The sequence below is a fragment of the Variovorax sp. BGA-UO-ETr-C22 genome (genome assembly GCF_059567965.1).
The window spans coordinates 3,052,957-3,161,242 of record NZ_JCAQPA010000011.1 but is presented as its reverse complement, the minus strand read 5'-3'; the positions used below and the strand labels follow the sequence as shown (position 1 = coordinate 3,161,242).

The 108,286-nt window shown below is 69.2% G+C and carries 114 protein-coding genes and 1 pseudogene (2 of these 115 running past the window's edge); 65 read left to right on the top strand and 50 right to left on the bottom strand.

Going from position 1 to position 108,286, the window contains the following annotated elements:
* Together AC57B8_RS35095 and AC57B8_RS35090 are read left to right on the top strand one after the other, a co-directional pair.
* Positions 1–3,820, top strand: the 3' portion of a protein-coding gene (locus AC57B8_RS35095) for a DUF3683 domain-containing protein (protein ID WP_496482169.1). Its footprint begins 59 nt before the window's first position; only the last 3,820 of its 3,879 coding nucleotides appear in the window; its start codon lies beyond the left edge, outside the window; the stop codon is at positions 3,818–3,820.
* On the top strand, positions 3,817–4,254 hold the full coding sequence (locus tag AC57B8_RS35090) for an HIT family protein (protein WP_496482168.1): 438 nt from the start codon (positions 3,817–3,819) through the stop codon (positions 4,252–4,254). Before AC57B8_RS35095 ends, AC57B8_RS35090 begins: the two co-directional genes overlap by 4 nt.
* A gap of 15 nt (positions 4,255–4,269) precedes the next feature.
* On the opposite strand, the gene AC57B8_RS35085 is transcribed toward AC57B8_RS35090, so the two are convergent.
* Positions 4,270–5,046 carry a hypothetical protein gene (locus AC57B8_RS35085; protein ID WP_496482167.1) on the bottom strand — a complete coding sequence of 259 codons (777 nt, stop codon included), beginning with the start codon at positions 5,044–5,046 and terminating at the stop codon, positions 4,270–4,272.
* Between the two features lie 108 nt (positions 5,047–5,154).
* On the opposite strand from AC57B8_RS35085, the gene AC57B8_RS35080 reads away from it, so the two are divergent.
* From AC57B8_RS35080 to AC57B8_RS35005, 16 genes are all read left to right on the top strand, one after another.
* Positions 5,155–5,568 (top strand): gamma-butyrobetaine hydroxylase family protein, encoded by a 414-nt coding sequence (locus tag AC57B8_RS35080; protein WP_496482166.1) that lies wholly within the window; start codon positions 5,155–5,157, stop codon positions 5,566–5,568.
* A 172-nt stretch (positions 5,569–5,740) separates the two neighbouring features.
* Positions 5,741–6,472: a bifunctional demethylmenaquinone methyltransferase/2-methoxy-6-polyprenyl-1,4-benzoquinol methylase UbiE gene (ubiE, locus tag AC57B8_RS35075; RefSeq protein ID WP_056578284.1), complete on the top strand. Its 732-nt coding sequence runs from the start codon at positions 5,741–5,743 to the stop codon at positions 6,470–6,472.
* Between the two features lie 41 nt (positions 6,473–6,513).
* Complete coding sequence (locus AC57B8_RS35070) at positions 6,514–7,518, top strand: Tim44 domain-containing protein (RefSeq protein WP_496482165.1); 1,005 nt, start codon at positions 6,514–6,516, stop codon at positions 7,516–7,518.
* Between the two features lie 57 nt (positions 7,519–7,575).
* The gene (locus tag AC57B8_RS35065; protein ID WP_495271175.1) at positions 7,576–8,133 is read left to right on the top strand and encodes a ubiquinone biosynthesis accessory factor UbiJ; all 558 of its coding nucleotides are present in this window, start codon (positions 7,576–7,578) and stop codon (positions 8,131–8,133) included.
* Positions 8,130–9,695: a ubiquinone biosynthesis regulatory protein kinase UbiB gene (gene ubiB / locus AC57B8_RS35060; protein ID WP_062477035.1), complete on the top strand. Its 1,566-nt coding sequence runs from the start codon at positions 8,130–8,132 to the stop codon at positions 9,693–9,695. Before AC57B8_RS35065 ends, ubiB begins: the two co-directional genes overlap by 4 nt.
* Before the next feature lie 19 nt (positions 9,696–9,714).
* On the top strand, positions 9,715–11,163 hold the full coding sequence (locus AC57B8_RS35055) for a sodium:solute symporter family transporter (RefSeq protein WP_493194558.1): 1,449 nt from the start codon (positions 9,715–9,717) through the stop codon (positions 11,161–11,163).
* Positions 11,164–11,268: 105 nt separating this feature from the next.
* Positions 11,269–11,610, top strand: a complete 342-nt coding sequence (locus AC57B8_RS35050) for an FmdB family zinc ribbon protein (protein WP_062477042.1) — start codon at positions 11,269–11,271, stop codon at positions 11,608–11,610.
* Positions 11,611–11,624: 14 nt separating this feature from the next.
* A complete protein-coding gene (locus tag AC57B8_RS35045; protein WP_062477045.1) occupies positions 11,625–12,257 on the top strand; it encodes a DUF502 domain-containing protein in 633 nt (210 codons plus the stop codon).
* Positions 12,258–12,294: 37 nt separating this feature from the next.
* On the top strand, positions 12,295–14,103 hold the full coding sequence (gene aspS, locus AC57B8_RS35040; RefSeq protein WP_496482164.1) for an aspartate--tRNA ligase: 1,809 nt from the start codon (positions 12,295–12,297) through the stop codon (positions 14,101–14,103).
* Positions 14,104–14,110: 7 nt separating this feature from the next.
* Positions 14,111–14,587 (top strand): dihydroneopterin triphosphate diphosphatase, encoded by a 477-nt coding sequence (gene nudB, locus AC57B8_RS35035; RefSeq protein ID WP_496482163.1) that lies wholly within the window; start codon positions 14,111–14,113, stop codon positions 14,585–14,587.
* Positions 14,584–15,357, top strand: a complete 774-nt coding sequence (locus AC57B8_RS35030) for an endonuclease/exonuclease/phosphatase family protein (RefSeq protein ID WP_487847824.1) — start codon at positions 14,584–14,586, stop codon at positions 15,355–15,357. The genes nudB and AC57B8_RS35030 overlap by 4 nt, the downstream gene beginning before the upstream one ends.
* A 73-nt stretch (positions 15,358–15,430) precedes the next feature.
* Positions 15,431–16,162 carry a GTP cyclohydrolase I gene (folE, locus tag AC57B8_RS35025; RefSeq protein ID WP_062477056.1) on the top strand — a complete coding sequence of 244 codons (732 nt, stop codon included), beginning with the start codon at positions 15,431–15,433 and terminating at the stop codon, positions 16,160–16,162.
* Between the two features lie 3 nt (positions 16,163–16,165).
* Positions 16,166–16,588, top strand: a complete 423-nt coding sequence (locus tag AC57B8_RS35020) for a BLUF domain-containing protein (protein ID WP_062477059.1) — start codon at positions 16,166–16,168, stop codon at positions 16,586–16,588.
* A 16-nt stretch (positions 16,589–16,604) separates the two neighbouring features.
* The gene (locus AC57B8_RS35015) at positions 16,605–17,486 is read left to right on the top strand and encodes a DMT family transporter (protein ID WP_070063589.1); all 882 of its coding nucleotides are present in this window, start codon (positions 16,605–16,607) and stop codon (positions 17,484–17,486) included.
* Between the two features lie 13 nt (positions 17,487–17,499).
* Positions 17,500–18,324 carry a DUF429 domain-containing protein gene (locus tag AC57B8_RS35010; protein ID WP_496482162.1) on the top strand — a complete coding sequence of 275 codons (825 nt, stop codon included), beginning with the start codon at positions 17,500–17,502 and terminating at the stop codon, positions 18,322–18,324.
* A 136-nt stretch (positions 18,325–18,460) separates the two neighbouring features.
* Complete coding sequence (locus tag AC57B8_RS35005) at positions 18,461–18,955, top strand: BON domain-containing protein (protein WP_062477068.1); 495 nt, start codon at positions 18,461–18,463, stop codon at positions 18,953–18,955.
* An 80-nt stretch (positions 18,956–19,035) separates the two neighbouring features.
* On the opposite strand, the gene AC57B8_RS35000 is transcribed toward AC57B8_RS35005, so the two are convergent.
* The 5 genes from AC57B8_RS35000 to AC57B8_RS34980 all read right to left on the bottom strand — a co-directional run bounded on the left by AC57B8_RS35000 (position 19,036) and on the right by AC57B8_RS34980 (position 22,136).
* Positions 19,036–19,548 carry a hypothetical protein gene (locus AC57B8_RS35000; RefSeq protein WP_496482161.1) on the bottom strand — a complete coding sequence of 171 codons (513 nt, stop codon included), beginning with the start codon at positions 19,546–19,548 and terminating at the stop codon, positions 19,036–19,038.
* On the bottom strand, positions 19,535–19,918 hold the full coding sequence (locus tag AC57B8_RS34995) for a hypothetical protein (protein WP_496482160.1): 384 nt from the start codon (positions 19,916–19,918) through the stop codon (positions 19,535–19,537). Before AC57B8_RS34995 ends, AC57B8_RS35000 begins: the two co-directional genes overlap by 14 nt.
* Before the next feature lie 49 nt (positions 19,919–19,967).
* Positions 19,968–20,342: a hypothetical protein gene (locus AC57B8_RS34990; RefSeq protein WP_062477074.1), complete on the bottom strand. Its 375-nt coding sequence runs from the start codon at positions 20,340–20,342 to the stop codon at positions 19,968–19,970.
* Between the two features lie 54 nt (positions 20,343–20,396).
* The gene (locus AC57B8_RS34985; protein ID WP_070063586.1) at positions 20,397–20,561 is read right to left on the bottom strand and encodes a DUF1328 domain-containing protein; all 165 of its coding nucleotides are present in this window, start codon (positions 20,559–20,561) and stop codon (positions 20,397–20,399) included.
* A 204-nt stretch (positions 20,562–20,765) separates the two neighbouring features.
* On the bottom strand, positions 20,766–22,136 hold the full coding sequence (locus AC57B8_RS34980) for a CHASE3 domain-containing protein (protein ID WP_062477077.1): 1,371 nt from the start codon (positions 22,134–22,136) through the stop codon (positions 20,766–20,768).
* 130 nt (positions 22,137–22,266) lie between these two features.
* Between AC57B8_RS34980 and AC57B8_RS34975 the strand changes: the two genes are divergently transcribed.
* Complete coding sequence (locus AC57B8_RS34975) at positions 22,267–22,899, top strand: response regulator (RefSeq protein WP_007837167.1); 633 nt, start codon at positions 22,267–22,269, stop codon at positions 22,897–22,899.
* Positions 22,900–22,906: 7 nt separating this feature from the next.
* Here AC57B8_RS34975 and AC57B8_RS34970 read toward each other — a convergent pair whose 3' ends face one another.
* Positions 22,907–23,311, bottom strand: a complete 405-nt coding sequence (locus tag AC57B8_RS34970; RefSeq protein ID WP_496482159.1) for a response regulator — start codon at positions 23,309–23,311, stop codon at positions 22,907–22,909.
* A gap of 257 nt (positions 23,312–23,568) precedes the next feature.
* On the opposite strand from AC57B8_RS34970, the gene AC57B8_RS34965 reads away from it, so the two are divergent.
* Positions 23,569–25,590, top strand: coding sequence for an AsmA family protein (locus tag AC57B8_RS34965; RefSeq protein ID WP_496482158.1), 2,022 nt, complete (start codon positions 23,569–23,571; stop codon positions 25,588–25,590).
* Positions 25,591–25,618: 28 nt separating this feature from the next.
* Here AC57B8_RS34965 and AC57B8_RS34960 read toward each other — a convergent pair whose 3' ends face one another.
* From AC57B8_RS34960 to gpmA, 3 genes are all read right to left on the bottom strand, one after another.
* Entirely contained in the window at positions 25,619–26,383 is a 765-nt protein-coding gene (locus tag AC57B8_RS34960; protein WP_495305279.1) for a molybdopterin-synthase adenylyltransferase MoeB, read from the bottom strand.
* 82 nt (positions 26,384–26,465) lie between these two features.
* Positions 26,466–27,908, bottom strand: coding sequence for a S41 family peptidase (locus AC57B8_RS34955; protein WP_062477129.1), 1,443 nt, complete (start codon positions 27,906–27,908; stop codon positions 26,466–26,468).
* 123 nt (positions 27,909–28,031) lie between these two features.
* Positions 28,032–28,775, bottom strand: coding sequence for a 2,3-diphosphoglycerate-dependent phosphoglycerate mutase (gene gpmA, locus AC57B8_RS34950; RefSeq protein ID WP_013543140.1), 744 nt, complete (start codon positions 28,773–28,775; stop codon positions 28,032–28,034).
* A gap of 105 nt (positions 28,776–28,880) precedes the next feature.
* Here gpmA and AC57B8_RS34945 point away from each other — a divergent pair, with 105 nt between their 5' ends.
* The 6 genes from AC57B8_RS34945 to nadA all read left to right on the top strand — a co-directional run bounded on the left by AC57B8_RS34945 (position 28,881) and on the right by nadA (position 33,223).
* Positions 28,881–29,264, top strand: coding sequence for a rhodanese-like domain-containing protein (locus AC57B8_RS34945; protein ID WP_370681259.1), 384 nt, complete (start codon positions 28,881–28,883; stop codon positions 29,262–29,264).
* A gap of 20 nt (positions 29,265–29,284) precedes the next feature.
* On the top strand, positions 29,285–29,545 hold the full coding sequence (gene grxC, locus AC57B8_RS34940) for a glutaredoxin 3 (protein WP_062477087.1): 261 nt from the start codon (positions 29,285–29,287) through the stop codon (positions 29,543–29,545).
* Positions 29,546–29,673: 128 nt separating this feature from the next.
* Positions 29,674–30,138 (top strand): protein-export chaperone SecB, encoded by a 465-nt coding sequence (secB, locus tag AC57B8_RS34935; protein WP_056578332.1) that lies wholly within the window; start codon positions 29,674–29,676, stop codon positions 30,136–30,138.
* Between the two features lie 28 nt (positions 30,139–30,166).
* Positions 30,167–31,201 (top strand): NAD(P)H-dependent glycerol-3-phosphate dehydrogenase, encoded by a 1,035-nt coding sequence (locus AC57B8_RS34930; protein ID WP_495305278.1) that lies wholly within the window; start codon positions 30,167–30,169, stop codon positions 31,199–31,201.
* Positions 31,202–31,222: 21 nt separating this feature from the next.
* Positions 31,223–32,101, top strand: a complete 879-nt coding sequence (gene nadC, locus AC57B8_RS34925) for a carboxylating nicotinate-nucleotide diphosphorylase (protein WP_496482157.1) — start codon at positions 31,223–31,225, stop codon at positions 32,099–32,101.
* Between the two features lie 6 nt (positions 32,102–32,107).
* Positions 32,108–33,223 carry a quinolinate synthase NadA gene (gene nadA, locus AC57B8_RS34920; RefSeq protein WP_062477098.1) on the top strand — a complete coding sequence of 372 codons (1,116 nt, stop codon included), beginning with the start codon at positions 32,108–32,110 and terminating at the stop codon, positions 33,221–33,223.
* A gap of 7 nt (positions 33,224–33,230) precedes the next feature.
* Here nadA and AC57B8_RS34915 read toward each other — a convergent pair whose 3' ends face one another.
* The 7 genes from AC57B8_RS34915 to AC57B8_RS34885 form a co-directional block, all read right to left on the bottom strand.
* Entirely contained in the window at positions 33,231–33,593 is a 363-nt protein-coding gene (locus AC57B8_RS34915) for a 6-carboxytetrahydropterin synthase (RefSeq protein WP_062477101.1), read from the bottom strand.
* Positions 33,594–33,633: 40 nt separating this feature from the next.
* On the bottom strand, positions 33,634–34,272 hold the full coding sequence (queE, locus tag AC57B8_RS34910; protein ID WP_496482156.1) for a 7-carboxy-7-deazaguanine synthase: 639 nt from the start codon (positions 34,270–34,272) through the stop codon (positions 33,634–33,636).
* Positions 34,269–35,111, bottom strand: a complete 843-nt coding sequence (gene panC, locus AC57B8_RS34905; RefSeq protein WP_070063578.1) for a pantoate--beta-alanine ligase — start codon at positions 35,109–35,111, stop codon at positions 34,269–34,271. The genes queE and panC overlap by 4 nt, the downstream gene beginning before the upstream one ends.
* A gap of 19 nt (positions 35,112–35,130) precedes the next feature.
* Positions 35,131–36,036 (bottom strand): 3-methyl-2-oxobutanoate hydroxymethyltransferase, encoded by a 906-nt coding sequence (gene panB, locus AC57B8_RS34900; protein WP_496482155.1) that lies wholly within the window; start codon positions 36,034–36,036, stop codon positions 35,131–35,133.
* A gap of 72 nt (positions 36,037–36,108) precedes the next feature.
* Complete coding sequence (nadB, locus tag AC57B8_RS34895; RefSeq protein WP_496482154.1) at positions 36,109–37,692, bottom strand: L-aspartate oxidase; 1,584 nt, start codon at positions 37,690–37,692, stop codon at positions 36,109–36,111.
* Positions 37,693–37,712: 20 nt separating this feature from the next.
* The gene (locus tag AC57B8_RS34890; RefSeq protein WP_056578351.1) at positions 37,713–38,549 is read right to left on the bottom strand and encodes a segregation and condensation protein A; all 837 of its coding nucleotides are present in this window, start codon (positions 38,547–38,549) and stop codon (positions 37,713–37,715) included.
* Positions 38,550–38,617: 68 nt separating this feature from the next.
* Entirely contained in the window at positions 38,618–38,824 is a 207-nt protein-coding gene (locus AC57B8_RS34885; protein WP_062477114.1) for a DUF3460 family protein, read from the bottom strand.
* 39 nt (positions 38,825–38,863) lie between these two features.
* On the opposite strand from AC57B8_RS34885, the gene AC57B8_RS34880 reads away from it, so the two are divergent.
* On the top strand, positions 38,864–39,367 hold the full coding sequence (locus AC57B8_RS34880; RefSeq protein WP_062477116.1) for a hypothetical protein: 504 nt from the start codon (positions 38,864–38,866) through the stop codon (positions 39,365–39,367).
* A 3-nt stretch (positions 39,368–39,370) separates the two neighbouring features.
* Here the strand turns inward: AC57B8_RS34880 and AC57B8_RS34875 are convergent, their stop codons facing one another.
* Complete coding sequence (locus AC57B8_RS34875; RefSeq protein ID WP_496482153.1) at positions 39,371–41,050, bottom strand: SulP family inorganic anion transporter; 1,680 nt, start codon at positions 41,048–41,050, stop codon at positions 39,371–39,373.
* Positions 41,051–41,184: 134 nt separating this feature from the next.
* On the opposite strand from AC57B8_RS34875, the gene AC57B8_RS34870 reads away from it, so the two are divergent.
* Positions 41,185–42,897: an enoyl-CoA hydratase-related protein gene (locus AC57B8_RS34870; protein ID WP_496482152.1), complete on the top strand. Its 1,713-nt coding sequence runs from the start codon at positions 41,185–41,187 to the stop codon at positions 42,895–42,897.
* 7 nt (positions 42,898–42,904) lie between these two features.
* Here the strand turns inward: AC57B8_RS34870 and AC57B8_RS34865 are convergent, their stop codons facing one another.
* Genes AC57B8_RS34865 through AC57B8_RS34850 form a run of 4 tightly spaced genes read right to left on the bottom strand, consistent with a single transcriptional unit; the run spans position 42,905 to position 46,084 of the window.
* On the bottom strand, positions 42,905–43,129 hold the full coding sequence (locus tag AC57B8_RS34865; RefSeq protein WP_496482151.1) for a hypothetical protein: 225 nt from the start codon (positions 43,127–43,129) through the stop codon (positions 42,905–42,907).
* Positions 43,116–44,315, bottom strand: a complete 1,200-nt coding sequence (locus AC57B8_RS34860; RefSeq protein WP_496482150.1) for a CaiB/BaiF CoA transferase family protein — start codon at positions 44,313–44,315, stop codon at positions 43,116–43,118. The genes AC57B8_RS34865 and AC57B8_RS34860 overlap by 14 nt, the downstream gene beginning before the upstream one ends.
* Complete coding sequence (locus AC57B8_RS34855) at positions 44,312–45,286, bottom strand: Bug family tripartite tricarboxylate transporter substrate binding protein (RefSeq protein WP_062478940.1); 975 nt, start codon at positions 45,284–45,286, stop codon at positions 44,312–44,314. Before AC57B8_RS34855 ends, AC57B8_RS34860 begins: the two co-directional genes overlap by 4 nt.
* Positions 45,287–45,328: 42 nt before the next feature.
* Complete coding sequence (locus tag AC57B8_RS34850; protein ID WP_496482149.1) at positions 45,329–46,084, bottom strand: enoyl-CoA hydratase/isomerase family protein; 756 nt, start codon at positions 46,082–46,084, stop codon at positions 45,329–45,331.
* Positions 46,085–46,142: 58 nt separating this feature from the next.
* On the opposite strand from AC57B8_RS34850, the gene AC57B8_RS34845 reads away from it, so the two are divergent.
* Complete coding sequence (locus tag AC57B8_RS34845; protein WP_062478945.1) at positions 46,143–46,814, top strand: GntR family transcriptional regulator; 672 nt, start codon at positions 46,143–46,145, stop codon at positions 46,812–46,814.
* A 20-nt stretch (positions 46,815–46,834) separates the two neighbouring features.
* On the opposite strand, the gene metG is transcribed toward AC57B8_RS34845, so the two are convergent.
* Positions 46,835–48,931 carry a methionine--tRNA ligase gene (gene metG, locus AC57B8_RS34840; protein WP_496482148.1) on the bottom strand — a complete coding sequence of 699 codons (2,097 nt, stop codon included), beginning with the start codon at positions 48,929–48,931 and terminating at the stop codon, positions 46,835–46,837.
* 225 nt (positions 48,932–49,156) lie between these two features.
* On the opposite strand from metG, the gene AC57B8_RS34835 reads away from it, so the two are divergent.
* The 5 genes from AC57B8_RS34835 (at position 49,157) to AC57B8_RS34815 (ending at position 52,619) form a co-directional block, all read left to right on the top strand.
* The gene (locus AC57B8_RS34835) at positions 49,157–50,188 is read left to right on the top strand and encodes an isocitrate/isopropylmalate family dehydrogenase (RefSeq protein ID WP_492734186.1); all 1,032 of its coding nucleotides are present in this window, start codon (positions 49,157–49,159) and stop codon (positions 50,186–50,188) included.
* Positions 50,189–50,213: 25 nt separating this feature from the next.
* A complete protein-coding gene (locus tag AC57B8_RS34830) occupies positions 50,214–50,939 on the top strand; it encodes a phosphodiester glycosidase family protein (RefSeq protein WP_496482147.1) in 726 nt (241 codons plus the stop codon).
* A 41-nt stretch (positions 50,940–50,980) separates the two neighbouring features.
* Positions 50,981–51,676 (top strand): YceH family protein, encoded by a 696-nt coding sequence (locus AC57B8_RS34825; RefSeq protein WP_496482146.1) that lies wholly within the window; start codon positions 50,981–50,983, stop codon positions 51,674–51,676.
* An 83-nt stretch (positions 51,677–51,759) separates the two neighbouring features.
* Complete coding sequence (locus AC57B8_RS34820) at positions 51,760–52,215, top strand: hypothetical protein (RefSeq protein ID WP_095949332.1); 456 nt, start codon at positions 51,760–51,762, stop codon at positions 52,213–52,215.
* A gap of 44 nt (positions 52,216–52,259) precedes the next feature.
* Positions 52,260–52,619 (top strand): hypothetical protein, encoded by a 360-nt coding sequence (locus tag AC57B8_RS34815; RefSeq protein WP_496482145.1) that lies wholly within the window; start codon positions 52,260–52,262, stop codon positions 52,617–52,619.
* Positions 52,620–52,646: 27 nt separating this feature from the next.
* Here the strand turns inward: AC57B8_RS34815 and AC57B8_RS34810 are convergent, their stop codons facing one another.
* On the bottom strand, positions 52,647–53,120 hold the full coding sequence (locus AC57B8_RS34810; RefSeq protein ID WP_496482144.1) for an Lrp/AsnC family transcriptional regulator: 474 nt from the start codon (positions 53,118–53,120) through the stop codon (positions 52,647–52,649).
* An 88-nt stretch (positions 53,121–53,208) separates the two neighbouring features.
* Between AC57B8_RS34810 and AC57B8_RS34805 the strand changes: the two genes are divergently transcribed.
* The 3 genes and pseudogenes from AC57B8_RS34805 (at position 53,209) to AC57B8_RS34795 (ending at position 56,863) form a co-directional block, all read left to right on the top strand.
* Positions 53,209–54,390, top strand: a complete 1,182-nt coding sequence (locus tag AC57B8_RS34805; RefSeq protein ID WP_496482143.1) for a M20 aminoacylase family protein — start codon at positions 53,209–53,211, stop codon at positions 54,388–54,390.
* Positions 54,391–54,418: 28 nt separating this feature from the next.
* Positions 54,419–55,588 (top strand): annotated as a pseudogene (locus AC57B8_RS34800) (diaminopropionate ammonia-lyase); the annotation flags it as partial.
* Between the two features lie 15 nt (positions 55,589–55,603).
* On the top strand, positions 55,604–56,863 hold the full coding sequence (locus tag AC57B8_RS34795; RefSeq protein ID WP_496482266.1) for a M20 family metallo-hydrolase: 1,260 nt from the start codon (positions 55,604–55,606) through the stop codon (positions 56,861–56,863).
* A gap of 31 nt (positions 56,864–56,894) precedes the next feature.
* Here the strand turns inward: AC57B8_RS34795 and AC57B8_RS34790 are convergent, their stop codons facing one another.
* Entirely contained in the window at positions 56,895–58,100 is a 1,206-nt protein-coding gene (locus AC57B8_RS34790; protein ID WP_496482142.1) for a patatin-like phospholipase family protein, read from the bottom strand.
* Positions 58,101–58,207: 107 nt separating this feature from the next.
* On the opposite strand from AC57B8_RS34790, the gene apbC reads away from it, so the two are divergent.
* The 4 genes from apbC (at position 58,208) to tsaA (ending at position 61,219) form a co-directional block, all read left to right on the top strand.
* Positions 58,208–59,299, top strand: coding sequence for an iron-sulfur cluster carrier protein ApbC (apbC, locus tag AC57B8_RS34785; protein ID WP_062478984.1), 1,092 nt, complete (start codon positions 58,208–58,210; stop codon positions 59,297–59,299).
* 76 nt (positions 59,300–59,375) lie between these two features.
* Positions 59,376–60,326 (top strand): LysR family transcriptional regulator, encoded by a 951-nt coding sequence (locus AC57B8_RS34780; RefSeq protein WP_139700229.1) that lies wholly within the window; start codon positions 59,376–59,378, stop codon positions 60,324–60,326.
* A gap of 51 nt (positions 60,327–60,377) precedes the next feature.
* On the top strand, positions 60,378–60,725 hold the full coding sequence (locus tag AC57B8_RS34775; protein ID WP_062478989.1) for a winged helix-turn-helix domain-containing protein: 348 nt from the start codon (positions 60,378–60,380) through the stop codon (positions 60,723–60,725).
* On the top strand, positions 60,722–61,219 hold the full coding sequence (gene tsaA, locus AC57B8_RS34770; RefSeq protein WP_496482141.1) for a tRNA (N6-threonylcarbamoyladenosine(37)-N6)-methyltransferase TrmO: 498 nt from the start codon (positions 60,722–60,724) through the stop codon (positions 61,217–61,219). Before AC57B8_RS34775 ends, tsaA begins: the two co-directional genes overlap by 4 nt.
* Here the strand turns inward: tsaA and AC57B8_RS34765 are convergent.
* Both AC57B8_RS34765 and AC57B8_RS34760 read right to left on the bottom strand, forming a co-directional pair.
* Positions 61,180–61,860, bottom strand: a complete 681-nt coding sequence (locus tag AC57B8_RS34765; RefSeq protein ID WP_062478995.1) for a nitroreductase family protein — start codon at positions 61,858–61,860, stop codon at positions 61,180–61,182. The two genes, tsaA and AC57B8_RS34765, sit on opposite strands and share 40 nt — an antisense overlap.
* Positions 61,857–62,096 carry a hypothetical protein gene (locus tag AC57B8_RS34760; protein ID WP_070061480.1) on the bottom strand — a complete coding sequence of 80 codons (240 nt, stop codon included), beginning with the start codon at positions 62,094–62,096 and terminating at the stop codon, positions 61,857–61,859. The genes AC57B8_RS34765 and AC57B8_RS34760 overlap by 4 nt, the downstream gene beginning before the upstream one ends.
* Before the next feature lie 115 nt (positions 62,097–62,211).
* Here AC57B8_RS34760 and modB point away from each other — a divergent pair, with 115 nt between their 5' ends.
* The 6 genes from modB (at position 62,212) to fdhD (ending at position 68,101) form a co-directional block, all read left to right on the top strand.
* Complete coding sequence (gene modB / locus AC57B8_RS34755; RefSeq protein ID WP_070061481.1) at positions 62,212–62,901, top strand: molybdate ABC transporter permease subunit; 690 nt, start codon at positions 62,212–62,214, stop codon at positions 62,899–62,901.
* Positions 62,902–62,928: 27 nt separating this feature from the next.
* Positions 62,929–63,678, top strand: coding sequence for a molybdate ABC transporter substrate-binding protein (modA, locus tag AC57B8_RS34750; protein ID WP_496482140.1), 750 nt, complete (start codon positions 62,929–62,931; stop codon positions 63,676–63,678).
* On the top strand, positions 63,675–64,466 hold the full coding sequence (locus AC57B8_RS34745; protein WP_495271145.1) for an ATP-binding cassette domain-containing protein: 792 nt from the start codon (positions 63,675–63,677) through the stop codon (positions 64,464–64,466). The genes modA and AC57B8_RS34745 overlap by 4 nt, the downstream gene beginning before the upstream one ends.
* Positions 64,467–64,546: 80 nt before the next feature.
* The gene (locus tag AC57B8_RS34740; protein WP_496482139.1) at positions 64,547–66,889 is read left to right on the top strand and encodes an FdhF/YdeP family oxidoreductase; all 2,343 of its coding nucleotides are present in this window, start codon (positions 64,547–64,549) and stop codon (positions 66,887–66,889) included.
* Positions 66,886–67,176 carry a helix-turn-helix domain-containing protein gene (locus AC57B8_RS34735; protein WP_062479014.1) on the top strand — a complete coding sequence of 97 codons (291 nt, stop codon included), beginning with the start codon at positions 66,886–66,888 and terminating at the stop codon, positions 67,174–67,176. Before AC57B8_RS34740 ends, AC57B8_RS34735 begins: the two co-directional genes overlap by 4 nt.
* A gap of 19 nt (positions 67,177–67,195) precedes the next feature.
* Positions 67,196–68,101, top strand: a complete 906-nt coding sequence (gene fdhD, locus AC57B8_RS34730) for a formate dehydrogenase accessory sulfurtransferase FdhD (RefSeq protein ID WP_496482138.1) — start codon at positions 67,196–67,198, stop codon at positions 68,099–68,101.
* Here the strand turns inward: fdhD and mnmH are convergent.
* From mnmH to AC57B8_RS34705, 5 genes are read right to left on the bottom strand one after another with little or no spacing between them, the layout of a single operon-like run.
* On the bottom strand, positions 68,038–69,105 hold the full coding sequence (gene mnmH, locus AC57B8_RS34725; RefSeq protein WP_496482137.1) for a tRNA 2-selenouridine(34) synthase MnmH: 1,068 nt from the start codon (positions 69,103–69,105) through the stop codon (positions 68,038–68,040). The two genes, fdhD and mnmH, sit on opposite strands and share 64 nt — an antisense overlap.
* Before the next feature lie 35 nt (positions 69,106–69,140).
* The gene (gene phnE, locus AC57B8_RS34720) at positions 69,141–69,938 is read right to left on the bottom strand and encodes a phosphonate ABC transporter, permease protein PhnE (RefSeq protein WP_491513715.1); all 798 of its coding nucleotides are present in this window, start codon (positions 69,936–69,938) and stop codon (positions 69,141–69,143) included.
* Positions 69,935–70,771, bottom strand: a complete 837-nt coding sequence (locus tag AC57B8_RS34715; RefSeq protein WP_496482136.1) for a PhnE/PtxC family ABC transporter permease — start codon at positions 70,769–70,771, stop codon at positions 69,935–69,937. Before AC57B8_RS34715 ends, phnE begins: the two co-directional genes overlap by 4 nt.
* Positions 70,768–71,586 carry a phosphonate ABC transporter ATP-binding protein gene (locus tag AC57B8_RS34710; protein WP_095949320.1) on the bottom strand — a complete coding sequence of 273 codons (819 nt, stop codon included), beginning with the start codon at positions 71,584–71,586 and terminating at the stop codon, positions 70,768–70,770. The genes AC57B8_RS34715 and AC57B8_RS34710 overlap by 4 nt, the downstream gene beginning before the upstream one ends.
* Before the next feature lie 13 nt (positions 71,587–71,599).
* Entirely contained in the window at positions 71,600–72,463 is an 864-nt protein-coding gene (locus AC57B8_RS34705; protein WP_307586223.1) for a putative selenate ABC transporter substrate-binding protein, read from the bottom strand.
* A gap of 111 nt (positions 72,464–72,574) precedes the next feature.
* Here AC57B8_RS34705 and selD point away from each other — a divergent pair, with 111 nt between their 5' ends.
* Positions 72,575–73,654, top strand: a complete 1,080-nt coding sequence (gene selD / locus AC57B8_RS34700; RefSeq protein WP_062469051.1) for a selenide, water dikinase SelD — start codon at positions 72,575–72,577, stop codon at positions 73,652–73,654.
* 13 nt (positions 73,655–73,667) lie between these two features.
* Here selD and AC57B8_RS34695 read toward each other — a convergent pair whose 3' ends face one another.
* Positions 73,668–74,168 carry a hypothetical protein gene (locus tag AC57B8_RS34695; RefSeq protein ID WP_496482135.1) on the bottom strand — a complete coding sequence of 167 codons (501 nt, stop codon included), beginning with the start codon at positions 74,166–74,168 and terminating at the stop codon, positions 73,668–73,670.
* A gap of 248 nt (positions 74,169–74,416) precedes the next feature.
* Between AC57B8_RS34695 and AC57B8_RS34690 the strand changes: the two genes are divergently transcribed.
* Positions 74,417–76,933 (top strand): ABC transporter permease, encoded by a 2,517-nt coding sequence (locus AC57B8_RS34690; RefSeq protein WP_496482134.1) that lies wholly within the window; start codon positions 74,417–74,419, stop codon positions 76,931–76,933.
* A 106-nt stretch (positions 76,934–77,039) separates the two neighbouring features.
* Entirely contained in the window at positions 77,040–78,524 is a 1,485-nt protein-coding gene (locus AC57B8_RS34685) for an AAA family ATPase (protein WP_496482133.1), read from the top strand.
* Positions 78,525–78,545: 21 nt separating this feature from the next.
* Here the strand turns inward: AC57B8_RS34685 and AC57B8_RS34680 are convergent, their stop codons facing one another.
* A complete protein-coding gene (locus AC57B8_RS34680) occupies positions 78,546–79,466 on the bottom strand; it encodes a LysR family transcriptional regulator (protein ID WP_496482265.1) in 921 nt (306 codons plus the stop codon).
* A 128-nt stretch (positions 79,467–79,594) separates the two neighbouring features.
* Here AC57B8_RS34680 and AC57B8_RS34675 point away from each other — a divergent pair, with 128 nt between their 5' ends.
* Positions 79,595–81,121, top strand: a complete 1,527-nt coding sequence (locus AC57B8_RS34675; protein WP_496482132.1) for an MFS transporter — start codon at positions 79,595–79,597, stop codon at positions 81,119–81,121.
* Positions 81,122–81,140: 19 nt separating this feature from the next.
* Here AC57B8_RS34675 and AC57B8_RS34670 read toward each other — a convergent pair whose 3' ends face one another.
* Positions 81,141–82,040 (bottom strand): LysR family transcriptional regulator, encoded by a 900-nt coding sequence (locus AC57B8_RS34670; RefSeq protein WP_496482131.1) that lies wholly within the window; start codon positions 82,038–82,040, stop codon positions 81,141–81,143.
* A gap of 125 nt (positions 82,041–82,165) precedes the next feature.
* On the opposite strand from AC57B8_RS34670, the gene AC57B8_RS34665 reads away from it, so the two are divergent.
* Genes AC57B8_RS34665 through AC57B8_RS34650 form a run of 4 tightly spaced genes read left to right on the top strand, consistent with a single transcriptional unit; the run spans position 82,166 to position 84,678 of the window.
* The gene (locus AC57B8_RS34665; RefSeq protein WP_496482130.1) at positions 82,166–82,924 is read left to right on the top strand and encodes an SDR family oxidoreductase; all 759 of its coding nucleotides are present in this window, start codon (positions 82,166–82,168) and stop codon (positions 82,922–82,924) included.
* Between the two features lie 36 nt (positions 82,925–82,960).
* Entirely contained in the window at positions 82,961–83,461 is a 501-nt protein-coding gene (locus AC57B8_RS34660) for a DUF1097 family protein (RefSeq protein WP_492734210.1), read from the top strand.
* 50 nt (positions 83,462–83,511) lie between these two features.
* Positions 83,512–84,405, top strand: coding sequence for an SDR family NAD(P)-dependent oxidoreductase (locus AC57B8_RS34655; protein ID WP_496482129.1), 894 nt, complete (start codon positions 83,512–83,514; stop codon positions 84,403–84,405).
* 48 nt (positions 84,406–84,453) lie between these two features.
* Entirely contained in the window at positions 84,454–84,678 is a 225-nt protein-coding gene (locus AC57B8_RS34650) for a SlyX family protein (RefSeq protein WP_062469081.1), read from the top strand.
* A gap of 10 nt (positions 84,679–84,688) precedes the next feature.
* Here AC57B8_RS34650 and trhA read toward each other — a convergent pair whose 3' ends face one another.
* The 8 genes from trhA to cyoA all read right to left on the bottom strand — a co-directional run bounded on the left by trhA (position 84,689) and on the right by cyoA (position 92,310).
* Entirely contained in the window at positions 84,689–85,396 is a 708-nt protein-coding gene (gene trhA, locus AC57B8_RS34645; protein ID WP_370870083.1) for a PAQR family membrane homeostasis protein TrhA, read from the bottom strand.
* Positions 85,397–85,458: 62 nt separating this feature from the next.
* Complete coding sequence (locus tag AC57B8_RS34640) at positions 85,459–86,022, bottom strand: response regulator transcription factor (RefSeq protein WP_354343088.1); 564 nt, start codon at positions 86,020–86,022, stop codon at positions 85,459–85,461.
* Positions 86,019–87,416, bottom strand: coding sequence for an ATP-binding protein (locus tag AC57B8_RS34635; protein WP_496482128.1), 1,398 nt, complete (start codon positions 87,414–87,416; stop codon positions 86,019–86,021). Before AC57B8_RS34635 ends, AC57B8_RS34640 begins: the two co-directional genes overlap by 4 nt.
* Positions 87,400–88,224, bottom strand: coding sequence for an SURF1 family protein (locus AC57B8_RS34630; protein ID WP_496482127.1), 825 nt, complete (start codon positions 88,222–88,224; stop codon positions 87,400–87,402). Before AC57B8_RS34630 ends, AC57B8_RS34635 begins: the two co-directional genes overlap by 17 nt.
* Positions 88,224–88,646, bottom strand: coding sequence for a cytochrome o ubiquinol oxidase subunit IV (gene cyoD, locus AC57B8_RS34625; protein ID WP_062469089.1), 423 nt, complete (start codon positions 88,644–88,646; stop codon positions 88,224–88,226). Before cyoD ends, AC57B8_RS34630 begins: the two co-directional genes overlap by 1 nt.
* Positions 88,643–89,284, bottom strand: a complete 642-nt coding sequence (gene cyoC, locus AC57B8_RS34620) for a cytochrome o ubiquinol oxidase subunit III (protein ID WP_369644430.1) — start codon at positions 89,282–89,284, stop codon at positions 88,643–88,645. The genes cyoD and cyoC overlap by 4 nt, the downstream gene beginning before the upstream one ends.
* Positions 89,277–91,283 (bottom strand): cytochrome o ubiquinol oxidase subunit I, encoded by a 2,007-nt coding sequence (gene cyoB / locus AC57B8_RS34615; protein ID WP_496482126.1) that lies wholly within the window; start codon positions 91,281–91,283, stop codon positions 89,277–89,279. Before cyoB ends, cyoC begins: the two co-directional genes overlap by 8 nt.
* 1 nt (position 91,284) lies before the next feature.
* The gene (gene cyoA, locus AC57B8_RS34610) at positions 91,285–92,310 is read right to left on the bottom strand and encodes a ubiquinol oxidase subunit II (protein ID WP_062469097.1); all 1,026 of its coding nucleotides are present in this window, start codon (positions 92,308–92,310) and stop codon (positions 91,285–91,287) included.
* A gap of 190 nt (positions 92,311–92,500) precedes the next feature.
* Here cyoA and AC57B8_RS34605 point away from each other — a divergent pair, with 190 nt between their 5' ends.
* Positions 92,501–93,841 carry an MFS transporter gene (locus tag AC57B8_RS34605; protein ID WP_095743978.1) on the top strand — a complete coding sequence of 447 codons (1,341 nt, stop codon included), beginning with the start codon at positions 92,501–92,503 and terminating at the stop codon, positions 93,839–93,841.
* An 85-nt stretch (positions 93,842–93,926) separates the two neighbouring features.
* Positions 93,927–94,595 (top strand): HAD family hydrolase, encoded by a 669-nt coding sequence (locus AC57B8_RS34600; RefSeq protein WP_307637151.1) that lies wholly within the window; start codon positions 93,927–93,929, stop codon positions 94,593–94,595.
* 28 nt (positions 94,596–94,623) lie between these two features.
* Here the strand turns inward: AC57B8_RS34600 and AC57B8_RS34595 are convergent, their stop codons facing one another.
* From AC57B8_RS34595 to AC57B8_RS34575, 5 genes are all read right to left on the bottom strand, one after another.
* Positions 94,624–95,625 (bottom strand): isopenicillin N synthase family dioxygenase, encoded by a 1,002-nt coding sequence (locus AC57B8_RS34595; RefSeq protein WP_496482125.1) that lies wholly within the window; start codon positions 95,623–95,625, stop codon positions 94,624–94,626.
* On the bottom strand, positions 95,622–96,365 hold the full coding sequence (locus AC57B8_RS34590) for an amino acid ABC transporter ATP-binding protein (protein WP_496482124.1): 744 nt from the start codon (positions 96,363–96,365) through the stop codon (positions 95,622–95,624). Before AC57B8_RS34590 ends, AC57B8_RS34595 begins: the two co-directional genes overlap by 4 nt.
* On the bottom strand, positions 96,362–97,072 hold the full coding sequence (locus tag AC57B8_RS34585) for an amino acid ABC transporter permease (RefSeq protein ID WP_070061508.1): 711 nt from the start codon (positions 97,070–97,072) through the stop codon (positions 96,362–96,364). The genes AC57B8_RS34590 and AC57B8_RS34585 overlap by 4 nt, the downstream gene beginning before the upstream one ends.
* Before the next feature lie 12 nt (positions 97,073–97,084).
* Complete coding sequence (locus AC57B8_RS34580) at positions 97,085–97,780, bottom strand: amino acid ABC transporter permease (protein WP_101489078.1); 696 nt, start codon at positions 97,778–97,780, stop codon at positions 97,085–97,087.
* Positions 97,781–97,901: 121 nt separating this feature from the next.
* Entirely contained in the window at positions 97,902–98,729 is an 828-nt protein-coding gene (locus tag AC57B8_RS34575) for an ABC transporter substrate-binding protein (RefSeq protein WP_307586262.1), read from the bottom strand.
* A gap of 191 nt (positions 98,730–98,920) precedes the next feature.
* Between AC57B8_RS34575 and fabV the strand changes: the two genes are divergently transcribed.
* From fabV to AC57B8_RS34555, 4 genes are all read left to right on the top strand, one after another.
* Positions 98,921–100,117 (top strand): enoyl-ACP reductase FabV, encoded by a 1,197-nt coding sequence (gene fabV / locus AC57B8_RS34570; protein WP_496482123.1) that lies wholly within the window; start codon positions 98,921–98,923, stop codon positions 100,115–100,117.
* A gap of 26 nt (positions 100,118–100,143) precedes the next feature.
* Positions 100,144–100,563 (top strand): group II truncated hemoglobin, encoded by a 420-nt coding sequence (locus AC57B8_RS34565; RefSeq protein ID WP_056578450.1) that lies wholly within the window; start codon positions 100,144–100,146, stop codon positions 100,561–100,563.
* Between the two features lie 31 nt (positions 100,564–100,594).
* Entirely contained in the window at positions 100,595–101,818 is a 1,224-nt protein-coding gene (locus tag AC57B8_RS34560; RefSeq protein WP_496482122.1) for an NAD(P)/FAD-dependent oxidoreductase, read from the top strand.
* Positions 101,819–101,960: 142 nt separating this feature from the next.
* Positions 101,961–104,009, top strand: a complete 2,049-nt coding sequence (locus AC57B8_RS34555) for a bifunctional 2',3'-cyclic-nucleotide 2'-phosphodiesterase/3'-nucleotidase (protein ID WP_496482264.1) — start codon at positions 101,961–101,963, stop codon at positions 104,007–104,009.
* Between the two features lie 24 nt (positions 104,010–104,033).
* Here the strand turns inward: AC57B8_RS34555 and AC57B8_RS34550 are convergent, their stop codons facing one another.
* Together AC57B8_RS34550 and radC are read right to left on the bottom strand one after the other, a co-directional pair.
* Positions 104,034–104,699: a Smr/MutS family protein gene (locus tag AC57B8_RS34550; RefSeq protein ID WP_070061513.1), complete on the bottom strand. Its 666-nt coding sequence runs from the start codon at positions 104,697–104,699 to the stop codon at positions 104,034–104,036.
* A complete protein-coding gene (radC, locus tag AC57B8_RS34545; protein WP_062469128.1) occupies positions 104,699–105,376 on the bottom strand; it encodes a RadC family protein in 678 nt (225 codons plus the stop codon). The genes AC57B8_RS34550 and radC overlap by 1 nt, the downstream gene beginning before the upstream one ends.
* A gap of 107 nt (positions 105,377–105,483) precedes the next feature.
* Between radC and AC57B8_RS34540 the strand changes: the two genes are divergently transcribed.
* From AC57B8_RS34540 to serS, 4 genes are all read left to right on the top strand, one after another.
* Positions 105,484–105,927: an FKBP-type peptidyl-prolyl cis-trans isomerase gene (locus AC57B8_RS34540; protein ID WP_062469447.1), complete on the top strand. Its 444-nt coding sequence runs from the start codon at positions 105,484–105,486 to the stop codon at positions 105,925–105,927.
* Entirely contained in the window at positions 105,924–106,892 is a 969-nt protein-coding gene (gene ispH / locus AC57B8_RS34535) for a 4-hydroxy-3-methylbut-2-enyl diphosphate reductase (RefSeq protein ID WP_095743996.1), read from the top strand. The genes AC57B8_RS34540 and ispH overlap by 4 nt, the downstream gene beginning before the upstream one ends.
* Before the next feature lie 5 nt (positions 106,893–106,897).
* On the top strand, positions 106,898–107,854 hold the full coding sequence (locus AC57B8_RS34530; protein WP_095743997.1) for a threonine/serine dehydratase: 957 nt from the start codon (positions 106,898–106,900) through the stop codon (positions 107,852–107,854).
* A gap of 63 nt (positions 107,855–107,917) precedes the next feature.
* Positions 107,918–108,286: the beginning of a serine--tRNA ligase gene (serS, locus tag AC57B8_RS34525; RefSeq protein ID WP_496482121.1), read on the top strand. 963 nt of this gene lie beyond the right edge of the window; only the first 369 of its 1,332 coding nucleotides appear in the window; its start codon is at positions 107,918–107,920; the stop codon falls past the right edge of the window.

Sequence of the window (108,286 nt, the reverse complement as noted above, 5' to 3'; positions counted from 1 at the left end):
GCGCGAGATCCCTTACAACTACACCAGCTTCTCCGACCGGGAGATCGTGATTCGCCTCCTGGGCGAACGCGGCTGGGACCTGCTCCAGACCCTGCGCGCCGAGCGCCGCACCGGCCGATCGGCGCGCATGCTCTACGAGGTGCTGGGCGACATCTGGGTCGTGCAGCGCAATCCCTATCTCGTCGACGACCTGCTCGACAACCCGCGCCGCCGCGGCCAGCTGGTCGACGCCCTGCGCCACCGCCTGGGCGAGGTGCAGAAGCGCCGCACCCCCGACAGCGACCTGCCGCGCGACCAGCTGGTGGGCGAACTCACCGGGCTCGTCAGCCAGGCCGTCGCCGCCTTCGACGACACCTTCCGCGACGTCGCCGCGCTGCGCCGCAAGGCCACCCGCGTGCTGGGCCGGCTCACGGCCAAGGACAACATCAAGTTCGACGGCCTCTCGCGCGTGTCGCACGTGACCGACGCCACCGACTGGCGCGTCGAGTACCCCTTCGTCGTGCTGTGCCCGGACACCGAGGCCGAGATGGCCCTCCTGGTCAAGGGCTGCATCGAGCTGGGCCTGACCATCATTCCGCGCGGGGGCGGCACCGGCTACACCGGCGGCGCGATCCCGCTGACCTGGAAGAGCGTGGTCATCAACACCGAGAAGCTCGAGGCCATGACCGAGGTCGAGCACGTCGCGCTGCCCGGCCTGGCCGCGCCCGTGCCCACCATCTGGACCGAGGCTGGCGTGGTCACGCAGCGCGTGGCCGACGCGGCCGAGCGTGCGGGCTTCGTGTTCGCGGTCGACCCGACCTCCGCCGAGGCCTCGTGCGTCGGCGGCAACGTCGCCATGAACGCCGGCGGCAAGAAGGCCGTGCTGTGGGGCACGGCGCTGGACAACCTCGCCTCGTGGCGCATGGTCACGCCGCAGGCCGAATGGCTCGAAGTGACTCGCATCGGCCACAACCTGGGCAAGATCCACGACGCCGAGAGCGCCGTGTTCGAGCTGCAGTACTACGCCGCCGACGGCAAGACGAAACTGCGCACCGAGCGCCTGGACATTCCCGGCAAGACCTTCCGCAAGGAAGGCCTGGGCAAGGACGTGACCGACAAGTTCCTCTCCGGCCTGCCGGGCATCCAGAAAGAGGGCTGCGACGGCCTCATCACCAGCTGCCGCTGGGTGGTGCACAAGATGCCGGCGCACACGCGCACCGTGTGCCTCGAGTTCTTCGGCAACGCCAAGGACGCCGTGCCCAGCATCGTCGAGATCAAGGACTTCATGTTCGCCGAGCAGAAGCGCTCGGGCGTGCTGCTGGCCGGCCTGGAGCACCTGGACGACCGCTACCTGAAGGCCGTGGGCTACGCCACCAAGTCGAAGAAGCACGGCGGCCTGCCGAAGATGGTGCTGTTCGGCGACATCGCCGGCGACGACGCCGATGCGGTGGCCCGTGTCACCTCGGAAGTGGTGCGCATCGCCAACTCGCGCAGCGGCGAAGGCTTCATTGCCATCAGCCCCGAGGCGCGCAAGAAATTCTGGCTCGACCGCAAGCGCACGGCCGCCATCAGCAAGCACACCAACGCCTTCAAGATCAACGAAGACGTGGTGATCCCGCTGCCGCGCATGGCCGAGTACAGCGACGGCATCGAGCGCATCAACATCGAGCTGTCGCTGCAGAACAAGCTGGCGCTCACCGACGCGCTCGAAGCGTTCCTCACGCGCGGCAACCTGCCGCTGGGCAAGACCGACGACGCGCACGAGATTCCCGCGGCCGAGCTGCTGGAAGACCGCGTGGCGCAGGCCGTGGCGCTGGTGCACGAGGTGCGCGCGCTGTGGGCCGGCTGGCTGCAGAACGTCGACACGCTGTTCCCGCAACTGCAGGACCACACGTTGCGCGCCAGCTGGAAGACCCAGCTGCGCCAGCCGCTGCAGGAGATTTTTTCGGGCGCCGAGTTCGGGCCGATCCTGGCCGAGTGCACCGCCATCCACAAGCAGGTGCTCAAGGGCCGCGTGTGGGTCGCGCTGCACATGCACGCGGGCGACGGCAACGTGCACACCAACCTGCCCGTCAACAGCGACAACTACGAGATGCTGCAGACCGCGCATGCCGCGGTGGTGCGCATCATGGCGCTGGCGCGCAGCCTGGACGGCGTGATCTCGGGCGAGCACGGCATCGGCATCACCAAGCTCGAGTTCCTCACCGACGAAGAGCTGCGCCCCTTCACCGAATACAAGGCCCGGGTCGACCCCGAAGGCCGCTTCAACAAGGGCAAGCTGCTGCGCGCGCCCGCCGGGCAAGCGCAGACCCTGCACGCCGACCTGACCAACGCCTACACGCCGAGCTTCGGCCTCATGGGGCACGAGTCGCTGATCATGCAGCAGAGCGACATCGGCGCCATCGCCGACAGCGTGAAGGACTGCCTGCGCTGCGGCAAGTGCAAGCCGGTGTGCGCCACGCACGTGCCGCGCGCCAACCTGCTGTACAGCCCGCGCAACAAGATCCTCGCGACCTCGCTGCTGGTGGAGGCTTTCCTCTACGAGGAGCAGACCCGGCGCGGCATCAGCATCAAGCACTGGGAAGAGTTCGAGGACGTGGCCGACCACTGCACCGTGTGCCACAAGTGCCTCACACCGTGCCCGGTGAAGATCGACTTCGGCGACGTGTCGATGAACATGCGCAACCTGCTGCGCAAGATGGGCCAGAAGAGCTTCCGACCCGGCAACGCGGCCGCCATGTTCTTCCTGAACGCGACCAACCCGCAGACCATCAAGGCGGTGCGCGCCGGCATGGTGGGCATCGGCTTCAAGGCGCAGCGCATGGCCAACGACCTGCTGCGCGGCCTCGCGAAGAAGCAGACCGGCGCACCGCCGGCCACGCTGGGGCCTGCACCCATCAAGGAGCAGGTGATCCACTTCATCAACAAGAAGATGCCGGGCAACCTGCCGAAGAAGACGGCGCGCGCGCTGCTCGACATCGAGGATGCCGACTACGTGCCGATCATCCGCGACCCGAAGACGACCACCTCGGAAACCGAGGCGGTCTTCTACTTCCCGGGCTGCGGGTCGGAGCGGCTGTTCTCGCAGGTGGGCCTGGCCACGCAGGCGATGCTCTGGCATGCGGGCGTGCAGACGGTGCTGCCGCCGGGCTACCTGTGCTGCGGCTATCCGCAGCGCGGCAGCGGCCAGTTCGACAAGGCCGAGAAGATGATCACGGACAACCGCGTGCTCTTCCACCGCGTCGCCAACACGCTCAACTACCTAGACATCAAGACGGTGGTGGTGAGCTGCGGCACCTGCTACGACCAGCTGCAGGGCTACCAGTTCGACAAGATCTTCCCGGGCTGCCGGATCATCGACATCCACGAGTACCTGCTCGAAAAGGGCATCACGCTGGCCGATGCGGGCGGTGGGGGCTACCTGTACCACGACCCCTGCCACTCGCCGATGAAGCAGCAGGACCCGATGAAGACCGTCAAGGCGCTGGTCGGCGACAACGTGCTCAAGAACGACCGCTGCTGCGGCGAGTCGGGCACGCTGGGTGTGTCGCGGCCCGACATCTCGACGCAGATCCGCTTCCGCAAGGAAGAAGAGCTGAAGAAGGGCGAGGCCGCGCTGCGCGATGCCGGCAAGGTCGGCGCGACCGACAACGTGAAGATCCTCACCAGCTGCCCGAGCTGCCTGCAAGGCCTCTCGCGCTACGGCAACGACCTGAACAACGGCCTGCTCGAAGCCGACTACATCGTGGTCGAGATGGCCAACAAGCTGCTCGGCGACGACTGGATGCCGAACTACGTGGCCGCTGCCAACCAGGGCGGCATCGAGCGGGTGCTCGTATGACGGCGGTGGCAGGTTGCCCGCTGTGCGATGCGCCCGGCGGGCGTGTCGTGTTCGAAGGCGCGAAGCTGCGTGTCATCCATGCGCAGGAAGAAGGCTTTCCGGCCTTCTACCGCGTGGTGTGGCGCGACCATGCGGCGGAGTTCTCCGACCTCGACGCGGCCGACCGCGTGCTGTGCATGGAGGCCGTGGTGCGCGTGGAGCAATGCCTGCGCGACGCGCTGGCGCCCACCAAGCTCAACATCGCCGCGCTCGGCAACATGGTGGCGCACCTGCACTGGCACGTGATTGCGCGCTTCGACTGGGACAGCCATTTCCCCGGTTCGGTCTGGGCTGCCGTGCAACGGACCGCGCCAGCCGAGCGGCTGGCCGCCGTGCAGGCGCTGCTGCCGCAGACGGAGGCCGATATGGTCCGTCGGCTGGCGACGCTGGCCTGAGGCCCTCGTTTTTGCTCAGCCGGCCGCGGCGACCGTCTTGCGGTCGGTGCAGGCCTGTTTGAATTCCGGCGTGGCGCGCGTTTCCTTCGAGAAGCGCTTCGAGGCCACGCTGCCATCCCTGCACACGCGATCGAGCTCGGCCTGCGCGCTCTTGTTGCCCGCATGTGCGGCGTGGGCCAGCAGGCGCACCGCGTGGAAGGGCAGCGCGCCCGAGCTGCCGGGTGACGCGGTTGCTGCAGTGGTCGTCGGCTGCGGTGTTGCTACAGCCTTGACCGGCTCCGCAGGCAGCGTGCGCGCGGTGCCCGCAGAGGTCGGCATGCGCTCGACAGCGGTGAAGTCGCCGCTCTTGCCGGCGCGCTCGACCATCTGCCGGTAGCTGTCCATCATGAACGACGTGTCCTTGGGCGTGAGCTCCTTCGCCGGCTTGGCGAGGTAGGCCGCGACCTCGGGCGGCAGCGCGGCGTTCACGGTGCTCAGTTCATGCGCGCCGCCGAAGCCGCGCGAGCCGGCCTGGGCGGCATGCGCGGCGTCGTCGCCCAGCGCCATCGCGCCCTTGGCGGCCACGCCGGTTGCACCTTCGGCTGCCACCGCGCCGGCGCCGACCGCCGCGCCCTTGCCCGCGACGCCGGCCGCCTTGCCGGCGGTCGCGGCCTTGCCTGCCGCCTTGCCGATCAGGCCCCAGAAGGCATGGGCCGGTGGGGCGAGGGCGGCGCCCGCGAGCGCGATGCAGAGGACGAGGGCGGCCCGGTTCGAACGTGACGGGAAGAGGGGAAAGCGTGTGCGTGACGGCATGCAGTGATGCTAAGCGCAGGCGGCCGGCACGCTGGCGCGCAGCGCGCGGCATACTGCGCGAGTCCCACCCCTTTTCTCTTTTCTCTTCTTCTTTCGAACGGATTCCCCATGGCAGGTTTGCAAGCCGGCGCGCCGACACCCCAATCGATCACCGTGCACGGGCAGTCGCGCGTGCTCGAGGTCGGCTTCTCGGACGGCGCCACCTTCCGCATTCCCTTCGAACTGATGCGCATCTACTCGCCGTCGGCCGAGGTGCAGGGCCACGGCCCGGGGCAGGAGGTGCTGCAGACCGGCAAGCGCGACGTCGAGCTGGTCGGGCTCGAGCCGGTGGGCAACTACGCCGTGCAGCCGGCCTTCAGCGACGGCCACAACTCCGGCATCTACACCTGGAGCCTGCTGTACGACCTGGGCGCGCGGCAGGCCGAACTGTGGGCCGACTACGAGCGGCGCCTGGCCGCGGCCGGCGTGGACCGCGACGCCCCGATGGCCGACAAGGGCGGCCACGCCTGCAGCAGCCACTGAGCGTCGCGGGAACCGAGGGTAAACATACCCTGTTGCTATTGAAAAGATAGCCTTACACACAGCAAAGACGCGCGTTGCGGCGGCCCTCCGTTGGAGGAAAAAGCAACAAATGTCCGCCGTGCCCGCGGGGTCGTCGCCTTGAAGGAATGCCTTCCGGCCTAACATCCAGCGCATGAGTACAACCCACTTCGGCTTCGAGAAAGTCGACGAAAGCGAGAAGGCGCAACGCGTTCGCGGCGTCTTCGACTCGGTGGCCTCGCGCTACGACATCATGAACGACCTGATGTCGGCCGGACTGCACCGGGCCTGGAAGGCCTACACCGTGATGGTCGCGAACGTGGGCGAAGGCTCGCGCGTGCTCGACATCGCGGGCGGCACCGGCGACCTCGCGCTCGCCTTCTCGAAGAAGGTCGGCGCCACGGGCCAGGTGGTCCACACCGACATCAACGAAGCCATGCTGCGCACCGGCCGCAACCGCCTGCTCGACGCCGGCGTGGTGCTGCCCACCACGGTCTGCGACGCCGAGAAGCTGCCCTTTCCCGACGACCACTTCGATGTGGTCACCGTGGCCTTCGGCCTGCGCAACATGACGCACAAGGATGTTGCCCTCAAGGAAATGAACCGCGTGCTCAAGCCGCGCGGCAAGCTGCTGGTGCTCGAGTTCTCGAAGGTCGCCAAGCCGCTCACGAAGGCCTACGACTGGTATTCGTTCAACGTGCTGCCGCGCCTGGGCAAGCTCGTGGCCGGCGACGATGCGAGCTACCGCTACCTGGCCGAATCGATCCGGATGCATCCCTCGCAAGAGGAGCTCAAGACCCTCATGAAAGAGGGCGGTTTCGGACATGTGGACTATCACAACATGACGGGGGGAATTGCAGCCCTCCATGTTGGAATCAAGTGTTGATCACGATGACGACGCGAATTTTTCGCTCAAGAGGAGACGGCATGAAGAGTTTGGGTTCTTTGTTCTTGGCAGCAGCACTGGTGCTGGTGAGCGTTCAGGCGGAAGCTGCTCGCATGGGTGGCGGCAAGTCCGTCGGTCGCCAGTCGTCCAACGTGACGCAGCGCCAGGCCACGCAGCCCGCGGCCCCCGCGCAGCAGAACGCGACCAATGCGGCGCCCAAGCCCGCAACGCCCGCCGCCGCTGCACCGAAGCGTCCATGGGGCGCGATGCTCGGCGGTCTCGCCGCCGGCCTGGGCCTGGCATGGCTCGCGAATTCGCTCGGCCTGGGTGCCGGCTTCGCCAACATCCTGCTGATCGCGCTGCTGGCTTTTGCCGCGCTCGCGGTGTGGCGCATCTTCAAGGCGCGCTCGGCCGCGTCGTCGGGCAACGCCAACCGCCAGGGCGCTTTCGCCTTCCAGGGCGCCGGCAGTCCCGCCGATGCACGCGCACCGGCACAGTACAGCCCGGCCAACGTCGGCAACGACGCCTCGGCACGGCCGTGGGAGCGCAACACCACGGCGTTCGACGCCGCGCCGGCATCGCACGGCAGCAGCCTGTCGGCCGCGGGTGCCGCAGCCGGCGGCAGCATGATCGGTTCGGCACTGGCCGGTTCGCAGTCCTGGGGCATCCCCGCGGGCTTCGATGCCGACGGTTTCCTCACCGCCGCCAAGCGCAACTTCGTGACCCTGCAAGACGCCTGGGACCGCGCCGACGTGTCGATGCTGCGTTCCATGATGACCGACAGCATGGTCGAGGAGATCCGCACGCAGCTGGCCGATCGCGCCAGCCACACGGGCGGTGCGCTCAACAAGACCGAGGTCGTGATGCTCGACGCCAAGCTGCTGGGCATCGAAGAGCTGCCCGACGCCTACATGGCGAGCGTGGAGTTCTCCGGCATGATCCGCGAAGACGCGTCGGCGGGCCCGGCCCCGTTCCGCGAAGTCTGGAACATGACCAAGACCGGCAGCGCCGGCTGGCTCGTCGCAGGCGTGCAAGCGCTGCAATGACAAAAACCTGAGCTGCAGCCGTCACCCGGCTGTAGCACTGACGGGATAATGGGGACCATGGCTACACCATCGTCCCCTTTTTCTTTGCTCGGCGACCTGTTCAACCGCATCGGCGAACGCCTGCAACCGCCGGCCTGGGCCGTCCACGAGATCCAGCACCGCGCGGTCCTGTTCCTGAACCACGTGCTGCAGCAGGAGCCTGAAGCGCAGCAGCGGCTGCTGCGCCAGCAGGGCCGGGTGGTGCGCTTCCAGTGGCGCTTCGTGACGATGGAACTGGTGGCCACGCCGGCTGGCCTGCTCGACCTGGCACCTGCCGGCTCCACGCCCGAACTCACGCTCACCGTGATCGATGACTCCCCCCTCGACATCGCCCGCGCCACGCTGCGCGGCGACAAGCCCTCCGTGCAGATCGTCGGCGACGTGCAACTCGCGGCCGAGGTCAACTGGCTGGTCGACCACGTGCGCTGGGACGTCGAGGACGACCTGGCCCGCGTGATCGGCGACGTGCCCGCGCACACGCTGGGCAACGGCGTGCGGCGTGTGGTGGGCGCGCTGCGCCAGTTCGTCGGCGACCGCTCGGCCCGTGCCGGCGGTGCGGCGGGCCACGCCGAATGAGTCGCTTCTATCGCGGCCTGTTCATCGTCTGGGTCGCACTGCGCTATGGCCTGGACGAGCTCGTGCTCACGAGCTTCCAGAAACCCTGGCTGCGCGTGGTGGCGCGCATCGTCTCCATCGGACGCAACCTCGACGCGCCGCGCGGCCAGCGCCTGCGCGAGGCGCTGGAGCGGCTGGGCCCCATCTTCGTGAAGTTCGGCCAGGTGCTGTCCACGCGGCGCGACCTGCTGCCGCCCGATATCGCCGACGAGCTCGCGTTCCTGCAGGACCGCGTGCCGCCGTTCCCTTCGGCGGTGGCGGTCGCGACCATCGAGCGCGCCTTCCGCCGACCGGTGAGCGACGTGTTCGTGCAGTTCGACGAAACACCCATCGCCAGCGCCTCGATCGCGCAGGTGCACTTCGCGACCATCCGCACCAACCAGGGCGAGATCCGCGACGTGGCTGTGAAGGTGCTGCGCCCCAACATGCGCGGCGTGATCGAGAAGGACCTGGCCCTCATGGCCATGATGGCCGGCTGGATCGAGAAGCTCTCGCCCGACGGCAAGCGCCTGAAGCCGCGCGAGGTCGTCGGCGAGTTCGACAAGTACCTGCACGACGAGCTCGACCTCGTGCGCGAGGCCGCCAACGCCGCGCAGCTGCGCCGCAACATGGCCTCGCTCGACCTGGTGCTGATCCCCGAAATGTTCTGGGACTTCTGCCACCCCGAAGTCATCGTGATGGAGCGCATGAACGGCGTGCCCATTGCCCAGATCGACAAGCTGCGCGCCGCCGGCGTCGACATTCCGAAGCTCGCGCGCGACGGCGTGACGATCTTCTTCACGCAGGTGTTCCGCGACGGTTTCTTCCACGCCGACATGCACCCGGGCAACATCCAGGTGAGCCTGGCGCCCGAGACCTTCGGGCGCTACATCTCGCTCGACTTCGGCATCATCGGCACGCTCACCGAGTCCGACAAGGAGTACCTCGCGCAGAACTTCGCGGCCTTCTTCCGGCGCGACTACAAGCGCGTGGCCGAGCTGCACCTGGAGAGCGGCTGGGTGCCGCAGGGCACGCGCATCGACGAGCTCGAGGCGGCGATCCGCACCGTGTGCGAGCCGTACTTCGACCGGCCGCTGAAGGAAATCTCGCTGGGCATGGTGCTGATGCGCCTGTTCCAGACCTCGCGCCGCTTCCACGTCGAGATCCAGCCGCAGCTGGTGCTGCTGCAGAAGACCCTGCTGAACATCGAGGGCCTGGGCCGCAGCATCGACCCCGAGCTCGACCTCTGGGCCACGGCCAAGCCCTTCCTCGAGAAGTGGATGATCGACCAGATCGGGCCGAAGAAGCTGTTCCAGCAGCTGCGGGCCGAGGCGCCGCGCTACGCGAAATTGCTGCCGCAATTGCCGCGTTTGCTGCACGATTTCCTGGAAAATCGGCCGCCCGATCACCGCCGCGAGTTGCAGGAGCTGCTGGCCGCGCAGAAGCGCACCAACCGGCTGCTGCAGGCCATCCTCTATGGCGGCATCGGATTTGTCCTGGGGTTGCTCGCCATGCAAGTGCTGGTGCGCGTGCGTTTGTTCTAGAGGCTGGAGGAGTTTCGCCGTGTTGTTGACGCTGGTCATCGTCTATCTGCTGGTCACCATCGCCATCGGCCTGTATGCGGCCAAACGGGTGAAGAACACCACTGACTTCGCGATCGCGGGGCGGCACCTGCCGCTGTTCATGATCATCACGACCACCTTCGCGACCTGGTTCGGGTCCGAGACGGTGCTCGGCATCCCGGCCAAGTTCATCGAGGGTGGCCTGAGCGGCGTGGTCGAAGACCCGTTCGGCGCGGGCACCTGCCTGATCCTGGTGGGCCTGTTCTTCGCGGGCAAGCTGTACCGCATGACGCTCCTGACCATCAGCGACTACTACCGCGAGCGCTACGGCCGCAGCGTGGAAGTGGCCTGCTCGCTGATCATCATGCTGAGCTACCTGGGCTGGGTCTCGGCGCAGGTCACGGCGCTGGGGCTGGTGTTCAACGTGCTGTCGGCCGGCGCCATCAGCATCCCGCTGGGCATGGTGATCGGCGTGGTCTCGATCCTGGCCTACACGCTGTTCGGCGGCATGTGGTCGGTGGCCGTGACCGACTTCATCCAGATGATCATCCTGGTCGTCGGCCTGGCGGTCATCGCGATGTTCGCGGGCGACATGGCCGGCGGCGCCGACAAGGTGGTGGCCTTCGCGGTCAGCAAGGACCTCTTCAAGTTCTGGCCCGAGCCCAACTGGCACGACATGGTGTTCTTCTTTGCCGCGGCCATCACGATGATGCTGGGCTCCATTCCGCAGCAGGACGTGTTCCAGCGCGTGATGTCGGCCAACAGCGTCAAGGCCGCCACGCGCGGCCCGGTGATCGGCGGCGTGGCCTACATCCTGTTCGCCTTCGTGCCGATGTTCCTCGTGGCCAGCGCGCTGCTGATCATGCCGGAGGAGGTGGCTGTGCTGCTGAAGGAAGATCCGCAGAAGGTGCTGCCCACGCTGGTGCTGCAGAAGATGCCCTTCGTGATGCAGGTGCTGTTCTTCGGCGCGCTGCTGTCGGCCATCAAGTCGACCGCCTCGGCCACCCTGCTGGCGCCCAGCGTCACCTTCACCGAGAACATCTGGCGCCAGTTTCGTCCCGCCGGCACCGACCGCGAGAACCTGATGACCATGCGCATCACGGTGCTGCTGTTCAGCGCCGCCGTGCTGGCCTACGCGATCCGCATGCAGGGCACGCCGATCTACGAACTGGTCTCGGGCGCCTACCAGGTGCCGCTGGTCGGGGCCTTCGTGCCGCTGGTGTGCGGCCTGTACTGGCGCCGTGCCACCACCCAGGGCGCCATCGCCTCGATCGTGGGGGGCATCGGCGTCTGGCTGCTGTTCATGGCCATGCCTTGGGGTACCGCCTTCCCGGCCCAGCTGGCGGGCGTGCTGTCCTCGTTCGCGGGCATGGTTGTCGGCTCGCTGCTGCCGCAATGGATAGCGAACACTCACACGCCGCACCGCCTCCTGGCGACCGAGCCGGCCTGACGGCGGGCCGGGCCGCGCCCCCACGGCCCCTGCGCGCGGGGGCGCCCCTATAATCGAGGGCTTTGCGAGCGGCAGCTGCGTCGCTCATTCCCACCCCGATTTCCCATGCCCATTTACGCCTACAAGTGCAGTTCCTGCGGCTTTGCCAAGGACGTTCTGCAGAAGATGTCGGACACGCCGCTCTCGGTGTGCCCGGAATGCGGTGCGAGCGCATTTGAAAAGCAGGTCACGGCCGCCGGCTTCCAGCTCAAGGGCTCGGGCTGGTACGTGACCGACTTCCGCGAGGGCGGCGGCAAGAAGTCCGAAGCCGCCACCGCGCCCGCTGCGTCCGGCGACGGAGCCAAATCGGCCGACGCTTCTTCTTCGTCCCCCGCCTCCAGCCCCGCACCGGCGCCCGCTCCCGCGCCGGCCCCCGCTGCAACGGCTGCCGCCAAGAGCGGCGACTGACGGAACCCTCTCCCATGTCCGCCCTGCGCAAATGGTTGTTCTCCGGCTTGCTGGTGATCGTTCCGCTGTTCATCACCCTGGCGGTGCTGAAGTGGATCATCGACACGCTCGACCAGACGCTGTGGGTGCTGCCGGGCGCATGGCAGCGCTGGCTCTACGACAACAACATCCGCGGGCTCGGTGTGCTGCTCACGCTGGCCATCCTGCTGGTGGTCGGTGCCATTGCGAGCAACTTCGTCGGCAAGCGCCTGCTCGGCTGGGGCGACGCCGTGGTGCGCCGCATTCCGGTCGTGCGCTCGATCTACTCGAGCGTCAAGCAGGTGTCGGACACGCTGTTCTCCGAGAACGGCAACGCATTCCGCACGGCAGTGCTGATCCAGTGGCCGCGCGAGAGCGTGTGGACCATTGCCTTCGTGACCGGCGCGCCGGGCAATGAGGTGGCCGAGTACCTGGGCAGCGAGGAATTCCTCAGCGTCTACGTGCCGACCACGCCCAACCCCACGGGCGGCTACTTCGTCATGCTCAAGCGCAGTGACTGCGTCGAACTGAAGATGAGCGTGGACGAAGCGCTCAAGTACATCGTCTCGATGGGCGTGGTCGTTCCAGGCGGCCCCTCCTCGGTGGCGATCAAGCCATCCAACTCATAAAAACGAACGCGCCACGACGGCGCCGGAAGTCATCTCTATGGCCATGCGTACTCACTATTGCGGTCTTGTGACCGAAGCCCTGTTGGGCCAGACCGTCACCCTGTGCGGGTGGGTCAACCGTCGCCGCGATCACGGCGGCGTGATCTTCATCGACGTGCGCGACCGCGAAGGCTACGTGCAGGTGGTGTGCGACCCCGACCGCGCCTCGACCTTCGCCGTGGCCGAGAACCTGCGCAACGAGTTCTGCGTGCAGATCACGGGCCTCGTGCGCGCGCGCCCCGAAGGCACGACCAACGACAGCCTCAAGAGCGGCAAGATCGAAGTGCTGTGCCACGAACTGAAGGTGCTGAACCCCTCGGTCACGCCCCCGTTCCTGCTGGACGACGACAACCTGTCGGAAACCACCCGCCTCACGCACCGCGTGCTCGACCTGCGCCGTCCGGCCATGCAGCGCAACATGATGCTGCGCTACAAGGTGACGATGGAAACGCGCAAGTTCCTCGACGCCAACGGCTTCATCGACATCGAGACGCCGATGCTGGGCAAGTCCACGCCCGAAGGCGCGCGCGACTACCTCGTGCCCAGCCGCGTGCACGACGGCAGCTTCTTCGCGCTGCCGCAGTCGCCCCAGCTGTTCAAGCAGCTGCTGATGGTGGCCGGCTACGACCGCTACTACCAGATCGTGAAGTGCTTCCGCGACGAAGACCTGCGCGCCGACCGCCAGCCTGAATTCACGCAGATCGACATCGAGACCTCGTTCCTCGCCGAAGAGGAAATCCGCGAGATGTTCGAAGGCATGATCCGCAACGTGTTCCGCAACGCCGCGGACATCGACCTGCCGGTGTTCCCGACCATGAGCTACGCCGACGCGATGTTCAAGTACGGCTCGGACAAGCCCGACCTGCGCGTGAAGCTCGAATTCACCGAACTCACCGAGCTGATGAAGCGCGTCGAGTTCAAGGTGTTCTCGAACGCCGCCACCATGATCGGCGGCCGTGTCGTCGCACTGCGCGTGCCCGGCGGCGGTGCCGAAGGCGGCCTGTCGCGCGGCGAGATCGATGCGTACCAGGAATTCGTGAAGATCTACGGCGCCAAGGGCCTGGCCTACATCAAGGTCAACGACGCAGCCGCCGGCCGCGAAGGCCTGCAAAGCCCGATCGTCAAGAACCTGGACGACGCCACGCTGGCCGAGATCATCGCCCGCACGGGTGCGCGCAACGGCGACATCCTGTTCTTCGGCGCCGACAAGGAAAAGGTCGTCAACGACGCCATCGGCGCGCTGCGCGTGAAGATCGGCCACAGCGCCTTCGGCAAGAAGGCCGGCCTCTTCGAGGACCGCTGGGCCCCGCTGTGGGTGGTCGACTTCCCGATGTTCGAGTTCGACGAGGAAGGCCAGCGCTGGAGCGCCGTGCACCACCCGTTCACCGCACCGAAGGACGGCCATGAAGACCTCATGGACACCGCGCCCGAGAAGTGCATTGCCAAGGCCTACGACATGGTGCTCAACGGCATCGAGATGGGCGGCGGTTCGGTGCGTATCCACCGCGAGGAAGTGCAGAGCAAGGTGTTCCGCGCGCTGAAGATCAGCGCCGAAGACGCGCAGCTCAAGTTCGGCTTCCTGCTGGACGCGCTGCAGTACGGCGCCCCGCCGCACGGCGGCATCGCCATCGGCCTGGACCGCCTGGTCATGCTCATGACCGGCGCCGAGTCGATCCGCGACGTGATCGCCTTCCCCAAGACCCAGCGCGCACAAGACCTGCTGACGCAGGCGCCGAGCCCGGTCGACGAGAAGCAGCTGCGCGAACTGCACATCAAGCTGCGCAACACGCCGCAAGCCGCGGCCTGATGCCGGCATGACGACCGGCACCCGACCCTGGAAGATCCCGGAGTCGGTGCTGGTCGTGATCCACACGCCGGCACTCGATGTGCTGCTCATCCGGCGTGCGGATGCCGAGTCCGACTTCTGGCAATCGGTCACCGGCAGCAAGGACGCCCTCGATGAGCCGCTGGCGCTCACCGCGGCGCGCGAGGTGGCCGAGGAAACCGGCATCCAGTGCGGCGAGGGCACGCCGCTGGCGTCGCAACTGGTCGACTGGCAGCTGCGCAACGTCTACGAGATCTACCCGGGTTGGCGCGCGCGCTACGAACCCGGCGTCACCCACAACACCGAGCACCTGTTCGGCCTGTGCGTGCCCGAGCGCCTGACGCCCGTGCTCGATCCGCGCGAGCACACCGACTGGCAATGGCTGCCGTACCACGAGGCGGCGGACGCCTGCTTTTCCCCGTCGAACGCCGAAGCCATTCTGTTGCTGCCAGAATTTGCGCGATGAACCCACCGGCCGCCGCAGCAGCAGCAACGCAGAACCTCCGGGTCGCGACCTACAACATCCACAAGGGTGTGCAGGGGATCGGGCCGGCGCGTCGGCTCGAAATCCACAACCTGGGCCACGCCATCGAGCAGCTCGATGCCGACATCGTCTGCCTGCAGGAAGTGCGCAAGATGAACCGCCAGGCCGCCGCCCGCTTTCCGCGCTGGCCCGAGCTGCCGCAGGCCGACTTTCTGGCGCCCGAGGGCTACACGGCCGTCTACGAGACCAACGCCGTCACGCGCCACGGCGAGCACGGCAACGCGCTGCTCACGCGCTGGCCGGTGATCCGCACCGGCCACCAGGACATCTCCGACCACCGCTTCGAACAGCGCGGCCTGCTGCATGCCGTGATCGACGTCGAAGGGCGGCGGGTGCACGCCATCGTGGTGCACCTGGGGCTCATCAAGGGCAGCCGCGTGCGGCAGGTGGCCCGGCTGCGCGAGTTCATCGAGCGCGAGGTGCCGGCCGACGAGGCCGTGGTGGTGGCCGGCGATTTCAACGACTGGGGCGCGCGCATGCGCTACGCCATGAACGCCATGGGCCTGCGCGACACCAGCGACCTGCGCGGCCCGCGCACGCTCACGTACCCGTCGCGCCTGCCCGTGACGCAGCTCGATTTCGTCTACGGCCGCCAGCTCGAACCGCTGGCCTGCAACGTGCCGCGCGGCCCGATCTGGGCCCGCATGTCCGACCACCTTCCGCTGGTAGCCGACTTCGCGCTACCTAATTGATAGCATTGCTCCGAGAAGGGGCGGGCGTTGCAGCCCGAATCCCATGGAGCCATTCACTGGTACGATCCCCGCCATGCTGAGGAAAACCGACGTCGAACCGCTTCCCGATCGAAAAGACGATGACGAGGGCACGCCCGTCTCCGTCAAGATCCGCGAGCGACTGAATGCAGCGCGCAAGCGTTTCAACGCCAACGACAACATCGCCGAGTTCATCCAGCCGGGCGAGCTGGAGTCGCTGCTCGACGAGGTCGAGGTCAAGATGAAGGGCGTGCTCGAGAGCCTGGTCATCGACGTCGAGAACGACCACAACACCGACAACACCGCGCGCCGCGTGGCCAAGATGTACCTCAACGAGGTGTTCCGCGGCCGCTATGTGCCGGCGCCTCCGCTCACCGAGTTTCCCAACGCCGAGCACCTGAACGAGCTGATGATCGTCGGCCCGATCACCGTGCGCAGCGCCTGCTCGCATCACTTCTGCCCGATCATCGGCAAGCTGTGGATCGGCGTGATGCCCAACGAGCACACCAACGTGATCGGCCTGTCCAAGTACGCACGCCTGGCCGAATGGGTCATGGGCCGTCCGCAGATCCAGGAAGAAGCCGTGGTGCAGCTGGCCGACCTGATCCAGGAAAAGACGCAGCCCGACGGCCTTGCGCTGGTCATGGAGGCCGAGCATTTCTGCATGGCCTGGCGCGGCGTGAAGGAAATGGACAGCAAGATGATCAACTCCGTCATGCGCGGCGTGTTCCTGAAAGACCCGAGCCTGCGCCGCGAATTCCTCTCCCTCCTGCCACGAAAGAGCTGAGCCATGCTGGTCCGACTTCTCTATGCCAGTCGCGCCGTCGATACCAGCCCCGAGGCCATCGAGGCGATCCTCGCGAAATCGCGCACGCACAACCCGGCCTGCGGCATCACCGGCATCCTCTGCTACGGCGCCGGCACCTTCCTGCAGGCCATCGAGGGTGGGCGCGACGCCATCAGCGATCTCTACGGCCACATCCAGCGCGATCCGCGCCACAAGGACGTGGTGCTGCTGCACTACGAGGAAATCTCCGAGCGCCGTTTCGGCGGCTGGACGATGGGGCAGGTCAACCTCTCCAAGCTCAATGCCTCGACGCTGCTGAAGTACTCCGAGAAGCCCGAGCTCGACCCCTACAAGGTCTCGGGCAAGGTCTCGCTCGCGCTGCTCGAAGAACTGATGGCCACCGCGGCCATCGTCGGCCGCCACTGATCCCGGTTCGACCGGGGTGCCCCTTTCCGCTTTCGCACTGATCCTGCTGGCTGGCGTCATCCACGCCAGCTGGAACATCGCCGCCAAGAAGGCGAACGGCGATTCGCGCTTCGCGTTCCAGAGCGGCGTGTTCATGGCCGTGGTGTGGGCGCCCGTGGGCATCACGCTCGGCTGGAGCGTCGTGCCGACCTGGGGCACGAAGGAGTGGGCCTTCATCGTGCTGAGCGGCGTGCTGCACGTCTTCTACTACGTCGTGCTGCTGCGCGGCTACCGCAAGTCGGACCTCACGGTGGTCTACCCGCTGGCGCGCGGCTCGGGGCCGCTGCTGTCGTCGCTGGTCGCGATCCTGTTCCTGGGCGAGAAGATCAGCCTCGTCGGCGTGGCCGGCATCTTCGGCGTGGTGCTCGGCGTGTTCCTGGTGGCCGGCGGCCCGCGCCTTTTTCACAAGAAGCATGACCCGGTGCAGCGCGAGCGCGTACAGAAGGGCATGCGCTACGGTGTGCTGACCGGCGCCTTCATCGCGGCCTACACGGTCACCGACAGCTACGCCGTCAAGTTCCTCGCCATGTCGCCGATCCTGCTCGACTACATGAGCAACTTCGTGCGCCTCGTGCTGCTGCTGCCCGCCGCGCTGCAGGACCGCGCGACCACCGCGCGCATGTGGCGTGAGCAGTGGAAGTACGCGCTGCTGGTGGCGGCGATCAGCCCCGTCTCGTACGTGCTGGTGCTGTACGCGGTGCAGCAGGCGCCCATCTCGCACGTCGCGCCGGCGCGCGAGGTGTCGATGCTGTTCGCTGCGCTGATCGGTGGGCATCTGCTGCGCGAAGGCGATCGCATGCTGCGGCTGCTGGGCGCGCTGTTCATCGCGGCTGGCGTGATCGCGCTCGCATTGGGTTGACCGAAGGCGGGCGATGCTCTTCGGCTGCGATTTCTCGAGCGCACCGACCGCCCGCAAACCCATCGTCGTGGCGGTCGGCGAGCTGGCCGGCCCGGACGTCGTCGCGCTGACCGGCCTGCACCGCTTCGCCACGCTCGACGCCTGGGGCCAGTGGCTCGACAGCAGCACGCCCGCCTGGGTCGGCGGTTTCGACTTTCCCTTCGGCCTGCCGCGCGAGCTGGTCGAGCACCTGCAGTGGCCGACCGCGTGGGACGCGCTGATCGCCCACTACGCCGGCCTGAGCCGCGCCGAGATCCGCGACACCTTCGCCGCCTTCTGCGCGGCGCGTCCGGTCGGCGGCAAGTTCGCGCACCGTGCGACCGACGCGCCGGCCGGCTCGAGCCCGTCGATGAAGTGGGTGAACCCGCCCGTCGCCTACATGCTGCACGCCGGCGTGCCGCGCCTGCTCGCCGCCGGCGCCACCTTGCCGGGCCTGCACGCGGGCACGCACAAGGAGCGCATCGCGCTGGAGGCGTATCCCGGCCTGCTGGCCCGCGAGCTGATCGGCCGGCGCAGCTACAAGAGCGACGACCTCGCGCGCCAGTCGCCCGAGCGCGAGGCCGCGCGCACCGACCTGCTGGCCGCGCTGGAAGCCGGGCGCACGCGGCTCGGCCTGCGCCTCCAGCTCACGGCCGCACAGCGCGACGGGCTGCGCGCCGACGCCAAGGGCGACGAGCTCGATGCGGTGCTGTGCCTGCTGCAGGCCGCCTGGGCCCGCCAGCGCGCCGGCAGCCCGGGGCCGGGCTACGGATTGCCGGGGGCCATGGACCCGCTCGAAGGTTGGATCGTCAGCGCCTGAGCGGCCTGCCGTCGCTTGCTTGTCCTACAGCGCTTCGGGCCTGCGGCGACACCCTGGCGCGGGCGGTGGGGACTAGATTGACTGGCGTGGACCAAGCCGGTCCATGCACCCATTTCCGACCGCAGGAGGATTTCCCATGACAACGTCGAACCGTTCCCTCGCTCCCTTTGCCACCTCGCGCACCTGGCTCGCCGTGCTCGCAGCCGGCGCCGCGCTGACCCTGGCCGCCTGCGACAAGCCGGGCAACCAGACCGCCGGCGAGAAGCTCGACAGCGCCGTCGCCAAGACCGAGCAGGCGGCCTCCGATGCCAAGGCCAAGACCGAACAGGCCGCGGCCGACGCCAAGACCGGCATGGCCGGCGCCACCGCCGATGTGAAGGAAGCCGCCAAGGACGCCACCGCCGCCGTGACCGCCACGGTCGACGACGCCGCGATCACCGCCTCGGTCTCGGCCGGCCTGGCCAAGGACCCGGACCTGAGCGCGATCAAGATCGACGTCGACACCAAGGGCGGCGCCGTGAGCCTCAAGGGCCCGGCACCGACGGCCGCCGCCAAGTCGCGCGCCGAGGAGATCGCCAAGGCCGTGCAGGGCGTGAAGTCGGTGAACAACCAGCTCGAAGTGAAGGGCTGACCGGCGCTTCCGCCGCGCCCAGCAAAAAGCCCGGTTCGACCGGGCTTTTTCTTGTCTGCATGCCACGCGTTGGCGTGACGTCAGGGCGGGTCTTGCCGAGGCGGCCGCGCGGGCTTCTGCAGCAGCGTGTTGACCAGGTCGGCCACGTCGGAGGTCTTGAGCACCGCCGCGATCACGGCCGTGGCCGAGAGCAGCCGCCAGGGCCGCACGAGCACCAGCAGCGAGCCCGTGGCGGCCGCGGCGGCCATGAGCTTGACGGGCTCCGTGCGGGCGTAGTGTTCGAGCAGGGGGCGGGCCAGCTGGCCGGCCGCGTGCGCGGGATGGCGGCGCCACCAGCGCTGCACCACGCCGCGCGCCATCGCGCTCCAGACGTTGTGGCGGCGCCCGGGCGAGGCGGGCGGCGCATCACCCGCGCCGGTGTGTGCGTATTCGAGATCGTCGTCGGCGTCGCCGGCGGCCAAGGCGCGGTGGGGCGCCGGTGCATCCTGCTCGCCGCCGTTCAGTTGCCGCACGAGCGCGCGGCGAGAAAGGGCCAGCCGCTGTTGCGGCGTGAGTTGCGGTGCGCCAGGGCGGCGGGAATCAGGGCTGCTCATGGCGGGCTCCGGCGGCATGCAGCGCGTCGAGGTCCGCAGCCAGCTGGGCGCGCAGATCGTCGAAGCCGTAGTTCGGACTCGGGCGGGTGGCGATCCAGGTGCAGATCGCCGCGATCACCACCGCCACGGCAGGCACGGCCACCAGCACCCAGTGGAAGCTGCCGTGCAGCACGCCGAGCAGCACGGCCACGCCGATCAGCCCGAGGGCGAGCACGGCGGTGGCCACGGCCAGGACGCCCGCGACCAGTCGGGCAACCAGGCCGCGCCCCGCCTCGGCACTCTCCTGCCGGACAAGGGCTGCGTAGTTGGCGATGTGATCGGCAATGAGCTCCGGGTGCCCGAGCACCGTCGAGAAGATCGGATGAAGCATGTGCGAGGGTGGTCGGGCGGGGTCGGTCGGTCAGTGGCGACGCAACGGATCAGTAGTCGTCGCGGTTGCGGCGGCTGGCCAGCACGATCAGCGCCGTGATGGCGGCGCCGGCCGCGGCGGCCAGCAGCACCGAGCGCACGGGCTGATCGGAGATGTAGCGGCCGGTCACGTCGGCGGCCTGTTCGATGCGGCGGTGCGCGCGGGCGCTGGTGGTCGAGGCGGCGTCGAGGCCGCGTTGCACAGCTTGCTGCACGCGTGCGGCCAACTGCTCGACACCCGGTTCGGCGTCGCGGCGCAGTTCGCGGACCTTTTCGCCCGCCGCATTCACCGCGTTCTGAGCGTAGGCGCGGGTGGTTTCGGCCGCTTCCTGGGCGGTCTGGCGCACGTCGTCGGCGAGTTGCGAAGGGGTCTTGGTCGTGTTCATGGGAGAGTCCTTTCCGGGAAGATGAAATGCGGGAGCCTGTGGATCGTAACTACGCTACTTGCGTCGTAGCAAGCCGGCCAGGAAGCTGGCGATGGCGAGCACGGCAAAGATGATGAAAAGGACCTTGGCGATCCCCACCGCGCTGGCGGCAATGCCACCGAAGCCGAACACGGCAGCGATGAGTGCGATGACCAGAAATACCACGGCGTAGTGCAGCATGCGGAACTCCTTCGAGGCTTCCCTCTTTGTGGTTTGAAACCATGCATCCGGGCGCATCGCTGAAGACCCGGCCCGGTGCCGGATGACACAGGACCCACCTTAAGGGCAGGGCCGCATCGGCCCTGTCAGCGACCGGGGCGGGCGTGCGTAGGAGGCGACCGAGTCGCCGCAGGCCCGGGGCGTGAAGAAATGCCAGCGCCTGCGTCAGGCACCGCGCGACGCGGGGGTGTCGGGGCTCGCCGGCGTGCCGGCCTGCGGTGCCGGCTTCACCACCGGCAGCATCGCGGTGAGCCGCGTGCCCTGGCCGGGCGCCGAGGTGATGGTGAGCTTGCCGCGCGCTGCCTCGACCCGGTGGCGCATGCCCGCCAGGCCGTGCGTCGACGGGCGCATGCGCTGCGCGTCGAAGCCCTTGCCGTTGTCGGCCACTTCCACGATCACGTGGTTGGCGTAGTTCTTCAGCACGATGGTGGCTTCGCTGGCCTCGGCGTACTTGCCGATGTTGGTCAGGCTCTCCTGCACCATGCGGTAGATCGTGAGCTGGCGCGACTCGTCCATGGTCACCGGTTCCAGCGCCATCTCGATCTCCAGCCCCGAGCGCTCCCCGAACTCGCGCCCCAGGATTTCCAGCGAGGCGACCAGCCCGAGGTTGGAGAGCGACGAAGGCCGCAGGTCCTCGATGATGCGGCGCTTCAGCGCGATGCCGCTGTTGAGCAGCTCGGTCAGATGCTGCAGCCGCTGGATCGCGTCGGGCGAGTCGGCCAGGCGCGACTTCAGCCGCGCCACGTCGAGCTTGGCGGCCGTGAGCAGCGAGCCCAGCTCGTCGTGCAGCTCGCGCGCCAGGTAGCCGCGCTCGGTCTCGCGCACGTCCTGCAGGTGGGTGGCGAGTTCGGCCAGCGAGGCGGTGCGCTCGCGCACCTCGTCCTCGAGGGCGTTGCGTTCGCGTTGCAGCGCCTCCTGCTGGCGCTCGCCCACCGAGCGCAGCGCGTGCGTCTGGCGCAGGTACAGGAAGAAGGCGATCAGCGCCGCGAGCGCCACGATGCCGGTGCCGACGCGCGCCAGCTGCAGCGACTTCATCACCTGCAGCTGGCCGGCCTGCAGCGTCGCGTTGCTGGTCTTCACTAGCTCGTTGGCGGTGGCGCGGATGGCTTCCATCTCCTCGCGCCCGACGTCGGTGGTCATGACGAACTTCCAGGCGTCCTCGTTGCCCTCGTGGCGCAGCCGCACGCTCATGTCCATCTCGGCGATCTTGCGCAGCACGTGCTTGGACAGCTCGGACAGCTGGGTGCGCTCGGCCGGGCGTTCGGCGTACAGCTGGCGCAGCGTGGCCAGGTTGCCGTCCACCTGCTTGACCGCGATGTCGTAGGGCTGGCGGTAGGCGGCTTCGCCCGTGAGCAGGAAGCCGCGCTGGCCGGTTTCGGCGTCCAGCATGTTCTGCAGGATCTGGTTGAGCGTGCCGCGGATCTGCTGCGCCTCGTCGATGTCCGCCAGGGCGCGGCTCGATTGCCGGTATCCTGCCTCGTTGATGCCCACGAGGGCCAGTGCGGCCAGTGCCGCGAGCAAGAGGCTCACGGCCATTTTTTGGGGGGCTAACCAGTGCATGACACCCTTAGGGTCGCATTCAATGCAACTTCGTGAATAATTGATAACAATCAGGGACCGGCATGCTGCGGCTTCCAAAGCTGCGGCACAACGACGAAAGTAACAGATGATCAAAATTGGAATTGTGGACGACCACGCCATCGTGCGATCGGGCCTCCGGCAGTTCTTCTCCGAGCACGTGGACCTGCGCGTGGCGGGCGAGGCAGCGAGCGGCCGTGAAGCCATCGAGCTGGTACGCACCACCGAACTGGACGTGCTGGTGATGGATCTCTCCATGCCGGGACAAAGTGGTATCGATGCACTCGCCATGATCCGCGCCAAGGCGCCGGACGTGGGCATCCTGATCCTCAGCGGCTACCCCGAGGAGCACTACGCGATGAACCTGATCCGTCAGGGCGCCAGCGGCTACCTCAACAAGGAGTGCGATCCGATCGAGATCGTGAACGCCATTCGCACCATCTCGCTGGGCCGGCGCTACATCACGCCCGCCGTGGCCGAACTGCTGGCCCGCCAGCTCGACCGCAAGGACGACGCCGCGCCGCACGAGCAGCTCTCGGAGCGCGAGTTCCAGGTCTTCCTGAAGCTGGCCAAGGGCGAGACCGCCGGCGACATCGCCAAGACGCTGTCGCTGTCGGTGAAGACGGTGAGCACCTACCGCACGCGGCTGATGGAGAAGATGAATCTGTCCTCCAACAGCGACCTGACCTACTACGCGCTGAAGAACAAGCTCATCGATTGAGCTGCGCCTAGGCATCGCCGGGTGCGGACCGCAGCGCGGCGGCCTGGCGGATGCAGAAGTCGACCAGTGCGTCGATCTCGTTCGACTTGTCGAACACCGCGTCGACCCCGAACTCGGCGCAGCGGCGCCGGATGTCGGGCGTCGCATAGTTGCTGAGCACCACCACCTTCTGGTCGGGCTTGCGCGACTGGCAGGCCTGAAGGATGCCCAGGCCGCTTCCCTGCTTGAGAAAGAGATCGACGATGGCCAGGTGCCACTCGTCGGCATGGTCGTGCAGCCAGTCGCGCGCGTGCTGCTCGGTTTCCGCAAAGCCCACGACCGTGGTGCAGGTGAGCTCTTCCAGAGTGCCGATGAGGTTTTCACGGATCGTGGGGTTGTCTTCGACAACGTAGGTCTGCAATCTGGAATCCATGCCGAACCGCGCTTCCTCTGAGGTGGGCAGGTGCTCGTGTCCAAGCGCCCTGCGGAGGAGAGAGCCTGCCCATGGACATTGAGGCTTTCCCGCAGCGGATCATGCAGGGTTCAAGGGCCGCGCGTTGTAGGCGGGTTCTGACGCATGTGCAGGCGGCTGTCTCCACGCCGCCTCGTGCCCGCCCGTAGGCCAAGCCGCACGGGGTCTGCGGCCTGCCGCCGACCCGGTTCGGGCGCGCATCCGGGTAAGAATCGACCATGGCAACCCAATCCCTTCGCACCCGGCCGCGCTGGCAGAAGCTGCTGGCGGCCTTCGTGCTGCTGGTCGCCGTCCTGCTGACCGCGTTCGCGCTCCTCGTGGCCTTCTTTCCGTGGGACACGCTGCGCGAGCCGCTCAACCGCTTCGTGAGTGAGAAGACCGGGCGCAAGTTCGAGATCACCCGCCGGCTCGACGTGGACCTGGGCTGGAAAGCCGCCACCATCCACTTCGACGGCATCGAATTCGCCAACCCCGACTGGGCGCGCGACCCGTACCTGGTGAAGGCCGAGCGCGCGAGCTTCGAGATCCGCCTGTGGCCGCTGATCGACAAGCGGGTGGTCATTCCGAGTCTGGCGCTGACCGCGCCCACCGTCGGCCTGCAGATGGAGCCCGACGGGCGCCGCACCTGGGCCTTCGGCAAGGACACCTCCGACACCGGCACCGTGCCCACCATCGGCCTGATCCAGGTCGACAAGGGCGCCGTCGACTTCCTGGCCACGCACCTGGGCGTCGACGTGCACGCCGACCTGGACTACGACAGCAACCGCGGCGAGCTGCCGCTGCACTACCGCATCAAGGGCCGCTACAAGGGCCAGCCGCTCACGGCCGACGGGCGCACCGGCAACGTGCTGCAGATCAACGCCGCGGGCGCGCCGCCATTCCCGCTGGAGATCAACGCCGCCGCCGGCCAGACCCGGCTCAAGGCCAATGGCACGGTGGCCCAGCTCGCGGGCTTCGACGGCATCGACGCCACGTTCCAGATCAAGGGCCAGACGCTGAGCGCGCTGTACCCGCTGCTGGGCATCGTGCTGCCGCAGACCCCGCCCTATGCGCTGAGCGGCGGCCTGCGCAAGCGCGGCAAGCTCTGGGAGGCCGCGGGGCTCAACGGCCGGCTGGGCCTGTCGGACATCGGCGGCGACATGGCGTTCGACCAGGCCGGCAAGGTGCCGCGCCTGTCGGGCACGCTGCGCTCGCGCGTGATGGACATGGACGACCTCGGCCCGCTGATCGGCCTGCCGCCCACGGCGCGCTCCGCCAACGCGGTGGAAGGCGTGGCGCCGGTCGCCTCGGCCCAGCCCAAGCGCCCGCCCGGCGGCAAGGTGCTGCCGACCACGCCGTTCGACTTCGGGCGGCTGCACGCCATGAACGCCGACGTGGCCTACACGGCTGAGCGCATCCGCAACGTGCGCGAGGTGCCGCTGGACCGCGGCAGCGTCAAGATCCGGCTGACCGACGGCGTGCTGTCGCTCGACCCGCTGGACCTGGGCGTGGCCAACGGCAAGCTCGTGGGCGCGATCCGCATCGACGCCACGAAGACGCCGGCCGACATCCGCGCCTCGCTCGACGTGCGCGGCCTGCGGCTGGCCCGGCTCATTCCCAAGCTGGAGAACTCGGGCAACAGCGTCGGCCGGCTCGACGGGCGCATCAACCTGTCGGGCGCCGGCAATTCGGTGGCCAGCTGGCTCGGCGGCGCGTCGGGCGACATGGCGGTGCTGTCGGGGCGCGGCCAGTTCGGCAACCTGATGCCCGTGTTCGCGACGCTGGTGGGCGGCGACATCCTCAAGTTCCTGCTGCGCGGCGACCGCGACGTCGAGCTGCGCTGCGCGGCGCTGGCCTTCGACGTGAACAAGGGCGTGATGAACGGGCGCACGCTGGTGCTGGACACCACCAACGCCGTCTTCACCGCCACCGGCCAGGCCAATCTCGCGACCGAGACGCTGGACTTCGTGATCCGGCCCGAGCCCAAGAGCGCGAGCTTCCTGTCGCTGCGCACGCCGCTGGTCGTGAGCGGCACCTTCGGCGCGCCCAAGGGCGGCGTCGAGATCGGGCCGCTGGCCGGCCGCGGTCTGGCGGCGCTGGCGCTGGGCGCCATCAACCCGCTGCTGGCACTGGCCGCGACCATAGAGACCGGCCCCGGCGAGAACGCCGACTGCACGGGCGTGCTGGCGCTGGCGAACCGGCCCACGGCCGGGGCCGCCGCGCGCGGTGCCGCGCGGGCCAAGGGGGCTCGCCAGCCTTAACGAAAGAAAGAAGAGGGCAGGCGGGCGCTCAGGCGCCGGCCTGGGGCCGCTGCGCGCAGACGCTGCAGTGCGGGTCGCGCGAGACGCGCAGCGTGTCGAAGCCGGTGCTGCGCCCGTCGAACATCAGCAGCTTGCCCGCCAGCGACGGGCCGATGCCGGCCAGCAGCTTGAGCGCCTCGCTGGCCTGCAGCGTGCCGATGGTGCCGACCACCGGACCGAACACGCCGAGCACCGCGCAGCGCGTTTCCTCGAAGCTGGCCTCGGGCGGGAACAGGCAGGCGTAACAGGGACAGGCCGCGTCGCGCGTGTCGTACACGCTCAGCTGGCCGTCGAAACGGATCGCCGCGCCCGCCACCAGCGGTTTGGCATGCGCCACGCAGGCGCGGTTCACGGCTTGCCGGGTGGCGAAGTTGTCGCAGCAATCGACCACCACGTCGGCCTCAGCCACGAGCCGCGACAGCAGCGCCTCGTCGGCGCGCACGGCGTGGGTCTCGATGGCGATGCCGGGGTTGATGTCGCGCATGGCCTGCGCGGCGGATGCGACCTTGGGCTGGCCCACCCGCGCCTGGGTGTGGGCGACCTGCCGCTGGAGGTTGGTGAGATCGACCTCGTCGTCGTCGACCAGCACGATGTGGCCGACCCCCGCTGCCGCGAGGTACAGGGCCACCGGCGAGCCCAGCCCGCCGGCGCCGATGACGAGCACCCGCCCGGCGCTGACGCGCGCCTGGCCGTCGATGCCGAATTCTTCGAGGAGGATGTGCCGCGAATAGCGCAGCAGGTCGTGATCGTCCATGCGCGCCTGCCTGGGCCTGTGCGGGGGAGGGGAAAACGCCGGTGGCGCGAACCGCACGGTGCGTGCGGTCCGCTCGCCGGGATCAGTTTTCCTTCTTCTCGTCCTTGTTGTCGACGATGACCTGCGTCTTGCTGACGAGCACCGGCTGGCCCTTCAGGCGGTTGAGCGCCTGCACCAGCGGGAAGTCCTTGTCGGTGCCGAACTCGGGCACCTTGCGGTCTTGCGGCGGCTTCTTGGCTTCTTCCTCGAGGCGCTTGCGGGCTTCGTCGCGGGCCTTTTCACGCTCGGGGTCCTTCACCTCGGGGCCCTGGCCGCTGGCCAGGTGCTTCTCGAGGTCGGCCTCGCGCATGCGCAGGGCGGCGAAGGGGCTGCCCTCGGCGCTTTCGTCGACCAGCACGTTGGGCACGATGCCCTTGGCCTGGATCGAGGTGCCGCTGGGCGTGTAGTAGCGCGCGGTGGTGATCTTCAGGCCGGTGTCCGGTCCGAGCGGGCGCACGGTCTGCACCGAGCCCTTGCCGAAGGTCTGGCTGCCCATGATGGTGGCGCGCTTGTGGTCCTGCAGCGCGCCGGCCACGATCTCGCTGGCCGAGGCAGAGCCTTCGTTCACCAGCACCACCAGCGGCACGTTCTTGAGTGCGGCCGGCAGGTTGCGCAGCGGGTCGCTGCCCGAACGGCGCTGGTAGTACTCCGGCGCCGCTTTGTAGATCGACTTGCTTTCGGCCAGCTGGCCGTCGGTGGTGACCACCGTGACGTTCTCGGGCAGGAAGGCCGCCGACACCGCCACCGCCGCGTCGAGCAGGCCGCCCGGGTCGTTGCGCAGGTCGAGCACCAGGCCCTTGAGGTTCGGGTCTTCCTTGTAGAGCTCCTCGATCTTCTTGACGAAGTCGTCGACCGTGCGCTCCTGGAACTGCGACAGGCGGATCCAGCCGTAGCCCGGCTCGATCATCTTGCCGCGCACCGACTGGGTACGGATTTCCTCGCGCGTGATCGTGACCGGGAAGGTGCGGCTCTCGTCCTTGCGGAAGATGGTCAGCAGCACCTTGGTGTTGGCCTCGCCGCGCATGCGCTTGACGGCTTCGTTCAGCGACAGGCCGCGCACGGCCGTGTCGTCGATCTTGGTGATCAGGTCGTTCGGCTTCAAGCCGGCGCGGAAGGCCGGCGAGCCCTCGATGGGCGAGACGACCTTGATGAGGCCGTCTTCCTGCGAGATCTCGATGCCCACGCCGACGAAGCGGCCCGTGGTGCCCTCTCGGAATTCCTTGAAGGACTTCTTGTCGAAGTACTGCGAGTGCGGATCGAGCCCGGCGACCATGCCCGAGATGGCGTCCGAGATGAGTTTCTTCTCGTCGACCGCCTCGACATAGTCGCTCTTGACCATCCCGAAGACGGCCGCGAGTTGCTGCAACTCCTCGAGTGGGAGCGGCGCGAGCGAACCCCGCGCGACCGTCTGCAGCGAGACGGTGGTCAGGACGCCAGCAACGGCGCCGGCGGCGACCCAGCCGGTGATCTTCAGTTTCTGGCCCATCATGAGTGAAATGTCCTGTATGTCGACGGCTGTCGAACCAATATACACAGCTTGGAAGCAAATTGCCTGCCGGGGTTCCACGGAGGAACCGGCAGGCGGGGTTTTCTTCTTTTGCTTACGTCTTCAGCCCTTGCCCTGCGAAGCCACCGCGGCGGCGGCCTTTTCGGCGGCCGCGGCATCGCCCAGGTAGTAGTGGCGCAGGGGCTTGAGGTCGTCGTCCAGCTCGTACACGAGCGGGATGCCGTTCGGGATGTTCAGGCCGACGATGGCGTCGTCCGAGATACCGTCCAGGTACTTCACCAGCGCGCGGATCGAATTGCCATGCGCGGCCACGACCAGGCGGCGGCCGGTGCGGATGGCCGGGGCCATCGATTCGTTCCAGAACGGCAGCACGCGCGCCACCGTGTCCTTCAGGCATTCGGTCAGCGGGATCTGCTCGGGCGACAGCTTGGCGTAGCGCACGTCGGAGCGCTCGCTGCGCGGGTCGTCGGCTTCCAGCGGCGGCGGCGGGGTGCTGTAGCTGCGGCGCCAGACCAGCACCTGCTCGTCGCCGTACTTCTTGGCGGTTTCGGCCTTGTTCAGGCCCTGCAGGCCGCCGTAGTGGCGTTCGTTGAGGCGCCAGGAGTGCACCACGGGCAGCCAAGTGCGGTCGAGTTCGTCGAGCGTGTGCCAGAGGGTGCGGGTGGCGCGCTTGAGCACGCTGGTGTAGGCCACGTCGAAGTCGTAGCCCTCGGCCTTGAGCAGCCGGCCGGCCTGCTTGGCCTGCTCGACGCCGGTTTCGGTCAGGTCGACGTCGGTCCAGCCGGTGAAGCGGTTTTCGAGGTTCCAGGTCGATTCGCCGTGGCGGATCAGTACCAGTTTGTGCATGTCGGAGGCCTTTGGCAGCGCGTGGGAAAACCAGCATTCTAAAATCCCGGGTTTGCCATCCAAGGAACCCCCGTGAAATTGATCGAATTCGTCACCGCGAACTGGATGCTGATCCTGATGGCGCTCACCTCGGGCGGCATGCTGGCCTGGCCGATGCTCCGGGGTGCGGGCGGCGGCACGCTCACGGCCCAGGGCGCCGTGCAGCTCATCAACCGCGAACGCGCGGTGCTGGTCGACGTGCGCGAACCCGAAGAATTCGCGACCGGCCACATGATCGGTGCCAAGAACGTGCCCCTGAACCTGCTGGACGAGAAGCTGGCCAGCACGGTCAAGAACAAGAACGTGCCGCTGCTGCTGGTGTGCGCCACCGGCGCCCGTGCCCAGCGCGCCGTGGCCACGGCCAAGAAGCTCGGCTACGAGCAGGCCCAAGCCGTCGCAGGCGGGCTCAAGGCCTGGAAAGAGGCTAACCTGCCGGTTGAAAAAGCCTGATTCTTCCCAAGGTAGAGCGCATGCAAGCCGTCAAGATGTACACCACCGCCGTCTGCCCGTACTGCACGCGTGCAAAGCAGATCCTCAAGGCCAAGGGCGTCGAGCAGATCGAAGAGATCCGCATCGACACCGACCCGCAAGCCCGCACCACCATGATGGAGATCACCCAGCGCCGCACGGTGCCGCAGATCTTCATCGGCGACACCCACGTGGGCGGCTGCGACGACCTCATGGCCCTGGACAGCCGCGGCGGCCTGGTCCCGCTGCTGCAAGGCGCCTGAAGTCCCACGCGGCCGGGCGTCACGAAAGTGCGCGGGCCGTCGGGCGATAATCGTTTGTTCCCTCATCTGCAGCCCGCTGCGGGACCCTCTCCCCGGCGGGCATTGTTTTGATCCTCGAAAGTTCAGCCATGGCCGACCAGCAAGCCCAAGATCCCGTGTTCCAGATCCAGCGCGTCTACCTCAAGGACCTGTCGCTCGAACAACCCAACTCGCCCGCGATCCTGCTGGAGCAGACGCAGCCCACCGTCGACATCCAGCTCGGCGTGGACGCCCAGCCCGTGGCCGACGGCATCTTCGAGATCACCGTGTCGGCCACCGTGCAGACCAAGATCGAAGACCGCACCGTGTTCCTGGTCGAAGCCAAGCAAGCCGGCATCTTCGAGATCCGCAACCTGCCGGAAGACCAGATGGGCCCGATCCTGGGCATCGCCTGCCCGCAGATCGTCTACCCGTACCTGCGCGGCAACGTGGCCGACGTGATCCAGCGCGGCGGCTTCCCGCCCGTGCACCTGGCCGAAATCAACTTCCAGGCCATGTACGAGCAGCAGCAAGCCCAGGCCGCCGGCCAGGCTGCCCCGACCCTGGCCCAGTAAACCGGCCGCACGACGCCGCCAGCGCACGATGAAGATCTGCGTTCATGGCGCCGGTGCCTGGGGCACGGCCGTCGCAGTCAACGCGGCGGCCCGCCACGAGGTCACGCTGTGGGCGCGCGACGCCGCCCAGGCCGACGCCATGTCGGCCGCGCGTGAAAACACCCGCTACCTTCCCGGGCTGGCCCTGCCGGCCTCGCTGACCGTGCGCGCGGGCGACATCGCCCAGGCGCAGGCCGGGGCCGACCTCGTCATCGTGGCCACGCCCATGGCCGCCCTGCGCGACCAGCTGCTCGCCCTGCGCGGCACCAGCGCCCAGGTGGCGTGGCTGTGCAAGGGCGTCGAGCCCGCGCTCGATGCCTCTCCCACCACCTACGGCCTGCTCGCCCACGAGATCTGGGCCCAGGTCGCCCCCGAACTGAAGGCGGGCGTGCTCAGCGGCCCCAGCTTTGCGCAGGAGGTCGCCGAAGGGCGTCCGACCGCGCTGGTGGCCGCCAGCCCGCACGCCGGCGTGCGCGATGCGCTGGTCGACGCCTTCCACGGCCCGGCCCTGCGCGTGTACGCCAACGACGACATCGTCGGCGTCGAAGTCGGCGGTGCCGTCAAGAACGTGCTCGCCATCGCCACCGGGCTGTGCGACGGCCTCGCGCTCGGGCTCAACGCCCGCGCGGCGCTGATCACCCGCGGCCTGGCCGAGATGACCCGCTTCGGCCTGGCGCTCGGCGCTCGCGCCGACACCTTCATGGGCCTGTCGGGCCTGGGCGACCTCGTGCTGACCGCCACCGGCGACCTGTCGCGCAACCGCAAGGTCGGGCTGCTGCTGGCCCAGGGCCGCACGCTCGCGCAGGCCGTCGATTCGCTGGGCCACGTGGCCGAGGGCGTGTACTGCGCCCGCACCGTGGTGCAGCGCGCGCGCGGCCTGGGCATCGAGATGCCCATCGCCGAAGGCGTGGTCGCGCTGCTCGACGGCCAGGTGAGCCCGCGCGACGCCGTCGCGGCGCTGACCGGGCGCGACCCGGTGCCGGAATCGGTGCAAGCCGGTTCGGCTCCCCGCCACTCCTCCTGAAAAATTAGAGATTCCAGAGACATGAGCCCTCGCTTTGATTTCTCGGCGTCGGCCGTCGCCGCGCTGGCCGAGTCCGACGTCGCCCGCGCCCTGCAGGAAGACGTCGCCGACGGCGACCTGACCGCTTCGCTGGTCGACGCCTCCCGCACCGCCCATGCCCGCGTGCTCGCGCGCGAAGCCGCCGTGGTGTGCGGCGCGCCCTGGGTCGAGGCCACCGTGCGGCGGCTCGATCCGCAGGCGCGCATCACCTGGCTGTGCGGCGAGGGCCAGCGCTGCGCCGCCGACCAGCCCGTGCTGGAAATCGAAGGCGGCGCCCGCGCGCTGCTGACCGCCGAGCGCACCGCGCTCAACTTCCTGCAGCTGCTGAGTGCGGTCGCCACCAAGACCGCGCTGTACGCCGACGCCGTGAAGGGCACCCGTGCCCGCATCGTCGACACCCGCAAGACCCTGCCGGGCCTGCGCCTGGCGCAGAAGTACGCGGTGCGCACCGGCGGCGGGCTGAACCACCGCATCGGCCTGTACGACGCGGTGCTCATCAAGGAAAACCACATCGCCGCGGCCGGTGGCGTGGCCGCCGCCCTGCGCGCGGTGGCGCCCGTGGCCGCGCAGGCCGCCTTTGTCGAGGTCGAGGTCGAGACCCTGGCCCAGCTGCAGGAAGCGCTGAACGCCGGCGCCCGCATGGTGCTGCTCGACAACATGGACCTGCCCACGCTGCGCGAGGCCGTGCGCCTGAACGACGCCGTGGGCGAGGGCCGCAAGGCCGTGCTCGAGATCTCGGGCGGCGTCACGCTCGACGGCCTGCGCGCCCTGGCCGAGACCGGTGTCGACCGGATCTCGATCGGCGCGTTGACCAAGGACGTGAAGGCCATCGACTACTCGATGCGCTTCCTGACCCACTGAACCGCCATGACGACCGCTTCCGTCATCGATGTCGACTACGAACAGCCCGCGCAAGGCGCGGTCTGCGACACGCGCCACGCCTGGGCCCGCGTGCCCCCCGAGCCTTCGCCCGATGAACGCATCGCGCTGAAGGACCGCATCCGCCGCCTGCTGCGCGAACGCAACGCGGTGATGGTGTCGCACTTCTACGTACACCCCGACCTGCAGGATTTGGCCGAGGAAACCGGTGGCATCGTGAGCGATTCGCTCGAGATGGCGCGCTTCGGCCGCGACCATGCCGCCACCACGCTGGTGGTGTCGGGCGTGCGCTTCATGGGCGAGACCTCGAAGATCCTCTCGCCCGAAAAGCGCGTGCTGATGCCCGACCTGGACGCCAACTGCTCGCTCGACCTGGGCTGCCCGGTCGACGCCTTCAGCGCCTTCTGCGACGAGCATCCCGACCGCACCGTGGTGGTCTACGCCAACACCAGCGCGGCCGTGAAGGCGCGCGCCGACTGGCTCGTCACTTCCAGCTGCGCGCTCGACGTGGTGAACGCGCTGCATGCGGCCGGCCAGAAGATCCTCTGGGGCCCCGACCGCCACCTGGGCGACTACATCCGCCGCCAGACCGGCGCCGACATGGTCAGCTGGAACGGCGCGTGCATCGTGCATGACGAATTCAAGGCGCTCGAACTCGAGCTGCTCATGAAGGAACACCCGAAGGCCAAGGTGCTGGTGCACCCCGAGTCGCCCTCGGACGTGATCGCGCTGGCGCACGCGGTGGGTTCCACCTCGGCCATCCTGAACGCGGCGCAGCGCTTCGACGCGACCGAGTTCATCGTCGCGACCGACACCGGCATGCTGCACAAGCTGCGCACGCTGAACCCCGGCAAGACCTTCATCGAAGCGCCCACGGCGGGCAACGGCGGCACCTGCAAGAGCTGCGCGCACTGCCCGTGGATGGCGATGAACGGGCTGGTCGAACTGGCGAACGCGCTGGAGACCGGCGCAGGCGAGATCCACGTCGATCCGGCGCTCGGTGTGCGCGCGCGCGTGCCGATCGACCGCATGCTGGCGTTCACCGCCGGGCTGAAGAACGGCCAGGCGCCGGGCAGCCTGGTGGCCGGCATCGGCGCCGCTTGACCGGCGGCTAGAACTCCACCGTACAGCTGTCGCCCAGCGCCTCGCGCCACACGCGCACGCGCGCCAGCGACGGCCGCAGGTCGGGCAGTGCGTCGGCGATGAACACGCACAGGTTCTCCAGCGTCGGCGGATGCAGCCCCGGCACGTCGTCCAGCAGGTGGTGGTCGAGCTGCTCGCGCACGTCCTCGAGCCGGCGGCGCAGCAGGCCCAGGTCGATCACCATGCCCGTCACCGGGTCGCGCTCGCCTGCCAGCCACACCTCCGCGTGGTAGGTGTGGCCGTGAATGCGGCGGCTGCCTTCGACCTCGATCTCGCGTTTGAGCGTGTGGGCGGCGTCGAAGAAGAAGCGTTGGCTGATGGTGAAGCGCATCGTCAGAAAAAGAAAACTCGAAACTGAAAGGGGCCGCGCGTCAGCGGATGCCCGTGATCTTGTGCGTCTGTACGCTCAGGCGCCACACCGGCTGCTTCATGCATTCGGCGATGCACAGCTCGGTGTTGGCGAGCCGGTCGGGCCCGTCCATCGGCTGCAGGAAGCGGTGCGTGAATTCGCCCGTGCGCGCCATCGCATCGAGGTCGATGCTTGCCTGCGGCCACACCAGCTTCAGCTCCTGGCCGCGCTGCTGCACCCACGGCGCGCCGGCCTTGGGGCTGATGCACAGCCAGTCGATGCCCGCGGGTGCGGCGACCGTGCCGTTGCTCTCGACCGCGATGCGAAAGTGCCGCGCGTGCAGCGCGTCGACCAGCGCCGCATCGACCTGCAGCAGCGGCTCGCCGCCCGTGAGCACCACCAGCCGGTGCGCGGTGTCGCCGGCGGGCCATTGCGCGGCGATGGTGTCGGCGAGCTGGTCGGCGTTCTTGAACTTGCCGCCCAGCGTGCCGTCGGTGCCGACGAAGTCGGTGTCGCAGAAACGGCAGACGGCCGTGTCGCGGTCTTCCTCGCGGCCGGTCCAGAGGTTGCAGCCGGCGAAGCGGCAGAACACGGCCGGCATGCCGGCCTGGCCGCCTTCGCCCTGCAGCGTGTAGAAGATTTCCTTGACGCTGTAGGTCATGCGGCGAGCGGCGTGTCGATTTCGAGGTTGTCGATGAGCCGCGTGCTGCCCAGCCGCGCGGCGGCCAGGGCCACGAGCGCATCGCCGGGTTGCGGCGCCTGCAGGTCGGCGCGGCGGCGCAGCACCACGTAGTCGGGCTGCCAGCCGCGCTGCGCGAGCGACTGCATGGCGCGCGCCTCGAGGGCGGCCACGTCGCGCTCGCCGGCGCGCACGGCTTCTGCCATGTCTCGCAGCGCCTTCGACAGCTGCACGGCCTCGGCGCGTTCGGTGGCGCTCAGGTAGCCGTTGCGCGAGGAGAGCGCCAGGCCGTCGTCGGCGCGGAAGGTCTCGCCGCCGACGATCTCGATCGGCAGCGCGAACTGCCGCACCATGTGGCGGATCATCATGAGCTGCTGGTAGTCCTTCTTGCCGAACACGGCCACGCGCGGCTGCACGCACTGGAACAGCTTCATCACCACCGTGCACACGCCGATGAAGAAGCCGGGGCGGAAATGCCCTTCGAGCAGGTCGGCCAGCGCCGGGTCGGGGTGCACCTTGCAGGTCTGGGGCTCGGGGTAGAGCGCCTTCTCGTCGGGCGCGAACAGCACGTCGCAGCCGGCGGCGCGCAGCTTCTCGCAGTCGCTGTCCCAGGTGCGCGGATAGGTGTCGAAGTCTTCGTGCGGCAGGAACTGCAGGCGGTTCACGAAGATGCTCGCCACGGTGGCGTCGCCCAGCGGCTTGGCCTGGCGCACGAGCGCGAGGTGGCCCTCGTGCAGGTTGCCCATGGTGGGCACGAAGGCGGGGCGCTGGCTGGAAGACAGGTGCTGGCGCAGTTCGTCGATGGTCTTGGCGATGTACATGGTCGGTGTCCTTCTGTGCTTACCAGGCGTGGAGCCGGTCGTCGGGGAAGCTGCCGTTCTTCACGGCCTGCACGTAGGCCTGCAGCGCGGGCAGCACGCCCGGCGCATCGGCCATGAAGTTGCGCACGAACTTCGGCATCTTCCCGAGGTTGATGCCCAGCATGTCGTGCAGCACGAGCACCTGGCCCGCGGTGGCCTTGCCGGCGCCGATGCCGATGGTGGCGCAGTGTTTCAGCTCCGTGGTGAGTTCGGCGGCCAGCGCGGCCGGCACCATCTCGAGCACCAGCATGGCGGCGCCCGCGTCCTGCAGCGCGTGGGCCTGCTGCTTGAGCAGCGCGCCGGCGGTGTCGCCCTTGCCCTGCACGCGGTAGCCGCCGAGCGCATGCACGGTCTGCGGCGTCAGGCCCAGGTGGGCGCACACGGGAATGCCGCGCTCGACCAGGAAGCGCACCGTTTCGGTGGTCCAGCCACCGCCTTCGAGCTTGACCATGTGCGCGCCGGCCTGCATCAGCACGGTGGCGCTGGCCAGGGCCTGCTCGCGCGACTCCTGGTAGCTGCCGAAGGGCAGGTCGGCGATGAGCCAGATCGTGCCCTGCACGCGGCGCAGGCCGCGCGAGACGCTGTCGGTGTGATAGCGCATGGCTTCCAGGCTCACGCCCACGGTGCTGTTCAGGCCCTGGCAGACCATGCCCAGCGAGTCGCCGACCAGCAGGCAGTCAATGCCGGCCGCGTCGGCCATGGCCGCGAAGGTGGCGTCGTAGGCGGTGAGCATGGCGATCTTCTCGCCGCGCGCATGCATGTCGGCCAGCCGCGGCAGGCTCACGGGCTTGCGCTGCGCCAGGGGCGAGGCGGGCGGCAGCGTGCCGTAGGGCGAGGCGGGCGGGGCTTCGGACGGTGGGGTGGGTGGGGTAGGGGTGTTCGACATGGTTGGCTTTCTCCCTGCGGGCGTCGGTGGCCGGGCATCCTGAGGGTGATCGAAAGGTGACGAAGGGTGGGCTCAGTCGACCGGCGGCACCAGCACGGTGGGTGCGGTGGGCTCGGCCAGCGAAGGGTAATCGCGACTGAAATGCAGGCCACGGCTCTCGTGGCGGGCCTGCGCGGAACGCACGATCAGCTCGGCCACCTGCACCAGGTTGCGCAGTTCGAGCAGGTCGCGCGTGACGTGGAAGTTCGCGTAGAACTCCTGGATCTCGGCCTGCAGCAGCGCGATGCGGTGGCTCGCACGCTCCAGGCGCTTGTTGGTGCGCACGATGCCGACGTAGTCCCACATGAAGCGGCGCAGCTCGTCCCAGTTGTGCGAGATGACCACGGCTTCGTCGGCGTCGGTGACGCGGCTTTCGTCCCAAGCGGGCAGCGCGGCGCGTTCGCGCGACGGGGCCTGCGCAATGGCGTCGGCCGCGGCGCGTGCGAACACCATGCATTCGACCAGCGAGTTGCTGGCCAGCCGGTTGGCGCCGTGCAGGCCGGTGCAGGCGGTTTCGCCGATGGCGTACAGGCCCGGGATGTCGGTGCGACCAGCCAGGTCGCTGAGCACGCCGCCGCAGGTGTAGTGCGCGGCGGGTACGACGGGAATCGGCTCGCGCGTGATGTCGATGCCCAGCTCCAGGCAGCGCGCCAGGATGTTGGGGAAGTGTTCTTTCAGGAACGCGGGCGGCTGGTGCGAGATGTCGAGGTACACGCAGTCCAGGCCGTGCTTCTTCATCTCGAAGTCGATGGCGCGGGCCACCACGTCGCGCGGCGCGAGTTCGGCGCGTTCGTCGTGCCTGGGCATGAAGCGCGTGCCGTCGGGCAACTTGAGCAGGCCGCCTTCGCCGCGCACCGCCTCGCTGATCAGGAACGACTTGGCGTGCGGGTGGTACAGGCAGGTCGGGTGGAACTGGATGAACTCCAGGTTCGACACCCGGCAGCCCGCGCGCCAGGCGGCGGCAATGCCGTCGCCGGTGGCGGTGTCGGGGTTGGTGGTGTACAGGTACACCTTGCCCGCGCCGCCCGTCGCCAGGATGGTGTGCGGCGCGCGGAAGGCCAGCACCTCGTCGGTCTCGTCGTCCAGCGCGTACAGGCCCTGGCACGACGGATCGGTCAACCCGAGCTTGGTGCCGGTGACCAGGTCGACCAAGGTGTGGTGCTCGAACAGCGTGATGTTCGGCGTGCGGCGCACGCGCTCGATGAGCACCTGCTGCACGGCCGCGCCGGTGGCGTCGGTCACGTGCACGATGCGGCGCTGGCTGTGGCCGCCTTCGCGCGTCAGGTGCAGGTCGCCGCCTTCTTCCGAGAAGGGCACGCCCAGTTCGCGCAACCAGCCGATGGCCTGCGGCGCGCCCTCGACCACGAAGCGCGTGGCCTCGGGGTCGCACAGGCCGGCGCCGGCCACCAGCGTGTCTTCCACGTGGGCGTCGAAGCTGTCGCCCGCCGCCAGCACGGCCGCGATGCCGCCCTGGGCCCAGGCGCTGGAGCCGTCGTTCAGCGCGCGCTTGGTGAGCACGGCCACGCGGTGCGTGGGGGCCAGGTGCAGCGCGGCGGAGAGGCCGGCAAGGCCGCTGCCGACGATGAGGACGTCGAAGTCGCGAACGGCGGAAGTCACAGGCGTGGGAACCGGTTGGGTCAGGCCGGCGAGTAGGCCAGTCGGACGTAGATGGGGGCGAAGGCCTCGGCCTGCGTGATGTCGATCAGCGTCTCCTTCGCGAGCTCGAGCATCGCGATGAAGGTGACGATCAGCACCGGCACGCCGCGCGAGACGTCGAAGAGCTTCTCGAACTCGACGAAGCGCTGGCCCTGCAGGTGGCGCAGCACGATGCTCATGTGCTCGCGCACGTTGAGTTCCTCGCGCGAGATCTTGTGGTGCTGCACGAGCTTGGCGCGCTTCATGATGTCGGCCCAGGCGTCGCGCAGCTCGACCACGTCGACGTCGGGAAAGCGCGGCTTGATCGACTGCTCGATGTAGACCTGGGCCTTCCAGAAGTCGCGCCCGTAGGTCGGCAGCGCGCTGATGGCGGCGGCCTGCAGCTTGGTCTGCTCGTACTCCATGAGCCGGCGAACCAGCTCGGCGCGCGGGTCTTCGGCCTCTTCGCCGTCGGCCACCTTCTTGGGCGGCAACAGCATGCGCGACTTGATCTCGATCAGCATCGCGGCCATCAGCAGGTATTCGGCCGCGAGCTCGAGGTTGGTCTGGCGGATCTCGTCGACGTAGCTCAGGTACTGCCGCGTCAGGCCCGCCATCGGGATGTCGAGGATGTTGAAGTTCTGCTTGCGGATCAGGTACAGCAACAGGTCCAGCGGGCCCTCGAAGGCCTCCAGGAAGACCTGCAGCGCCTCGGGCGGGATGTACAGGTCCTTCGGCATCGCGAACAGCGGCTCGCCATAGAGCCGGGCCAGGGCGACCTGGTCGACGACCTCGGGCATGCTGGCCACGATCGTGCCGTTGTCCTCGTCTGCGCTCATGAGGAGGTTGCTATCAACTTAATAGCTGTGCGCGCAGGCTGGGCGGCGGGATGCCGGGTGGGCACCATTCACTTGGGTTGGGTCTGGTAGACGTACGGCTGCATCGGCACGCGCGCTTCGCTGTACTCCTCGAGCAGGCTGCGGTCGAGGTGCTTGTCCCACAGCAGGGCGCGGCCGGCGCGCTGTTCGGCCTCGAGCGTCGGCTTCTTTTGCTTCATCTCCTCGATGAAGTTCGTGATCTCGGAGGTGTAGTGGGGGCGGCGGAAGATGGACATAGACTGGACCTTTATCGCTCGAATTTTACCGGGGACGGCATGCAACGATTTCAGAAGGGCCGGATCGGCCTCGTGGCAGGACTGCTGGCGGCGCTGATCGGGCTCGCGGGCTGCGATCCGCAGCGCATCAGCGAACTCGAAGAAGGCGTCTCGACCGAGGCCGACGTGCGTGCGCGTTTCGGCGAACCCGAGAACGTCTGGGACGTGCCCAACGGCCGCGTGCTGGAGTTCAACCGCCAGCCGCAGGGCCAGAAGAACTACATGATCACCATCGGCGCCGACGGCAAGATGAGCGCGCTGCGCCAGGTGCTCACGCCCGAGAACTTCGCCAAGGTGCAGCCCGGCATGATGATGGAAGACCTGCGCAAGCTGCTGGGCAAGCCGGCCAAGGTCACGCCCTATGCGCTCAAGCGCGAGACCGAATGGGAATGGCGCTGGGTGCAGCCACCGAATTCGTCGATGGTCTTCACCGCCACGCTGAACGACGACCAGCGCGTGGTGCGCAGCGGGTCGTCGCCCGACCGGGGCACCGAGGCGCCCTGACAGCTACGCGCCGTGCGACGCGCCGGGCTGGCCTGTCGTCAATTCCTCGGCAAAGCCCGAACGCTCCAGCACCTCCAGCGGCTGCGGCTGCAGCGACTCGATGCGCAGCAATCCGTCGCGCGCCAGCACTGCCCGGTGCAACTGCCGCAGCGCATCGACGCCGGTGGCATCGATGTAGATCAGGTGCGTGGCGTCCAGCACCAGCGTCATGCCGCGCGGCGCGCGCTCCGCGGCGTTCACTGCTTCGTCGAGCTTGGCCGCTGCGCCGAAGAACATCGCGCCGTACAGCCGGTAGGTGAGCACCGGCGGCTGCAGCGTCACCAGCTCGACGCTGAACAGCCCGCTCATGCGCCGGATGAAGAGCGCGCACGCCAGCACGATGCCCACCTGCACCGCCACCGTGAGGTCGAACACCACCGTGAGGAAGAAGGTGCCGAGCATCAGCAGGCGGTAGTGGCGGCTGAAGTGGCGCAGCTGGCCGGGCGTGAACTCGCGCCATTCGCCCATGTTCAGCCCGACGAACACCAGGATGCCCGCCAGCACCGCGAGCGGCACATGGCGCGCCAGCGGCGCCGCCAGCAGCACCACGACCAGCAGCGTGACCGCATGCACGATGCCCGCAATCGGTGAGCTGCCGCCGGAGCGGATGTTGGTCACGGTGCGCGCGATGGTGCCCGTGGCCGGCATGCCGCCGAAGAAGGGCGTGACCAGGTTGGCGATGCCCTGTGCCATCAGCTCCTGGTTGGGGTCGTGGCGCGGCTGGCCGCTGACCTGGTCGGCCACGCGCGCGCACAGCAGCGACTCGATGGCGCCGAGCAGCGCGATGGTCAGCGTCGGCGTCACCAGCTGCTTGACGGTCTCCCACGAGAAATCGGGCAGCGCGAAGGCCGGCACGCCCTCGGGAATGCCGCCGAAGCGCGTGCCGATGGTCTCCACCGGCAGCGCGAAGCCCCACGACACCAGCGTGAGCGACACCAGCGCGACGATCGGCCCGGGGATGCGCCCGACCATCTGCACCGGGCGCGTCTGCACCCAGCGCCCGCCCACGCGCTGCACCGCCCGCGCCAGCGCCGAGTCGCCGCGAAACAGCCGCGACCACGCCAGCAGCCCGAGCACGCAGGCCAGCCCGAGCGCGAAGGCATGCGGGTTGAAGGTGTCCAGCCGCAGCGCCATCGCGTGCAGCTGCGAGAACACGTCGGCTGGCATGCGCTCCACCGTGAGGCCCAGCAGGTCTTTCAGCTGCGACAGCAGGATCAGCACCGCGATGCCGTTGGTGAAGCCCACCACGATCGACAGCGGCACGAAGCGCACCAGCCGCCCGAGCCCGAACAGCCCCGCCATGAACAGCAGCACGCCCGCGCAGGCGGTGGCGATCAGCAGGTTGGCCACGCCGTAGCGCTCGACGATGCCGTAGACGATCACGATGAACGCGCCCGCCGGGCCGCCGATCTGCACGGCCGAGCCGCCCAGCAGCGAGATCAGGAAGCCCGCGATGATCGCCGTCCAGATGCCCGCCTCGGGCTTGAGCCCCGAGGCGATGGCAAAGGCCATGGCCAGCGGCAGCGCCACGATGCCCACCGTGGCGCCCGCGCCGAGGTCTCCCAGGAACCGCCCCCGGTCGTAGCCGGCCATCGTGTCCAGCAGGCGGGGGCGAAAGCGGGTGAGGTGCAGCGGCGACGACATGTGCGGTCATTGTGGCCCGGCCGTCGCGGCGGCCCCGCGATGTCCCGGCGGTGAGTACTTTCAGTCAGCTTATCGGCGGCGAGGCTGGCAGATACATTTTTGACGTTTTGAAACAAACGTCAATGAGGTCGCCCATGCACATCCTGCTCGTCGCGAGCGCGTTCAACAGCCTCACGCAGCGCGTGCTGGCCGAGCTCCAGGACCGGGGCCACACCGCGGGCCTCGTGCTGGCGCTCGGTGACGACGAGGCGCTGCGTGAAGCCGTGCGCCAGCACGCGCCGGCACTGGTCGTTGCGCCGATGCTGACCACGGCGATTCCCGAGGACGTCTGGCGCGCCCACACCTGCCTGATCGTGCACCCGGGCCCGCCCGGCGACCGGGGCCCGTCCTCGCTCGACCGGACGTTGCAGGGCGGCGTCGACAGCTGGGGCGTCACCGTGCTCGAGGCCGTGGCCGAGATGGACGCGGGCGATGTCTGGGCCTGGTCGCCGCTGAAGGTGCCGCCGCAGGCCGGCAAGAGCGACCTGTACCGCGGCGAGGTGGCCGATGCCGCCGTCGACGCCGTGCTGCTGGCCGTCGAGCGCTTCGCCTCGGGCACGTACAAGCCGAAGCGGCAGAAGGCGGCCGACCTCGCCGCCGGCTGGCGGCCGTTCATGAAGCAGGCCGAGCGCCGCATCGACTGGGCCACGCAGACCACCGAATCGGTGCTGCGGCAGCTGCGCGCGGCCGATTCGCAGCCCGGCGTGCTCGACGAGCTGCTGGGCACGGCGTGGTTCCTGCACGGTGGCCATGCCGAGGACGAGTTGCGCGGCACGCCCGGCGAACTGATCGCCACCCGCGCCGGCGCCGTCTGCCGCGCCACCGTCGACGGCGCGGTCTGGCTCACCCAGCTGCGGCCCTGGCGCGAGCCGGGTTCCGGCCTGCCGAGCTACAAGCTGCCGGCTGTCGAGGCGCTGGGCGCGCGGCTGCCTGCCGGCCTGCCCGAGATGCCCGCGCCGCTCGAACTGCCGGCCAGTCGCCGCACCTGGAGCGACATCCGCTACCGCGAGCACGGGCCGGTCGGCGTGCTGAACTTCTCGTTCGCGGGCGGGGCCATGAGCACCGCGCAATGCCGGCGTCTGCTGGCTGCCTACCGCTTCGCCTGCACCCGGCCGACCTCGGTGCTGGTGCTCGGCGGGCTGCGCGACTTCTTCTCCAACGGCATCCACCTGAACGTGATCGAGGCGGCGGCCGATCCGGCCGAGGAGTCGTGGGCCAACATCCACGCCATGAACGACCTGGTCGAGGCTGTGCTCACGACCACCGACCGACTCACCGTGGCCGCGCTTGGCGGCAATGCCGCGGCGGGCGGCGTGATGCTCGCGCTCGCGGCCGACGAGGTGTGGTGCCGCGACGGCGTGGTGCTCAACCCGCACTACAAACTCATGGGCCTGCACGGCTCCGAGTACTGGACCTACAGCCTGCCGCGCCGCGTGGGCGCCGACGAGGCCGCGCGGCTCACGCAGTCGGCGCTGCCCGTGAGCGCCAAGCGCGCGGTGGCGCTGGGCCTGGCGCAGCGCGTGCTGCAGGCCGCGCCGGAAGAACTGGGTGACGAGGTCGGCCGGCTGGCCGCGCAACTGGCGGCATCGCCGGACCTGGCCGCGCGCCTGGCGGACAAGCAGGCGGCGCGTGCCCGCGATGAAGCAGCCAAGCCGCTGCAGGCCTACCGCGACGAGGAACTGGCGCACATGCGGCGCAATTTCTTCGATCCGGCCGAGCCGCACGCGGCGCTGCGCTCGGCCTTCGTGCGCAAGGAAAAAGCGCAGCACACGCCCGCGCACCTCGCGGCGCTGGGCCTGCCGCGCTGAGCGGCCGTCAGTCCTTGCTGTCGGGAATCACCGCGTCGGCCGCCGCGCCCACCACCTTGCCGGTGATGCGCGCGGTGCCGATGGCGGCATCGGCCGCGAGGCCGACCGCGCCGGCGCCCACGCTCACGGCGGTGCTCGCGACGCTGACCACCGCGCAGCCGCTCAGCAGCAGCGCACTCGCGAGGCCGAGCGCGGAAAGGACGAAGGGGCGGGGGCGGTCACTGCGTTGCATGGGCGGATTCTGCACCCGCAGCGCTGGATCGGGCGAGCGACGCCAGGATCGCCTCGCGGTCCTGGTCCAGCCGCGGCGGCTGCCGTCGCACTTGCGTGCGCAGCCCGCCGACGTGCACCGGGTTGCCCGCCACCGTGAGCGGCTGGCCGCCCTGCGTGCGCACCTGCACCAGCATCTCGCGCGCCTGCACCTGCGGGTCGTTCACCACCGCCGCCACGTCGTTGTAGTCGCCGGTGGGGATGTTGTGCTGCATCAGCAGCGCCTGCCAGTGCGCGCAGGGCGCGGTCGACAGGCGCTCTTCGAGCAGTTGCTTGAGCGCCTCGTGGTGCTGGCAGCGCGCCGGGTTGGTGGCAAAGCGCGCGTCCCCGGCGAGCGCGGGCAGCTCGAGCGCAGTGCACAGGCGCTGGAACAGCGCGTCGTTGCCCGCCGCGATCACGAACCAGCCGTCGGCCGCGCGGAACACGTCGAAGGGCGTGATCGACGGGTGCCGCGAGCCGATCGGCCCCGGCGCGCGGCCCTCGGCCTCCATGCGCGAGATCGCGTTCTCGAGCAGCGCGACCTGGCAGTCGAGCATGGCCACGTCGACCCGGTCCCCCAGCCCGGTGCGCCCGCGCTGCAGCAGCGCGGCCTGCGTGCCGACGGCCGCGTACAGCCCGGCGCCCAGGTCGCCGATCGACACGCCCACGCGCGTCGGCGGCGCGCCCGGGTGGCCGGTGAGGCTCATGATGCCGCCCATCGCCTGCACCACCATGTCGTAGGCGGGGCGCTTGCTGTAAGGCCCGGTCTGGCCGAAGCCCGAGACCGAGGTGAACACGAGTTTCGGAAAGCGCGCATGCAGCGTCGGCCAGTCGTAGCCCAGCTTTTCCATCGTGCCGGGCCGGAAGTTCTCGACCAGCACGTCGGCCGTGGCCAGCAGCTGCTCGAAGACCGCGCGGTCGGCCGGCGCCTTCAGGTCGAGCGCGATCGACTCCTTGTTGCGGTTGACCGACATGAAGTAGGCCGAGTCGCCCTCGACGAAGGGGCCGATCTGCCGCGCGTCGTCGCCCAGGCCGGGTTGTTCCACCTTGATGACGCGCGCGCCCAGGTCGGCGAGCAGCAGCGTGCAGTACGGGCCCGCGAGCACGCGCGTGAGGTCGATGACGGTGAAGCCCTGCAGCGGGCCTGCCTTGGGTGCGTGCGCGGTCATTCGACGCTCGCGCCCGAGCGCTCGGTGAGTTCCTTCGACTTCGCGCCTTCGGCCAAGGCCCAGGCACGGAATTCGGCCAGTGACTTCGAGGGCGCCGACTCGTTGCCCGACTTCTCCATCCGCGCCTTGACCTCGGGATCGTTCAGCGCCGCCACGCTGGCGTCGAACAGCTTCTGCGCCACCTCCGGCGGCAGGCCGGCCGGGCCGAAGAGGCCGAACCAGAAGGTGTAGTCGTAGCCCTTCACGCCGGCCTCGGCCACGCTGGGCACGTCGGGAAAGAGCGGCGAGCGCTGGCCCGAGGTGACGGCCAGCACGCGCAGCTTCTGGCCCTGCGCCATCGGCAGCACCGAGGGCGGCGTGCCGAAGGTGAGCTGCACGTCGCCCGCAGCCACGGCCTGGATCGACGGCGCGCCGCCCTTGTACGGCACGTGCAGCATCTGCACGCCGGCCGCCTTCTCGAACGACAGGCCTGCCAGGTGCGTCACCACGCCCGCGCCCGACGACGAGTACGCCAGCTTGCCGGGGTTCTGCCGCGCCTCGGCGATCAGCGCCTGCACGGTCTTGGCGCTCACGTCCTTGTTCACCGCGAGCAGCATCGGCGCGGAGCTCCAGCGCGAGATCGGCACGAAGCTTTTCGCGCCGTCGTACTTCACGCTCTTGTAGAGCAGCTTGTCGCTGCCGTAGAGGTTGGCGCTGCCCAGCAGCAGCGTGTAGCCGTCGGGCGCGGCGCGCGCGACCTGGTCCGATGCGATGGTGGTGCCGGCGCCCGGCTTGTTGTCGATGACGATCGGCTGGCCGAGCAGCTTGCCCAGCTTGTCGCCGACGATGCGCGCCACGGTGTCGGCGCCGCCGCCGGCGGGGAAGCCCACCAGCAACGTGATCGGGCGCGAGGGATAGGTGTCGGCCAGTGCGCCGGCCGAGGCCAGCAGCGCGGCGGCGGCGAACGAGAGGGCTCGCAGTTCTTGCTTCATGGGTTTGTCTCCTGGGTCTTGTGTAGGGAAGGGCGGGCGCGCTCAGCGGCCCTGGAACACCGGCGTGCGCTTCTCGCGCCAGGCCCGGCCGCCCTCGGCGAGGTCTTCGGAGGCGACGGTGCGCTGCACCTCGCGCGAGATCTCGGTGGCGTCGGCGGTGCCGCGCGCGATCTGGTTCAGGTGCTTCTTCATGCCCAGCAGCGCCAGCGGCGCCATGCCGGCGAGCACGGTGCGCAGGCGCTGCACCTCGGTGTCGAGCGCGGCGGCGTCGTCGACCAGCTGCGTGAGAAAGCCGCAGTCGCGCATGGCGGCGCCGTCGAGCTTCTCGGCGGTGAGAAAGAGGCGCTTGGCCGTGTCCAGCCCCAGCCGCGACACGTAGCGCTCCATGCCGCTCTGGTAGTAGTGCAGGCCGAGCCGGGCGGCCGGCATGAACATCTCGGCGGCGCGGGCGCCCACGCGGAAATCGCAGGCCAGCACGAGGTCGGTCGCGCCGCCGTAGACGCCGCCGTGCACCGCCGCGATGGTGACGGCGCGGCAGTTTTCGAACACATCGACCATCTCGCCGAAGCTGCGGCCCTCGGTCTGGCTCTGGGTGGCCACCTCTGATATATCAAACCCGCTGCAGAAGTACTTGCCCTCGGCGCGCAGGACCAGCACCAGCACCTCGGGCGTGCGGTTCACTGTGTCCACATGCTGGATCAGCACAGGAAGATCGTCCGGCGTGAGCTTGTTGGCGGCCTGGGGACGGTGCAGCGTCAGATAGGCCACGTGGCCGTCGATCGCAAGGGTGGGAGACATTGATGTACCAAACAGATGAATTGATATATCTGTAAGGTTAGCTAATATCCAGATCGCCATGCAACCCGCGAAAACCCTCGACACCCACAGCCTGCAGGACCGCATTCGCGCCCGGCTCGAACAAGACATCCTGGGCGGCGTGCTGTCGCCCGGCATGGCCATCGACGAAAAGGCCCTGGCCCTGAGCTTCAACACTTCGCGCACGCCGGTGCGCGAGGCGCTGCTGCTGCTGAGTGCGCGCGGGCTGGTCGACATCGTTCCGCGCACCGGCATATACGTGCGCCAGCTGCGGGCGAACGAACTGGTGGCGATGATGGAAGCGCTCGGCGAGCTCGAAGGCGTGCTGGCGCGGCTGGCCGCGCTGCGCATCGGCCCGGCGCTGCGCGAGGAGCTGCTGCGTGCCCTGGCCGGCACCGCCGCGCAGGCGCAGGCGGACGATGCCGAGGCCTACCAGCAGGCCAACGCCGCGCTGCACGACGTGATCTACCGCGCCAGCGGCAACCCTTTCATCGTGGAGCAGGCGCAGACCGTGCGGCTGCGCATCTCGGCCTACCGCGGGCGGATGTTCGAGAAGCCCGGCCGGCTCGCCGCTTCACAGCGGGAGCATGAACGGGTGGTCGAGTGGATTCTGAAAGGCCACGCGGACAACGCCGCGGAGGCGATGCGCGACCACATCTCGGTGGGCGGCAAGGTGTTTGCCGACCTCGTGTTGAACAACAAGTTCGGCTAGTTCTTCTTTGCGTCGTCGGGTCAGCGCACGCGCATGCCCGGTGTCGCGCCCGCCCAGGGCTCGAGCACGTGGATGCCCGGGTGGGCCTTTTCGTCGCCGTGGCTCGCGGCCAGCACCATGCCTTCGCTGACGCCGAACTTCATCTTGCGCGGTGCGAGGTTGGCGACCAGCACGGTGAGCTTGCCCACGAGCTGCTCGGGCTGGTAGGCCGAGGCGATGCCGCTGAACACGTTGCGCGTCTTGCCTTCGCCCGCGTCGAGCGTCAGGCGCAGCAGCTTGGTCGAGCCCTCGACCTTCTCGCAGGCCACGATCTTCGCGATGCGCAGGTCGATCTTCGCGAAGTCGTCGATGGTGATGGTCGGCGCGATGGCTTCGCCGCCGGGCAGCTCCTGCGCTTCGGTGGCGACGGGTGCGGCAGCCGCGGCTTCGGGCACGTCGAACAGCTTGTCGACCTGCTTGGGGTCGGCGCGCTGCATCAGGTGCTTGTAGTCGCCGATGGCGTGGCCGGCCGGCAGGGCCTGCGCCGCGTCGGCCCAGGTCAGCGGGGCGATCTTCAGGAAGGCCTCGACGTTCATGGCCAGCGCCGGCAGCACGGGCTTCAGGTACAGCGTGAGCAGGCGGAAGGCCTCGATGCACACCGTGCACACGTCGTGCAGGCGCGCCTCGGCGCCTTCCTTCTTGGCCAGTTCCCAGGGCTTGTTCTGGTCGACGTACTCGTTCACCTTGTCGGCCAGTGCCATCACCTCGCGCAGCGCGCGGGCGTAGTCGCGGCCGTCGTACAGCGACTGCACCTGCGTGGCGGCGGCGCGCAGCGTGGACAGCAGCGTTTCGCCGTCGGCCGACACCGCACCCAGCTGGCCGCCGAAGCGCTTGCCGATGAAGCCGGCCGCGCGGCTGGCGATGTTGATGTACTTGCCCACGAGGTCGCTGTTGACGCGCGCCACGAAGTCGTCGGGATTGAAGTCGATGTCCTCGTTGCGGCCGTTGAGCTTGGCGGCGATGTAGTAGCGCAGCCATTCGGGGTCGAGTCCGATCGACAGGTACTTGAGCGGGTCGATGCCGGTGCCGCGGCTCTTGCTCATCTTCTCGCCGCTCACCGTCAGGTGGCCGTGCACGTACACGGCGTTGGGTGCCTTGCGGCCGCTGAAATGCAGCATCGCGGGCCAGAACAGCGTGTGGAAGGTGATGATGTCCTTGCCGATGAAGTGCACCTGCTCCAGCTCGGGGTCGGCCATGTACTCGGTGTACGAGATGCCGTCGCCGCCCAGCTCGATGCAGCGCTTGTCCAGCAGGTTCTTCAGCGACGCGAGGTAGCCCACGGGCGCGTCGAGCCACACGTAGAAGTACTTGCCCGGCGCATCGGGGATCTCGATGCCGAAGTAGGGCGCGTCGCGGCTGATGTCCCAGTCGCCCAGGCCGCCCTTGCCTTCGTCGTCCTTGTAGAGCCACTCGCGGATCTTGTTCTGCACCTCGGGCTGCACGTGGCCGGGGGCGGCGGTCCATTCCTTCAGGTAGGCCTCGCAGCGCGGGTCCGACAGCTTGAAGAAGAAGTGCTCCGAGCTGCGCAGCTCGGGCTTGGCGCCCGACAGCGCCGAGTAGGGGTTGATCAGCTCGGTGGGCGCGTACACGGCGCCGCACACCTCGCAGTTGTCGCCGTACTGGTCCTTCGAATGGCAGTTGGGGCACTCGCCCTTGATGAAGCGGTCGGCCAGGAACATGCCCTTGGCCGGGTCGTAGAACTGCTCGACGCTCTTGGTCTCGATGAGGCCGTTGGCGCGCAGGTCGCGGTAGATGTCCTGCGCCAGCTGGTGGTTCTCGGGCGCGTCGGTCGAGTGCCAGTTGTCGAAGGCGATGTGGTAGCCATCGAGGTAGGGCTTGCGGCCCGCGGCGATCTCGGCCACGAAGGCCTGCGGCGTCACGCCGGCCTTGTCGGCCGCGATGGTGATGGCCGCGCCGTGCGCGTCGTCGGCGCACACGAAGTTGACGTCGGCGCCATTCATTCGCTGGTTCCGCACCCAGATGTCGGCCTGGATGTATTCCATCATGTGGCCGATGTGGAACTTGCCGTTGGCATACGGCAGGGCGGTGGTGACGAAGAGCTTGCGCGGGGCGGACATCGGGGAGGGCGCTTTCGGGAGTGACGAACGGAAGGGGCGCGGGGCCCGTGGAGGCGGCCAGGGCCGCGTCCGGAAACCGGGCATTTTAGGCGGCGCGTCCCGCAGCCGCCGCCATGGGGCTGCTCACCCCGCCGGCGGGGTACCCGGAGTGACCCCTGAGCCCACGGGGGTGTCGCCCGTGCGACGTATGCTCGCAGCCTCTTTACTGAAAGTGAGCCGCCGCCGATGACCACCTCGATTCCCGCAACCCTCATCCCCGGCGACGGCATCGGCCCCGAGATCGTCGACGCGACCCTGGCGGCGCTCGACGCGCTGAAGGCGCCTTTCGTGTGGGACACCCAGATCGCCGGCCTGGGCGGCGTCAAGGCCTCGGGCGACCCGCTGCCCAAGGCCACGCTGGACAGCATCCGCAGCACCCGCCTGGCGCTCAAGGGCCCGCTGGAAACCCCCTCGGGCGGGGGCTACCGCTCGTCGAACGTGCGCCTGCGCGAGGAGTTCCAGCTGTACGCCAACCTGCGCCCCGCGCGCACCATCATCCCGGGCGGTCGCTACGACAACATCGACCTGACCGTGGTGCGCGAGAACCTCGAGGGCCTGTACATCGGCCACGAGCACTACGTGCCCATCGACGGCGACCCGCACGCCGTGGCCATGGCCACCGGCGTCAACACCCGCAAGGGCAGCCGCCGCATCCTCGAATACGCGTTCGACACCGCCGTGGCCACCGGCCGCAAGAAGGTCACGCTGGTGCACAAGGCCAACATCATGAAGGCGCTCACCGGCATCTTCCTGGAGACCGGCCTGGACCTGTACGAAGAGAAGTACAAGGGCCAGTTCGAGCTCGACACCGTGATCATCGACGCCTGCGCGATGAAGCTGGTGCTCAACCCCTGGCAGTTCGACATGCTGGTGACCACCAACCTGTTCGGCGACATCCTCTCGGACCTCGTGGCCGGCCTGGTCGGCGGCCTGGGCATGGCGCCCGGCGCCAACATCGGCACCAACGCCGCGATCTTCGAGGCCGTGCACGGCTCGGCGCCCGACATCGCCGGCAAGGGCATCGCCAACCCGATCGCGCTGATGCTGGCGGCCGCGCTCATGCTCGATCACGTCAAGCGGCCCGAGCTGGCCACGCGCCTGCGCACCGCCATCGACCAGACGCTCAACCTGGACAACGTGCGCACCGGCGACCTCGGCGGCAGCGCCGGCACGGCGGCCTTCACGAAGGCGCTGGTCGCACGCATCCACGGCGGCTGAGAAAAAAAGCAGCGCAGGTCGTCGCATGAAGAAACTGCTGCTGCCTGCGCTGGTCTTCCTGCTCGCCGGCCTGGCGTGGTCCGCCGCCGGCGCCGTGGACGCGCCGCCGCGCTACACCGTCGTCAAGGTCGACCTGCGCACCGACAAGCTCTCGCTGTTCCTGAACGACGACACCGGCGCCGCCTTCAAGCGCTTCGACCGGCTCGAGGCCTGGCTGAAGGCGCGCCACAAGCAATTGCTGTTCGCGGTGAACGCCGGCATGTACCACGCCGACTTCGCACCCGTCGGGCTGCTGGTGCGCGAAAGCCGTGAAGAAGCGCCTTTGAACCTGGCCGACGGCGTCGGCAATTTCTTTCGCAAGCCCAATGGCGTGTTCCTGGTGACGGCCGAGGGGCCCCGCATCGTCGAGGCGTCGGAGTACCCGGCGATCGCCGCGAAAGGCGGCGTGCAGCTGGCGACCCAGTCGGGCCCGCTGCTGCTGCGCCACGGCGCGGTGCACCCGGCGCTCATTCCGAATTCGGATTCGCGCAAGACGCGCAACGGCGTGTGCGTGTCGGGCACCACCGCGATCTTCGTCCTTGCCGAGACGCCGGTGAACTTCTACGACTTCGCGCTGTACTTGCGCGACGTGCTGCATTGCCGCGACGCGCTGTACCTCGACGGCACCGTGTCGGCGATCTATTCGAAGACACTGCAGCGCAACGACTTCGTGCGCGACCTCGGGCCGATGCTGGCCGTGGTGGCGCCCTGAGGCCCGGCTGCTTTCTAACTTCTGTCTCTTCTTCCCGAGCCATGTCCACCACACCGCTGCCCGTCCTGTCCCTCCTCGAAACCCGCGTCCTCGGCGTGCTGGCCGAAAAGCAGCGCACCGTGCCCGACAGCTACCCGCTCACGCTCAATTCGCTGGTGTCGGGCTGCAACCAGAAGACGAGCCGCAACCCGGTGCTCGAACTCAGCGAGTCGCAGGTGCAGGCCGCCATCGACAGCCTGAAGGGCTACAGCCTCGTGGCTGAGACCAGCGGCGGGCGCGCCTTCCGTTACGAGCACAACACCGACCGCGTGCTGCGCATTCCGTCGCAGTCGGTGATCCTGCTCACCGTGCTGATGCTGCGCGGCCCGCAAACGGCCGGCGAGCTGCGCATCGCCTGCGACCGCATGCATAACTTCGCCGACATCTCGTCGGTCGAGGGCTTCCTCAACGAACTCGCCGAACGGCCGGCCGGTGCGCTGGTGGTGAAGCTGGCGCGCCTGCCGGGCGCGCGCGAAAGCCGCTGGGCGCACCTGCTGAGCGGGCCGCCCGCGGAAGAGGTGGCGGGGCCGGGCGCCTCGGGCGACGGCGCCTTCGCCACGCACGGCGATTCGCTCGGCGAAGTCGCGGCGCTCAAGGCCAACGTGGCGCGGCTCGAAGCCGAGGTGGCGTCGCTGAAGGCGCTGCTGGGGCGCGTGTGCGCGGAACTGGGCATTGCGCCCGACGCGCCGACAGCCTGATACCGCGCTTCACACAGGCTTCATCCAGCCCGCACATTCGCTGCCTACCGTCGGACCCATTGCGAACCAATGGAGCTCCGAGCATGGACCACGGACAAACGGCCACCTGGCGCGACCCCGCGCCCTTCGACGACATCACCCGCCGCCTGCTGGGCGGGCTGGCGGCCCTTGCCGGCGTTGCCAGCCTCTACGCCTTCTTCTGGTGGGCCGCCTCGGCCACCGGCTTCCTGCTGTTCGACGGCTGGTGGCACACCTGGCGCGGCCTGGGCACGGCCCTCGCGTTCCGCGACGCCGACTCGGCGTTCTACCTGCTGAGCTGGACGCTGTCTGTTCTTGGCGGCGCGATCGGCTGGGTCGCGCTGCTCGCGCTCGCCGTGACCCATGGGCGTGGCTGGGGCGCGGTGCCGATGTGGGTCAAGGCTGGCTGCCTTGTCGGCGCTGTCGCAGGGTTGGCCTTCGAACCCGGCCGGCTGCTGGCGCTGGCGCCGATCGTCGGCGCGGTGCTGTTGATGCTGCGGTCGATGTTGTCGGCGCGCTGAGCCCATAGGCTATCGTCGGCTTCCACGTCGTTCGCGGGAGCCGCATGACCTACGCCTGTCCCCATTGCCGCCAGCCGGGCATCGCCGCCGTTGCCAAGCGCTGGTCCAGCCGCGAAACGCCCGCGGCGTGCGGACTTTGCGGCAAGCTCTCGCATGTGCTGGCCAGCACCTCAAGCGGGATCGGGGTGGCGGGCCTGCTGATCATCGTGCTGTCGGGCATCGCAGCGGCCGCATGGGACATGGCGCCGCTGCTCTTGCTTGGCGTGGGCCTGGCGGTGGCGAACAACTTCCGGGCCTGGCGCCGCGCCAGGCTGTGGCCGATCTCGAAGGAAAGCGCCGACAGCGCCAAGAAGGCCGGCTGGTTCGTTCTGGGCCTGCTGGCGCTGTTCGGCCTGGGCTCGTGACGCCGCGCGCCGCCTGAGCCCGCGCCCTCAGCTCCCCGCCGACACCGGCACATCCAGGCTCACCTTCACCGGGTCCATCGTCACCAGCGTGCGAAAGCGCTTGACGTTGTTGCTCTGGAAAAACAGCTGGCGGGTGAGCGCCGTGTACTGCGCCATGTCGCGCACCACGCACACGAGAATGAAGTCCCACTCGCCCGTCACGTAGTAGCACTGCTGCACCTGCGGGCAGTCGCGAAAGCTTTGCTTCATCGCGTCGAGCCGTTCGATCTGCTCGCTCTCGGCCTCGACCTCGACCACGATGGTGAGCGGGTGCCCGAGCGCGGCGGGCGACAGCACGGCGCCGTGGCGCTGGATCACGCCCTCGTCGCGCAGGCGCTTGAGCCGGCGGTTCACCGCCGCCGTCGACAGGTGGATGCGCTCGCCCAGCTCGCCCTGCGAGAGGCGGCTGTCGGCCTGGATCAGTTCGAGCAGGTGCAGGTCGAGGGCGTCGAGGGGTGTCATGAGAAAGGCCAAGCTTCACGCAAAAACGTTGCGTGGCAGCGGCTCATTTTGCGCACCTGTCCCGCTGCGTTGTCAATAGCATCTCGCCATGAAGTTTCCTGACGAACCCCTGCGCGACCAGCTGGCCGGCTGGCGGCACCAGCTGCATGCGATGCCCGAGACCGGCTTCGAGGAGGCGAAGACCTCGGCCTTCATTGCCAACGCGCTGCGGGCGCTGGGGCTCGAGGTGCACACGGGCATCGGCGGCACCGGGCTGGTCGCCAGCCTCACGGTCGGCAGCGGTACCGGCGTGATCGGCCTGCGCGCCGAGATGGACGCGCTGGCCATCACCGAACTCGCGACCGAGCGGCCCTACGCCTCCGGCACGCCCGGGCGCATGCACGCCTGCGGCCACGACGGCCACATGGCGATGGTGCTCGGCGCCGCGCAGCTGCTGCGCGAGCGGCGCGATTTCGACGGCACCGTGCGCTTCATCTTCCAGCCCGCCGAAGAACACGGCCGTGGCGCCCGCGCCATGATGGACGACGGCCTGTTCGAACGCTTTCCGGTCGACGAGATCTACGGCCTGCACAACATGCCCGGCCTGCCCGCCGGCACCTTCGCCACGCGCGTGGGCGGCCTGATGGCGAGCGAGGACAACTTCGTCATCCACATCCACGGCCGGGGCGCGCACGCCGCACGGCCGCACATGGGCATCGACCCGATCGTGATCGGCGCGCAGATCGTGCTGGCGCTGCAGACCATCGTGTCGCGCACGCTCGACCCCGGCGCACAGGCCGTGGTGTCGTGCACCGAGTTCATCACCGACGGCATCCGCAACGCGATTCCGTCGAACGTGGTCATCAAGGGCGACACGCGCAGCTACGACCCGGCCGTGCAGCGCATGCTCGAGACGCGCATGCGCGAGATCAGCGAAGGCATCTGCCGCATGCACGGCGCGGAGTGCACGTTCAGCTACACGCACGAGTTCGCGCCCACCGTGAACTGGGCCGAATGCGTGCCGACCGCGGTGGCCGCCGCGACGGCCGTGGTGGGCGCCGGGAAGGTCGATGCGAATGTCGCGCCGATGATGATCTCGGAAGACTTCGGCGCCTTCCTGCGCGCCGTGCCGGGCGCTTTCGTCTTCCTGGGCAACGGCGCCGAGGGCGAGCCCGGCGGCACGCCGCTGCACAACGGGCGCTACGACTTCAACGACGCGGTGCTGACCACGGGCGCGCGCTACTTCGCGCAGATCGTGCGGCTGCGGCTTCCCGTGCGAACTGCCGCCTGATCCGTTCTTCTTTTCCGGTTTTCTTCCCATGCTTTTTTCCAACCCTCACGCGCAACGGCGCGGCTACGACGCGGCCCTGCAAGCCGTCATGAACATCGCACGCGGCCGCGAGAGCCGCCAGTGGCTGTCCACCTGGGACCGGCTCTCGCCGCAGCCGACGCCGGCGTGGCCGCTGCCCCGGCTCGCCGCACAACTGGGCATCGCGCAGGTGGTCGTGAAGGACGAATCGCGCCGCTCCGCGCTCGGCAGCTTCAAGGTACTGGGCGCGCCCGTGGCCTTGCTGCGGCTCGTGCTGCGCCGCTGGCCCGAGCGAGGCTGGACACCGGCCGATCTGTTCGCGGGCCGGCATGCCGAGGCGCTGCGCGACTTCGTCGTCATCAGCGCGACCGACGGCAACCATGGCCGCGCACTGGCCGCGGCGTCGCAGAGCATGGGCTGCCGCTGCGTGATCGTGCTGCACGCGCAGGTCAGCGAAGAGCGCGAGGCGCCCATCGCCGCGCTCGGCGCCGAGATCGTGCGCATCGCCGGCAACTACGACGCCTCGGTCGAAGAGGCCGCGCGCCTGGCCCGGGTGAACGGCTGGGAGGTCGTCTCCGACACCTCCTACGAAGGCTACGAAGAGATTCCGCGCGACGTGATGCAGGGCTACGGCATCCTCGTCGACGAGCTGCTCGAGAACACCGCGCCCGGTGCGCCATGCCCCTTCACCCACGTCATCGTGCAGGGCGGCGTCGGCGGGCTCGCGGCCGGTGTGGCCAGCCATTTCTGGGAGCGCTACGGCGCCGCGCGGCCGACGCTGATCGTCGTCGAGCCCGAACAGGCCGACTGCCTGCTGCAGAGCGCGCGCAGCGGCCGGCCCGACCGCGCCACCGGCAGCGTCGATTCGGTGATGGCGGGGCTGGCCTGCGGCGAGACCTCGCCGCTCGCGTGGCGCTTCCTGCAGCCCTCGGTCGACCTCTTCATGACCGTCGCCGATGCCGACGCCGAGCACGCGATGCGCACCTTCGCCACCGGCGAGGCGGGCGACGTGCCGGTGCTGGTCGGCGAATCCGGCGCGGCCGGCCTCGCCGCGCTGCAGGTGCTCGCGGCCGACCCCGAACTGGCGCGCGCCGCCGGCCTTGACGCCACCTCGCGCGTGCTGCTGTTCAGCACCGAAGGCGCGACCGCGCCTGGCGTGTACCGCGCGCTGACTGGCCGCTCGGGCGAAGAAGTCGTGGCGGCGCAGGCGCAATGGCTGCAGCGCGAAGGCATCGCCGAAGCCGCGTTGATGGCGCGCATCGACGACCACGCCGCCATCGGCGCGACGGCGCAAGGCGGCGTCTGCCGCATCGCGCTCACCGACGCCGACCGCGCGGGCCGCGACCGGCTCGTGCAGTGGATGCAGGACCTGGGCCTCACCGTGCGCATCGACCGCATCGGCAACATCTTCGGCATCCGCCCCGGCCAGCTGCCCGATGCGAAGCCCGTGATGACCGGCTCCCACATCGACACCGTCGCCACGGGCGGGCGCTACGACGGCAACTACGGCGTGCTGGCCGGCCTGGAGGTGGTGCGCTGGCTCAACGAACGCCAGCGCCAGACGCTGCGCCCCTTCGTGGTCGCCGCGTTCACCAACGAGGAGGGCGTGCGCTTCATGCCCGACATGATGGGCTCGCTGGTGCATGCCGGCGGCCTCGCGCTCGACGCGGCGCTCGACACCGTCGCCACCGACGGCGCGCGGCTGGGCGACGAACTCGCGCGCATCGGCTACGCGGGCGACATGGCCTGCGGCGCGCTGGTGCCGCATGCGTTCGTCGAACTGCACATCGAGCAGGGCCCGGTGCTGGAGGCCGAAGGCGTCACCATCGGCGCGGTGGCCGACCTGCAGGGCATCTCGTGGCAGGAGATCGTCGTTACCGGCCAGTCGAACCATGCGGGCACGACGCCCATGCAACTGCGCCACGACGCCGGCTACTGCGCCGCGGCTATCGCGGTGTTCGTGCGCGAGCTGGCACGCCGCTACGGCGGCAGCCAGGTCGCGACCGTCGGTGCCATCGACCTGCACCCGAACCTCATCAACGTGATTGCGGCACGCGCCACGCTCACGGTCGACCTGCGCCACACCGACGAGGCGACGCTGAAGGACGCCGAAGGCGAGTTGGCCGACTACCTGCGGCAGCTCGAAACAACCGAAGGCGTGACCATCGAAGCCCGCACGCTGGCGCGCTTCGAGCCGGTGCAGTTCGATGAACGGCTGGTGCGCCTCGTCGAGGCCAGCGCGCATGCACGCAATCTGAGCCACCGCCGCATGACCTCGGGCGCGGGCCACGACGCGCAGATGATGGCGCGCATCGCGCCCGCCGCCATGGTCTTCGTGCCGAGCGTGCGCGGCATCAGCCACAACCCGAAGGAGCACACGGCGAGCGCCGACCTGGCGCAGGGCGCGAACGTGCTGCTGGACGTGGTGCTGGGGCTGCTGGACGAGGCGGACTGAGCGGCGCGCGGTCAGCCGGCCGCGTGCGCCGTCATTTCGGCACCCACCCGAAGAACCGCAGCACCTCGTCGCGCTGGCGCATCGCGTCCGCGCGCCCCAGCGCCATGAGCTCGCGCGTGTAGGCCGACTCGAACAGCAGGTAGCTGGCGAGCGCGCCGCCCTTCACGTCGGCCGCGACCTTCGAGCCGCCCAGCAGGTGCCGCACGGCGCCCGGCAGCGCGTCGACGTGGCGCGCCGCGATCATGTCGATGCGCTCCGACGGCGAGATCACCAGCAGGTCGAGCGGGCGCAGCGCGCTCGCCGCGCGCGCCTCTTCGGGAATGAGGCCCAGCGTGTGGTTGATGCGGCGCAGGCGCTCGATGTCGACCGCGAGCGCATCCAGAAAGATGCTCGACAGCGCATGGCCGGCGATCTGCGCCATGGTCGGGTAGCCGCTGTGGGTGTTGGGCGCGGCCTCGTCGCGCGGCTCGTGCATGCGGCCCGCGCCGATCACCACGATGCGCTGCGCGCCCAGGTGGATCGCCGCCGCGATGGGCGCCGACTGGCGCATCGAGCCGTCGCCGAAGTACTCGGTGTGGCCCGGCGGCATCGGCAGCGCGGCGGCCGGGAACACGAAGGGAATGGCCGACGAGGCCATCAGGTGCGCGTGCGTGATGCGGTCGCGCACCGACAGGCGCTGCGAGCGCACCCAGGGTTCCATCGGCACGGCCGCCTCGAAGAAGGTCACGTGCTCGCCCGAGCTGTAGCTCGAGGCCGTGACCGCCAGCGCCTGCACGTGGCCCTGCTGCATGAGCGTCGGCAGGCGGTCCAGCGGCACCAGGCGTTGCAGCAGGCCGGCCAGCGGGGAGTTGTCGAGCAGCGACTTCGGCTTGATGCGCATCCAGTTGGCCGCGAAGCGCCCGAGCCCGAGCAGCATGCGCCAGCGCGCGCCGCTGCCGAGCACCGAGAGCGAGTCGGCGCGGTAGATCTGCTCGGCGCGGAACTCGCCCCAGACCTGCGCGATGTGCGCGACCACGCGGTCGAAGTCGTCGGCACCGCAGGCCAGCGCCGCGGCGTTGATGGCACCGGCCGACGTGCCGGTGATGATCTGGAACGGGTTGCCGCCGCCGATGGCCGCACCCGCCGCCACGGCGTCGCGCCGGATCTCGGCGATGGCTTCGAGCACGCCGACCTGGTAGGCGGCGCGGGCGCCGCCGCCTGTCAGCAGCAGGCCGGTGGCGGGGCTTGTCTCGGGCATTGCGTCGGTGTCTTTTCTTCTTCGGCGTTTTTCGGACGGGAAATGAGCGCGTCCCGGTACGGGCTTGGCGGGCGGAATAGACTACCCGCCATTCAGGAGTTTGATCAATGGCACTCACCCCCGACGGGCTCATGGACGCACTCAAGAGCGTCACGGACCCTAACACCGGCAAAGAATTCGCAGCGACCCGCTCGCTCAAAAACCTGCAGATCGCCGAGGGCGATGTCTCGTTCGACCTCGAACTCGGCTACCCCGCCAAGAGCCAGCACGCGGCCATCCGCAAGTCGCTGGTGGCCGCGGCCAAGGCCGTGCCGGGCGTGGAGAACGTGTCGGTCAACATCGTCACCAAGGTCATCAGCCATGCGGTGCAGCGCGGCGTGCAGCTGATGCCCAACGTGCGCAACATCGTGGCCGTGGCCTCGGGCAAGGGTGGCGTGGGCAAGAGCACCACGGCCGCCAACCTGGCGCTGGCGCTGGCCGCCGAGGGCGCCAGCGTGGGCCTGCTCGACGCCGACATCTACGGCCCGAGCCAGCCCATGATGATGGGCCTGGACGGGCGCCCCGAGAGCATCGACGGCAAGAACATGGAGCCCAAGGAGCGCCATGGCGTGCAGGTGATGTCGATCGGCTTCCTGGTCGACGCCGACCAGGCCATGATCTGGCGCGGCCCCATGGCCACGCAGGCGCTCGAGCAGCTGCTGCGCCAGACCAACTGGAAAGACCTCGACTACCTGATCGTCGACATGCCGCCGGGCACCGGCGACATCCAGCTCACGCTGAGCCAGCGCGTGCCGATGACGGGCGCGGTGATCGTCACCACGCCGCAGGACATCGCGCTGCTCGACGCGCGCAAGGGCATCCAGATGTTCGAGAAGGTCGGCGTGCCGATCCTGGGCATCGTGGAGAACATGGCGGTGCACATCTGCTCGAACTGCGGCCATGCCGAGCACATCTTCGGCGCCGACGGCGGCAAGAAGATGGCGGCCGAGTACCAGATGGCCTACCTGGGCGCGCTGCCGCTGGACATCAACATCCGGCTGCAGGCGGACAGCGGGGCGCCCACGGTGGTGTCCGACCCCGACGGCGAGGTGGCCGGGCTCTACAAGGCCGTGGCGCGCAGCGTGGCGGTGGGGATCGCGGAGAAGGCGAAGGACTTTTCCGCGAAGTTCCCGACGATCTCGATCAGCAAGAACACCTGAGGCCGCGGCGGGGCAGGGCGAGGGCCTGTGCAGGCGCCCCGGACGCGAGCCCGCAAGAAGAAAAAGGACGCACGCAATGAACCTGCTCGCCTCGATGCGCTACCTCGTCGCACTCAGCGAGCACAAGCATTTCGGCCGCGCCGCGCAGGCCTGCCACATCACGCAGCCGGCCTTGTCCAACGCGCTGCGCGCGCTGGAAGGCGAGTTCGGCGTCGTCATCGTCAAGCGCTCCCGCGTGTACGTGGGCCTCACGCACGAAGGCGAGCGCGTGCTGGCCACGGCGCAGCGCATGCTGCGCGACAACGAGGTGCTGCTGCAGGAGCTGCGCAGCGAAGCCGGCGACCCGCGCGGGCGGCTGCGCATGGCCGCCGTGCCCACCGCGATCCCGATGCTGTCGCGCTTTGCCGCGATGCTGCAGCAGCGCCATCCGGGCATCGTGCCGGCCGTGCTGTCCATGAGTTCGCAGGAGCTGGAAACGGGCCTGGAAAACCTCTCGGTCGATCTCGCCCTGGGCTACACCGAGCGCATGCACCTGCCGGGCGTCAAGCTCAAGGCCTGGCCGCAGAGCATCGAGCATTACTTCTTGCTGCGGCGCGCGAAGAAGCCCTCGGCCGACCGGCTGCGCATCGGCCGTCCCATCGCCTGGGCCGAGGCCGGCAAGCTACCGCTGTGCCTGCTCACGCCCGACATGCACAACCGCGCCATCATCGACCAGGCCCTGCGCGAGGCCGGCGTGGCCGCGGTGGCGCCGGCCATCGAGACCAACTCGGTGCTCACGCTCGCGCTGGCCGTGAGCGCGGGCACCGTCAGCAGCGTGCTGCCCGGCGCCATGGTGGCGGCCGTGCGCAGCCACCGCGAACTGGAGGCGCTGCCGCTGGTGGCGCCCGAGGTGCGCACGCCCATCGGCTTCATGACGCAGGAGGGTGTGCGGCCCGCGCGGGCGCTCGATGCGGCGCTGGCCTTCTTGCAGACGCCCGAGTGGCAGGCGCAGGCGCGCCAGCACAGCGGCGCGCTCGACGCCGCGTAGCCCGGCGCACGGGTGCCGGCGGCACCTGGATGGTTTACCCTTCGCGCCATCATGAAATCCAAAGCCCAGTTCCGCCTGCGCATCTACCGGGACGACACCATCGCCATCGGCCCCGGCAAGATCGCCGTGCTCGAAGCCGTGGCCGAGACCGGCTCGATCTCGGCGGCGGCCCGCCTGCTCGGCATGTCGTACCGCCGCGCGTGGATGCTGATCGACGAGATGAACCAGACGCTGGCCTCGCCGGCCGTGAACACCGCCGCCGGCGGCTCGCGCGGCGGCGGCACGGCGCTCACGCCGGTGGGCGAGGACATCGTGAAGCGCTACCGGGCCATCGAGAACGCTGCGCGCCTGGCGACGGCGGCGGACGTGCGTGCGCTCACGCGGCTGCTCGCGCCATGAACGCCGCCGACATCGACCCTGTCGTCTGCCGCCCGGTCGGCATCGTGCGCAGCCGCTTCACGGAGACCTCGGGCATGCCCATCCAGACGGCCGGTGCGTCCGACGAAACGGGGCGCCTGGAGGTGTTCGCCGAGTTCGCGCCGGGGCTGCGCGACATCGAAGGCTTCGACTACCTGATCCTCGTGACGCACCTGCACCGCTGCGCGCACGAGCGGCTCGAGGTGGTGCCTTTTCTCGACGACGCCACGCACGGCGTGTTCGCCACGCGCGCGCCCGCGCGGCCCAACCGGCTGGGCCTGTCGATCGTGCGGCTCACGGCGGTGGAAGGCACGACGCTGCATTTCAGCGGCAACGACATGATCGACGGCACGCCCGTGCTCGACATCAAGCCCTACGTGCCGCGCTTCGACGTGCGCGAGACCGAGCGCGTGGGCTGGTTCGGCGCGCGGCTCGATCAGCTGCCGCGCACGCGCTCCGACGGCCGGATGGACTGATCGCCGTCGCCTGACGCCTCGCCGGCCGCGCCCGGCAGCAGGTCGCCCTGCCAGCACGACCACACGTCCTGCGACAGCGTCTCGCGCGCCTGCGGCGGTGCCTCGCGGATCGTGCCCATGCTGATGAAGCCCGCCAGGTACTCGCCCGGCTGCACGCCGACCTGGCGCACCAGCGTCTCGTCGAAGCAGCGTTCGCCGCTGAGCACGATGGCGCCGTAGCCCAGCTGGTGCGCGGCGGCCAGCAGGTTGCCCAGTGCCGCGCCGGCGCCCAGCCACTGCTCGCGCGCGGGGATCTTGCTGCGCTCGCGCGGCGACACCACGAAGCCCAGCAGCAGCGGCGGGCGCGTGGCGTGCTCGCGGGCGCGCCGCAGGTCGGTGGGGCTGGCGAGCGGATCGCGGCGCAATTTTTCCTGTTCGAAGCACCAGGCCAGCGCCTCGCGGTTCTGCGGGCGGAACTCGATCACGCGCCACGGATGCAGCCCGCCGTGGTCGGGCGCGCGCAGGCCGGCCTGAATGATGGCGTCGAGTTCGTCGGGGTTCGGGCCGGGCGATTGCAGCCGCCGCGGCGAGACCGATCGCCGTGTCAGCAGGACTTCGAGGATGCGTTCCGCACCCGTCATGTGGCGCCACATCGCTGTCATTGCTCGCGCCGGTCGGTCCACGCGGCGCTGCGGCGCAGCACCTCGCCGATGTCCTGCGCGTCGCCCGGGGCCACCAGGAACGACTGGCTCTCGCCGCCCGGCGCGATGATCGACAGCACGAAGCCGCCGGCGTCCAGCGTGCGCTCGATGCGCCATTCGTGCACCTGCGTCACATGGCGAAGCTCGGGCCTGCCGGAGGTCGAGCGGACAACGGTGTCATGAGGGGAAAGGCGCATGGGGCGGATGGACAAAGTCTCCAACGCTGTATTCGCCAGTATATGAAGACCGGCGCATCCGTGCATCCCCGTGGGAACCAGAAGGCCGCTCATGTAACAATTACGCCGTATCTCAATGAACACGACGACCACCTCTTCGCTCATCGCCACCACCGACTGGTCGCCGCTGGTCCTGTCGCTGCAGGTCGCGGCGGTCGCGACCTTGCTGGCGCTGGTCGCGGGCGTGGCGCTGGGCTGGGTGTTCGCGCGCAAGCAGTTCACCGGCTCGGGCGTGCTCGAGGCCGTGTTCATGCTGCCGCTGGTGCTGCCGCCCACGGTGATCGGCTACGCCATCCTGGTGGCGGCGGGGCGCCGCAGCCCGCTCGGCGCGTGGCTGCGCGAGCACTTCGACTACACCATCATCTTCAGCTGGCACGGCGCCGTGGTGGCTTCGGCCGTGGTGGCGCTGCCGCTGGTGCTCAAGTCGGCCAGCGCGGCGTTCTCGAACGTCGACCGCTCGCTCGAGGCCGCCGCGAGCACCTTGCGCCAGTCGCCGTTCTCGGTGTTCCTGCGCGTCACATTGCCGCTGGCCTGGCCCGGCATCCTGGCCGGCACGCTGCTCGCGTTCGCGCGCGCCATGGGCGAGTTCGGCGCCTCGCTGATGGTGGCCGGCTCCATTCCCAAGCAGACCCAGACCCTGTCGATGGCCATCTACGACGCCGTGCAGGCCGGCCACGACGACCTGGCGCTGCTGCTGGTGGTCGTCACGTCGGTGCTGTCGATTGCCGTGCTGGTCGTGTCGAACCGCTTCTTTTCGCTTCGTTGATCCCCCCTTTTCCAGGAGACTGTGCCCATGCGTCCGTTGCGTCTTTTGTCCGTCGTGCTTGCCCTGGCCCTGCCGCTTGCGGCCGCCGCGCAGCAGATCACCGTGTCCGCCGCCGCGAGCCTGACCGATGCGTTCAAGGAAATCGGTCCCAAGTTCGAAGCCGCCAAGGCGGGCAGCACCGTGCGCTTCAACTTCGCGGCCTCGGGCGTGCTGCTGCAGCAGATCGGGCAGGGCGCGCCGGTCGACGTGTTCGCCAGCGCCGACCAGGAGACGATGAACCGCGGCAACGACCAGAAGCTCATCGACACCGCCACCCGCAAGGACTTCGTCACCAACAGCCTCGTGCTGGTCGAGCCTGCGCAGGGCGCCGTCGGCCTGAAGTCGCTGCAGGACCTGAGCGGCGCCAGCGTGAAGAAGATCGCCGTCGGCAAGACCGCCACCGTGCCGGTCGGCCGCTACACCAAGCAGGTGCTGGACAACGCCAAGCTCTGGACCGTGCTCGAACCCAAGTTCGTGCAGGCCGACAGCGTGCGCCAGGTGCTCGACTACGTGAGCCGCGGCGAGGTCGAGGCCGGTTTCGTCTACCGCACCGACGCGGCCGTGGCCGGCGACAAGGTCAAGGTCGCCTTCACGCCCACCGGCCACACGCCCGTGACCTACCCCATCGCCGTGGTGGCCGAGAGCAAGCAGAAGGAGCTGGCCGGCGACTTCATCGCCTTCCTGTCGACCCCCGCCGCCCAGGAAGTGCTCGCGCGCTACGGTTTCGGCAAGCCATGATCGATGTCGATCTGCAGCTCACGGTGAAGGACGGGGCCCGGCGCTTCGACCTCGCCGTGCGCTTCCAGACCGACGTTCCCTTCGCCGCGCTGTATGGCCCCTCGGGCGCCGGCAAGTCGCTCACCCTGCAGGCCATTGCCGGCCTGCTGCATCCGTCGGCGGGCCATGTGCGGCTCGATGGCCGCACGCTGTACGACGCGGCGCAGCGCATCGACGTGCCCGCGCCGGCGCGCCGCATCGGCTACCTGTTCCAGAACTACGCGCTGTTCCCGCACCTCACGGTGCGCGAGAACGTGGCCTTCGGGCTCACCGCGTGGCACCGGCGCACGCTGCCGGCGCGCGACGCCGAGCGCGTGCAGGCGCTGCTGGCCAGCTTCGGCCTCGCCGCGCTGGCCGACAGCCGGCCGCAGAAACTCTCGGGCGGCCAGCAGCAGCGCGTCGCCCTGGCGCGCGCGCTGGCCTGCGAGCCGCAGGTGCTGCTGCTCGACGAACCCTTTGCCGCGCTCAACCCCATGCTGCGCGCCGAGCTGCGCAACGAGCTGGCGCAGGTGCGCAAGCAATGGGGCATCCCGGTCCTGATGATCACGCACGACATCGAGGACGTGCTCGCCCTGGCCGACGTGGCTTTTGTCTACAAGGACGGGCAGGTGGTGCGCGAGATCGACCTGCACAACGCCGAAAGCCGCGACTTTGCGCTGCGCGAGATTGCGGGTGTGCAGGAGGTTGAGGAGACGCCGCTGCGCAGCAAGCTGCGGGGCTTGCTGATGGGCGGCGCGCGCGAGGCCTGAGCCTTCGTCATTTCCATTTTGAATCGCCGCATGTCGCAATTCAATTTGACGCCACGCCCCCGCAGGCCAACACTGCCGCCATGAGCGAGCAGAAGATCGAGTTTTACAAGGGCCCCGCCGGTGGCTGGGGCGCGTTGCGCAGCGTGACGAATGCGCTGCTGCGGCAGGACATTCCGGTCAAGGGCGCGAAGACGCTGCTCTCGGCCAACCAGCCCGACGGGTTCGACTGCCCCGGCTGCGCCTGGCCCGACCGCAACCATGCCTCGACCTTCGAGTTCTGCGAGAACGGCGTGAAGGCCGTGGCCGCCGAGGCCACCGCGCGTCGCGCCGGACCGGAGCTGTTCGCGAAGCACACCGTGGCCGAGCTGGCGCAGCAGAGCGATTTCTGGCTCGAAGACCAGGGCCGCCTCACGCACCCCATGGCCTACGACGCGGCCAGCGACAGGTACGTGCCCATCGACTGGGACGACGCCTTCGCGCGCATTGCGCGGCACCTGAACTCGCTGCCCGACCCGAACCAGGCCGTCTTCTACACCTCGGGCCGCGCGAGCAACGAGGCGGCCTTCCTGTACCAGTTGTTCGTGCGCGAGTACGGCACCAACAATTTTCCCGACTGCTCGAACATGTGCCACGAGCCCAGTGGCAGCGGCATGCGCCCGCAGCTGGGCGTGGGCAAGGGCACGGTCACGCTGGAAGACTTCGAGAAGGCCGACGCGATCTTCATCTTCGGCCAGAACCCGGGCACCAACCACCCGCGCATGCTCGGCGAGCTGCGCGCGGCCTCCAAGCGCGGCGCGCGCATCGTGAGCTTCAACCCGCTGCGCGAGCGCGGCCTGGAGCGCTTTGCCGACCCGCAGGACAAGCTGGAGATGGCCACGCTGGGCTCCACGCCGATCAGCACGCACTACTTCCAGTTGCGCGTGGGCGGCGACTTCGCGGCGGTGAAGGGGATGATGAAGCACGTCATCGAACGCGAAGACGCGGCGGTGGCGCGCGGCGAGCCTTCGGTGCTCGACCACTCGTTCATCGCCGAGCACACCCTGGGTTTCGAGGCGCTGGCCGACGACCTGCGCGCCGAATCGTGGCCGTTGCTGGTGCAGGAGTCGGGCCTGAGCGAAGCGCAGATCCGCGCGGCGGCCGACGTGTACCTGGGCGCCAAGCGCGTCATCGCCTGCTGGGGCATGGGCATCACGCAGCACCAGCATTCGGTGGCCACGATCCAGATGATCGGCAACTGGCTCATGCTGTGCGGCCACATGGGCCGTGAAGGCGCGGGCGCCTGCCCGGTGCGCGGCCACAGCAACGTGCAGGGCGACCGCACCATGGGCATCTGGGAGAAGCCGCCGGCCGCGCTGCTCGACCGGCTGCAGCAGGTGTTCGGCTTCGAGCCGCCGCGCCAGAACGGCGTGGACACGGTCGAGGCGATCCAGCTGATGCTCGACGGCAAGGGCAAGGTGTTCTTCGCGCTCGGCGGCAACTTCGCGGCCGCCACGCCCGACACCTACCAGACCTGGAAGGCGCTGCAGCAGTGCGACCTCACGGTGCACGTGACGACCAAGCTCAACCGCAGCCACATCATCCACGGGCGCGAGGCGCTCATCCTGCCGTGCCTGGGGCGCACCGAGATCGACATGCAGGCCAACGGCCCGCAGGGCGTGACGGTCGAGGACTCGATGAGCATGGTGCACATCTCGGTGGGCATCAACCCGCCCGCGTCGGAGCACCTGCTGTCCGAGCCGGCCATCGTGGCGCGCCTTGCTGCAGCCACCATCGGCGCGCGCAGCAAGACGCCGTGGCTCTGGCTGGTCGAAGACTACGCCCGCATCCGCGACAAGATCGAAGCCGTGTTCGACGACTTCAAGGACTTCAACGCGCGCGTGGCGCACCCCGGCGGCTTCCGCCTGCGCAACACGGCGAGCGAGCGTGTGTGGGCCACCGCGTCGAAGAAGGCCGTGTTCTTCACGCACGCCGTGCCGCTGGACACGCACGCGCACCGGGCCCGCGCGCGCTTTGCGTCGCAGCGCGACACGCTGGTGTTCACGCTGCTCACCACGCGCTCGCACGACCAGTACAACACCACCATCTACGGCATGGACGACCGCTACCGCGGCGTGTTCGGCCAGCGCCGCGTGGTGTTCATCCACGCCGACGACATTCGCCAGCTCGGCATGAAGGACGGCGACTGGGTCGACATCCAGACCGTGTGGAGCGACGGGCAGGAGCGCCGGGCCGATCGCTTCAAGCTGGTCGCGTACGACATCCCGCGCGGCAACCTCGCGGCCTACTACCCCGAGACGAACCCGCTGGTGCCGCTGTCGTCGGTGGCCGAGAACGCGGGCACGCCGACCTCCAAGTCGATCCCCGTGGTGCTGTCGCTGCATGTGGCGCCGGTTGCGGCGCAGGCCGACGCCGTGGCGGCATGAGCGATTCCGGGTTCGACGCCGACGCCTTTTCCATCGCGATCCTGCGCGCACTCGCCGAAGCACCGGGCGAGGGCGGCATGTCGCTGCCGCGCCTGGGCAAGCGGCTGGGGCAGGGCGCGAGCGTGGTCATGCGCCAGCTCACGCTGATGGGCGATGCCGCGTTGGGCGGCGTGCGCGGACCCGGCTGGGTGCGCGTGGTGCAGCTGGACGATCGCTGGGTCGCGCACCTCACCGACGCCGGGCGCGCGGTCGCCGAGAGCCTGCCGGCTGACGACAGCCGAGACTGAGCGGACAATGGCCGCGGCCATGGAAAACACCCCCGAACCCGACGCCCTGCCGCCCCTCGCGCGACATGCCGTGCACGTCTTCGGCGAGCGCGGCCTCGCGCCCGAGGGCGTGGTGCGCGACGACACGCTGGCCGCCGAGGTGCCGGTGGCGCTGGTGTTCAACGGCGTCTCGCACGCGGTGATGATGGCCACGCCGCAAGACCTCGAGGCCTTCGCGCTGGGCTTTGCACTCAGCGAAGGCATCCTCGACAGCGCCGCCGATTGCCGCGGCATCGACGTGCGAACGGTCGAGGCCCTCGACGCGGGCCTGCCCGAAGGCATGCCCGGCATCGAGGTGCAGCTCGAAGTGTCCACGCGCAGCTTCGAACGCCTGAAGGACCGACGCCGCAGCCTCGCGGGCCGCACCGGCTGCGGCGTGTGCGGTGTTGAAAGCTTCGCGGGGCTCGACCTGTCGCCGCAGCGCGTGCCGCCGCGCGACTGGATCGAACGCATCGACCTGGCCACCGTGCTGCACGCCTTCGCCGCCATGCCGCCGCGCCAGGTGCTCAATGCCGAAGCCGGCGCGATCCACGCGGCGGCCTGGGCCACGGTGGACGGCGAACTCACCGACCTGATGGAAGACGTGGGCCGCCACAACGCGCTCGACAAGCTGCTCGGCGCGCTGGCGCGTGCGAATCGGCTGCAGGAGCCAGGCTTCGTGCTGATGTCCAGCCGCGGCAGCCACGAGCTGGTGCGCAAGTGCGCGCGCCTGGGCATCGCGGCGATGGCGACCATCTCGGCGCCGACCGCGATGGGCGTGCGCATGGCCGAGCTCAGCGGCCTGCGGTTCTGGGGGCTGTGCCGCGCGCCGCGCGGCGTGCTTTACGCCGACGGGCTCGGTGCGCCGAGCGCCAGCACCGCATCGGCCACGGCCTCGATGCCCTGATCCGAGAGGTCGGACGCCCCCACGCGCTGGCGCTTGGTCCACGCACGGAAGTGCGTCTCTTGCGACTTCTGGTAGTGCGGGTCGTAGTGCAAGGACATGAGTTCGGCGAACAGGTGCGGCAGGTCGGCCTCGTGGGCCCACTGCTGCCAGCGCGTCACCGTTTCCTTGCCCTGCAGTTCCTTGAGCACGCCCATCTTCTCGGCGAGCGCCGCGCGGTCGTTGCCCAGGTAGGCGTAGTCGCGCAGCAGGTAGGCCAGCCGCGCCTCGGGCGTGGCCTCCACCTCGATGCACGGCGCGGCGCGCATCTGCGCCACGAGCGACAGGGGCAGCGACAGCCGCCCGATGCGCACGCTCTCGCCCTCGACATACAGCGGGCGCGAGAGGTCGATGGCTTCGAGCACGGTCGCGATGCGCGTCTCGAAGTGTTTTTGCGACGGCTGAGGCACGCCCGGCAGCGCGCCGAGCAGCGAGCCCTTGTGGTTGGCGAAGTCTTCGAGGTCGAGCACCTGCGCGCCGCGTTCGGCCAGCGCGTGCAGCACGCGCGTCTTGGCGCTGCCGGTGGCGCCGCAGACCACGCGCAGGTCGAGCTGCGGCGTCAGCGCGTCGAGCTGCGAGATCACGTGGCGGCGAAAGCTCTTGTAGCCGCCCGCGAGCTGCTGGGCGTCCCAGCCCACGAGCCGCAGCCAGGTGACCATCGAGCCGCTGCGCATGCCGCCGCGCCAGCAGTAGACCAGCGGCTTCCACTTCTCGGGCCGGTCGGCCAGCGTGTCGCGCAGGTGCGTCGCGATGTTGGCCGCCACCATGGCACCGCCGATGCGGCGCGCCTCGAAGGCGCCGGTCTGCACGTAGACCGTGCCGACGATGTGGCGCTCCTCGTCGTTGAGCACGGGGCAGTTGATGGCGCCGGGGATGTGGTCGAGCGCGAACTCGGCGGGCGAGCGGGCGTCGATGATCGAATCGAAGGCGTGGCGGTCGGCCACCCGGACGGGCTGGCGATGACTCATGGCTGAAGGGACCTCATGCCTCGATTGTCGGCCACTCAGGCGTAGGCGGGACCTAGGCCTTTTCGCAAGCGAGCACTCGCCAAGTCGACAAAGGTGACCAGCACGAACATCGCGATCAGCACCGTCATCGCCTGCTGCTGCTGGAAGATCGACAGGTGGAAGTACAGCAGCTGTCCCAGCCCGCCGCCGCCCACGAAGCCCAGCACGGCCGCCATGCGGATGTTCATTTCCCAGCGGTAGAGCGTGTAGGCCACCCACTGCGGCAGCACGATCGGCAGGCTGGCGTAGCTGAAGGCGGCGACCGGGCCGGCGCCCGAGAGCGCCAGTGCCTGCTCGGGCTCGCGCGGCGCGTTCTCCAGTGCTTCGGCGAACAGCCGGCCGAGCACGCCGGTCGTGTGCAGCGACAGCGCCAGCGCGCCCGCGAACGGCCCGATGCCGGCGGCCAGCACCATCAGCGCGGCCCACACCAGCTCGGGCACGCTGCGCAAGAAGTTGAGCACGAAGCGCGCGCCATGGCGCAGCGGCCCGCCGATGCGCCCCGACGCCGGCAGCGCGAGCACGGCGCCCGCCACGGCGGCCAGCACGGTGCCCAGCGCCGACACCGCCAGCGTCTGCAGCGCGCCGTGGCCGACCTTGGCCAGGAACTCGGGCGACACGTCGGGCGGGAAGAACTCGGCGATGAACTTGCCCATGAGCCTGAGCGATTCGGCCGAGCCCAGCGCGCCGTAGTCGATGCCCAGGTAGACGAAGCTCGCGATCACCGCCGCGGCGATCAGCGCGACGGCGAGCCAGCAGCGCAGGCACAAAGGAGGGCGCGGCGGCAGCGTCGTCATGCCAGGAGCTTTCGCAATGCGTTGCTCAGCATGTCGGCCAGCAGCACGAGCGCGAGGAACACCAGCAGGATGCTGCTGGCCTCGCCGCCGTTGAGCATCTTCATCGACTGGTCCATCAGCTGCCCGAGGCCGCCCGCGCCCACGAAACCCATCACCACCGAGGCGCGCACCGCGCATTCCCAGCGGTACACGGTGTACGAGGCCAGCTCCTGCGCCGTGTGCGGCAGCAGGCCGTAGCACAGCGCCGCGAGCCGGCCGCTGCCGCTTTCGAGCAGGGCGCGCGCGGGGCGCGTTTCGGTCGATTCGAGGATCTCGGCGTAGACCTTGCCCAGCATGCCGCCGTAGGTGATGGCCAGCGCCAGCACGCCGGCCGCGGGGCCGAGCCCGAGCGCACGCACGAACAGCAGCGCCCACACGATCTCGGGAATGGCGCGCAGCACCATCAGCAGCCAGCGCGCCGCCTGCCGGACGACGCCGGCCTGCAGCCGGCCAGGGCCGGGTCCGATGCGAGAGATGGAGAGCGCGCGCGTGGTCACGAAGCCCAGCGGCGCGCCGATCAGCAGCGCCATGGCCGTGCCGGCCGTGGCCATGGCCAGGGTTTCGAGCGTGGCCTTGGCGAGCAGCGCGAGGAACGCGGGCGAGCTGTCGGGTGGAAAGAAGCCCGCAAGAAAGCCGCCGATGACCGCGAGGTTGCCGCTGCCGAACAGCGCCCAGGGCTTGAATTCGGAGAGCGAGAGCACCGGCCACGCGACGGCCAGCGCCGCGAGCCAGCCGGCCAGCCGGCGGCCCGCGTGCGGATCGCGCAGGGCGGGGTGGGCGAGTGTCGCCGTCACGGGCAGTCCGGCCGATGGAAGGCCGGTTCGACCGTGCCTGCCGTGAGGGCGACCGGTCCTTGCGTCGCCACGCCGCCTTCGCTCGCATAGAGCGCCTCGAGCAGCGCCGGCGTCACCTGCGCGGCCGGCAGGTCGAAGGCGACCTGCCCGTCGCGCATGCCCACGATGCGCGGGAACCAGCGCAGCGCCAAGTCGACCGCGTGCAGCGACGCGACCAGCGTGGCGCCGGTCGATTCGCTCTGCGCGACCAGCTGGCCCACGGCCGCGTGCGCCAGCGTGGGGTCGAGCGCCGACACCGGCTCGTCCGCCAGCAGCAGCGCGGGGCGCTGGTACAGCACGCGCGCGATGCCCACGCGCTGCAGCTGGCCGCCCGAGAGGCGGTCGCAGCGGTCGAACAGCCGGTCTTCGAGCGCGAGCCGGGCCAGCGCCGCGTGCGCGCCCGCGATATCGGACGGGTAGAAGAGCGAACCCAGCGCGCGTGCCGTCGACCACTGGCCCAGCCGGCCCGCGAGCACTGCCGTGACCACGCGCAGGCGCGGTGCGATCGGCGGCGCCTGGTGCACGGTGCCGATGCGCGCGCGCAGCTGCTTGAGCGCACGCGCCGGCAGCCGCCACGGGTGCTGGCCCAGCGCCTGCACCTGGCCTTCGCCGGGCCGCAGCGCCGCGCCGAGCACGCGCAGCAGTGTGGTCTTGCCCGCGCCCGAAGGCCCGATGACCGCGATGCGCTCGCCGTCGCGCGCGGCCAGCGTCACGCCGGCCAGCGCGCGCTGGCCGTTGGGGTGCACCACGCCCGCGCTGTCGAGCGAAAAACTCATCCGCGCATTCCGCTCACTTGATGAGGCCGGCCGACTTGCCCGCCGTCTCGATGCCGTCGTAGTTCGACGACTTGGTGGGAATGAACTTGCTCGCGCGCTGCAGCGCCATGATCTCCTTGTGCGCCGGGTTGGCCGGGTCGAGCTTCAGGAAGGCGTCGGTCAGCTTCTTCGTCACGGCGGCGTCCAGGCCGGGGCGCACGGTCCAGTTGTAGTCGTAGTAGGTCGGCGTGGTGGCCAGCACGCGCACCTTGGCGGCGTTGGGGTTCTTGGCCTCGACCAGCTTGTCCCACACCGAGGCGTTGAGCACGCCCGCTTCGGCGCGCGAGGCGGCCACGAAGGCCACGGTGGCGTCGTGCGCGCCCGAGAACGCGACGGTCTTGAAGTCCTTCTCGGGGTTGATGCCGGCCTGCAGCAGGAAGTAGCGCGGCATCAGGCTGCCCGAGGTGGACGAGGGCGCGCCGAAGGCGAAGGTCTTGCCCTTCAGGTCGGCCAGGGTCTTGGCGGGGCTGTCGATCGGCACGATGAACTTGCTGGTGAACACCTCGTCTTCCGCGCGCTGCACGATCGGCACCGCGCCACCGTTGGTGCGGATGCGGGCCTGCACGAAGGTGAAGCCGCCCAGCCATGCCATGTCGATCTTGTTCGTGGCCAGGCCCTCGACCACGGCGGCGTAGTCGGTCACGGGCGTGAACTGCACGTCCATCCCGGTTTCCTTCTTCAGGTAGTCGCCCAGCGGCGTGAACTTGCGCTGCAGCTCGGTGGGCGCCTCGTCGGGAATGGCCGACACGCGCAGCACGCCCTGGGCGAAGGCGCCCACGGCGGTGAGGGACAGGGCCAGCGCGAGGGCGAGCCGGGACACGGTTTGTTTCGTTTGCATGGTGTGATGACGCGTTCAGTGGAAAAAGAAAAGGGTGTGTCGGGGCACTCGGGCAGACGGCGGTGCAGGCTTCGATAATCGCGGCTTGTTCCATTCGACCGACCTGCCGCCATGATCGAAGCCGCACCTTCCAAGCTCCTGAATCCGTTGGCGCCGCTGCGGCTCACCAGCTTCTCGCATGGGGGCGGCTGCGGCTGCAAGATCGCGCCGGGCGTGCTGTCGCAGATCCTCAAGAACCATGCGGGCGGGCTGATTCCGCCCGAGCTCATGGTCGGCATCGAGACCGCCGACGACGCGGCAGTCTACCGGCTCAACGACGAGCAGGCGCTGATCGCCACCACCGATTTCTTCATGCCCATCGTGGACGACCCCTACGAGTTCGGCCGCATTGCCGCGACCAACGCGATCAGCGACGTCTACGCGATGGGCGGGCGCCCGATCATGGCGCTGGCGTTGGTCGCCATGCCGATCAACCAGCTGCCGGTGGAAGTCATCGCCGAGATCGTGCGCGGCGGGCAGGACGTGTGCCGCGCGGCCGGCATTCCCATTGCGGGCGGCCACACCATCGATTCGGTCGAGCCGATCTACGGGCTGGTCGCGATGGGGCTGGTGCACCCCAAGCGCGTGCGGCGCAACGCCGACGCGCAGGCGGGCGACGTGCTGGTGCTGGGCAAGCCGCTGGGCGTGGGCGTGCTGTCGGCGGCGCTCAAGAAGCAGCAGCTGTCCGAGGCCGGCTACCGCCAGCTGATCGAGAACACCACCAAGCTCAACACGCCCGGCATCGCGCTGTCGGCACTCGACGGCGTGCATGCGCTGACCGACGTCACCGGCTTCGGCCTGGCCGGCCACGCGCTCGAACTCGCGCGCGGCGCGGGGCTCGCGGCGGTGGTCGAATGGTCGCGCGTGCCGCTGCTCGACAACGTGATCGCCATGGCCGGCGGCGGGCTGGTCACCGGCGCGTCGGGCCGCAACTGGGCGGGTTACGGCGCCGACGTGCAGTTGCACGAGGGCCTGCCGGCCACCGCGCAGGCGCTCATGACCGATCCGCAGACCTCGGGCGGCCTGCTCGTGAGCTGCGCGCCCGAGGCGGTCGAGGCGGTGCTGGAGATCTTCCGCAACGAAGGCTTCGGGCAGGCGGCGGTCATCGGCCGCGTGGAAGCTGGTGCGCCGGGGCTCGTCGTGTTGCCCTGAAGAGCGGCGCCGCCTAGCGGTCGAGGTCGGACAGCACGAAGCGATTCGTTGAGCCGTCGACCACATTGACTTCTCGCTTGAGGAGTCCGCCTTGGCGGGAGTTGCCAACCGTCCACTTCACCTCGGACATGACGATGTACTTGCCTGGAGGGATCTTTTCGAACTCGAAATTGCCTTGCGCATCACATTGGCTGTGCCGCATCACCGAGTGATATTCCGGCGTCGGCTTGTTGTTTGCCACGTTGGGCAGCTCGCCGCGGGCGAGGATGTCGGTCGATTCCCTGCCGTAGGGGGTTGCGGGAAGGAACAGAACCCGTGCGCCGCCACAGGTGACGGTACCGCCGCCTTGTTGCCTGAGGAATGCTTGACCGGTCACACGGTTGGTGCCCGGTTTCATGTAGTCGGCATAGTCAGCAGGGTTGAACCGGTTCTGCATTTCCACGAGCTTTTGTTGTCCTGCGCAGCCTGCGATGAGCGCGGTCAATGCCAGCGCGCCAGCGATCGTCTTCTTCATTTACCTCTCTCCATGGGTGTCGGCTTTCGGCCGATCGGGGTGATCCAGTCTGCATCCTAACGCTCGATATGGCGGGCAAAACGGAGGGAGTCGAACCCGTCTTGGCGATGGCTGGCGCCACCCCCATGACTCGCAGGCCCTTGGGCCGGTCGAGGCAATCGCGCCCGCGTCCGGCCAGCCAAGGGACCGGGTCCGGCAATAACCCTTGAGTCCGCCGGTGCCGGTAGGCGTCGGCTATCGTTCGCGCCATGAACGCTTCCCTTCGCCTTGGCTGGCGCACGCTCTGGCGCGACCTGCGCGCCGGCGAGCTGCGCCTCTTGATCGTGGCCGTGGTGCTGGCCGTGGCCGCGCTCACGGCGGTCGGCTTCTTCGCCGACCGATTGCAGGGCGGGCTGCAACGCGACGCGCGCCAGCTGCTGGGCGGCGACGCGGTGGTCGTGAGCGACAACCCGACGCCCGAAACTTTCATCGCACAGGCGAAGTCGCTGGGCCTTGCGGGCACCGGCACCTTCGGCTTTCCCACCATGGCGCGGGCCGAGGACGCCCAGGGCGGCGCCAGCAAGCTCGTGGCCCTGAAGGCCGTGACGCCGGGCTACCCGCTGCGCGGCAACCTGCAGACGGCCACCACGGCCGAGGGCGCGGGCACCGTGACGCGCGACGTGCCGGCGGCGGGCGAGGTCTGGGTCGATGCCTCGCTGCTCGACTCGCTGGGCCTGAAGGTCGGCGACACGCTGCTGCTGGGCGACACCGGCCTGCGCGTGGGCCGCGTGATCACGCTCGAGCCCGACCGGGGCGCGGGCTTCATGAGTTTTTCGCCGCGCGTGATGCTCAACCAGGCCGACGTGGCGCGCACCGGCCTCGTGCAGCCGGCCAGCCGCGTGGGCTACCGCTACGCCGTGGCGGGCGACGACGCCGCCGTGAAGCGCTTCACCGAATGGGCCGACGCCACCATCAAGAAGGGCGAGCTGCGCGGCGTGCGGCTCGACTCCTTCGAAGGCGGCCGGCCCGAGATGCGCCAGACGCTGGACCGCGCCGAGAAATTCCTGAGCCTGGTCGCGCTGCTCGCGGCGCTGCTGTCGGCCGTGGCCGTGGCGCTGGCCGCACGTGGCTTCGCGGCCAGCCACCTGGACGACTGCGCCATGCTGCGCGTGCTGGGCCAGAGCCAGCGCACCATCGCCGCGGCCTACGCCTTCGAGTTCGCCGTGATCGGCACCGTGGCCAGCGCGATCGGCGTGGCCATCGGCTTCGCCGTCCACTATGTGTTCGTGCTGCTGCTGGCCGGGCTGGTCGAGACCGCCTTGCCCGCCGCCACGCTGTGGCCCGTGGCCTTCGGCCTGGGCATGGGGCTCACGCTGCTGTTCGCCTTCGGCCTGCCGCCGGTGCTGCAGTTGGCGCGCGTGCCGCCGCTGCGCGTGATCCGTCGCGACGTGGGCGGGCTCAAGCCTGCATCGCTCGCCGTGCTCGGCATCGGCGTGGCGGGCTTCGCGGCGCTGCTGATGGCGGCCAGCAGCGACCTCAAGCTGGGCCTCATTGCGGTCGGCGGCTTTGCCGGTGCCGTGGCCGTGTTCGCGCTGCTGAGCTGGCTCGCCGTGAAGGTGCTGCGCCGCAGCGTCAGCGAGACCACCGCGCCGCGCTGGCTGGTGCTGGCCACGCGGCAGATCTCGGCGCGCCCGGCCTACGCCGTGGTGCAGGTCAGCGCGCTGGCCGTGGGCCTGCTGGCGCTGGTGCTGCTGGTGCTGCTGCGCACCGACCTCGTGGCGAGCTGGCGCAAGGCCACGCCGCCCGACGCGCCCAACCGCTTCGTCATCAACGTGATGCCCGAGCAGAGCGAGGCGTTCCAGAAGACGCTGCGCGACGCGGGTGTCGCCAAGTTCGACTGGTACCCGATGATCCGCGGCCGGCTGGTGGCGATCAACGACAAGCCCGTGACGCCCGACGACTACACCGAGGACCGCGCCAAGCGCCTGGTGGACCGCGAGTTCAACCTGAGCAACAGCACCGAGGCGCCCGCGCACAACAGCGTCACCGCCGGCGCCTGGACGCCCGAGGCGAAGAACGAGGTGAGCGTGGAAGAAGGCCTGGCCCAGACGCTGGGCCTGAAGCTGGGCGACACCCTGCGCTTCGACATCGGCGGCATGCAGAACGACGCGCGCATCACCTCGCTGCGCAAGGTCGACTGGGGCTCGCTGCACGCCAACTTCTTCGTGATGTACACCGTGGCCTCGCTGGCCGACGTGCCCGTGACCTACATGGGCGCCTTCCGCGCGCCCGAGACGCGCGGCTTCGACAACGCGCTGGTGCGCAGCTTCCCCAATGTGACCAACGTCGACATGAGCGCCACCATCAACCAGGTGCAGCGCGTGCTCGACCAGGTCATCCGCGCCGTCGAGTTCCTGTTCGGCTTCACGCTGGCGGCCGGGCTGGTGGTGCTGTTCGCCGCCGTCACCGCCACGCGCGAGGAGCGTGCGCGCGAGTTCGCCGTGATGCGCGCGGTGGGCGCGCGCGCCAGCCTGCTGCGGCAGGTGCAGCGCGCCGAGCTGGTGGGCGTCGGCCTGCTGGCGGGCTTCCTGGCGAGCATCGTGGCCTCGGTGATCGGCTGGGGGCTGGCGCGCTACGTCTTCGAGTTCACCTGGACCGCCTCGCCGCTCGTGCCGGTGGCGGGCGCGCTGGCCGGTGCGGTGCTCGCGCTGGCGGCGGGGTGGTGGGGCCTGCGCGACGTGCTGCGCCGGCCGGTGGTCGACACGCTGCGCCGCGCGGCCGAGTAGGGCAGCGCAGCCCCGTACAGTTTTTTTCTTCCGCGATCGGCAGGACGGGGCCGGGGATGCAATACATTCCCCGGCCCCGTATTCAATTCAGAAGAGAAATTCCTGCATGCGCTTGGCGTCATTCCAGATCACCAACTATCGCTCGATCCACGACAGCGGCTCCATCGATTCCTCCCAGATCACAGCGATCCTCGGCCGAAATGACAGCGGCAAGTCGAACCTGCTGCGCGCGTTGCACAGCCTGAACCCGACCGACGGGCTCACGGCACTCAGCCCCATCAAGGACTTTCCCCGGCACCGCCGCCTGGACGAGTGCACCGACGACACCCCGGTGGTCCACACGCGCTGGGACCTCGATGCCTCCGAACAGCTGGCGCTCGCAGCCATCCTGCCGCGCGCGGCCGGCGTGCGCCAGGTCACGGCCGGCCGCGGCTACGGCGCCACGCGCACGACCGGCTTCGAGGGCCTGGGCCCGCTGTCGATCGACGTGAGCGACATCAAGGCCAAGGTGCGCAAGATCGTGCCCGCCGTGAAGGCCGCGGCCGAGAAGGTCGCCGACGAGTTGAAGGCGCCGCTCGAACAGGAAGCCGACGCCTTCGACGCCGCCATGATCCCGAGCCCCGACTTCGTCAAGTGGTCGGCCGGCGCGCTGCTGGCGCTGCAGGCGCTGCGCCAGGCGCTGGCCACGGCCGGCGCCGAGATCGCCGACAAGCAGGCGCAGATGCTGACCGAGATCGAGGAGCTCGCACGCACGATCGACAACGACCAGCCCGCACTGGCCCGCGCCCGCGCCTGGGTGCTGGAGAAACTGCCGCGCTTCATCTACGTCGAGGACTACGCCTCGCTGCCCGGCCGCCAGAACATCGCCGAATACCTCACGCGCAAGGGCTGGGGCGAGCGCACGGCGGGCGAGCGCAATTTCGAGAAGCTGTGCCAGGTGGCGGGGCTCGATCCGCAGCAGCTGCAGGACCTGCTGGCGAAGAACGACCTGGCGACGCGCAATCAGTTGGTGAACCGGGCCGGTGCCGTCGTGACCGCCGAGATCCGCCGGCTGTGGAAGGACCGCCCGCTCAAGATCCGCTTCAACCTCGACGGGCAGCATCTGGAGACGCTGGTGTCGGACCCGAACGGCGCGTATGAAGTCGAGGTGAACCTGGACGAGCGCAGCCGCGGCTTCCAATGGTTCTTCTCGTTCTACATCGCGTTCTTCGCCGGCACCCGGGGCGTTGCATCCGGTGAGGTCGTGCTGCTGCTCGACGAGCCCGGGCTGCACCTGCATGCGCGCTCGCAGGCCGACCTGCTCGCGCACCTGGAGAACGACTTCGGCCACCAGATCCTCTACACCACGCACTCGCCGTTCATGGTGCCGGCGCACCGGCCCGATGCCGTGCGCGCGGCCCACATCGACGACGTGGCGGGCACCACGGTGCGCGCGGCGACGCCGGAAGATGCACGCACGCTGTTCCCGCTGGACGCGCTGGCGGCGCTGTGGGGCCGCACGGCCACGCCGGTGCAATCGCAGCCGGCCCCCGTGGTGGCTGCGCCAGCCCCGCAACCGGTCGAAGCGCCCGCCCTCGCGGTCACGGCCTGACGCACCCGCCCCGCCCGCCGTTCAGCGGCGCGGCGGGCGGTTGTCTTTCTCTTCTTCGTCGGCGGTCGCAGTGAACATGTGTTCACTCGCGAAGTCGACGAACGCCCGCACCTTCGGCGACAGCTGCCGACTCGAAGGCCACAGCGCCGAGAACTGTCCCTGCCGCACGAGGTGCGGGGCCAACACGCGCTGCAACTCGCCGCGGCGCAGTGCGTCGCGCGCCAGGAAGTCGGGCATGTACGCAATGCCCAGGCCCGCGACGGCGGCGCCCAGCATGGCTTCCATGTTGTTGCAGACCAGGCCCGGCGGCAGCTGGGGCGGCAGGCCGGGCAGGTCCCAGTCCTCGATCTTTCCGCCGGTCACGAACTTGTAGCGCAGGCAGCTGTGTCGGGCGAGGTCGGCCGGCACCTGCGGCACGCCGTGTTGTGCCAGGTAGGCCGGAGAGGCCGCGAGCACGAAGCTGAACGGGCCGAGGCGGCGCGCCACGAGCTGCGAATCGACCAGCTCGCCGCTGCGGATGGCCACGTCGACGCCCTCGGCCACCACGTCGACCAGCCGGTCGTTGAAGTCGAGGTCGAGTTCGATCTCGGGAAAGCGTGCCTTGAACGCCGGCAGGATCGGCAGCAGAAAGCGGTAGCCGATGGTCGGCAGGCTCACGCGCAGGCGGCCGCGCGGCGTGGCGACGGCGTCCTGCAGCATGGCGCGCGCATCGCCGAGCTCGTCGAGGATGCGGCGGCAGCGCTCGTGGAACATCGCGCCCTCGGCCGTGAGCCGCACCTGCCGCGTGGTGCGGTGGAACAGGCGCACGCCCATCTGCGCCTCGAGCCGCGCGACGTTCTTGCCCACGGCCGAGGCCGAGATGCCCAGGTCGCGGCCCGCCCGCGCAAAGCTCAGCAGGTCGGCCGCCCGCACGAAGGATTCGAGTCCGCTGAAGCTGTCCATGGGCTTGATTGGCAACCTGGGGTTGGCAGTGTGAGGAGCTGAGGGCCAATTTTCGTTTCATTGAATCCTTTTTATCTTCGCTTCACGCATTTCCTTCCTTTTCCTTCTCCCGCGTGAAAGCCCTCCCGATGTCTTCTCCCGATTCCAACAAGGCCTGGCTGCTCGCCGCCGTCTGCCTGGCCGCGCTCGGCATGCCGCTGAGCTTCACCGGCCCGGCCGTGGTGCTGCCCGCGATCCGCGACGCGCTGGGCGGCACGCCGGTGCAGCTCAACTGGGTCACCAACGCCTTCATGCTGAGCTTCGGCGCCACGCTGATGGCGGCCGGCGCGCTGGCCGATGCGTACGGGCGCAAGCGCGTCTTTTTGCTGGGCCTGGCGGTGGTGGCGCTGAGCAGCGCGCTGCTGACGCTGGCGCCGGGCATCGTCGCCTTCGACCTCGCGCGTGCCGTGCAGGGGCTGGGTTCGGCGGCGGCCTTCGCGGCGGGCACGGCCGCGCTGGCGCAGCTGTTCGACGGGCCGGCGCGGCTGCGGGCGTTCAGCCTCATCGGCACCTCGTTCGGCGTGGGGCTGTCGTGCGGGTCGATCCTCTCGGGCTGGCTGGCCGACACCATCGGCTGGCACGCCGTGATGCTGAGCCCCGGCGCCGTGAGCCTCGTCGCGCTGTGCCTGGCCGCGCCGCGTATGCGTGAGTCGCGCAACCCGCAGGCGATGGGGCTGGACGTGCCGGGCACGCTCAGCTTCACGGCCGCGCTGAGCCTGCTCACGCTGGGCGTGCTGCAGGCGCCCGACAGCGGCTGGGCCAGCCCGTGGGTGCTCGCGGCGCTGGCCGGCGCGCTGGCCATGGGCGCGGCCTTCATCGCCATCGAACGGCGCGTCGCGCATCCGATGCTCGACCTGTCGCTGTTCCGCTTTCCGCGCTTCGTCGGCGTGCAACTGCTGGCCGCGGCGCCGGCCTACGGCTTTGTCGTGCTGCTGGTGCTGCTGCCGATCCGCTTCATCGGGCTCGAAGGGCGCAGCGCGCTGGAGGCGGGCGGCTTCATGTTCGCGCTGTCAGGGCCGATCCTCATCGTGCCGACGCTGGCGGCGTGGCTCGCGCACCGGTTCTCTGCGGGCGTGATTTCAGCTGTGGGGCTGCTGGTGTGCGCAGCGGGGCTCGTGTGGCTCGCCCGCTGCGCGCCGGGCACGTCGCTGCACGGCCTCGTGGGCCCGCTGCTGCTGATCGGCGCGGGCATCGGCCTGCCCTGGGGGCTGATGGACGGCCTGGCCGTGAGCGTGGTGCCGCGCGAGCGGGCGGGCATGGCGTCGGGCATCTTCAACACCGTGCGGGTCGCGGGGGAGGGCATCGCGTTGGCGCTGGTGGGGGCGGGGCTCGCGGCCCTCGTGGCGCTGCAGCTGAAGGCGTCATCGTCGCCTTCGTCCGTGGCGGTGTCGCAGGCGGCGCAGCGCGTGGCGACGGGCGACCTGGCGCAGGCGCTGGCCTTGTTGCCGGGCATGGATCGCGCGGGGCTGCTGCACGCGTATGGCGTGGCGTTCGGGACGCTGTTGTGCGTGCTGGCCGGGGTGACGGTGCTGACGGCGGTGGTGGTGTTCGTCTTCCTGCGCGGGGAGGCGCCGTCGCATCACCCGGAGGCGACGTTGGAGTGCCCGGTTTCCTGAAGCATGTCGGGCGCGGTGCTCAGCCCTGCGCGGTGTCCTGCTCGAAGAGACCGCGCAACCACTGCGTGAACACCCGCACCCGCGACGACAGCTGCCGGTTCTGCGGATACAGCACCGAGACCGGCATCGGCGGCGGCGCGAAGCCCGGCAGCACCGCCTGCAGACGGCCGTCCGCCAGCTCGGCCGCCACGCGGTAGCGCGGCACCTGCACCAGCCCGAGGCCCACGACGGCGGCGCCCGTGTACAGGTCGGCGCCTGTGACTGACACGGTGGCGGCCAGCTGCAGGGGGCGCACCTGGCCGTCGACCGTGAATTCGAGCGGCAGCGGCTTGCCCGTGCTGCTCGACACGTAGTGCACCGCGCGGTGCGAGGCCAGTGCCGCGAGGTCGACGGGCTCGCCGTGCGCCGCGAGGTAGCCGGGGCTCGCCACCGTCACCTGCGGCAGCAGCGCCACGCGCTGCGCGACCAGCGACGAGTCCTGAAGCGGGCCGGCGCGCAGCACGCAGTCGACGCCTTCGCGCACCAGGTCGACCAGCCGGTCGTCCTCGCCGATGTGCAGCTGCAGGCCCGGATGGCGGGCGAGGAAGGCGGGCAGCGCCGGCACCACGAAGTGCCGCGCCAGCGTGCCCTGCAGGTTCACGCGCAGCAGGCCCTGGGGCGCGGCGTGGGTGAAGGCGCCCTCGGCTTCCTCAACGTCGGCCAGCAGCCGCACGCAGCGCTGGTAGTGGGCCTCGCCGTCCTGCGTGAGGCGCACCGTGCGCGTGGTGCGCTCGAGCAGCCGGGCGCGCAGGCGCGATTCGAGCCGCTGGATCAGCGTGGTGAGGGTGGCGCGCGGAATCTGCAGGTCGTCCGAGGCCTGCGTGAAGCTCTGGCGCTCGGCGATCCGCACGAAGGCCTGCATTTCCTGGAAGCGGTCCATGGGGTCGCCTTTCGCGCCTATTGTTTAAGTAAATGGAATTTTATTGACGAATTGGCGCTGATTATCTTTTGGTTGGAATGGCCGACCATTCGCTTCATCCACTCACCACCCCTAGGAATCGCGCCATGAACACCATCGCCACTTCTGCTTCGCTGCCCACCCGCGTTGCCCTCGTCACCGGCGCCTCGCGCGGCATCGGCGCCGCCATCGCCCGCCGGCTCGCCGCCGACGGTTTCGCCATTGCCGTCAACTACGCCGCGGGCGCCGCGCCGGCCGAAGCGCTGGTCGCTGAACTGAAGGCCACCGGCGCCCGTGCCCTCGCGGTGCAGGCCGACGTGGCGAACGCTGAAGCGGTGCGCGCGATGTTCGACACCGTCGAAGCGCAGCTCGGCCCGGTCGACGTGCTGGTCAACAACGCCGGCGTGCTCCAGACCGCGCCGCTGGCCGCGCACAGCGACGCGCTCTACGACCAGACCTTCGACATCAACGTGCGCGGCACCTTCAACACCTTGCGCGAGGCCGCGACCCGCCTCGCCGAGGGCGGGCGCATCGTCAACTTCTCGAGCACCACGCTCGCGCTGCACATGCCCGGCTACGCGATCTACAACGCTACCAAGGCGGCGGTCGAGGCCTTCACGCACGTCTTCGCCAAGGAGCTGCGCGGCCGACGCATCACGGTGAACGCCGTGGCGCCGGGGCCGGTCGCGACCTCGCTGTTCCTGGACGGCAAGACCGACGAACAGATCCAGGCCTTCGCCCAGATGCCGCCGCTGCAGCGCCTGGGCCAGCCGGAAGACATCGCCTCGGTGGTGTCGTTCCTGGCGGGGCCGGATGCGGGATGGGTCAACGGGCAGGTGCTGCGGGCCAACGGCGGCGTGGCCTGAATGGCCGCCTCCCACGACATCCACGGAGCACGCACCATGCATCCGCCTTCACCCCACGCGGCCACCCCGCGCTTCTTCAGCCTCGCCTACGCGGCGTTCACGGCCGCCGCGGCCGTGGTGGCCGCTGTCGCCTCGGCGATGGCGCTCGTGCTCGAACTGCCCGTGTGGGCGATGTTCGTCGGCTGGGTGGCGTTCTACACCCGCGGCGCCACCGCACGTGACGGCGTGTTCAACCTCGTCTGCGTGAGCCTGGGCCTGTTGATCGGCAAGGGCGCGGCGCTCGCCATCGCCGCGCTGGCCCCGATCGCGGGCGCCGCGGCGCTGCCGGTGGTGGTGCTGTTCGTGGCGCTCCTCGTGGTGTCGATGCGCAGCGTGCCGCGACTGAACAACCTGCTGTGCTACTTCCTCGGGCTGATCGCGTTCTTCGCGGTCCACCAGCCCCCTTCGTTGTCGCTGTTCGCCACGCTGGCCGGCGCGGCGGCACTCGGATCGATGGCGGCGTGGGTGGCCCACCTGCTGCAGCGCCGCGTGCACTGACCACCGGACTTTCCTTTCTTCCCTCTCACCTTCGTTCAAGGGGTTCCCTCATGCAATCCGTCATCCTCGTCACTGGCGCCGGCTCCGGCATCGGCAAGCTCAGCGCGCAGGCGCTCGCCGAAGCGGGCCACATCGTCTATGCCTCCATGCGCGACATCGCAGGCCGCAACGAGGCGCGTGCGGCCGAACTGCGCGCGCTGGCCGCGGCCCAGGGGCTTCGGCTGCATCCGCTCGAACTCGATGTGCTGTCGCAGGCCTCCGCCGACGCCGCCGCGGCGACCATCGTCCAGGCGCAGGGTCGCCTCGATGTGGTGATGCAGAACGCGGGCCATCTCGTGGTCGGGCCGACCGAGGCCTTCACGCCGGAAGACATCGCCCGGGTGTTCGACACCAACGTGCTCGGCGCCCAGCGCGTGAACCGCGCGGTGCTGCCGTACCTGCGCCAGCAGGAGGCGGGGCTGATGCTGTGGATCAGCAGCACGACCACCAAGGGCGGCTTTCCGCCGTTCATGGGCCCGTACGGCGCGGCCAAGGCGGCCATGGATTCGCTGGCGGTGACGCTGGCCTACGAGATCGCGCGCTTCGGCATCGAGACTTCGATCGTCGTGCCGGGTGCGTTCACCCGGGGCACCGATCACTTCCCGAGCGCGGGCAAGCCCTCCGATGCGGCCATTGCCGCCGCCTACGGCCGTTATGACGGCGTGATGGACCGCATCGGCGAGCGCCTGTCCGCCCTCACGCCCGAGCATGCCGATCCGCAGGCCGTGGCCGACGACATCGTGCGCATCGTGGGCCTGCCGGCCGGCACGCGGCCGATGCGTTCGCTGATCGACTTCGTGGGCGACGGTGCGGCCGAGGTCTTCGAGGTGTCGGAGCGCGTGCGCATCGACTTCGCCCGGCGCATCGGCATGGGCGACCTGCTCGAGGCGAAGGTCCGGCGCTGAGCGGCGCGCTGTCAAGAAAGGCGGTGGATCTTCCTGTCCAATAGCGGCATGGAACATTCACCGAACGACGTGACAGAGCGCCTGAACGACCTCGAGATCAAGTCGAGCTATGCCGAAGACCTGCTCGAGCAGCTGAACATGACGATCTACCGGCAACAGCAGCAGATCGACAGCCTGATCCTGCAGGTTGCGCAGCTGCGGCTGCAAAGCCAGAACGCAGGGCAGGACGGGGGCGCGCGCAATCTGCGCGACGAACTCCCTCCCCACTATTGAGGAAGAGCGATCAGCCGTGCGCGTGCCAGAGCACGGCGAAGAAGTGGCAGGTGCTGCCCGCGAGCACGAACAGGTGCCACACCGAATGCGCGTAGCGCACCTTGTTGTCGAACAGGAACACCACGGCCCCGGCCGTGTAGAACAGCCCGCCGGCCACGAGCCAGGCCAGCCCTGCCGATGACATGCGCTCGTACAGCGGCACCGCCGCCATCAGTGCCATCCAGCCCATCGCCACGTACAGGCCGGTGGACCACAGCGGGTGCTGCAGGCGGTTGAACAGCTTGGCGCTCACGCCCAGCACGGCGGCGGCGGTGATGGCGCCGAACAGCGTCCAGCCCCAGGGTCCGCGCAGCACACCGAACAGGAAGGGCATGTAGCTGCCCGCAATGAACAGGTAGATGGCCGCGTGGTCGAGCCGGTTGAACCAGGCCTTGGCGCGGCCGATGGGCAGCGCGTGGTACAGCGTGGAGATCAGGTACAGCACGATGGCCGTGCCCGCGAAGAGCGAGGCGCCCACCACGGCCGCGGCCTGGCCCTTCTGGGCGGCGCTGTAGACCAGGATCGGCAGCGAGGCGATCGCCAGCAACAGCCCCAGGCCGTGGCTCAGGGCGTTGAAGAGCTCTTCCATCGCGGTCTGGTCGCGCGCGGCGGACGCCTGCTTTTTCTGCAGATCGGTGGAACGGGCGGGCTGCAGCTGCAGCGGCGGGCTATTCGTCATCAGGAACAGAGCCTCCGGGATCGGTGTTGGTTCCGCAAAAATCGCGAAACCGGCAGATCATGTTACTTGACCTGCTGTTTGCCGAGTTTGCGTGCCAATGTGCGCCGATGCATGCCGAGCCGGCGTGCGGTTTCCGAGATGTTGAAGCCGGTCTCGGCCAGCATTTCGTGGATGCGCTCCCACTCCAGCGTCTTGATGGAGGTGGAGCGGTTGGTCAGTTCGACCTCGGTGGTGCCGGCGGCGCGGCCGAAGGCGGCCTCGATGTCGTCGGTGTTCGAGGGCTTGGCCAGGTAGTGGCAGGCGCCGAGCTTGATGGCCTCGACGGCGGTGGCGATGCTCGCGAAGCCGGTGAGCACCACGATCAGCATCTCGGCGTCGTGCCGGTGCAGCATCTGCACGCAGGCCAGGCCCGAGGCCTCGCCGTTGAGCTTCAGGTCGACCACGGCGTAGCCGGGCGAGGGGCCGTCGCCTTCTTCAAGCAGCGCTTCCACTTCCTCGAGGTTGCGCGCATGCAGCACCACGTAGCCGCGCCGCTCGAACGAGCGGGCGAGCGTGCGCGCGAAGGCCTCGTCGTCCTCGACGATGAGCAGCTGGCGGACTTCGGCGGTGTCGGGGGTGGGCGTCATGGGCTGGTGGGGGCCTTGGGGGCGGCGGTGTCCGCGAGGGCGGTGGCGGTGTCGTCCTCGTCCTCTTCGAGCACGATGGCCGCCAGCGGCAGCGTGATGGTCACGATGGCGCCGCCCTCGGGGCGGTTGCGCACGGCGACGCGCCCGCCCAGCGTGCGCGCCACGTTCACGACCAGGAACAGGCCCAGTCCGCCGCCGGGCCGGCCCTTGCTCGACTGGTAGGGCTTGCCGAACTCCGCGAGGATGGCCGGCATGAAGCCGGGGCCCGCGTCGGTGACGGTGATGGTGAGCGCGTCGGCGTCGTGCGTGGCTTCCAGGCGCAGCCAGTGCGGCGAGGCCTCGAGCGCGTTGTCGAGCACGTTGCACACCATCTGCTTGATGGCCGAGTCGGACACCATGGGCAGGTCCTGGCCGAACAGGTTCTCGTAGTCGAACTCCTCGACCGGGCGCGTGGTGCGCCATTCTTCGACGAGGTCGTCCAGGAAGGTGCGCACGGTGGTCTCTTCGGACGACTCGCCGCGCGTCTCGCCGGCCGACAGCAGGATGCCGCTCACGATGCTCTTGCAGCGTTGGATCTGCACTTCCATCTCGGCCACTTCCTGCAGCAGTTCTGGGTCGGAGCTGAAGTGCGGCAGCCGGCGCCAGTCGCCCAGGATCACGGCCAGCGTGGCCAGCGGCGTGCCCAGCTCGTGCGCCGCACCCGAGGCCAGCAGGCCCATGCGCACGATGTGTTCTTCTTCGGAGGCGCGCTGGCGCAGGTCCGCCAGCCGCGCGTCGCGCACGCGCAGGTTGCGGCTGATGCGGGTGATGAAGACCACCAGCAGCGCCGCGTTGAGCGCGAAGCACACCAGCATGCCCTGCACGTAGGGGCTCCACAGGCCGCGGTCGTGGTCCAGCGGCAAGGGCAGCGGGCGCGAGAACAGCGCCAGGCCGGCGAAGCACAGGCCGGTGATGACCACGATGGTCCAGGTCGACCAGGCCTTGAGCAGCACCGCGCCCAGGATCACCTGCAGCAGGTACAAGAAGACGAAGGGGTTGGTGGCGCCGCCGCTGAGGTACAGCTGGGCCGTGAGCGTGGCCACGTCGACCAGCAGCGCCACGAACAGCTCTTCGTTGGTCACGCGGCCATGGATGCGCAGGCGCAGCAGGCTCACCATGTTGAACAGCGCGAGGCAGGTGAGCACCTGCAGCATGTGGTTCAGCGGCAGGCGGATGCCGAAACCGTAGTGCACGACGAGGATGGTGGCCACCTGCCCGACCACGGCGAACCAGCGCAGCTGGATCAGCTGCTGCATGTTCTGGTGGCCGATGGCGTTGTCCAGGCTCGCGACGCCCGCGCGCGGGGCGTGCAGCTCGCCGGCCACCGCGGCGAGCTTGTCAGTCGCGGCGGGCATCGGCGGGGTCGGGGCGTGCGGCGTCGGCATGCGGTGCATTTTCGCCGCTACCGTCTTGCGATGCCCGTCGGCGCCGGTCGTCGCGCCACACGAACCCATAGGCGCCGAGCACCATCAGCGCCAGCCCGTACCAGGTGAGGGCATAGACGAGGTGGCTGTTGGGAAAGGCGATGACCGTCAGGCCGCCTGCCGGCCACGTGGGCGCGGCCTGTGCGGGCGCTGGCCCGGCCTCGGCATCGACGAAGTACGGCGCCACGTCGGCCAGGCCGCGCGCGGCGGCAATCGCCTGCACGTCGCGCGAGAACCAGCGGTCGGCCGCGGGGTCGTTCGTGCGCAGGAAGCCGCCCTTGGGTTCGGTCAGGCGCAGCAGGCCGGCCACGGTGGTGTCGCCCTGGGGCTCGGGGGCAGTGCGCGCCGCGCGTTCACGCGCTTCAGGCGGCACGAAGCCGCGGTTGACGAGCACGACGCTGCCGTCGGCGCTGCGCAGCGGGGTCAGCACCCAGAAGCCGGCGCCGAGCCGGGTGCTGGCCTGCACCAGCGCTTCCTTGTCATGGAGGAACGTGCCGCGAAGGCGCACGTGCCGGTATTCGTCATTGGCCGCGTTGACCGTGGGCCATTCGGATCGCGCCGGCGCGTCGGCGGCCGGGGCGTGCACGCGCTGGTCGACGCGGGCGATGAGATCGAGCTTCCAGGCCCTGCGTTCGACCTGCCAGGTGCCGAGCGCAAGAAAGCCGGCAAAGGCGAGGACGGCGCAGACCGCCAGCGCCGCACGCGTGACAACGGAGCGCGGGCGGGCGGCCGGGGCCATCAGGGCATGTTCTTCATGTCGTGGACCATGGCCGGCATCATGTTGGTGTTCATGTGATACATGACCCACAGCGAGCCGGCCAGCGTGATGACCACGAGCACCAGCGTGAAGATCAGCGCCAGCATGTTCCAGCCGCCTTCGGACTTGGCGTCCATGTGCAGGAAGTACACCATGTGGACCACGATCTGCACCACGGCGAAGCCGAGGATGACGAGCGCGGTGGTGCTCGGGTTGGCGATCACCTTGCCCATCACGAGCCAGAACGGGATCGCGGTCAGGATCACGGCCAGCACGAAGCCGGTCATGTAGCCCTTGAAGGTGCTGTGGCTGACGGGGCCGTCGTCGTGGTGGTCGCCGTGACCGTGGCTGTCGTGTGCGCCGTGGCCGTGCGCGGCGGTGGCGGTGTGTGCGGGGGCGCTCATGCCATCGATCCCATGAGGTAGACAAAGGTGAAGACGCCGATCCACACGACGTCCAGGAAGTGCCAGAACATCGACAGGCACATCAGGCGGCGGCGGTTGGCGGCGGTGAAGCCGTGCTTGGGCAGCTGGACCATCAGCACGACCAGCCAGATGATGCCGAAGCTCACGTGCAGGCCGTGCGTGCCCACCAGTGCGAAGAACGACGACAGGAAGGCGCTGCGCTGCGGGCCGGCGCCTTCGTGCAGCAGGTGCGCGAACTCGTACAGCTCCAGGCCGATGAAGCCCAGGCCCAGGAGGCCCGTGATGCCCAGCCACAGCAGCACGCCGCCCATGCGCTTGCGCTGCATCTCGAGCATGGCGAAGCCGTAGGTGATCGACGACAGCAGCAGCAGCGAGGTGTTCATCGCCACCAGCGGCAGGTCGAACAGGTCGGCGCCCGAGGGGCCGGCCGCGTAGTTGCGGCCCAGCACGCCGTACACCGCGAACAGGCAGGCGAAGATGAGGCAGTCGCTCATCAGGTAGAGCCAGAAGCCCAGCAGCGTGCCGTTCTCGGGGTGGTGGTCCTCGTTGCGGACGTGGAACAGGTCGAACGCCGGTGCGTTCGCGTTCCGGGAGGGGAGGGCGGTGGTATCAGACATGGGCGGTGGCCAAGAGGCGCGTGCGTGCTTCTTCGGTGCGAACGACTTCTTCCGCGGGGATGTAGTAGTCGCGCTTGTAGTTGAAGGTGTGGGCGATGATCGCGACCAGCATGGCCACGAAGCCGATGCCGGCCACGAGCCACATCTGCCAGATCAGCGCAAAGCCGCACACCGCGCTCAGCGCCGCGATGATGAAGCCGGCGGCCGTGTTCTTGGGCATGTGCACGGGGCTGAAGCCGTCCAGCGGACGCTGGTAGCCGCGGGCCTTCATGTCGGTCCAGGCGTCGTTGTCATGCACGCGCGGCGTGAACGCGAAGTTGTAGGCCGGCGGCGGCGACGAGGTCGACCACTCCAGCGTGCGGCCGTTCCACGGGTCGCCCGTGGTGTCGCGCAGCGACTCGCGGCGGATGAAGCTCACCACCAGCTGGATCAGGAACGAGGCGATGCCCAGGGCGATGAGCACGGCGCCGACGGCGGCGACCTGGAACCAGATCTGCAGCGACATGTCCTGGAAGTGGCTCATGCGGCGGGTGACGCCCATCAGGCCCAGGATGTACAGCGGCATGAAGGCCATCCAGAAGCCTACGATCCAGAACCAGAACGAGCACTTGCCCCAGAACGGGTCGAGCTTGTAGCCGAAGGCCTTCGGGAACCAGTAGGTGATGCCCGCCAGCATGCCGAACAGCACGCCGCCGATGATCACGTTGTGGAAGTGGGCAATGAGGAACAGGCTGTTGTGCAGCACGAAGTCGGCCGGGGGCACGGCCAGCAGCACGCCGGTCATGCCGCCGATCACGAAGGTGATCATGAAGCCGATGGTCCACATCATGGGCAGCTCGAAACGGATGCGGCCGCGGTACATGGTGAAGAGCCAGTTGAAGATCTTCGCGCCCGTGGGGATCGAGATGATCATCGTCGTGATGCCGAAGAACGAGTTCACGCTGGCGCCGGAGCCCATGGTGAAGAAGTGGTGCAGCCACACGAGGTAGGACAGGATCGTGATCACGACCGTGGCGTACACCATCGAGGCGTAGCCGAACAGGCGCTTGCCCGAGAAGGTGGAGACCACTTCCGAGAAGATGCCGAACGCCGGCAGGATCAGGATGTACACCTCGGGGTGGCCCCAGATCCAGATCAGGTTCACGTACATCATGGCGTTGCCGCCCATGTCGTTCGTGAAGAAGTTGGTGCCGACATAACGGTCCAGCGACAGCAGGGCCAGCACGGCCGTGAGCACCGGGAAGGCGGCCACGATCAGCACGTTGGTGCACAGCGCGGTCCAGGTGAAGACGGGCATCTTCATCATGGTCATGCCGGGCGCGCGCATCTTCACGATGGTGGCCAGCAGGTTCACGCCCGAGAGCAGCGTTCCGACCCCCGCGATCTGCAAGGACCAGATGTAGTAATCGACCCCCACGTCAGGGCTGAACAGGATGCCCGACAGCGGCGGGTACGCCAGCCAGCCGGTCTTGGCGAACTCGCCCACGAACAGCGACGCCATCACGAGGCCGGCGCCGAAGGTGGTCATCCAGAAGCTGAAGTTGTTCAGGAACGGGAAGGCCACGTCGCGCGCGCCGATCTGCAGCGGCACCACGAAGTTCATCAGGCCCGTGACCAGCGGCATCGCCACGAAGAAGATCATGATCACGCCGTGGGCGGTGAAGATCTGGTCGTAGTGGTGCGGCGGCAAAAAGCCCGCGTTGTCGCCGAAGGCGACGGCCTGCTGGGCCCGCATCATCAGTGCGTCGGCAAAGCCGCGCAGCAGCATCACCAGGCCCAGGATGATGTACATGATGCCGATCTTCTTGTGGTCGATGCTGGTGATCCAGTCATTCCACAAGGTGCCCCACAGCTTGAAGTAGGTCACGGCGCCCAGCAGCGCCAGGCCGCCCAGGATCACGGCCGCGAAGGTCACGAGCAGGATCGGCTCGTGAAGGGGAATCGCCTCCCAGGAGAGGCGGCCGAAGACGAGCTTCGTCAGGTCTAGGTTCTGCAACATCTTAGTCTTCGGTGGTGCACATCGCGGTGACGTACTTGCGCTTGGGCGTGTCGAGGGAGTCGGCCTGCCAGGCCTGCTTGGTGGCGACGTTGAAGGCGCCGGGCTTGCCCAGGCCGCCGTCGGCGTCGATGGCCATCATTTCCTTCATGCACATCTTGTTGCGGTCGACGCACAGGTTCAGGATGGCGTCGTACAGGGCGGGGTCGACCGCGGCGTAGTGGCGCACGGGCTCGCGCTCGCTCGGCACTTCGAGCTTCTTGTATTGCTCGCGGGTCAGCTCGCCCTCTTTGCCGGTCTTGACCTTGGCCACCCACTGGTCGAAGCCGTCATGGCTCAGGCCGTGGAACTTGAAGCGCATGCCCGAGAAGCCCGCGCCGCTGTAGTTGGCGGAGAAGCCGTCGAACTCGCCCGGCTTGTTGATCACCGCGTGCAGCTTGGTCTCCATGCCCGGCATGGCATAGATCTGGCCGGCCAGCGCGGGGATGAAGAAGGAGTTCATGACCGACGAGGCCGTGATCTTGAAGCTGATCGGGCGGTCCACCGGGGCGGCCAGCTCGTTCACCGTGGCGATGCCCTGCTCGGGGTAGATGAAGAGCCACTTCCAGTCCAGCGCCACCACCTCGACCACCAGCGGCTTGGTTTCGGCGGGAATGGGGCGCTGCGCGTCCAGGCGGCTCAGCGGGCGGTACGGGTCCAGCGTGTGGGTGCTGATCCAGGTGATCGCGCCCAGTGCAATGATGATCAGCAGCGGCGCGGCCCAGATCGCCAGCTCGAGCTGCGTGGAGTGGTCCCAGTCGGGGCTGTAGGTGGCCTCCTTGTTCGACTGGCGATAGCGCCAGGCAAAGAAGATGGTCAGGGCGATCACCGGGATGATGATGATCAGCATCAGCACCGTGGAGACGACGATCAGGCGTCCCTGCTGGTTGGCGATGTCGCCGGAGGGGTTCAACAGCACCGTGTTGCAGCCCGCCAGGAAAATGGCGGAGAGCAGCAGAAGCGCTCGGCGAAGGGTCTTGAGGATGTGCATGCCGGGAGAGGAAAGTGCGAAGGCCGCGCAAAAATGACCCTGCAATCTACGCCGCCCAAGGGATTCCGCCTATTGGACGTTTTGTCCTATGGCGGTAAACGCAATTCGGTGAGACGCTACAGGGTGTCCAGAATTTCCCCTGTGTCGTGCCCCGGCATGACACCCGAATTACAGCCAGCCAGCTAGCAAGATGACGACGTCCAGCATCAGTCCACCAGGCGCCCAGCCTGTGTCGCACCCGACCGAAGGCGGCGCTCGCGCCGCAGACGCCGACCATTCGCACATCGCCCCGGGCGAGATCGCGGTCGGCGTGGTCATCGGCCGCGCCTCCGAGTATTTCGACTTCTTCGTCTACGGCATCGCCTCGGTGCTGGTGTTCCCGGCGGTGTTCTTCCCGTTCGAGCAGCGCCTGGAAGGCGTGCTCTGGGCCTTCGTGATCTTCTCGTTCGCCTTCATCGCGCGCCCCTTTGGCACCGTGATCTCGATGGCGATCCAGCGCCGCTTCGGGCGCGAGACCAAGCTGACGATCGCGCTGTTCCTGCTGGGCACCTCCACCGCCGGCATCGCTTTCCTGCCGGGCTACGCGAGCATCGGCTTCACGGCCATCGTGCTGCTGTCGATCTTCCGCTTTGCCCAGGGCCTGGCACTGGGCGGCTCGTGGGATGGCCTGCCGTCGCTGCTGGCGCTGAACGCACCGCCCAACAAGCGCGGCTGGTACGCCATGCTGGGCCAGCTGGGCGCACCGCTGGGCTTCTTCCTGGCCAGCGCGCTGTTCGCGTACCTGTATTCCAGCCTGCCGCTGGCCGACTTCCTCGACTGGGGCTGGCGCTACACCTTCTACGTGGCCTTCGCCATCAACGTGGTGGCGCTGTTCGCGCGCCTGCGCCTGGTGGCCACCGACGAGTACGCGCGCCTGCTCGAAGAGCGCGAGCTGCAGCCCACCAGCGTGGTCGAGCTGACCCGCTCGCAGGGCGCCAACCTGCTGATCGGCGCGTTCGCCGCGCTGGCCAGCTACGCGCTGTTCCACCTGATCACGGTGTTCCCGCTGTCGTGGATCTCGCTGTATTCCGACCAGTCGATCACCGAATTCCTGATCGTGCAGATGGTCGGCGCGGTGTTCGGCGCCATCGGCATCGTGGCCTCGGGCCTGATCGCCGACCGCATCGGCCGTCGCTTCACGCTCGGCGGCCTGGCCGCCATGATCGCCGTGTTCAGCGGCTTCGCGCCCACGCTGCTCGACGGCGGACGCATCGGCCAGGACATCTTCATCGTGCTGGGCTTTGCGCTCCTGGGCCTGTCGTACGGCCAGGCGGCCGGCGCCGTGACCTCCAACTTCGCGCCCAAGTACCGCTACGTGGGCGCGGCCCTCACGGCCGACCTGGCCTGGCTCATCGGCGCGGCCTTTGCCCCGCTGGTCGCCCTGGGCCTGTCGGCGCACTTCGGCCTGGCCTTCGTGAGCATCTACCTGCTGTCGGGCGCGCTCGGCACGCTGGCGGCGCTGGGGCTGAACCGGGCGCTGGCGCGGGACTGACCGGCGTTGCCGCTGTGTCTTCAAAGAAGGGGCCGATGGCCCCTTTTTTCATGGCCGCCGCGTCGCTCGCTTAGGATTCGCCTCGATGTTCACCGCCGCCATTTTTGACATGGATGGGCTGCTGATCGATTCGGAGCGCCCCATCATGGCCGCCTGGATCGCCGCGGCCCGCACGCTCGATGTCGAGCTTTCGCACGCCCAGTACCTGCAATGCGTGGGGCTGGCCATGAGCGAGTCGAAGCAGATCCTCGCCGCGCTGCTCGGCGGCCCCGCCGCCTACCAGCACGCGGCGACGCAGGTGACCGCCGCGCTGCAGCTGGAGCGTGCCGACGGCGACGCCCGACCGCTCTTTCCCATCAAGCCCGGCGCGGCCGAGCTGCTCGCCGCCTTGCGCGGACGGGGCACGCGCTGCGCGGTCGCCTCGTCGTCCACGCGGGGCCAGATCGCGGCCTGCCTGGGCAGCCTCGACGTGCTCCATCACTTCGAGGCCTTCGCGGGCGGCGACGAAGTCGCGCGCGCCAAGCCCGACCCGGCGCTGTACCGCCTCGCGGCCGAGCGCCTGGGCGTGGACCCTGCGGCGTGCGTCGCCTTCGAGGACAGCGAGAACGGCGCCAAGGCCGCGCTGGCCGCCGGGATGCGCGTGGTGGTGGTGCCCGACCTCAAGCACCCGCCCGAGGCGATCGTCGCGCAGGCCTTCCAGGTGCTCGATTCGCTGCACGACGCGATGCCGCACGTGCCGCGCTGGTTTCCCTGACGAAGTCAGGGCCCGTGTTCAGTTCAGTTCAGAGCACTTCGTCCCGCAGCTGCGGGAACACCTTCGACACCTTGGCCAGCAGGTAGTCGCCGTAGCGGCCGCTGAAGGCGTGCACGTTGGCGCGGTCCCAGCGCTCGGCGCTGTCGTCCAGCGCGTCGGCGCCGGCCAGGCCCTCGATGCGCTGCACGCGGGCCTCGAAGTTCGGGTCGAAGAACAGCGGGAACGACAACCGGTCGCGGCCCGATGTGTTGCGCTTCACGCGGTGCGGGGTCGACTTGTAGAGCCCGCCGGTCATGCGGTCGAGCATGTCGCCGATGTTGCAGACGAAGGCGCCGGGCACCGGCGGCGCATCGATCCAGCCGCCCGGCGTGTGCACCGCGAGGCCGCCCACGGTGTCCTGGTGCAGGATCGTGAGCAGGCCGTAGTCGGTGTGCTCGCCCACGCCCCATTGCACGTCCAAGCCCTCGGGCACGGCTTGTGTCGGGTAGTTGAAGAGGCGGAACAGGATCAGCGGGTCGGCCGTGTAGCGCTCGGCAAAGTAGTCCGCGGGCAGGCCGAGGCTCAGCGCGATGCCTTCCATGAGCCGGTGGCCCAGCTGCGTGACGGCGTCCATGTACGCGAGGATGGTCTCGCGAAAGTCCGGCACGTCGGGAAAGAGGTTCGGCCCGTGCACCGGCGTCTTCGCCAGCACCAGCGGATGGTCGGCGGGCAGCTCGGTGCCCAGGTACAGGCCTTCCTTCCAGTCGGGGCGGCCCGAGGTCAGCTCGCCGCCGCGCGGGAAGAAGCCACGCCAGGCACGGCCGCCGAGGGCCATGCGCCATTGCATCTTGGTTTCCTCGGGCAGGTCGAAGAACTGGTGGCTCAGGTCTTCGAGCCGCTGGATCAGTGCGGCGTCGACGCCGTGGCCCGTGACGTAGAAGAAGCCGTGCGCGCGGCAGGCGTCGCCGATCTGCGCCGCCACGCGTTCGCGTTCGGGCGTGCCGGCCACGAGCGGCGCGACGTCGATGAGGGGAAGAGATGGGTCGGTCATGCGTCTCTCGAAAAAGGCGAACGGATGTCGGACAGGAACTGCTGCGCACGCGGGTGCTGCGGGCGGTTGAAGAAATCGTCGGGCGTGGCGCGTTCGAGCACCTGGCCCTGGTCCATGAAGAGCACGCGGTCGGCCACCTCGCGCGCGAAGCCCATCTCGTGCGTCACGCACACCATGGTCATGCCGTCGCGCGTGAGGTCGCGCATCACCAGCAGCACCTCGCCGACCATCTCGGGGTCGAGCGCGCTGGTGGGCTCGTCGAACAGCATCAGCGGCGGCTTCATGGCGAGCGCGCGCGCAATGGCCACGCGCTGCTGCTGGCCGCCCGACAGCTCGCCGGGCCACGCATTGGCCTTGTTGGCAAGGCCCACGCGCTCCAGCAGCGCCATCGCGCGCGCGTCGGCCTCCTTGCGCGACAGGCCGTGCAACTGCATCGGCGCCATGGTGCAGTTCTGCAGCACGCTCAGGTGCGGGAACAGGTTGAACTGCTGGAACACGAAGCCGATGCGCGAGCGGAACGCGTTCACGTCCAGGCCGGGTGCGTGGATGTCCTGCCCGTCGAGCGTGATGCGGCCCGACTGGATCGGCTCGAGCCGGTTGAAGATGCGGATCAGCGTCGACTTGCCCGAGCCCGAGGGCCCGCACACCACGACCACTTCGCCCTTGTGGATGGTCTCGGTCACGTCGACCAGTGCGTGGTAGCTGCCGTACCACTTGTTGACTTGTTGGAGTTCGATCATGCGGGCACCTTGAGAGGCGCGGCGGGCAGGCCGCGGCGCGCGAGCCGGCGCTCCAGCCAGTAGGCGAAGCGCGAGAGGCCGAAGCACAGGATGAAGTAGGTCAGGCCCAGGATCAGGTAGATCTGCGCCGGCTTGGTGAACACCTGCGTGTTGATCTGCGTGGCGATGAACGACACCTCGGCCAGCCCGATGATGTAGCCCAGCGAGGTCTCCTTGATGGTCGAGACGAACTGGTTCACCAGCGAGGGCAGCATGCTGCGCAGCGCCTGCGGCAGCACCACGAGGCGCATCGCGCCGAAGTAGCTCAGGCCGAGCGCGCGCGCGGTTTCCATCTGCCCGCGCGGCAGGCCCTGGATGCCGGCACGCACGATCTCGGCGAGGTAGGCGGCATCGAAGATCACCAGCGCGATCAGCATGGTGGTGAACTGGTCGGTCTTCACGCCCGTGACGCTGGGCAGGAAGAAGTAGGCCCAGAAGATCACCATCAAGAGCGGCAGTCCGCGCACCACGAACACCAGCGCCGTGACGGGCCAGCGCACGCAGCGCCACGGGCTCACGCGCGCCAGCCCGAGCACGATGCCCAGCGGCAGCGCGAGCACCAGCCCGCACGAGGCCAGCAGCAGCGTGAGCACCAGGCCGCCGAGCGGGCCGTTCGGGTACTGGCCGATGAGGAAGTAGACCCAGTAGTCGTGGATGATCTCTAGCATGTCATCAACGCCTCAGATGGTCCGCACCGGGAAGCGGTGGTGGTACCAGGTCGCCAGGCCGGTGATGGCCAGCGACACCGTCAGGTAAGCCGCGCTCGCGAACGCGAACGACTCGAAGCTGCGGAAGGTCGCACTCTCGACCTGCCCGGCCTGATACATCAGCTCGGCCACGCCGATCACGGTGGCGATCGAGGTGTTCTTCCACAGGCTCAGCGTCTGCGAGATGAGCGGCGGCACGGTCACGCGCAGCGCCTGCGGCAGCACCACGCGGCGCATGGTGGCCAGGAAGCTGAAGCCCAGCGCGCGGCCGGCCTCGAACTGCACGGCCGGGATCGAGCGGATGCCGCTGCGGATGTCCTCGGCCATGAAGGCGGCCGTGTACAGCGACAGCGCAACGATCGCGCTGTAGGCCTCGATGTGGCCTTCATAGAGCCAGGTCTTGATGCCTTCGGGCAGCAGCTCGGGCGCGCCGAAATACCAGAACAGCATGTGGGCCAGCAGCGGGATGTTGCGGATCGATTCCACGTACGCAAAGCCGAGCCAGCGCAGCGGCGCCAGCGGCGAGAGCCGCAGCAGCGCCACCACCAGCGCCAGCGGCAGCGCAAGGACGAGCGAGACCGCGAGCAGCTGCAGCGACAGCCACAGGCCCGCGACCAGCATGTCGTGGTACTGGCCGGTGAGCAGCAGCGAATAGTCGAACAGGGGCATGGGAAACGGGAGGCACGGCGAAAGGCGCCGGGGCGCACATGGTACGCATGCGCGCCGTGCCGCTCAAAAGCGAAGGGCGGGTCGCATGGCGGCCCGCCCCTGGTGTGCCGAGCGTGGGGACTCAGTCGATCTTGTCAGTTTCGAGCTTGAAGTCGCGCGTCTGGAAGCCGGAGGCCGTGCTCGGGCCGTACCACTTGAGGAAGATCTTCTGCGCCTCGCCCGACTTCTCGAGTTCACGCAGCGTGTCGTCCACCACGGTCTTCAGGCCGCTCTCGCCCTTCTTGATGCCGATGGCCAGCGACTCGGTGCTCAGGTTCTGCTTGAGCACCACGTACTGCGCCTTCTGCGGGCCCAGCTTGGCGTAGCTGCGCAGCAGCGCGGCCTCGTCGTCCACGTAGCCCACGCCCTTGCCCTGCTGCAGCGCCTGGAAGGCCTGCTGGCTGGTGTCGAAGGTCACGACCTCGGCGGTGGGCACGGCCTTGCGGATGTTGGGTTCCTGCGTGCCGCCGCGGATGGTCAGCACCTTCTTGCCGCCGAGCTGCGGCACGTCGGTGATGCCGCTGGTCTTCTTCACGATGGCCTTCTGGCCGGTGACGAAGGTGGTGAGCGAGAAGTCGATCTGCGCCTCGCGCTCCTTGTTGTGCGTGAGGCCGGCAGCCACCAGGTCCACGTGGCCCTGCTGCAGCTCGGGAATGCGCGCGGCCACGGCGATCTGCTTGAGCACCGGCTTCACGCCGATCTTCTTGGCGATGGCGTTCACCAGGTCGACCTCGTAGCCGACGATCTGGCGCGTCTTCGGATCGATGAAGGTGGCGGGCTCGTCGGTGCCGAGCACGCCGACCACGAGTTCGCCCTTCTTCTTGATGTCGGCGAGCTGGTCCGCATGGGCGGCAACGCCGGTCAGCAGGGCGGAAGCGGCAAGGGCCGCGGCAAGCAGGGTGTGGCGCATGGTGGGGATCGTCCTCTCTCCAGAGTGAAATTCAGGCCGGAACCATATCAATAAAACCCAAGATTATTAAATCGTCAATCGACATATGCATATGGGGCTGATGAATCGGCCTGTTGCCGGCTGGGTTAAATTCGCGACGCCGCGACGTGCCCCGCCGCCGTCCCCCGAATGTCTTACCGAGCGAGCTTTTCATGATCATCCAACCCCGCGTGCGCGGCTTCATCTGCGTCACCACCCACCCCGTGGGCTGCGAAGCCAATGTCCGGCAACAGATCGCGTACGTCAAAGCCAAACCCCCCATCGCGGGTGGCCCCAAGCGCGTGCTGGTGATCGGCGCGTCCACCGGCTACGGCCTGGCCGCGCGCATCACCGCGGCCTTCGGCAGCGGCGCCGACACGCTGGGCGTGTGCTTCGAGCGCGCGGGCAGCGCGACCAAGCCCGGCTCGCCCGGCTGGTACAACACCGCCGCCTTCCACCGCGCCGCCACGGCCGAAGGGCGCTACGCCAAGACGATCAACGGCGACGGCTTTTCCGACGCGGTGAAGCAGCAGGCCATCGAGACCATCCGCGCCGACCTCGGCCAGGTCGACCTCGTGGTCTACAGCCTGGCCGCGCCGCGCCGCACGCACCCGAAGACGGGCCAGGTCTTCAACTCCGTGCTCAAGCCCATCGGCAAGGCCGTGACGCTGCGCGGCCTGGACACCGACAGCGGGACCGTGAAGGAATCGGTGCTCGAGCCCGCCACGCAGGAAGAGATCGACAACACCGTCGCCGTCATGGGCGGCGAAGACTGGCAGATGTGGATCGACGCGCTGCAGCAGGCCGGCGTGCTGGCCGACGGCGCCAAGACCACGGCCTTCACCTACCTGGGCGAGCAGATCACGCACGACATCTACTGGAACGGCTCCATCGGCGCCGCCAAGAAGGATCTGGACGAGAAGGTGCTGGACATCCGCGCGCAGCTGGCCGCCAAGGGCGGCGACGCGCGCGTGTCGGTGCTGAAGGCGGTGGTCACGCAGGCCAGCTCGGCCATCCCGATGATGCCGCTGTACCTGTCGCTGCTGTTCAAGGTGATGAAGGCCGAAGGCACGCACGAAGGCTGCATCGAGCAGGTGCACGGCCTGTACGCCGACAGCCTGTACGGCGCCACGCCGCACCTGGACGACGAAGGCCGCCTGCGCGCCGACTACAAGGAACTGGCGCCGCAGGTGCAGGCGCGCGTGCAGGAACTGTGGCCGCAGGTCACCGGCGAGAACCTCAACGAGTTGACCGATTTCGCGGGCTACAAGACCGAGTTCCTGCGCCTGTTCGGCTTTGCCGTCGACGGCGTGGACTACACGGCCGACGTGAGCACCGATGTGGGCATTCCCGATCTGATCCAACTCTAGAGCGACCCGAGGGGATACTCCCGCCCATGCAGATTCAAGACAAACCGCCCGCCGGCACGCCCTTCGAGTGGATCGGCGGCGAGCCGAAGGTGGAGGCGCTGGTCGAGCGCTTCTACGACCTGATGGACCTCGAGCCGGCCTACGCGCAACTGCGCGCCGTGCACGGCACCGACCTGGACAACGCGCGCCAGCGCCTGTTCTGGTTCCTGTGCGGCTGGCTCGGCGGGCCCGCCCACTACACCGACCGCTTCGGCCACCCCATGCTGCGCGCGCGGCACCTGCCGCAGGCCATCGGCGGCCACACCATCGGCATCAAGGAGCGCGACCAGTGGCTGGCGTGCATGGACCAGGCGATGGGCGAGACCGGCGTGCCTGAAGACCTGCGCGCACGCCTCAGAGACTCCTTCTTCAAAACTGCCGACTGGATGCGCAACCGCGGCGAGTGACCCGACAACGATTCCCGAAAGACTGTTCTCCATGAATTCCATCGTCATCATCGGCGGCGGCCACGCCGCGGCCCAGCTGTGCGCGGGCCTGGCGGAAGCCGGGCAGGGCGCGCGCGTGCACCTGGTCTGCGAAGAGGCCTGCGAGCCTTATCACCGTCCGCCGCTGTCGAAGGCCTTCCTCAAGAGCGCCGAAGAAACCACGCAGCCGCACAAGGCCGCCGACTGGTACCGCGAAGCGGGCATCACGCTGCACCTGGGCGACGCGGCCGTGGCCATCGACCGCGAGGCGCACACCGTCACGCTGCGCTCGGGCGCGGTGCTGCCGTGGGAGCGCCTGGTGCTGGCCACCGGCACGCGCGCGCGGCAGATGCCCGGCCTGCAGGCCGGCCTCGAAAACGTCGCGAGCCTGCGCGCCGCCGACGAGGCGCAGCGCCTGCGCACGCGGCTGGCGGATGCGCAGCAGGTCACGGTGCTGGGCGGCGGCTTCATCGGCCTCGAAGTGGCAGCCACCGCACAGGCGCTGGGCAAGCGCGTGCAGGTGATCGAATGCGCGCCGCGCCTGCTGGGCCGCGCCGTGTCGCCCGAGCTGTCGGCGCACGTCCTGGCCACGCACCGCGCGGCCGGCATCGACATCGTGCTGGGCGCGCAGACCGGCGCCTTCGAAGTCGTGGGCGACCGGCTCGTGTCGGTCGAGGTCAACGGCACGAAGCAGCCGATCGACCTGCTGCTGCTGGGCATCGGCGCCGTGCCCGAGACCGCGCTCGCGCAGGCCGCGGGCCTCGAGTGCGCCGACGGCATCGTGGTCGACGGCCACATGCAGACCAGCGCGGCCGACGTGCTCGCGGTGGGCGATTGCACGCGCTTCCCCGACCGCCGCGCGGGCCGCGCACTGCGGCTCGAATCGGTGCAGAACGCGAACGACCAGGCGCGCACGGCCGTGGCCACGCTGACCGGCGCCGCGCGCGATCACGACGCGGTCGCGTGGTTCTGGTCCGACCAGGGCGGCCTGCGTCTGCAGATGGCGGGCCTCATGCCGGCCGAAGGCACGCCGGGCTTGGTGAGCGTGCGCCGCGCGGGGCCGAAGCCCGAGGCGTTTTCGCTGTTCCACTACGTCGACGGCCAGCTCGTGTGCGTCGAATCGGTGAACGCGCCGGTCGATCACATGATGAGCCGCAAGCTGCTCGAAGCGGGCCGCAGCCCCGCGCCCGAGGCGGTGGCGGACGCGGCGGTACCACTAAAGAATCACCTCGCGTAACCGCTGTCGCAACGGCGCTGCACGACAGGCCCGGATTCACCGGTCTGTCACCCGGCTTTCGGAGACTGGTCTTTCCTCATATCCGCAGGGAGACCTCTCGATGAACAACGCAGTGGCCGCGTCGCTGGCGCGCCTCGCCCCCATGTCCACCTGTGCCGCCGTCCTGGCCGCCGTGCTCACCGCCTGTGGCGGTGGCAACGGAGGCGGCACCACGTTCCCTCCGATCGTTCCGCCCCCTGCGCCCGCGCCCGCCCCGGCGCCCGTGGCCGCCGGCACGCGCACCACGGTCGCGCTGCTCGAAACGACCGACCTGCATTTCAACGTGCGCAGCTACGACTACTTCAAGCTCGCCGAAGACAAGTCGTACGGCTACGAGCGCACCGCCACGCTCATCAACGCCGCGCGCAAGGAGTTCGCGAACACGATGCTGTTCGACAACGGCGACACCATCCAGGGCACCGCGCTGGCCGACTACGAAGCGCTGGTCAGCCGCATCCCGTGCACGCAGCCGCTGTCGATGTACAAGGTGATGAACGCCACCGGCTATGACGCCGGCACGCTGGGCAACCACGAGTTCAACTACGGCCTGGACTTTCTCAACCAGGTGCTCGGCGGCGGCCTCGATGTCGAGGGCGTGGACGGCAGCAAGAAGTGCGCGGGCCCCAGCTTCCCGATGGTGGTGGCCAACGTGCACAGCCTCAAGAGCGGCAGGCCGCTCGTGGCGCCCTACACCATCGTCACCAAGCAGTTCACCGCCACTGCGCCGGACGGCAAGAGCGTGACGGTGCCGGTGAAGGTCGGCGTGATCGGCTTCACCACGCCCGGCATCATGAACTGGGACAAGCGCTTTCTTGAAGGCAAGCTGCGCACCGAAGGCGCGGTCGAAGCCGCCAAGCGCTACGTGCCCGAGCTGCGCGAGAAGGGCGCCGACATCGTCGTGGCGCTGCAGCACGGCGGCCTCGATGCCTCGCCGTACTCGCCGACGATGGAAAGCCCGGGCCTGTACCTGTCGAAGGTGCCCGGCATCGACGTGCTGATGATGGGCCACCAGCACGGCCTGTTCCCCGACCGCGGCGCCAAGCCCGGCTACACCCAGCCCGGCGTGGACAACGCCGCCGGCACCGTCAACGGCGTGCCGGCCGTGATGCCCAGCTCGTGGGGCAAGGCGCTGGGCCTCGTGAAGCTCGAGCTCGTGTGGGACGGCAAGGCCTGGGGCGTGGACAAGAGCAAGACGCTGGTCGAGGCGCGTTCGACCCTGATCGGCAAGGGCGTGTATGTCGATGCCGACCCGAGCGTGGCACCGATGGTCGACACCCAGCACCAGGCCGCGATCGACTACGTGAAGACGCCCATCGGCAGCACCGACTTCCGCATGAACACCTTCTTTGCCGACGTCGGCGACCCGGGCGCGATCCAGATCGTGAACCAGGCCCAGGCCGACTACGTGAAGACCTACCTCCAGGCCAACCTGCCGCAGTACGCGAGCCTGCCGGTGCTGTCGGTGAGCGCGCCCTTCAAGTCGGGCTTCGAGGGCGGGCGCGACTACACCGACGTGGCCGTGGGCAACCTCGCGATCTTCAGCGCGGCCGACCTGTACCTGTACCCGAACACGGTGTACGCGGTGAAGGTGACGGGTGCCGAGATCAAGGGCTGGCTCGAAGCCGCGGTCAAGCGCTTCAACAAGATCGACCCGGCGCTCACGACCGACCAGTCGCTGATCAGCCCCTTCCCGGGCTACAACTTCGACATGTTCACCACGCCCGACATGCAGTACGAGATCGACGTGACGCAGGCCGTGGGCAGCCGCATCAAGAACCTCATGTACCTGGGCGCGCCCATCGACCCGGCGAAGGAGTTCGTCATTGCGACGAACAACTACCGCGCGACCAGCGGTGCGAGCTTCATTCCGGCGCTGGACGGGCGCGCAACGATCTACGCCTCGCCCGATGCGAACCGCGACGTGCTGATCGCGTACATCAAGGCGAAGAAGACGATCACGCGCGCGGCCGACGGCGCGGCGCGCAGCTGGCGCTTCACCAAGGTGACGACCGCGGGCAACGTGACGATCACGTCGGGCCAGGGGCAATTGAGCGCGGCCACGGACGCGGGGTTGACGAACATCTCGCTGCTGACCGCGGATGACGGCAACGGCAAGGGCCGCTCGGTCTACAAGGTCGATCTGAGCAAGTAAGGGCAGGGCCCGTGCGGCGCCGTGTCAGCGCCGCACGGGCGCCAGCAGCACCACCAGCGCCCCGGCCCCGCCTTCGGCCGGCTTGGCCTGCACGAAGGCGATCACCTCGTTCTTCTGGATCAGCCAGCGCTGCGTCTTGGTCTTGAGCACCGGCTGCTTGCCGGGCGAGCCCAGGCCCTTGCCGTGCACCACGCGCACGCAGCGCAGCCCCTGCTTGTGGGCGTTGCGGATGAAGCCACCCAGCGCCTCGCGCGCCTCGTCGCTGCGCAGGCCGTGCAGGTCGACCTGCCCCTGGATCGCCCAGTCGCCCTTGCGCAGCCGCGCCGTGATGTCGGTGCCGATGCCGGGGCGGCGAAAGCTCATGGCGTCGTCGACATCGAGCAGCGTGGTCACGTCGAACTCGTCGGACAGCGACTCGCGCAGCACGCGCTGCTCGTCGAGCTGGTGCTGAAACGGAATGGGCGCGGGCGGCTCGGGCGCGAGCGCCACGGCGGCCTTGCGGCGCAGCGGCTCGGTGGCGCCGATGGCGCGCGTGAACAGGTCTTTCTCGGCGGCACGCTTGCGCTCGGCCGCGGCGCGCGCGGCGGCCTCGGCGGCCTCGCGCTCGCGGGTTTCGGCGAGCACGCGCTGCACCTGCTTGAGGTCGGCCAGGTTCTTCAGGGCCGGGGGACGCGAAGAAGACGACGCCATCAGAGCAGCCCCCGTTCCGCCATCGAGAAGCTCTGGCCCGGGCTCACGATGACGTGGTCGAGCACGCGCACGTCGACCAGCGCCAGCGCGGCGCGCAGGGTCTGCGTGAGCGATTCGTCGGCGCGCGAGGGCTCGATGCTGCCGCTGGGGTGGTTGTGGGCCAGCACCACGGCCGCGGCCTGGTGGTGCAGCGCGCGGGTGACGACCTCGCGCGGGTAGACGCTGGTCTGCGTGAGCGTGCCGCGAAACAGCTCCTCGAGCGTGAGCAGGCGGTGCTGCACGTCGAGGAACAGCACCGCGAACACCTCGTGCGGGCGCGAGCCGATGTGCATCTGCAGGTACTGCTTGACCGCCTCGGGCGAGTCGAACACCGTGCGCTCCTTCAGGCGCTCGCCCATGGCGCGGCGCGCCAGCTCGAGCACCGCCGTGAGTTCGGAGCGCTTGGCGCTGCCGCCCATGCCCTTGACCGCCTTGAGGTCATCGGGCGCGGTGTGCAGCAGCCCCGACAGCCCGCCGAAGCGCTCGAGCAGTTGCTGGGCCAGCTGGAGCACGTTCTTGCCGGCCACGCCGGTGCGCAGCAGCAGCGCCAGCAGCTCGGCGTCGGCCAGCGCGGCGGCGCCCCGCGCGATGAGCTTTTCGCGCGGCCGGGCGTCGAGAGGGAGATCCTTGAATGCCATGAAACCCTGCAGAAACCTGGGCCGGGGCGAGATGTTGCCCCGATCCTTAAAATGAGGGTCAGTTTATCGGGACACCTCCCTCGTCTTTGCCCACCTTCGCTGCACCCATGTCCCAAGTTGTGACTTCCGGCTCCTTCCTGACCCTGCACTACCGGCTGGCCGGTCCGGCGGGCGACATCATCAACACCTTCGCCGACAAGCCCGCCACGCTGTCGCTGGGCACCGGCGAGCTCTCGCCGGCCATGGAGCAGCGCCTGATGGGCATGGAAGAGGGCGCGCACGCCACCTTCGAGCTGCCCGCCGGCGAGGCCTTCGGCGAACGCAACCCGGACATGCAGCAATGGGTGGCGCGCAAGCTGCTGGCCCAGATGGGCGACCCCGACGAGCAGTACGCCGTCGGCGATGTGGTGCAGTTCCCCACGCCCGACGGCTCGGGCAGCTACGCGGGCGCGGTCGTCGAGTCGAACGAGACCGGCGTGCGCTTCGACTTCAACCACCCTCTCGCAGGGCAACCGGTCACCTTCGAAGTGAAGCTGATCGGCGTGCTATGAACCCGAACATCGAAGAAGTCCTGTTGGCCGAGCCGCGCGGCTTCTGCGCCGGCGTGGACCGCGCCATCGAGATCGTCGAGCGCGCCCTCGCCAAGTTCGGCGCGCCGATCTACGTGCGCCACGAGATCGTGCACAACACCTACGTGGTGAACGAGCTCAAGGCCAAGGGCGCGATCTTCATCGAGGAACTCTCCGACGTGCCGCCCGGCTCCACGCTGGTATTCAGCGCGCACGGCGTGAGCAAGGCCGTGGAGCAGGAGGCGCGCGACCGCGGCTTCTCGATCTTCGACGCCACCTGCCCGCTCGTGACCAAGGTGCACGTCGAGGTGGCCAAGCTCGCCAAAGAGGGCTACGAATTCATCATGATCGGCCACAAGGGCCACCCCGAGGTCGAAGGCACGATGGGGCAGCTGTCGAGCGGCATCCACCTCGTGGAAGACGTGGCCGACGTGGCCAATGCGTCGCCGCTGCAGACCGAGAAGCTCGCCGTGGTCACGCAGACCACGCTCAGCGTGGACGACGCCGCGGAGATCGCCGCCGCCGTGCGCGCGCGCTTTCCGAACGTGCGCGAGCCCAAGCAGCAAGATATTTGCTACGCCACCCAGAACCGCCAGGACGCGGTGAAGATCATGAGCCCGCAGGTCGACCTCGTGATCGTGGTCGGCAGCCCCACCAGCTCCAACAGCAACCGCCTGCGCGAGCTGGCGCAGCGCCTGGGCACCGAGAGCTACATGGTCGATTCGGCCGACGAGCTCAAGCCCGAATGGTTCGAGGGCAAGTCGCGCATCGGCCTCACCGCCGGCGCCTCGGCGCCCGAGGTGCTGGTGCACGAGGTGATCGAGCGCGTGCGCGCCTTCGGCGCCGTGTCGGTGCGCAAGATGGACGGCATCGAGGAAACCATCAAGTTCCCGCTTCCCAAGGGCCTCAAGCTCGACGACATCCCGCCCCCTGGGCACATCTCCTGAACATCATGACAAACACCGATTGGCGCTCCGACATCGAGAGCGCCTCCCGCAGGCTGGGCGAACGCGCCGGCCATTTCCTGCGTGAAACGCCGCTGTGGAAGCTGCCGGCCGCCGCCCTGGGCGTGGCCGCGCCCGGCGCCGAAGTCTGGCTCAAGCTGGAGCACATGCAGGTCAGCGGCAGCTTCAAGGCCCGCGGCATGATGAACCGCCTGCTGGCCAACGACATCCCCGCCGCGGGCGTGATCGTGGCCTCGGGCGGCAACGCCGGCATTGCCACGGCGGCCGCCGCCAAGGCGCTGGGCGTGCCCTGCCAGGTGTTCCTGCCGGGCGTGTCGCCCGAAGCCAAGCGCGCGCGCCTGCGGGCGCTGGGCGCCGAAGTGGTCGTGGTCGGCGAGCTGTACCCCGACGCGCTGGCCGCCTGCCTGGCGCGCCAGAAGGAAACGGGCGCCTTGCTCACCCACGCCTACGACCAGCCCGAAGTGGTGGCCGGTGCCGGCACGCTCGGTCGCGAGATCGAGGCGCAGGGCGGCCTGCCCGACGCCGTGCTGGTGAGCGTGGGCGGCGGCGGCCTGATCGGCGGCCTGGCCGGTTGGTTCGAGCAGCGCGCCCGCGTGGTGGCGCTCGAGCCCGAAAAGGCCCCGACGCTGTTCCGCGCCCGCGAGGCCGGCGAGCCGGTCGACGTGGACGTCGGCGGCATCGCGGCCGATTCGCTCGGCGCGCGCCGCATCGGCGCCATCGCCTGGGAGATCACGCAGCAGCAGGTGCGCGACGCGCTGCTGCTGTCCGACGACGCGATCCGCGCCGCCCAGCAGTGGCTGTGGAAAGAACTGAAGCTCGCCGTGGAGCCGGCCGCCGCGCTGCCGCTGGCGGCGCTGCAGACCGGCGCCTACGTGCCGCGCGAGGGCGAGAAGGTGTGCCTGATCATCTGCGGGGCGAACGTCGATCCGGCCACGGTCGCCTGAGTCGCCGCAGGCGTGCGAGCGGGGAGGGCGGGCGCGGGCCGGGCGCCCACCTAAAATCTCCCCATGCTCGACATCACCCTGCTCCGCAAAGACCTGGCCTCCGCTGTGGCCGGCCTCGAAAAACGCAAGAAGAACCAGCCCTACCTCGACGTCTCGGCGTTCACCGCGCTCGAGGCCGAGCGCAAGACGCTGCAGACCCGCACCGAGGAAATCCAGGCGCGCCGCAACACGCTGAACAAGCAGATCGGCCCGCTCAAGGCCAAGGGCGAGTCGGTTGACGCGCTCATGGCCGAAGTGAACGCGCTCAAGGCCGAGCAGGAATCGCAATCCAAACGCCTCGAAGAGATCCAGCCCGAGCTGCACGCGCTGCTGCTGGCCGTGCCCAACCTGCCGCACGCCAGCGTGCCGCTCGGTGAAGACGAAGCCGGCAAC

Bases quoted from the DNA above. Each gene is read 5' to 3' on its own strand.
- AC57B8_RS35090 (WP_496482168.1), top strand. From the start codon at position 3,817: ATGACGGCGGTGGCAGGTTGCCCGCTGTGCGATGCGCCCGGCGGGCGT.
- AC57B8_RS35085 (WP_496482167.1), bottom strand. From the start codon at position 5,046: ATGCCGTCACGCACACGCTTTCCCCTCTTCCCGTCACGTTCGAACCGG.
- AC57B8_RS35080 (WP_496482166.1), top strand. From the start codon at position 5,155: ATGGCAGGTTTGCAAGCCGGCGCGCCGACACCCCAATCGATCACCGTG.
- ubiE (WP_056578284.1), top strand. From the start codon at position 5,741: ATGAGTACAACCCACTTCGGCTTCGAGAAAGTCGACGAAAGCGAGAAG.
- AC57B8_RS35070 (WP_496482165.1), top strand. From the start codon at position 6,514: ATGAAGAGTTTGGGTTCTTTGTTCTTGGCAGCAGCACTGGTGCTGGTG.
- AC57B8_RS35065 (WP_495271175.1), top strand. From the start codon at position 7,576: ATGGCTACACCATCGTCCCCTTTTTCTTTGCTCGGCGACCTGTTCAAC.
- ubiB (WP_062477035.1), top strand. From the start codon at position 8,130: ATGAGTCGCTTCTATCGCGGCCTGTTCATCGTCTGGGTCGCACTGCGC.
- AC57B8_RS35050 (WP_062477042.1), top strand. From the start codon at position 11,269: ATGCCCATTTACGCCTACAAGTGCAGTTCCTGCGGCTTTGCCAAGGAC.
- AC57B8_RS35045 (WP_062477045.1), top strand. From the start codon at position 11,625: ATGTCCGCCCTGCGCAAATGGTTGTTCTCCGGCTTGCTGGTGATCGTT.
- aspS (WP_496482164.1), top strand. From the start codon at position 12,295: ATGGCCATGCGTACTCACTATTGCGGTCTTGTGACCGAAGCCCTGTTG.
- nudB (WP_496482163.1), top strand. From the start codon at position 14,111: ATGACGACCGGCACCCGACCCTGGAAGATCCCGGAGTCGGTGCTGGTC.
- AC57B8_RS35030 (WP_487847824.1), top strand. From the start codon at position 14,584: ATGAACCCACCGGCCGCCGCAGCAGCAGCAACGCAGAACCTCCGGGTC.
- folE (WP_062477056.1), top strand. From the start codon at position 15,431: ATGCTGAGGAAAACCGACGTCGAACCGCTTCCCGATCGAAAAGACGAT.
- AC57B8_RS35020 (WP_062477059.1), top strand. From the start codon at position 16,166: ATGCTGGTCCGACTTCTCTATGCCAGTCGCGCCGTCGATACCAGCCCC.
- AC57B8_RS35010 (WP_496482162.1), top strand. From the start codon at position 17,500: ATGCTCTTCGGCTGCGATTTCTCGAGCGCACCGACCGCCCGCAAACCC.
- AC57B8_RS35005 (WP_062477068.1), top strand. From the start codon at position 18,461: ATGACAACGTCGAACCGTTCCCTCGCTCCCTTTGCCACCTCGCGCACC.
- AC57B8_RS35000 (WP_496482161.1), bottom strand. From the start codon at position 19,548: ATGAGCAGCCCTGATTCCCGCCGCCCTGGCGCACCGCAACTCACGCCG.
- AC57B8_RS34995 (WP_496482160.1), bottom strand. From the start codon at position 19,918: ATGCTTCATCCGATCTTCTCGACGGTGCTCGGGCACCCGGAGCTCATT.
- AC57B8_RS34990 (WP_062477074.1), bottom strand. From the start codon at position 20,342: ATGAACACGACCAAGACCCCTTCGCAACTCGCCGACGACGTGCGCCAG.
- AC57B8_RS34985 (WP_070063586.1), bottom strand. From the start codon at position 20,561: ATGCTGCACTACGCCGTGGTATTTCTGGTCATCGCACTCATCGCTGCC.
- AC57B8_RS34980 (WP_062477077.1), bottom strand. From the start codon at position 22,136: ATGGCCGTGAGCCTCTTGCTCGCGGCACTGGCCGCACTGGCCCTCGTG.
- AC57B8_RS34975 (WP_007837167.1), top strand. From the start codon at position 22,267: ATGATCAAAATTGGAATTGTGGACGACCACGCCATCGTGCGATCGGGC.
- AC57B8_RS34970 (WP_496482159.1), bottom strand. From the start codon at position 23,311: ATGGATTCCAGATTGCAGACCTACGTTGTCGAAGACAACCCCACGATC.
- AC57B8_RS34965 (WP_496482158.1), top strand. From the start codon at position 23,569: ATGGCAACCCAATCCCTTCGCACCCGGCCGCGCTGGCAGAAGCTGCTG.
- AC57B8_RS34960 (WP_495305279.1), bottom strand. From the start codon at position 26,383: ATGGACGATCACGACCTGCTGCGCTATTCGCGGCACATCCTCCTCGAA.
- AC57B8_RS34955 (WP_062477129.1), bottom strand. From the start codon at position 27,908: ATGGGCCAGAAACTGAAGATCACCGGCTGGGTCGCCGCCGGCGCCGTT.
- gpmA (WP_013543140.1), bottom strand. From the start codon at position 28,775: ATGCACAAACTGGTACTGATCCGCCACGGCGAATCGACCTGGAACCTC.
- AC57B8_RS34945 (WP_370681259.1), top strand. From the start codon at position 28,881: ATGCTGATCCTGATGGCGCTCACCTCGGGCGGCATGCTGGCCTGGCCG.
- grxC (WP_062477087.1), top strand. From the start codon at position 29,285: ATGCAAGCCGTCAAGATGTACACCACCGCCGTCTGCCCGTACTGCACG.
- secB (WP_056578332.1), top strand. From the start codon at position 29,674: ATGGCCGACCAGCAAGCCCAAGATCCCGTGTTCCAGATCCAGCGCGTC.
- AC57B8_RS34930 (WP_495305278.1), top strand. From the start codon at position 30,167: ATGAAGATCTGCGTTCATGGCGCCGGTGCCTGGGGCACGGCCGTCGCA.
- nadC (WP_496482157.1), top strand. From the start codon at position 31,223: ATGAGCCCTCGCTTTGATTTCTCGGCGTCGGCCGTCGCCGCGCTGGCC.
- nadA (WP_062477098.1), top strand. From the start codon at position 32,108: ATGACGACCGCTTCCGTCATCGATGTCGACTACGAACAGCCCGCGCAA.
- AC57B8_RS34915 (WP_062477101.1), bottom strand. From the start codon at position 33,593: ATGCGCTTCACCATCAGCCAACGCTTCTTCTTCGACGCCGCCCACACG.
- queE (WP_496482156.1), bottom strand. From the start codon at position 34,272: ATGACCTACAGCGTCAAGGAAATCTTCTACACGCTGCAGGGCGAAGGC.
- panC (WP_070063578.1), bottom strand. From the start codon at position 35,111: ATGTACATCGCCAAGACCATCGACGAACTGCGCCAGCACCTGTCTTCC.
- panB (WP_496482155.1), bottom strand. From the start codon at position 36,036: ATGTCGAACACCCCTACCCCACCCACCCCACCGTCCGAAGCCCCGCCC.
- AC57B8_RS34890 (WP_056578351.1), bottom strand. From the start codon at position 38,549: ATGAGCGCAGACGAGGACAACGGCACGATCGTGGCCAGCATGCCCGAG.
- AC57B8_RS34885 (WP_062477114.1), bottom strand. From the start codon at position 38,824: ATGTCCATCTTCCGCCGCCCCCACTACACCTCCGAGATCACGAACTTC.
- AC57B8_RS34880 (WP_062477116.1), top strand. From the start codon at position 38,864: ATGCAACGATTTCAGAAGGGCCGGATCGGCCTCGTGGCAGGACTGCTG.
- AC57B8_RS34875 (WP_496482153.1), bottom strand. From the start codon at position 41,050: ATGTCGTCGCCGCTGCACCTCACCCGCTTTCGCCCCCGCCTGCTGGAC.
- AC57B8_RS34870 (WP_496482152.1), top strand. From the start codon at position 41,185: ATGCACATCCTGCTCGTCGCGAGCGCGTTCAACAGCCTCACGCAGCGC.
- AC57B8_RS34865 (WP_496482151.1), bottom strand. From the start codon at position 43,129: ATGCAACGCAGTGACCGCCCCCGCCCCTTCGTCCTTTCCGCGCTCGGC.
- AC57B8_RS34860 (WP_496482150.1), bottom strand. From the start codon at position 44,315: ATGACCGCGCACGCACCCAAGGCAGGCCCGCTGCAGGGCTTCACCGTC.
- AC57B8_RS34855 (WP_062478940.1), bottom strand. From the start codon at position 45,286: ATGAAGCAAGAACTGCGAGCCCTCTCGTTCGCCGCCGCCGCGCTGCTG.
- AC57B8_RS34850 (WP_496482149.1), bottom strand. From the start codon at position 46,084: ATGTCTCCCACCCTTGCGATCGACGGCCACGTGGCCTATCTGACGCTG.
- AC57B8_RS34845 (WP_062478945.1), top strand. From the start codon at position 46,143: ATGCAACCCGCGAAAACCCTCGACACCCACAGCCTGCAGGACCGCATT.
- metG (WP_496482148.1), bottom strand. From the start codon at position 48,931: ATGTCCGCCCCGCGCAAGCTCTTCGTCACCACCGCCCTGCCGTATGCC.
- AC57B8_RS34835 (WP_492734186.1), top strand. From the start codon at position 49,157: ATGACCACCTCGATTCCCGCAACCCTCATCCCCGGCGACGGCATCGGC.
- AC57B8_RS34830 (WP_496482147.1), top strand. From the start codon at position 50,214: ATGAAGAAACTGCTGCTGCCTGCGCTGGTCTTCCTGCTCGCCGGCCTG.
- AC57B8_RS34825 (WP_496482146.1), top strand. From the start codon at position 50,981: ATGTCCACCACACCGCTGCCCGTCCTGTCCCTCCTCGAAACCCGCGTC.
- AC57B8_RS34820 (WP_095949332.1), top strand. From the start codon at position 51,760: ATGGACCACGGACAAACGGCCACCTGGCGCGACCCCGCGCCCTTCGAC.
- AC57B8_RS34815 (WP_496482145.1), top strand. From the start codon at position 52,260: ATGACCTACGCCTGTCCCCATTGCCGCCAGCCGGGCATCGCCGCCGTT.
- AC57B8_RS34810 (WP_496482144.1), bottom strand. From the start codon at position 53,120: ATGACACCCCTCGACGCCCTCGACCTGCACCTGCTCGAACTGATCCAG.
- AC57B8_RS34805 (WP_496482143.1), top strand. From the start codon at position 53,209: ATGAAGTTTCCTGACGAACCCCTGCGCGACCAGCTGGCCGGCTGGCGG.
- AC57B8_RS34790 (WP_496482142.1), bottom strand. From the start codon at position 58,100: ATGCCCGAGACAAGCCCCGCCACCGGCCTGCTGCTGACAGGCGGCGGC.
- apbC (WP_062478984.1), top strand. From the start codon at position 58,208: ATGGCACTCACCCCCGACGGGCTCATGGACGCACTCAAGAGCGTCACG.
- AC57B8_RS34780 (WP_139700229.1), top strand. From the start codon at position 59,376: ATGAACCTGCTCGCCTCGATGCGCTACCTCGTCGCACTCAGCGAGCAC.
- AC57B8_RS34775 (WP_062478989.1), top strand. From the start codon at position 60,378: ATGAAATCCAAAGCCCAGTTCCGCCTGCGCATCTACCGGGACGACACC.
- tsaA (WP_496482141.1), top strand. From the start codon at position 60,722: ATGAACGCCGCCGACATCGACCCTGTCGTCTGCCGCCCGGTCGGCATC.
- AC57B8_RS34765 (WP_062478995.1), bottom strand. From the start codon at position 61,860: ATGACAGCGATGTGGCGCCACATGACGGGTGCGGAACGCATCCTCGAA.
- AC57B8_RS34760 (WP_070061480.1), bottom strand. From the start codon at position 62,096: ATGCGCCTTTCCCCTCATGACACCGTTGTCCGCTCGACCTCCGGCAGG.
- modB (WP_070061481.1), top strand. From the start codon at position 62,212: ATGAACACGACGACCACCTCTTCGCTCATCGCCACCACCGACTGGTCG.
- modA (WP_496482140.1), top strand. From the start codon at position 62,929: ATGCGTCCGTTGCGTCTTTTGTCCGTCGTGCTTGCCCTGGCCCTGCCG.
- AC57B8_RS34745 (WP_495271145.1), top strand. From the start codon at position 63,675: ATGATCGATGTCGATCTGCAGCTCACGGTGAAGGACGGGGCCCGGCGC.
- AC57B8_RS34740 (WP_496482139.1), top strand. From the start codon at position 64,547: ATGAGCGAGCAGAAGATCGAGTTTTACAAGGGCCCCGCCGGTGGCTGG.
- AC57B8_RS34735 (WP_062479014.1), top strand. From the start codon at position 66,886: ATGAGCGATTCCGGGTTCGACGCCGACGCCTTTTCCATCGCGATCCTG.
- fdhD (WP_496482138.1), top strand. From the start codon at position 67,196: ATGGAAAACACCCCCGAACCCGACGCCCTGCCGCCCCTCGCGCGACAT.
- mnmH (WP_496482137.1), bottom strand. From the start codon at position 69,105: ATGAGTCATCGCCAGCCCGTCCGGGTGGCCGACCGCCACGCCTTCGAT.
- phnE (WP_491513715.1), bottom strand. From the start codon at position 69,938: ATGACGACGCTGCCGCCGCGCCCTCCTTTGTGCCTGCGCTGCTGGCTC.
- AC57B8_RS34710 (WP_095949320.1), bottom strand. From the start codon at position 71,586: ATGAGTTTTTCGCTCGACAGCGCGGGCGTGGTGCACCCCAACGGCCAG.
- AC57B8_RS34705 (WP_307586223.1), bottom strand. From the start codon at position 72,463: ATGCAAACGAAACAAACCGTGTCCCGGCTCGCCCTCGCGCTGGCCCTG.
- selD (WP_062469051.1), top strand. From the start codon at position 72,575: ATGATCGAAGCCGCACCTTCCAAGCTCCTGAATCCGTTGGCGCCGCTG.
- AC57B8_RS34695 (WP_496482135.1), bottom strand. From the start codon at position 74,168: ATGAAGAAGACGATCGCTGGCGCGCTGGCATTGACCGCGCTCATCGCA.
- AC57B8_RS34690 (WP_496482134.1), top strand. From the start codon at position 74,417: ATGAACGCTTCCCTTCGCCTTGGCTGGCGCACGCTCTGGCGCGACCTG.
- AC57B8_RS34685 (WP_496482133.1), top strand. From the start codon at position 77,040: ATGCGCTTGGCGTCATTCCAGATCACCAACTATCGCTCGATCCACGAC.
- AC57B8_RS34680 (WP_496482265.1), bottom strand. From the start codon at position 79,466: ATGGACAGCTTCAGCGGACTCGAATCCTTCGTGCGGGCGGCCGACCTG.
- AC57B8_RS34675 (WP_496482132.1), top strand. From the start codon at position 79,595: ATGTCTTCTCCCGATTCCAACAAGGCCTGGCTGCTCGCCGCCGTCTGC.
- AC57B8_RS34670 (WP_496482131.1), bottom strand. From the start codon at position 82,040: ATGGACCGCTTCCAGGAAATGCAGGCCTTCGTGCGGATCGCCGAGCGC.
- AC57B8_RS34665 (WP_496482130.1), top strand. From the start codon at position 82,166: ATGAACACCATCGCCACTTCTGCTTCGCTGCCCACCCGCGTTGCCCTC.
- AC57B8_RS34660 (WP_492734210.1), top strand. From the start codon at position 82,961: ATGCATCCGCCTTCACCCCACGCGGCCACCCCGCGCTTCTTCAGCCTC.
- AC57B8_RS34655 (WP_496482129.1), top strand. From the start codon at position 83,512: ATGCAATCCGTCATCCTCGTCACTGGCGCCGGCTCCGGCATCGGCAAG.
- AC57B8_RS34650 (WP_062469081.1), top strand. From the start codon at position 84,454: ATGGAACATTCACCGAACGACGTGACAGAGCGCCTGAACGACCTCGAG.
- trhA (WP_370870083.1), bottom strand. From the start codon at position 85,396: ATGACGAATAGCCCGCCGCTGCAGCTGCAGCCCGCCCGTTCCACCGAT.
- AC57B8_RS34640 (WP_354343088.1), bottom strand. From the start codon at position 86,022: ATGACGCCCACCCCCGACACCGCCGAAGTCCGCCAGCTGCTCATCGTC.
- AC57B8_RS34635 (WP_496482128.1), bottom strand. From the start codon at position 87,416: ATGCCCGCCGCGACTGACAAGCTCGCCGCGGTGGCCGGCGAGCTGCAC.
- AC57B8_RS34630 (WP_496482127.1), bottom strand. From the start codon at position 88,224: ATGGCCCCGGCCGCCCGCCCGCGCTCCGTTGTCACGCGTGCGGCGCTG.
- cyoD (WP_062469089.1), bottom strand. From the start codon at position 88,646: ATGAGCGCCCCCGCACACACCGCCACCGCCGCGCACGGCCACGGCGCA.
- cyoC (WP_369644430.1), bottom strand. From the start codon at position 89,284: ATGTCTGATACCACCGCCCTCCCCTCCCGGAACGCGAACGCACCGGCG.
- cyoB (WP_496482126.1), bottom strand. From the start codon at position 91,283: ATGTTGCAGAACCTAGACCTGACGAAGCTCGTCTTCGGCCGCCTCTCC.
- cyoA (WP_062469097.1), bottom strand. From the start codon at position 92,310: ATGCACATCCTCAAGACCCTTCGCCGAGCGCTTCTGCTGCTCTCCGCC.
- AC57B8_RS34605 (WP_095743978.1), top strand. From the start codon at position 92,501: ATGACGACGTCCAGCATCAGTCCACCAGGCGCCCAGCCTGTGTCGCAC.
- AC57B8_RS34600 (WP_307637151.1), top strand. From the start codon at position 93,927: ATGTTCACCGCCGCCATTTTTGACATGGATGGGCTGCTGATCGATTCG.
- AC57B8_RS34595 (WP_496482125.1), bottom strand. From the start codon at position 95,625: ATGACCGACCCATCTCTTCCCCTCATCGACGTCGCGCCGCTCGTGGCC.
- AC57B8_RS34590 (WP_496482124.1), bottom strand. From the start codon at position 96,365: ATGATCGAACTCCAACAAGTCAACAAGTGGTACGGCAGCTACCACGCA.
- AC57B8_RS34585 (WP_070061508.1), bottom strand. From the start codon at position 97,072: ATGCTAGAGATCATCCACGACTACTGGGTCTACTTCCTCATCGGCCAG.
- AC57B8_RS34580 (WP_101489078.1), bottom strand. From the start codon at position 97,780: ATGCCCCTGTTCGACTATTCGCTGCTGCTCACCGGCCAGTACCACGAC.
- AC57B8_RS34575 (WP_307586262.1), bottom strand. From the start codon at position 98,729: ATGCGCCACACCCTGCTTGCCGCGGCCCTTGCCGCTTCCGCCCTGCTG.
- fabV (WP_496482123.1), top strand. From the start codon at position 98,921: ATGATCATCCAACCCCGCGTGCGCGGCTTCATCTGCGTCACCACCCAC.
- AC57B8_RS34565 (WP_056578450.1), top strand. From the start codon at position 100,144: ATGCAGATTCAAGACAAACCGCCCGCCGGCACGCCCTTCGAGTGGATC.
- AC57B8_RS34560 (WP_496482122.1), top strand. From the start codon at position 100,595: ATGAATTCCATCGTCATCATCGGCGGCGGCCACGCCGCGGCCCAGCTG.
- AC57B8_RS34555 (WP_496482264.1), top strand. From the start codon at position 101,961: ATGTCCACCTGTGCCGCCGTCCTGGCCGCCGTGCTCACCGCCTGTGGC.
- AC57B8_RS34550 (WP_070061513.1), bottom strand. From the start codon at position 104,699: ATGGCGTCGTCTTCTTCGCGTCCCCCGGCCCTGAAGAACCTGGCCGAC.
- radC (WP_062469128.1), bottom strand. From the start codon at position 105,376: ATGGCATTCAAGGATCTCCCTCTCGACGCCCGGCCGCGCGAAAAGCTC.
- AC57B8_RS34540 (WP_062469447.1), top strand. From the start codon at position 105,484: ATGTCCCAAGTTGTGACTTCCGGCTCCTTCCTGACCCTGCACTACCGG.
- ispH (WP_095743996.1), top strand. From the start codon at position 105,924: ATGAACCCGAACATCGAAGAAGTCCTGTTGGCCGAGCCGCGCGGCTTC.
- AC57B8_RS34530 (WP_095743997.1), top strand. From the start codon at position 106,898: ATGACAAACACCGATTGGCGCTCCGACATCGAGAGCGCCTCCCGCAGG.